This is a genomic window from Pseudomonas sp. EU05-FHT14B02 (assembly GCF_058791055.1).
The window spans coordinates 1-115,343 of the sequence record NZ_JBYTDD010000023.1; the positions used below are offsets into that span (position 1 = coordinate 1).

At 59.8% G+C, this 115,343-nt stretch carries 99 protein-coding genes and 1 tRNA gene (1 of these 100 running past the window's edge); 56 read left to right on the top strand and 44 right to left on the bottom strand.

Going from position 1 to position 115,343, the window contains the following annotated elements; all coding sequences use genetic code 11:
* Nucleotides 1-102: 102 nt before the first annotated feature.
* The gene (gene tyrS / locus AC3WTM_RS20300) at nt 103-1,302 is read right to left on the bottom strand and encodes a tyrosine--tRNA ligase (protein WP_102670894.1); all 1,200 of its coding nucleotides are present in this window, start codon (nt 1,300-1,302) and stop codon (nt 103-105) included.
* Nucleotides 1,303-1,513: 211 nt separating this feature from the next.
* Between tyrS and AC3WTM_RS20305 the strand changes: the two genes are divergently transcribed.
* Together AC3WTM_RS20305 and AC3WTM_RS20310 are read left to right on the top strand one after the other, a co-directional pair.
* On the top strand, nt 1,514-2,938 hold the full coding sequence (locus AC3WTM_RS20305) for a peptidoglycan DD-metalloendopeptidase family protein (protein ID WP_102670893.1): 1,425 nt from the start codon (nt 1,514-1,516) through the stop codon (nt 2,936-2,938).
* A gap of 3 nt (nt 2,939-2,941) precedes the next feature.
* A complete protein-coding gene (locus AC3WTM_RS20310) occupies nt 2,942-4,033 on the top strand; it encodes an anhydro-N-acetylmuramic acid kinase (RefSeq protein WP_057713093.1) in 1,092 nt (363 codons plus the stop codon).
* Nucleotides 4,034-4,099: 66 nt separating this feature from the next.
* Here AC3WTM_RS20310 and erpA read toward each other — a convergent pair whose 3' ends face one another.
* Entirely contained in the window at nt 4,100-4,450 is a 351-nt protein-coding gene (gene erpA, locus AC3WTM_RS20315; RefSeq protein WP_007906865.1) for an iron-sulfur cluster insertion protein ErpA, read from the bottom strand.
* Nucleotides 4,451-4,616: 166 nt separating this feature from the next.
* Nucleotides 4,617-5,651 (bottom strand): N-acetyl-gamma-glutamyl-phosphate reductase, encoded by a 1,035-nt coding sequence (gene argC / locus AC3WTM_RS20320; protein WP_102670892.1) that lies wholly within the window; start codon nt 5,649-5,651, stop codon nt 4,617-4,619.
* A gap of 135 nt (nt 5,652-5,786) precedes the next feature.
* On the opposite strand from argC, the gene hemJ reads away from it, so the two are divergent.
* From hemJ to coq7, 6 genes are all read left to right on the top strand, one after another.
* Complete coding sequence (gene hemJ / locus AC3WTM_RS20325) at nt 5,787-6,215, top strand: protoporphyrinogen oxidase HemJ (RefSeq protein ID WP_046039521.1); 429 nt, start codon at nt 5,787-5,789, stop codon at nt 6,213-6,215.
* A gap of 33 nt (nt 6,216-6,248) precedes the next feature.
* Complete coding sequence (locus tag AC3WTM_RS20330; protein WP_102670891.1) at nt 6,249-7,217, top strand: NAD(P)H-dependent flavin oxidoreductase; 969 nt, start codon at nt 6,249-6,251, stop codon at nt 7,215-7,217.
* Between the two features lie 93 nt (nt 7,218-7,310).
* Entirely contained in the window at nt 7,311-8,276 is a 966-nt protein-coding gene (locus AC3WTM_RS20335; RefSeq protein WP_102670890.1) for a DUF805 domain-containing protein, read from the top strand.
* 61 nt (nt 8,277-8,337) lie between these two features.
* On the top strand, nt 8,338-9,126 hold the full coding sequence (locus tag AC3WTM_RS20340) for an SDR family NAD(P)-dependent oxidoreductase (protein ID WP_032829767.1): 789 nt from the start codon (nt 8,338-8,340) through the stop codon (nt 9,124-9,126).
* 80 nt (nt 9,127-9,206) lie between these two features.
* Nucleotides 9,207-9,545: a histidine triad nucleotide-binding protein gene (locus AC3WTM_RS20345; protein ID WP_057713090.1), complete on the top strand. Its 339-nt coding sequence runs from the start codon at nt 9,207-9,209 to the stop codon at nt 9,543-9,545.
* Nucleotides 9,546-9,693: 148 nt separating this feature from the next.
* Nucleotides 9,694-10,341, top strand: a complete 648-nt coding sequence (gene coq7 / locus AC3WTM_RS20350) for a 2-polyprenyl-3-methyl-6-methoxy-1,4-benzoquinone monooxygenase (RefSeq protein ID WP_102670898.1) — start codon at nt 9,694-9,696, stop codon at nt 10,339-10,341.
* Between the two features lie 97 nt (nt 10,342-10,438).
* On the opposite strand, the gene speD is transcribed toward coq7, so the two are convergent.
* Together speD and AC3WTM_RS20360 are read right to left on the bottom strand one after the other, a co-directional pair.
* Nucleotides 10,439-11,230: an adenosylmethionine decarboxylase gene (speD, locus tag AC3WTM_RS20355; protein WP_057713089.1), complete on the bottom strand. Its 792-nt coding sequence runs from the start codon at nt 11,228-11,230 to the stop codon at nt 10,439-10,441.
* A 239-nt stretch (nt 11,231-11,469) separates the two neighbouring features.
* Nucleotides 11,470-11,892, bottom strand: a complete 423-nt coding sequence (locus tag AC3WTM_RS20360) for an OsmC family protein (protein WP_008061600.1) — start codon at nt 11,890-11,892, stop codon at nt 11,470-11,472.
* A 247-nt stretch (nt 11,893-12,139) separates the two neighbouring features.
* Here AC3WTM_RS20360 and crp point away from each other — a divergent pair, with 247 nt between their 5' ends.
* Nucleotides 12,140-12,784 carry a cAMP-activated global transcriptional regulator CRP gene (crp, locus tag AC3WTM_RS20365; protein WP_102670889.1) on the top strand — a complete coding sequence of 215 codons (645 nt, stop codon included), beginning with the start codon at nt 12,140-12,142 and terminating at the stop codon, nt 12,782-12,784.
* A 10-nt stretch (nt 12,785-12,794) separates the two neighbouring features.
* Here crp and AC3WTM_RS20370 read toward each other — a convergent pair whose 3' ends face one another.
* The 4 genes from AC3WTM_RS20370 to AC3WTM_RS20385 all read right to left on the bottom strand — a co-directional run bounded on the left by AC3WTM_RS20370 (nt 12,795) and on the right by AC3WTM_RS20385 (nt 16,081).
* A complete protein-coding gene (locus tag AC3WTM_RS20370; protein ID WP_102670888.1) occupies nt 12,795-13,496 on the bottom strand; it encodes a lipoate--protein ligase family protein in 702 nt (233 codons plus the stop codon).
* A gap of 99 nt (nt 13,497-13,595) precedes the next feature.
* Entirely contained in the window at nt 13,596-14,432 is an 837-nt protein-coding gene (gene trpC / locus AC3WTM_RS20375; protein ID WP_102670887.1) for an indole-3-glycerol phosphate synthase TrpC, read from the bottom strand.
* Nucleotides 14,429-15,478, bottom strand: a complete 1,050-nt coding sequence (trpD, locus tag AC3WTM_RS20380; RefSeq protein WP_102670886.1) for an anthranilate phosphoribosyltransferase — start codon at nt 15,476-15,478, stop codon at nt 14,429-14,431. Before trpD ends, trpC begins: the two co-directional genes overlap by 4 nt.
* Nucleotides 15,479-15,487: 9 nt before the next feature.
* Nucleotides 15,488-16,081, bottom strand: coding sequence for an aminodeoxychorismate/anthranilate synthase component II (locus tag AC3WTM_RS20385; RefSeq protein WP_090179158.1), 594 nt, complete (start codon nt 16,079-16,081; stop codon nt 15,488-15,490).
* A gap of 408 nt (nt 16,082-16,489) precedes the next feature.
* Between AC3WTM_RS20385 and estP the strand changes: the two genes are divergently transcribed.
* Nucleotides 16,490-18,400 carry an esterase EstP gene (gene estP, locus AC3WTM_RS20390; protein WP_102670885.1) on the top strand — a complete coding sequence of 637 codons (1,911 nt, stop codon included), beginning with the start codon at nt 16,490-16,492 and terminating at the stop codon, nt 18,398-18,400.
* An 83-nt stretch (nt 18,401-18,483) separates the two neighbouring features.
* On the opposite strand, the gene trpE is transcribed toward estP, so the two are convergent.
* The 10 genes from trpE to AC3WTM_RS20440 all read right to left on the bottom strand — a co-directional run bounded on the left by trpE (nt 18,484) and on the right by AC3WTM_RS20440 (nt 30,998).
* A complete protein-coding gene (trpE, locus tag AC3WTM_RS20395; RefSeq protein WP_102670884.1) occupies nt 18,484-19,965 on the bottom strand; it encodes an anthranilate synthase component I in 1,482 nt (493 codons plus the stop codon).
* A gap of 69 nt (nt 19,966-20,034) precedes the next feature.
* Nucleotides 20,035-20,853, bottom strand: a complete 819-nt coding sequence (locus tag AC3WTM_RS20400) for a phosphoglycolate phosphatase (protein WP_102670883.1) — start codon at nt 20,851-20,853, stop codon at nt 20,035-20,037.
* The gene (rpe, locus tag AC3WTM_RS20405; protein WP_053162900.1) at nt 20,850-21,524 is read right to left on the bottom strand and encodes a ribulose-phosphate 3-epimerase; all 675 of its coding nucleotides are present in this window, start codon (nt 21,522-21,524) and stop codon (nt 20,850-20,852) included. Before rpe ends, AC3WTM_RS20400 begins: the two co-directional genes overlap by 4 nt.
* Nucleotides 21,525-21,639: 115 nt before the next feature.
* Nucleotides 21,640-22,788 (bottom strand): iron-containing alcohol dehydrogenase, encoded by a 1,149-nt coding sequence (locus tag AC3WTM_RS20410; protein ID WP_102670882.1) that lies wholly within the window; start codon nt 22,786-22,788, stop codon nt 21,640-21,642.
* 237 nt (nt 22,789-23,025) lie between these two features.
* A complete protein-coding gene (locus AC3WTM_RS20415) occupies nt 23,026-23,850 on the bottom strand; it encodes an ABC transporter permease (protein ID WP_007980200.1) in 825 nt (274 codons plus the stop codon).
* 12 nt (nt 23,851-23,862) lie between these two features.
* Nucleotides 23,863-25,110 carry an ABC transporter permease gene (locus tag AC3WTM_RS20420; RefSeq protein ID WP_007980201.1) on the bottom strand — a complete coding sequence of 416 codons (1,248 nt, stop codon included), beginning with the start codon at nt 25,108-25,110 and terminating at the stop codon, nt 23,863-23,865.
* Nucleotides 25,111-25,290: 180 nt separating this feature from the next.
* A complete protein-coding gene (locus AC3WTM_RS20425; RefSeq protein WP_102670881.1) occupies nt 25,291-26,334 on the bottom strand; it encodes a polyamine ABC transporter substrate-binding protein in 1,044 nt (347 codons plus the stop codon).
* Between the two features lie 48 nt (nt 26,335-26,382).
* Complete coding sequence (locus AC3WTM_RS20430; RefSeq protein ID WP_102670880.1) at nt 26,383-27,507, bottom strand: ABC transporter ATP-binding protein; 1,125 nt, start codon at nt 27,505-27,507, stop codon at nt 26,383-26,385.
* A gap of 354 nt (nt 27,508-27,861) precedes the next feature.
* Nucleotides 27,862-28,515: a response regulator gene (locus tag AC3WTM_RS20435; protein ID WP_007993216.1), complete on the bottom strand. Its 654-nt coding sequence runs from the start codon at nt 28,513-28,515 to the stop codon at nt 27,862-27,864.
* An 86-nt stretch (nt 28,516-28,601) separates the two neighbouring features.
* Nucleotides 28,602-30,998, bottom strand: a complete 2,397-nt coding sequence (locus AC3WTM_RS20440; RefSeq protein WP_102670879.1) for a PAS domain-containing sensor histidine kinase — start codon at nt 30,996-30,998, stop codon at nt 28,602-28,604.
* A 73-nt stretch (nt 30,999-31,071) separates the two neighbouring features.
* Between AC3WTM_RS20440 and AC3WTM_RS20445 the strand changes: the two genes are divergently transcribed.
* The gene (locus AC3WTM_RS20445; protein ID WP_102670878.1) at nt 31,072-32,061 is read left to right on the top strand and encodes an alpha/beta hydrolase family protein; all 990 of its coding nucleotides are present in this window, start codon (nt 31,072-31,074) and stop codon (nt 32,059-32,061) included.
* 137 nt (nt 32,062-32,198) lie between these two features.
* Here AC3WTM_RS20445 and AC3WTM_RS20450 read toward each other — a convergent pair whose 3' ends face one another.
* From AC3WTM_RS20450 to AC3WTM_RS20460, 3 genes are read right to left on the bottom strand one after another with little or no spacing between them, the layout of a single operon-like run.
* Nucleotides 32,199-32,966 (bottom strand): TerB family tellurite resistance protein, encoded by a 768-nt coding sequence (locus AC3WTM_RS20450; RefSeq protein ID WP_057713077.1) that lies wholly within the window; start codon nt 32,964-32,966, stop codon nt 32,199-32,201.
* 1 nt (nt 32,967) lies between these two features.
* Nucleotides 32,968-33,639, bottom strand: coding sequence for an N-acetylmuramate alpha-1-phosphate uridylyltransferase MurU (murU, locus tag AC3WTM_RS20455; protein WP_102670877.1), 672 nt, complete (start codon nt 33,637-33,639; stop codon nt 32,968-32,970).
* Entirely contained in the window at nt 33,636-34,655 is a 1,020-nt protein-coding gene (locus AC3WTM_RS20460; RefSeq protein WP_102670876.1) for an aminoglycoside phosphotransferase family protein, read from the bottom strand. The genes murU and AC3WTM_RS20460 overlap by 4 nt, the downstream gene beginning before the upstream one ends.
* Nucleotides 34,656-34,785: 130 nt before the next feature.
* Here AC3WTM_RS20460 and AC3WTM_RS20465 point away from each other — a divergent pair, with 130 nt between their 5' ends.
* The 11 genes from AC3WTM_RS20465 (at nt 34,786) to AC3WTM_RS20515 (ending at nt 48,961) form a co-directional block, all read left to right on the top strand.
* Nucleotides 34,786-37,584, top strand: a complete 2,799-nt coding sequence (locus AC3WTM_RS20465; protein ID WP_102670875.1) for an LPS-assembly protein LptD — start codon at nt 34,786-34,788, stop codon at nt 37,582-37,584.
* Complete coding sequence (gene surA / locus AC3WTM_RS20470; protein WP_146023712.1) at nt 37,565-38,881, top strand: peptidylprolyl isomerase SurA; 1,317 nt, start codon at nt 37,565-37,567, stop codon at nt 38,879-38,881. The genes AC3WTM_RS20465 and surA overlap by 20 nt, the downstream gene beginning before the upstream one ends.
* Entirely contained in the window at nt 38,878-39,867 is a 990-nt protein-coding gene (gene pdxA / locus AC3WTM_RS20475; RefSeq protein WP_085716521.1) for a 4-hydroxythreonine-4-phosphate dehydrogenase PdxA, read from the top strand. Before surA ends, pdxA begins: the two co-directional genes overlap by 4 nt.
* Nucleotides 39,864-40,673 (top strand): 16S rRNA (adenine(1518)-N(6)/adenine(1519)-N(6))-dimethyltransferase RsmA, encoded by an 810-nt coding sequence (rsmA, locus tag AC3WTM_RS20480; RefSeq protein ID WP_102670874.1) that lies wholly within the window; start codon nt 39,864-39,866, stop codon nt 40,671-40,673. Before pdxA ends, rsmA begins: the two co-directional genes overlap by 4 nt.
* Nucleotides 40,674-40,788: 115 nt before the next feature.
* Nucleotides 40,789-41,169, top strand: a complete 381-nt coding sequence (gene apaG / locus AC3WTM_RS20485) for a Co2+/Mg2+ efflux protein ApaG (protein WP_102670873.1) — start codon at nt 40,789-40,791, stop codon at nt 41,167-41,169.
* Entirely contained in the window at nt 41,169-42,050 is an 882-nt protein-coding gene (locus AC3WTM_RS20490) for a symmetrical bis(5'-nucleosyl)-tetraphosphatase (protein WP_102670872.1), read from the top strand. The genes apaG and AC3WTM_RS20490 overlap by 1 nt, the downstream gene beginning before the upstream one ends.
* A 33-nt stretch (nt 42,051-42,083) precedes the next feature.
* Nucleotides 42,084-42,413, top strand: a complete 330-nt coding sequence (gene glpE / locus AC3WTM_RS20495; protein ID WP_008051614.1) for a thiosulfate sulfurtransferase GlpE — start codon at nt 42,084-42,086, stop codon at nt 42,411-42,413.
* 297 nt (nt 42,414-42,710) lie between these two features.
* Nucleotides 42,711-44,633, top strand: coding sequence for a PrkA family serine protein kinase (locus AC3WTM_RS20500; protein ID WP_057713069.1), 1,923 nt, complete (start codon nt 42,711-42,713; stop codon nt 44,631-44,633).
* A gap of 204 nt (nt 44,634-44,837) precedes the next feature.
* A complete protein-coding gene (locus AC3WTM_RS20505; RefSeq protein ID WP_057713068.1) occupies nt 44,838-46,109 on the top strand; it encodes a YeaH/YhbH family protein in 1,272 nt (423 codons plus the stop codon).
* The gene (locus tag AC3WTM_RS20510) at nt 46,106-47,668 is read left to right on the top strand and encodes a SpoVR family protein (RefSeq protein ID WP_057713067.1); all 1,563 of its coding nucleotides are present in this window, start codon (nt 46,106-46,108) and stop codon (nt 47,666-47,668) included. Before AC3WTM_RS20505 ends, AC3WTM_RS20510 begins: the two co-directional genes overlap by 4 nt.
* A gap of 63 nt (nt 47,669-47,731) precedes the next feature.
* Complete coding sequence (locus tag AC3WTM_RS20515) at nt 47,732-48,961, top strand: multifunctional CCA addition/repair protein (protein ID WP_102670871.1); 1,230 nt, start codon at nt 47,732-47,734, stop codon at nt 48,959-48,961.
* Nucleotides 48,962-49,043: 82 nt separating this feature from the next.
* Here the strand turns inward: AC3WTM_RS20515 and folK are convergent, their stop codons facing one another.
* On the bottom strand, nt 49,044-49,562 hold the full coding sequence (gene folK / locus AC3WTM_RS20520) for a 2-amino-4-hydroxy-6-hydroxymethyldihydropteridine diphosphokinase (protein ID WP_102670870.1): 519 nt from the start codon (nt 49,560-49,562) through the stop codon (nt 49,044-49,046).
* Entirely contained in the window at nt 49,553-49,909 is a 357-nt protein-coding gene (gene folB / locus AC3WTM_RS20525) for a dihydroneopterin aldolase (RefSeq protein WP_008051601.1), read from the bottom strand. The genes folK and folB overlap by 10 nt, the downstream gene beginning before the upstream one ends.
* Before the next feature lie 74 nt (nt 49,910-49,983).
* Here folB and plsY point away from each other — a divergent pair, with 74 nt between their 5' ends.
* Complete coding sequence (plsY, locus tag AC3WTM_RS20530; protein WP_102670869.1) at nt 49,984-50,553, top strand: glycerol-3-phosphate 1-O-acyltransferase PlsY; 570 nt, start codon at nt 49,984-49,986, stop codon at nt 50,551-50,553.
* A gap of 23 nt (nt 50,554-50,576) precedes the next feature.
* Here plsY and tsaD read toward each other — a convergent pair whose 3' ends face one another.
* Nucleotides 50,577-51,602 (bottom strand): tRNA (adenosine(37)-N6)-threonylcarbamoyltransferase complex transferase subunit TsaD, encoded by a 1,026-nt coding sequence (gene tsaD, locus AC3WTM_RS20535; protein ID WP_057713063.1) that lies wholly within the window; start codon nt 51,600-51,602, stop codon nt 50,577-50,579.
* Between the two features lie 199 nt (nt 51,603-51,801).
* On the opposite strand from tsaD, the gene rpsU reads away from it, so the two are divergent.
* The 8 genes from rpsU to AC3WTM_RS20575 all read left to right on the top strand — a co-directional run bounded on the left by rpsU (nt 51,802) and on the right by AC3WTM_RS20575 (nt 62,372).
* Nucleotides 51,802-52,017, top strand: a complete 216-nt coding sequence (gene rpsU / locus AC3WTM_RS20540) for a 30S ribosomal protein S21 (RefSeq protein ID WP_002551877.1) — start codon at nt 51,802-51,804, stop codon at nt 52,015-52,017.
* A gap of 481 nt (nt 52,018-52,498) precedes the next feature.
* Entirely contained in the window at nt 52,499-54,466 is a 1,968-nt protein-coding gene (dnaG, locus tag AC3WTM_RS20545; protein ID WP_102670868.1) for a DNA primase, read from the top strand.
* A gap of 67 nt (nt 54,467-54,533) precedes the next feature.
* The gene (gene rpoD / locus AC3WTM_RS20550) at nt 54,534-56,381 is read left to right on the top strand and encodes an RNA polymerase sigma factor RpoD (RefSeq protein WP_057713062.1); all 1,848 of its coding nucleotides are present in this window, start codon (nt 54,534-54,536) and stop codon (nt 56,379-56,381) included.
* A gap of 122 nt (nt 56,382-56,503) precedes the next feature.
* Nucleotides 56,504-60,250 carry a bifunctional diguanylate cyclase/phosphodiesterase gene (locus tag AC3WTM_RS20555; RefSeq protein ID WP_102670867.1) on the top strand — a complete coding sequence of 1,249 codons (3,747 nt, stop codon included), beginning with the start codon at nt 56,504-56,506 and terminating at the stop codon, nt 60,248-60,250.
* A 15-nt stretch (nt 60,251-60,265) separates the two neighbouring features.
* A tRNA-Ile gene (locus AC3WTM_RS20560) sits at nt 60,266-60,342 on the top strand.
* A 620-nt stretch (nt 60,343-60,962) separates the two neighbouring features.
* Nucleotides 60,963-61,283 carry a DUF3077 domain-containing protein gene (locus AC3WTM_RS20565; RefSeq protein ID WP_102670866.1) on the top strand — a complete coding sequence of 107 codons (321 nt, stop codon included), beginning with the start codon at nt 60,963-60,965 and terminating at the stop codon, nt 61,281-61,283.
* 68 nt (nt 61,284-61,351) lie between these two features.
* A complete protein-coding gene (locus AC3WTM_RS20570) occupies nt 61,352-61,954 on the top strand; it encodes a nucleotidyltransferase domain-containing protein (RefSeq protein ID WP_102670865.1) in 603 nt (200 codons plus the stop codon).
* A complete protein-coding gene (locus AC3WTM_RS20575; RefSeq protein ID WP_102670864.1) occupies nt 61,944-62,372 on the top strand; it encodes a hypothetical protein in 429 nt (142 codons plus the stop codon). The genes AC3WTM_RS20570 and AC3WTM_RS20575 overlap by 11 nt, the downstream gene beginning before the upstream one ends.
* 15 nt (nt 62,373-62,387) lie before the next feature.
* Here the strand turns inward: AC3WTM_RS20575 and AC3WTM_RS20580 are convergent, their stop codons facing one another.
* Both AC3WTM_RS20580 and AC3WTM_RS20585 read right to left on the bottom strand, forming a co-directional pair.
* On the bottom strand, nt 62,388-63,068 hold the full coding sequence (locus tag AC3WTM_RS20580; RefSeq protein WP_102670863.1) for a zinc metalloprotease: 681 nt from the start codon (nt 63,066-63,068) through the stop codon (nt 62,388-62,390).
* Nucleotides 63,069-63,247: 179 nt separating this feature from the next.
* Nucleotides 63,248-65,608, bottom strand: coding sequence for a glucose/quinate/shikimate family membrane-bound PQQ-dependent dehydrogenase (locus AC3WTM_RS20585; RefSeq protein ID WP_102670861.1), 2,361 nt, complete (start codon nt 65,606-65,608; stop codon nt 63,248-63,250).
* A 186-nt stretch (nt 65,609-65,794) separates the two neighbouring features.
* Here AC3WTM_RS20585 and AC3WTM_RS20590 point away from each other — a divergent pair, with 186 nt between their 5' ends.
* The 10 genes from AC3WTM_RS20590 to AC3WTM_RS20635 all read left to right on the top strand — a co-directional run bounded on the left by AC3WTM_RS20590 (nt 65,795) and on the right by AC3WTM_RS20635 (nt 76,747).
* A complete protein-coding gene (locus AC3WTM_RS20590; RefSeq protein WP_102670860.1) occupies nt 65,795-66,256 on the top strand; it encodes an Lrp/AsnC family transcriptional regulator in 462 nt (153 codons plus the stop codon).
* 222 nt (nt 66,257-66,478) lie between these two features.
* The gene (locus tag AC3WTM_RS20595; protein ID WP_057713046.1) at nt 66,479-68,161 is read left to right on the top strand and encodes a flavin monoamine oxidase family protein; all 1,683 of its coding nucleotides are present in this window, start codon (nt 66,479-66,481) and stop codon (nt 68,159-68,161) included.
* A 12-nt stretch (nt 68,162-68,173) separates the two neighbouring features.
* Nucleotides 68,174-68,968 (top strand): carbon-nitrogen hydrolase family protein, encoded by a 795-nt coding sequence (locus tag AC3WTM_RS20600; protein ID WP_102670859.1) that lies wholly within the window; start codon nt 68,174-68,176, stop codon nt 68,966-68,968.
* A gap of 38 nt (nt 68,969-69,006) precedes the next feature.
* On the top strand, nt 69,007-71,436 hold the full coding sequence (gene pqqF / locus AC3WTM_RS20605; protein ID WP_102670858.1) for a pyrroloquinoline quinone biosynthesis protein PqqF: 2,430 nt from the start codon (nt 69,007-69,009) through the stop codon (nt 71,434-71,436).
* 158 nt (nt 71,437-71,594) lie between these two features.
* A complete protein-coding gene (pqqA, locus tag AC3WTM_RS20610; protein ID WP_003444522.1) occupies nt 71,595-71,669 on the top strand; it encodes a pyrroloquinoline quinone precursor peptide PqqA in 75 nt (24 codons plus the stop codon).
* A gap of 81 nt (nt 71,670-71,750) precedes the next feature.
* Nucleotides 71,751-72,662, top strand: a complete 912-nt coding sequence (pqqB, locus tag AC3WTM_RS20615; protein WP_102670857.1) for a pyrroloquinoline quinone biosynthesis protein PqqB — start codon at nt 71,751-71,753, stop codon at nt 72,660-72,662.
* 124 nt (nt 72,663-72,786) lie between these two features.
* Entirely contained in the window at nt 72,787-73,539 is a 753-nt protein-coding gene (gene pqqC / locus AC3WTM_RS20620) for a pyrroloquinoline-quinone synthase PqqC (RefSeq protein WP_102670856.1), read from the top strand.
* Nucleotides 73,536-73,811, top strand: a complete 276-nt coding sequence (gene pqqD, locus AC3WTM_RS20625) for a pyrroloquinoline quinone biosynthesis peptide chaperone PqqD (RefSeq protein WP_102670855.1) — start codon at nt 73,536-73,538, stop codon at nt 73,809-73,811. The genes pqqC and pqqD overlap by 4 nt, the downstream gene beginning before the upstream one ends.
* Nucleotides 73,783-74,955: a pyrroloquinoline quinone biosynthesis protein PqqE gene (pqqE, locus tag AC3WTM_RS20630; RefSeq protein ID WP_102670854.1), complete on the top strand. Its 1,173-nt coding sequence runs from the start codon at nt 73,783-73,785 to the stop codon at nt 74,953-74,955. Before pqqD ends, pqqE begins: the two co-directional genes overlap by 29 nt.
* On the top strand, nt 74,921-76,747 hold the full coding sequence (locus tag AC3WTM_RS20635) for a S9 family peptidase (RefSeq protein WP_102670853.1): 1,827 nt from the start codon (nt 74,921-74,923) through the stop codon (nt 76,745-76,747). The genes pqqE and AC3WTM_RS20635 overlap by 35 nt, the downstream gene beginning before the upstream one ends.
* A 62-nt stretch (nt 76,748-76,809) precedes the next feature.
* Here the strand turns inward: AC3WTM_RS20635 and AC3WTM_RS20640 are convergent, their stop codons facing one another.
* Entirely contained in the window at nt 76,810-76,968 is a 159-nt protein-coding gene (locus AC3WTM_RS20640; RefSeq protein WP_003228885.1) for a YqaE/Pmp3 family membrane protein, read from the bottom strand.
* Between the two features lie 204 nt (nt 76,969-77,172).
* Nucleotides 77,173-78,456: an aspartate aminotransferase family protein gene (locus AC3WTM_RS20645; RefSeq protein ID WP_102670852.1), complete on the bottom strand. Its 1,284-nt coding sequence runs from the start codon at nt 78,454-78,456 to the stop codon at nt 77,173-77,175.
* Between the two features lie 169 nt (nt 78,457-78,625).
* On the opposite strand from AC3WTM_RS20645, the gene AC3WTM_RS20650 reads away from it, so the two are divergent.
* Nucleotides 78,626-79,555: a LysR family transcriptional regulator gene (locus tag AC3WTM_RS20650; protein WP_102670851.1), complete on the top strand. Its 930-nt coding sequence runs from the start codon at nt 78,626-78,628 to the stop codon at nt 79,553-79,555.
* A 227-nt stretch (nt 79,556-79,782) separates the two neighbouring features.
* Here the strand turns inward: AC3WTM_RS20650 and AC3WTM_RS20655 are convergent, their stop codons facing one another.
* The 10 genes from AC3WTM_RS20655 to bioB form a co-directional block, all read right to left on the bottom strand.
* Nucleotides 79,783-81,561, bottom strand: coding sequence for an acyl-CoA dehydrogenase C-terminal domain-containing protein (locus AC3WTM_RS20655; RefSeq protein WP_102670850.1), 1,779 nt, complete (start codon nt 81,559-81,561; stop codon nt 79,783-79,785).
* A gap of 263 nt (nt 81,562-81,824) precedes the next feature.
* Nucleotides 81,825-83,621, bottom strand: a complete 1,797-nt coding sequence (locus AC3WTM_RS20660; protein WP_102670849.1) for an acyl-CoA dehydrogenase C-terminal domain-containing protein — start codon at nt 83,619-83,621, stop codon at nt 81,825-81,827.
* 85 nt (nt 83,622-83,706) lie between these two features.
* Nucleotides 83,707-84,999: a GGDEF domain-containing protein gene (locus tag AC3WTM_RS20665; RefSeq protein ID WP_102670848.1), complete on the bottom strand. Its 1,293-nt coding sequence runs from the start codon at nt 84,997-84,999 to the stop codon at nt 83,707-83,709.
* A gap of 195 nt (nt 85,000-85,194) precedes the next feature.
* Nucleotides 85,195-87,000, bottom strand: coding sequence for a phenylacyl-CoA dehydrogenase (locus AC3WTM_RS20670; RefSeq protein ID WP_102670847.1), 1,806 nt, complete (start codon nt 86,998-87,000; stop codon nt 85,195-85,197).
* 276 nt (nt 87,001-87,276) lie between these two features.
* Nucleotides 87,277-87,573: a pyrroloquinoline quinone biosynthesis protein PqqE gene (locus AC3WTM_RS20675; RefSeq protein ID WP_102670846.1), complete on the bottom strand. Its 297-nt coding sequence runs from the start codon at nt 87,571-87,573 to the stop codon at nt 87,277-87,279.
* Nucleotides 87,574-87,695: 122 nt separating this feature from the next.
* Entirely contained in the window at nt 87,696-88,376 is a 681-nt protein-coding gene (gene bioD, locus AC3WTM_RS20680; protein WP_102670845.1) for a dethiobiotin synthase, read from the bottom strand.
* Nucleotides 88,373-89,185 carry a malonyl-ACP O-methyltransferase BioC gene (bioC, locus tag AC3WTM_RS20685; protein ID WP_102670844.1) on the bottom strand — a complete coding sequence of 271 codons (813 nt, stop codon included), beginning with the start codon at nt 89,183-89,185 and terminating at the stop codon, nt 88,373-88,375. Before bioC ends, bioD begins: the two co-directional genes overlap by 4 nt.
* Nucleotides 89,178-89,909, bottom strand: coding sequence for an alpha/beta fold hydrolase (locus AC3WTM_RS20690; RefSeq protein ID WP_102670843.1), 732 nt, complete (start codon nt 89,907-89,909; stop codon nt 89,178-89,180). The genes bioC and AC3WTM_RS20690 overlap by 8 nt, the downstream gene beginning before the upstream one ends.
* A complete protein-coding gene (gene bioF, locus AC3WTM_RS20695) occupies nt 89,902-91,080 on the bottom strand; it encodes an 8-amino-7-oxononanoate synthase (protein WP_102670842.1) in 1,179 nt (392 codons plus the stop codon). The genes AC3WTM_RS20690 and bioF overlap by 8 nt, the downstream gene beginning before the upstream one ends.
* A 174-nt stretch (nt 91,081-91,254) precedes the next feature.
* A complete protein-coding gene (gene bioB / locus AC3WTM_RS20700; RefSeq protein WP_090451787.1) occupies nt 91,255-92,310 on the bottom strand; it encodes a biotin synthase BioB in 1,056 nt (351 codons plus the stop codon).
* A 93-nt stretch (nt 92,311-92,403) separates the two neighbouring features.
* On the opposite strand from bioB, the gene AC3WTM_RS20705 reads away from it, so the two are divergent.
* From AC3WTM_RS20705 to rarD, 5 genes are all read left to right on the top strand, one after another.
* Complete coding sequence (locus tag AC3WTM_RS20705) at nt 92,404-93,144, top strand: ComFC family protein (RefSeq protein WP_102670841.1); 741 nt, start codon at nt 92,404-92,406, stop codon at nt 93,142-93,144.
* A 63-nt stretch (nt 93,145-93,207) separates the two neighbouring features.
* On the top strand, nt 93,208-93,972 hold the full coding sequence (locus tag AC3WTM_RS20710) for a TOBE domain-containing protein (RefSeq protein WP_102670840.1): 765 nt from the start codon (nt 93,208-93,210) through the stop codon (nt 93,970-93,972).
* Nucleotides 93,973-94,039: 67 nt separating this feature from the next.
* Nucleotides 94,040-95,941: a PhoX family protein gene (locus tag AC3WTM_RS20715; RefSeq protein WP_102670839.1), complete on the top strand. Its 1,902-nt coding sequence runs from the start codon at nt 94,040-94,042 to the stop codon at nt 95,939-95,941.
* Between the two features lie 185 nt (nt 95,942-96,126).
* Nucleotides 96,127-97,101 (top strand): serine/threonine protein kinase, encoded by a 975-nt coding sequence (locus AC3WTM_RS20720; RefSeq protein WP_102670838.1) that lies wholly within the window; start codon nt 96,127-96,129, stop codon nt 97,099-97,101.
* Nucleotides 97,102-97,317: 216 nt separating this feature from the next.
* Nucleotides 97,318-98,205: an EamA family transporter RarD gene (rarD, locus tag AC3WTM_RS20725; RefSeq protein WP_102670837.1), complete on the top strand. Its 888-nt coding sequence runs from the start codon at nt 97,318-97,320 to the stop codon at nt 98,203-98,205.
* A 215-nt stretch (nt 98,206-98,420) separates the two neighbouring features.
* Here the strand turns inward: rarD and AC3WTM_RS20730 are convergent, their stop codons facing one another.
* Nucleotides 98,421-98,939 carry a glycine cleavage system transcriptional repressor gene (locus AC3WTM_RS20730; protein WP_102670836.1) on the bottom strand — a complete coding sequence of 173 codons (519 nt, stop codon included), beginning with the start codon at nt 98,937-98,939 and terminating at the stop codon, nt 98,421-98,423.
* A gap of 546 nt (nt 98,940-99,485) precedes the next feature.
* Between AC3WTM_RS20730 and AC3WTM_RS20735 the strand changes: the two genes are divergently transcribed.
* On the top strand, nt 99,486-101,663 hold the full coding sequence (locus tag AC3WTM_RS20735) for a malate synthase G (protein ID WP_102670835.1): 2,178 nt from the start codon (nt 99,486-99,488) through the stop codon (nt 101,661-101,663).
* Between the two features lie 110 nt (nt 101,664-101,773).
* Here AC3WTM_RS20735 and AC3WTM_RS20740 read toward each other — a convergent pair whose 3' ends face one another.
* Nucleotides 101,774-102,220, bottom strand: coding sequence for a response regulator (locus tag AC3WTM_RS20740; RefSeq protein ID WP_102670834.1), 447 nt, complete (start codon nt 102,218-102,220; stop codon nt 101,774-101,776).
* A 253-nt stretch (nt 102,221-102,473) separates the two neighbouring features.
* Here AC3WTM_RS20740 and AC3WTM_RS20745 point away from each other — a divergent pair, with 253 nt between their 5' ends.
* From AC3WTM_RS20745 to AC3WTM_RS20780, 8 genes are all read left to right on the top strand, one after another.
* Nucleotides 102,474-104,414 (top strand): putative nucleotidyltransferase substrate binding domain-containing protein, encoded by a 1,941-nt coding sequence (locus AC3WTM_RS20745; protein WP_102670833.1) that lies wholly within the window; start codon nt 102,474-102,476, stop codon nt 104,412-104,414.
* Nucleotides 104,411-105,118, top strand: a complete 708-nt coding sequence (locus AC3WTM_RS20750) for a 3'-5' exonuclease (RefSeq protein ID WP_102670832.1) — start codon at nt 104,411-104,413, stop codon at nt 105,116-105,118. The genes AC3WTM_RS20745 and AC3WTM_RS20750 overlap by 4 nt, the downstream gene beginning before the upstream one ends.
* A 117-nt stretch (nt 105,119-105,235) precedes the next feature.
* Nucleotides 105,236-105,754 (top strand): RNA polymerase sigma factor, encoded by a 519-nt coding sequence (locus tag AC3WTM_RS20755; RefSeq protein WP_090451802.1) that lies wholly within the window; start codon nt 105,236-105,238, stop codon nt 105,752-105,754.
* Nucleotides 105,751-106,725 carry a FecR domain-containing protein gene (locus tag AC3WTM_RS20760; RefSeq protein ID WP_102670831.1) on the top strand — a complete coding sequence of 325 codons (975 nt, stop codon included), beginning with the start codon at nt 105,751-105,753 and terminating at the stop codon, nt 106,723-106,725. The genes AC3WTM_RS20755 and AC3WTM_RS20760 overlap by 4 nt, the downstream gene beginning before the upstream one ends.
* Before the next feature lie 260 nt (nt 106,726-106,985).
* Nucleotides 106,986-109,430 (top strand): TonB-dependent siderophore receptor, encoded by a 2,445-nt coding sequence (locus AC3WTM_RS20765; RefSeq protein ID WP_102670830.1) that lies wholly within the window; start codon nt 106,986-106,988, stop codon nt 109,428-109,430.
* Between the two features lie 72 nt (nt 109,431-109,502).
* The gene (locus AC3WTM_RS20770) at nt 109,503-110,633 is read left to right on the top strand and encodes a PepSY-associated TM helix domain-containing protein (RefSeq protein ID WP_102670896.1); all 1,131 of its coding nucleotides are present in this window, start codon (nt 109,503-109,505) and stop codon (nt 110,631-110,633) included.
* Nucleotides 110,630-110,809 carry a hypothetical protein gene (locus tag AC3WTM_RS20775; protein ID WP_085716476.1) on the top strand — a complete coding sequence of 60 codons (180 nt, stop codon included), beginning with the start codon at nt 110,630-110,632 and terminating at the stop codon, nt 110,807-110,809. Before AC3WTM_RS20770 ends, AC3WTM_RS20775 begins: the two co-directional genes overlap by 4 nt.
* A 191-nt stretch (nt 110,810-111,000) precedes the next feature.
* Nucleotides 111,001-111,630 carry a glutathione S-transferase family protein gene (locus tag AC3WTM_RS20780; protein WP_102670895.1) on the top strand — a complete coding sequence of 210 codons (630 nt, stop codon included), beginning with the start codon at nt 111,001-111,003 and terminating at the stop codon, nt 111,628-111,630.
* A 181-nt stretch (nt 111,631-111,811) separates the two neighbouring features.
* On the opposite strand, the gene creD is transcribed toward AC3WTM_RS20780, so the two are convergent.
* The 3 genes from creD to creB all read right to left on the bottom strand — a co-directional run.
* The gene (gene creD / locus AC3WTM_RS20785) at nt 111,812-113,182 is read right to left on the bottom strand and encodes a cell envelope integrity protein CreD (protein ID WP_102685553.1); all 1,371 of its coding nucleotides are present in this window, start codon (nt 113,180-113,182) and stop codon (nt 111,812-111,814) included.
* Between the two features lie 116 nt (nt 113,183-113,298).
* Nucleotides 113,299-114,717 (bottom strand): two-component system sensor histidine kinase CreC, encoded by a 1,419-nt coding sequence (creC, locus tag AC3WTM_RS20790; RefSeq protein ID WP_102670827.1) that lies wholly within the window; start codon nt 114,715-114,717, stop codon nt 113,299-113,301.
* Nucleotides 114,717-115,343, bottom strand: the 3' portion of a protein-coding gene (gene creB / locus AC3WTM_RS20795; RefSeq protein ID WP_102670826.1) for a two-component system response regulator CreB. 54 nt of this gene lie beyond the right edge of the window; 627 of the gene's 681 nt are visible here — the last part of the coding sequence; its start codon lies beyond the right edge, outside the window; its stop codon occupies nt 114,717-114,719. Before creB ends, creC begins: the two co-directional genes overlap by 1 nt.

Genomic DNA, 115,343 nt, shown 5'->3' on the forward strand with positions numbered 1-115,343 from the left:
TGCGTAACTCTTTGTTTACCAAGGAGTTTTCCGTTTCGACTGCGCCGGAAGTGGGGCGAATTATAGGCCTCTAGAATTCGCCGTCAACCCCTTATTTCAGCTTTATTCGGATTTGAGCGTAATACGAGCAAATGCCTTCTTCCCGGCCTGGCAAACATGGGTCGCGCCCAGTGCATATATAAAGGTGCGATCGACAACCTCACCATCTATACGTACACCACCGGAACCCAGGAGATCTCGCGCCACCGCCGAGTTCTTAACCAACCCCGCTTTATTAAGGACAGCAGCGATCGGCATGTCTTCGGCAGCAGTCAATTCGATTTCCGGCAGATCATCCGGCAGCTCGCCATCCTTCATACGGTTACCGGCGGCACGATGAGCATTGGCCGCAGCCTCCTCACCATGGAAGCGCGCAACGATCTCCTCAGCCAACTTGATCTTGATATCGCGCGGATTGGCACCCGCCTCGACATCAGCGCGGAACGCATTGATCTCATCCATGGAGCGGAAGCTGAGCAACTCGAAGTAACGCCACATCAGCGCATCCGGAATGGAAACCAGCTTGCCGTACATCACACCCGGCGCCTCCTGGATGCCGACGTAGTTACCCAAGGACTTGGACATCTTCTTCACACCATCCAGACCTTCAAGCAGCGGCATGGTCAAAATGCACTGGGCTTCCTGACCATAACCACGCTGCAGCTCACGCCCCATCAGCAAGTTGAACTTCTGATCGGTGCCGCCGAGCTCCACGTCTGCGCGCAGCGCCACAGAGTCATAACCCTGAACCAGCGGATAAAGGAACTCATGAATGGCGATTGGCTGATTGGTCGTGTAGCGTTTGTCGAAGTCATCGCGCTCGAGCATGCGGGCCACGGTGTATTGCGAAGTCAGGCGAATAAAGTCGGCTGGCCCCATCTGATCCATCCAGGTGGAGTTGAATGCCACTTCGGTTTTTGCCGGGTCCAGAATCTTGAAGACCTGAGCCTTGTAGGTCTCAGCATTCTCGAGGACTTGCTCGCGAGTGAGCGGTGGACGCGTGGCACTCTTGCCGCTCGGGTCGCCGATCATCCCGGTGAAGTCACCAATCAGGAAAATCACCTGATGCCCCAGTTCCTGGAACTGGCGCAGCTTGTTAATAAGCACGGTGTGGCCCAAGTGCAGATCCGGAGCCGTTGGATCGAAGCCCGCCTTAATACGTAGCGGCTGGCCACGCTTGAGCTTTTCAATCAGCTCGGACTCGACCAACAATTCTTCCGCACCACGTTTGATCAGCGCTAGCTGCTCTTCAACCGACTTCATAACAGACCCGCAAGGCTCAGATTCAAAGGGAACCAACCATACAAGATCGCGCGTCAAATACAAGGTTTGCCCGGCGCACGGACGCCAATCCGCAGACAGAATGCCTGCGGACTTGCTTCAGAGATGATTTGGTTATATTTTATACAGTTATTTCATCTTCATCATGTCATTCATCTTTTCCAATTCATCTTTTTCAAAGTCAAAACCACTTATGACCACAGAATCGTCTAAAGCGCCGCCGCTTTACCCGAAGACCCACTTGCTTGCTGCAAGTGGCATCGCCGCCCTTCTCAGTCTGGCGCTCCTGGTATTCCCTTCCAGCGATGTTGAAGCCAAAAAGACAACCCTGAGTCTTGAATTGGAAAGCCCTGCTGAACAACTGACACAAGAACAAGACGCTGCTGACGCCGCTCAAGCCACAAATGAAACAGCAACCTCCCCCTTCGCGCAGATCGACAACAGTGCCGAAGACACTCAGGAAACCGCTCAAGCCGGACCTGCACCGGTGCCGGTCGTCGAAGAAAAGAAGCCGGCAAGCCACAGGGAAGTGATCGTCACCAAGGGTGACACCCTCTCTACGCTGTTCGAGAAAGTCGGCCTCCCGGCCACCTCAGTGCACGACGTGCTGGCCAGCGACAAGCAGGCCAAGCAGTTCAGCCAGCTCAAGCACGGGCAAAAACTCGAATTCGAACTGAGTCCTGACGGTCAGTTGACCAACCTGCACAGCAAGCTCAACGACCTCGAAAGCATCAGCCTGACCAAGAACGACAAGGGCTATACCTTCAACCGCATTACCGCAAAACCAACCGTGCGCTCGGCTTACGTTCATGGCGTGATCAACAGCTCGCTGTCGCAGTCCGCATCCCGGGCCGGCTTGTCTCACAGCCTGACCATGGACATGGCCAGTGTGTTTGGCTACGACGTGGACTTCGCTCAGGATATTCGCCAGGGCGACGAGTTCGATGTGATCTACGAGCAAAAAGTGGTCAACGGCAAGGCCGTCGGCACTGGCCCGATCCTGTCGGCGCGCTTCACCAACCGCGGCAAGACCTACACTGCCGTGCGCTACACCAACAAACAAGGCAACAGCAGTTACTACACTGCTGACGGCAACAGCATGCGCAAGGCGTTCATCCGCACACCGGTGGACTTCGCCCGCATCAGCTCGAAATTTTCCATGGGCCGCAAACACCCGATCCTGAACAAGATCCGCGCTCACAAAGGCGTCGACTACGCTGCACCGCGTGGCACGCCGATCAAGGCTGCCGGTGATGGCAAGGTGTTGCTGGCCGGCCGCCGTGGTGGCTACGGCAATACCGTGATCCTTCAGCACGGCAACACCTACACCACGCTCTACGGCCACATGCAAGGCTTCGCCAAAGGCGTGAAGACTGGCGGCACGGTGAAACAGGGCCAGGTGATTGGCTATATCGGCACCACCGGTCTCTCCACCGGTCCGCACCTGCATTACGAGTTCCAGGTGAATGGCGTGCACGTCGACCCGCTGGGCCAGAAAGTCGCGATGGCCGATCCAATCTCCAAAGCCGAGCGCGCACGCTTCCTGGCACAGAGCCAACCGCTGATGGCGCGCATGGACCAGGAAAAAGCCACTCAGCTGGCTTCGGCCAAGCGTTAAGTCATGGCGCTTTATATAGGTGTGATGTCCGGGACCAGCCTTGATGGCCTGGACATCGCGCTGATCGAGCAGACCCCGGCGATCAGGCTGATCGCCACGCACTACATCCCAATGCCCGATTCCCTGCGTACCGAGCTGCTTGGCTTGTGCGCCAGCGGTCCGGACGAGATTGCCCGCTCCGCCATCGCCCAGCAAAACTGGGTAAAGCTCGCGGCACAGGGCATCAATACCCTCCTCGCTCAACAGCACCTCATCCCTGATGATATCCGCGCGATTGGCAGCCATGGCCAGACCATTCGCCATGAACCAGCGCGCGGTTTCACGGTGCAAATCGGCAACCCGGCACTGCTGACCGAGCTGACGGGTATAACCGTGGTCAGCGACTTCCGCAGCCGCGACGTAGCCGCCGGCGGTCAAGGCGCTCCGCTGGTTCCAGCCTTTCATGAAGCCTTGTTCGAAGAGCGGGCCGGCAACCGTGCCGTACTGAACATCGGCGGTTTCAGCAACCTCAGCCTGATCGAGCCCGGCAAACCGGTGGCCGGTTTCGACTGCGGCCCAGGGAATGTGCTGCTGGATGCCTGGATTCATCAGCAGCGCGGCGACACCTATGACCGTGACGGCCAATGGGCCGCCAGCGGCAAGGTTGAACCCGATCTGTTGAAGGCACTGCTCAGCGACCCCTTCTTCGTCACCCAAGGCCCGAAGAGCACCGGCCGGGAAGTCTTCAACCTGCCATGGTTGATGCAGCACCTGGCGCAGCTGCCGACCTTCGCTGCCGAAGACGTACAGGCAACGCTGCTTGAGCTGACCGCACTGACCATCATCGAATCGCTGCAAGGCGCCCAGAAAGAGACTCAAGAAGTGCTGGTCTGCGGCGGTGGCGCGCATAACGCCGCACTGATGAATCGCCTGGCCAGTCTGCTGCCGAAGGCGAAAGTCAGCAGCACATCAGCATATGGCGTCGATCCTGACTGGGTCGAAGCCATGGCGTTTGCCTGGCTCGCTCACTGCTGCCTCGAAGGCATCGCCGCCAATCGCCCAAGCGTTACCGGCGCCCGTGGATTACGGGTCCTCGGCGCCATCTACCCCGCATAAATACCAGACAGCAAAACGCCGCAAGGCCCTGAGGCCGTGCGGCGTTCTGTGAAACAGGTGCGCTGATCAGATCGAGAATGAAGAACCGCAGCCACAAGTGGTAGTCGCATTCGGGTTCTTGATGACGAAACGCGACCCTTCAAGACCTTCCTGGTAGTCCACCTCGGCACCTGCCAGGTACTGGAAGCTCATTGGATCGACAACCAGACTCACACCTTCGCGTTCGACGATGGTGTCGTCATCGGCCACTTCTTCATCGAAGGTGAAGCCGTACTGAAAACCTGAACAACCGCCGCCCGTAACGAATACGCGCAGCTTCAAGCGATCATTCCCCTCTTCATCGACCAGGCTCTTCACCTTGTGCGCGGCACCGTGGGTGAATTGCAAAGCCGTGGGGGTGAAGGATTCGACGCTCATGCTGACTATCTCCCGGCGTTACGCCGTCATATTGCGTGATGACGCGCATTATCCGCTTCTCCTAGAAAAGCGGTCAACTATTGTTATGGTATATCAACCAATCCAGTCGCCGGCCCGGAATGCAAAAAGGCCCGTCAGACGGGCCTTTTGCTGTACGCGATAACGCTTACGGCAGCATGCCGGCGTGGGACAGACCCAGACGCTCATCCAGCCCGAACAGAATGTTCATGTTCTGCACGGCCTGACCCGAAGCACCTTTGACCAGGTTGTCGATCACCGACAGCACCACCACCAGATCACCGTCCTGAGGGCGATGCACGGCAATGCGGCAGACGTTGGCACCCCGTACGCTACGCGTCTCCGGATGGCTGCCGGCCGGCATCACGTCGACGAACGGTTCGTTGGCGTAGCGCTTTTCAAACAGCGCCTGCAGGTCCACCGAGCGATCAACAACAGTTGCGTAGAGTGTGGAGTGAATGCCACGAATCATCGGCGTCAGGTGCGGAACGAAGGTCAGGCCGACGTCCTTGCCTGCTGCGCGACGCAGCCCCTGGCGAATCTCCGGCAGGTGACGGTGACCTTTGACCGCATAAGCCTTCATGCTTTCCGACGTCTCGGAGTACAACGAACCTACGGAAGCGCCACGACCGGCACCGCTGACGCCGGACTTGCAGTCAGCAATCAGATGCGCGGCATCGGCCAGGCCGACTTCGAGCAATGGCAGGAAACCCAATTGCGTTGCAGTTGGATAGCAGCCCGGCACGGCAATCAGGCGCGCTTTCTTGATCTGTTCGCGATTGACTTCCGGCAAGCCGTAGACCGCCTCGTCCAGCAACTCCGGTGCACCGTGCGGCTGGCCGTACCACTTGGCCCATTCATCCGCATCTTGCAGACGGAAGTCCGCCGACAGGTCGATGACCTTGGTCCCGGCCGCCAGCAACTCGCCCGCCAAGGCATGGGCAACACCGTGCGGTGTGGCGAAGAACACCACATCGCAGGCACCCAGGGTCTTGATGTCCGGAACGCTGAACGCCAGGCCGTCGTAATGGCCTCGCAGGTTCGGATACATGTCGGCCACGGCCAGGCCAGCCTCGGATCGGGAAGTGATGACAACCACCTCAGCTTGCGGATGTTGCGCCAACAGACGCAGCAGTTCGACACCGGTGTAACCCGTGCCGCCGACGATACCGACCTTGACCATAAACCTGCCCTCAACGAACCCACTGGAAAGCCGTCGATAATAGGGGCCGCGCGCCCCTGCGACAACCGTCAAGGTGACGTGCGGACGCTCAACCCCCTACTATTCCCACTACCGTGAATTGGGGAATAACCAAAAATGCTCTATCTGTGGCTCAAAGCGTTTCATATCGTCAGCGTCGTATGCTGGTTTGCCGGCCTGTTTTACCTGCCACGACTGTTCGTTTATCACGCACAAAGTGAAGACACGATCAGCAAGGAACGCTTCAGCGTCATGGAGCGCAAACTGTACCGGGGCATCATGGGCCCGGCGATGATCGCCACGCTGATCTTCGGCGGCTGGCTCATCTACCTCAATCCAGGCATCTTCAGCCAGGGTGGCTGGATACACGCCAAACTGACCCTGGTCGTGTTGCTGATCGGCTACCACCACATGTGCGGCGCCCAGGTAAAACGTTTTGCCCGTGGCGAGAACACCCGCAGCCATGTCTTTTATCGCTGGTTCAATGAAGTGCCGGTTCTGATATTGCTGGCTATCGTAATTCTGGTCGTCGTTCGGCCGTTCTAAATCCACCAAGCACAACTTACCGGGGTACTTCCAATGTCGCTGCCCGCTCTGCTCGAAGAACGTTTGCGTCTGCCCGTGGTGGCGGCGCCGATGTTCCTGATTTCCAATCCGCAATTGGTACTCGCCTGTTGTCGCCAGGGCGTGGTCGGCAGCTTCCCGGCGCTGAACCAGCGCGAAAGCAGCGGTTTCAAAGCCTGGCTGGAAGAAATCGAAGCCGGGCTGGCGACAATGGAGAATCCCGCGCCTTATGCCGTGAACCTGATCGTCCACAACAGCAATCCTCGTTTACAGGCGGATCTGCAGATTTGCGTCGAGCACAAAGTGCCGATCGTGATCACCAGCCTGGGCGCCGTGAAAGAACTGGTCGACGCGGTGCACAGCTACGGCGGCCTGGTGTTCCATGATGTGACCACTCGTCGTCATGCCGAGAAAGCGGCCGAAGCAGGCGTGGATGGCTTGATCGCCGTGGCTGCCGGCGCCGGTGGACACGCGGGGACCTGGAGCCCGTTCTCACTGATTGCCGAAATCCGCCAGTTTTTCGACAAGACCCTGTTACTGGCCGGCTGTTTGAACCACGGCCACGAAATTCTTGCCGCTCAATTGCTCGGCGCGGATCTGGCCTACTTCGGTACACGATTTATCGGTACGACCGAAAGTCACGCGCCCGACGCCTACAAAGAAATGCTGCTGACATCCAAAGCGGCAGACATCATCCATACTCCAGCCGTGTCGGGTGTCCCCGCGAGCTTCATGCGCCAGAGCCTGGAGGCCGCCGGTTTCGACATGGCCGCCTTGCAAGGCAAGGGCGAGATCAACTTCGGCTCCAAACTCAAACCCGTGAGCGATGAGGCCAAGGCCTGGAAGACCGTTTGGTCTGCAGGCCAGGGCGTGGGGGAAATCGAAGACTTGCCGAGTGTCGAGCAGTTGATTGCGCGTCTCGACGCGGAGTACCGCCTGGCCCTGGAGCATGCCGCCCAGTTGCCAAAACGCTGGCCGCGCTGACAGCAAACCTTGGCCAGTCTTGCCCGGCTGGACTTACACTCGCCCGGGTACAACATTGTTCTTTCAACCTCTCGCGACAAGGATGCTTCGCACATGGGCGAAAATCATTTCAAAATCGTATTCGAGGGCGCCTTGCTGCCCGGTGTAGACATCACCACGGCAAAGCTCAATCTCGCCGATTTGTTCAAAAGCGATGTCACGGCCATTGAGCGCCTGTTCACCGGGCGTCCTATAGCGCTCAAACGCAACCTGTCGCACGCCGATGCCCAGACCTATCTCCAGGCGCTGAGCAAAACCGGTATCGACGCCCGCATCGAAGCGGAAACGCCGATCGAGCTGAACCTCGCCGACGTTCATGACCATGCTCCGGCCAGCAGCCAGGCGCCTTTTGCAGATCCGCAGTCCCCTTACGCGCCGCCTCGCGCGCCCGTCGGCGAAGCCGTAGCGGAATTCGCCACGCTCAAACCCTTCAGTTTCGATGGCCGTATCGGCCGCTTACGTTACCTTGCCTGGACGCTGGTTCTGTCAACTGTGCTCCTCGCCGTTTGCGGGGTGTTTGCCTTGGTCGCCCTGGCTCTGATCGGCGCGGATTCGACCGCCGGCCTGATATTGGGCAGCTTGCTGGCCTTAATCCTGTTCGTCGGATTTGTATTTGTCAGCATCCAGATCACCGTTCAACGTTTGCACGATGTCGGCTGGTCCGGCTGGCTATGGCTGCTGAACTTGGTGCCGTTCGTTGGCAGTTTCTTTCCGTTCGTGATCATGGTTGTGCCGGGCAACGACACCGCCAACCGCTACGGCCCGCCGCCTCCGCCGAACAGTACCGCAGTCAAGGTACTGTCTTCGCTGTGGCTGATCGTTATCGCGCTGGTTCTGTTCGGCTCGCTGGCCGGTGGTCTCACAGCGATACGGGAAGAATACAAAAGCGCCGCCCAGAGCAGCTACGACAGCAGTTCGGTCACCACCGATGAAATCGAACTCGAGGTCGAGCCGGTGCCAAATTCCTCCGGCGATGCAGCCGAAGAGGCCCAGCCCCCTGTAGACTCTGCGAAAGAATGAACAGCGCTCCTGGCCCCTGACACCTGCGTCGCGGCGCGGAGCTGTTGCGATGGAGAACTGCATGACCCGTTACGCTCTGATCACTGGTGCCTCCAGCGGCATTGGCCTGGCAATGGCCGAAGCGCTGGCCCGGCGCGGCCGCAGCCTGATTCTGGTGGCCCGACAACGTGATCAGCTGGAAAGTATTGCGATTGAACTGACCCAACGGTTCGGCGTGGAAGTGCTGTTCCGTGCCTGCGACCTGGGCGAACCGCTGCGCCTGTCCGGATTCCTGCTGGAGCTGGAAGAAGGCGACCGGCAAATCGATCTGCTGGTCAACTGCGCCGGTATCGGCACATGCGGCCCGTTTCTGGCCCAGGACTGGATGACCGAGCAAGACCTGATCGAAGTGAACATCCTCGCCCTCACCCGCCTGTGCCATGCCATCGGCAACAGCATGGCCCTGCAAGGCGGTGGGCAGATTCTGAATGTGGCCTCTGTGGCGGCGTTTCAGCCGGGGCCGTGGATGAGCACCTATTACGCCAGCAAGGCGTATGTACTGCACTTTTCCGAAGGATTGCGCGTCGAGCTGAAAAAATGTGCGATCAAGGTTTCGGTGCTCTGCCCCGGGCCGACCCGTACGGCGTTTTTCCGTACCGCGCAACTCGACAGCGAAAAGCTGACCAACAGCAAACTACTGATGAGCCCCGAGGAAGTAGCGCTCTACACCGTGCGTGCACTGGAAAAGAATAAGGCGATCATCATTCCCGGGCGGCGCAACCGCTGGTTCGCCTTCCTGCCGCGGCTTGGCTCGCGGTGGCTGACTCGCACAATCGCCGGCATGGTCAACAAGGCCTACTGCCCGCGCTGATCCAACCCAAGGTAAAAGGCTGGGCGCAGGCATACGCCATGAGTACACTCAGGCCAGCCCAAACAACGGAGAAAACAGCTGTGGATACTCTGTTCACCAAGATCATCAACCGGGAAATCCCGGCGAAGATCATTTACGAGGACGACCAGGTTCTGGCCTTCCACGACATTGCCCCACAGGCACCGGTACATTTCCTGGTGGTCCCGAAGAAACCCGTTCGCACCCTGAACGACCTGACCGAGGACGACAAGACATTGGCGGGGCACATCCTGTTCACCGCCCAGCGCCTGGCAAAGGAACTGGGTTGCGAAGACGGCTTCCGCGTCGTCATGAACTGCAATGAACTGGGTGGGCAAACTGTCTATCACATACATATGCACGTACTGGGTCAGCGCCAGATGCACTGGCCGCCGGGCTGATTGCGCCAAACCCAGTGGAAGCGGCGCACTGCCGCTTCCACAAAAGGCATCACAACACTGTCACAGTCTCTGCATCACAATGACCCAGCGCAAACCTTCCCCGGCCGATTGGGTTAAACTGGCCGCCGAAATTCCCCCGGAGGTCAGCATGACAACCCAACGTCACTACTCGCCAATTGACCGCCTTCTGCTGCAAGCCGATGCCGCAATGCGCACCCTGCTGCCCTTCAGCGGCCAGCCGTACCGTCCGTCGCCCGCCATCGTGCGGCCGGATGCGAAAATGAGCGACGAAGACACGCGCCATGTTGCCGGCCTGATGCGCATCAACCACACCGGCGAAGTCTGCGCCCAGGCGCTGTACCAGGGACAGGCACTGACCGCCAAGCTGCCGCAAGTGCGTGCTGCGATGGAGCATGCCGCCGAAGAAGAAATCGATCACCTGGTCTGGTGCGAACAGCGTATCCATCAACTGGGTAGCCACACCAGCATCCTCAATCCACTGTTTTATGGCATGTCGTTCGGGATTGGCGCAGTGGCCGGCCTGATCAGCGACAAAGTCAGCCTGGGGTTCGTTGCGGCAACGGAAGACCAGGTGTGCAAACACCTGAACGAACATTTGGAGCAATTGCCGGCCGAGGATGAAAAATCCCGGGCGATTCTTGAGCAGATGCGCATCGATGAAGAACAACATGCCGAAAGTGCGCTGGATGCTGGCGGGTTCCGCTTTCCGGCACCGGTGAAGTTCGGGATGAGCCTGATGGCCAAGGTGATGACCAAGAGTACTTATCGGATCTGATTTCAGATTTTTTGTAGGAGCGAGCTTGCTCCTACAAGGGCAAGACATAAAAAAGGCGACTGCCGTGAGGGAGTCGCCTTTTTTGTGTCCGAAAATCTTACGCCATATTGCGCGCGTAGAAGATCTCGAGCATTTCGTGTTTCACCCGCTCGGTCACCTGGGCGCGCTGCTCAGAGGACAGGTTGCTGGTGGCGTCGCCGAACAGGTAGTTATCCAGTTCGAAGTTCTTCAGCAGCATCTTGGTGTGGAACAGGTTTTCCTGGTACACGTTCACGTCGGTCATCTGGTACGCGTCGTAAGTGTCATCGGAGAGGTAGTTCTGGATCGAATTGATCTCGTGGTCGATGAAGTGTTTTTTGCCTTCAACGTCACGGGTGAAGCCGCGCACACGGTAATCCACGGTCACGATGTCCGAATCGAACTGGTGAATCAGGAAGTTGAGCGCTTTAAGCGGTGAAATGACCCCGCAAGTCGACACATCGATGTCCACACGGAAGGTTGCAATGCCGTCGTCCGGATGGATTTCCGGGTACGTGTGCACCGTGATGTGGCTCTTGTCGAGGTGGGCCAGGATAATTTCGGGCAACGGGCCCGGGGACTCTTCTATCTGGCTATCGGTCGGGGTCACCGGTTCTTCAGAAATCAGAATCGTGACGCTGGCGCCCTGTGGCTCATAGTCCTGACTGGCAATGTTCAGGATGTTGGCACCAATGATATCGACAACTTCCGTGAGGATCTGCGTCAGGCGTTTCGCGTTGTACTCTTTATTGATGTACTCGACGTAAGCCTGCTGGTCTTGCGGAGTTTCCGCGTAGCAGATGTCATAGATGTTGAAGCTCAAGGTCTTTGTCAGGTTATTGAACCCGTGGAGCTTGAGTTTGCTTTTCACCGTTAAAAACTCTCTATGTGTTTGCGGCCCGGCCGCGTGATCAAGCATGCCCGTCAGATGCGAACAACGCACCTGCGTAGGACGGTTAACACCTCTTCGCGATGGCGATTTTGGTTGTCTGTTCGGGTGCGAGGCCTGTCGGCTGACGGGCCACTACCCTGAAAAAAGTGGCGCATTATGCAGACGTCAGCTTGGGATCGCCAGAGTCTGCACTGCTTTTATGATAGTTGAATGTCGATTCAACCGAGCTCGATGATTTCGTAGTCGTGAGTAATCTCGACACCGGCCGCGCCGAGCATGATCGAGGCCGAGCAATACTTCTCGGCAGACAGCTCGATGGCACGTTTGACCTGGGCTTCTTTCAGCCCGCGGCCCTTGACCACGAAATGCATGTGGATCTTGGTGAACACCTTTGGATCTTCGGTCGCGCGCTCGGCTTCGAGGAAGGCCTCACAGCTTTCGACCGCCTGGCGGGACTTCTTGAGGATGCTGACCACATCGAAATTGCTGCAACCGCCGACACCCAGCAGCAACATTTCCATCGGCCGGACACCCAGGTTACGTCCGCCGGCATCGGGTGGACCGTCCATGACCACGACATGACCGCTACCGGATTCGCCGAGGAACATGGCTTCGCCAGCCCATTGGATGCGTGCCTTCATCGCCAAGACTCCACTGTATAAAAAAGGGTCGCCAGCTTAGCACAGGCCCCGTGATTGGCAGCGCCCGGCGTCCTAGGACAGATCCCACTACCTTGTAGGTAAATGCTCGAATATTGCAGGAAGTGTCTGTTAAGCTGACGCCAATTCGCTGGCGCATGGCCAGCTATGAAGCGACTAAAAAGATCGCAGACTTCGCCAGCTCCTACAAAAATCCAAACACTCCGTGCAGTCTTTTCGGGATACAACCATGGTTGCTATTGCCCCCAACCCCAAGATCAAGAACCTCGACAAGCTGTTGATGCATTGCCAGCGCCGCCGTTATCAGGCCAAGAGCAACATCATTTGTGCCGGCGACCGCTCGGAAACGCTGTTTTTCATCATCAAAGGCTCAGTCACCATCCTGATCGAAGATGACGACGGCCGGGAAATGATCATTTCCTACCTGAACCCAGGGGACTTTTTCGGCGAGTTGGGTCTGTTTGAGCAGGCCGGCCTGGAGCAGGAGCGCAGCGCCTGGGTGCGGGCCAAGGTTGAATGCGAAGTCGCAGAAATCAGTTACACGAAATTCCGCGAGTTGTCCCTGCAGGATCCGGATATTCTTTACGTCCTCAGCGGACAAATCGCACAACGCCTGCGCAACACTACGCGCAAGGTCGGTGACCTGGCATTCTTTGATGTAACCGGTCGAGTCGCCCGCTGCCTGCTGGAGCTGTGCAAACAGCCAGACGCCATGACGCACCCCGATGGCATGCAAATCAAGGTGACCCGTCAGGAAATCGGGCGGATTGTCGGTTGTTCGCGGGAGATGGTCGGTCGCGTGCTCAAGGATCTGGAAGAACGCAACCTGGTAGATGTCAAAGGCAAGACCATGGTGGTCTTCGGTACGCGATAACCTCGAAAACCTAGCCACTGAACATCTGCGCCAGCATCAACCGGTAGAGTTCGTCTAGACGTGCCAGTGCATGGGGTGCCGCGAACTTCTCATGTAGCGCGATGTGGCTTTCGGCGCGTACCCGTTGTTCCAGACCGCATGCCTCGTTGAAACGATTGACCGCGGCGACCATTGACGCTCGCTCGTTATCGATCAGCATCGCTCCGTGCACCAGCCCTACCGGACGCTGCCCCCCCTGACTCTGGCGCCAGCGCTGGGCGGTTCCGACCATTTTGCGTCCATCGAGGTTAACGTTGAAGCGACCGTCACAGAAAGCGCCTTCGATTTCACCCAGGGACGAAGTACCACCCAACTCATCCAGCAACTGACAAATCGGATCGCACAAACGGTGGTAACCGGTTTCGATACGATTCAGATCCCCTTCGCTGCGCGGCGGCGCGTAAACCAGTGCAATATTGATCGTTGAGACCGATTGCGGCACCGGCTCGCCACCGGTTTCACGCAACAACACCGGCCAACCTGCCGCCGCCGACACTTCACATGCCGCCTCGAAACCGGGCAGGCGGTTCAAACGGCGTGGCATGACCAGCGCCCGATCACTCGGCTGCCAGAACAGCAGGCCGAACTCCGCAGCGCCGGCGCATACCGATGCCAGCAAGTCCTGTTCGGCTTGCAGGCCGGCTTCGATGGTCAGAGAGATTGGCAGCGACATAGGCGACTCCGGCAGACATGACGTCTTTAGGGAATTTGAGGTCCTCATCGCGGGCAAGCCCGCTCCCACAGGAAATCGGGTTGCCTGCAATGGTGGGGATCAGTCGAGGGTCGAGCCGCTGACGGGAGTACCGCGCTCAGGGAAGAACAGACGCTGCAACTCGGTACCCGGGCTTTCGGCGCGCATGAACGCTTCGCCGACCAGGAACGCGTAAACGTCGCTGATTTCCATCAGTTCGACATCGGCGCGGTTGAGAATGCCGCTCTCGGTGATGACCAGACGATCGCGCGGAATACGCGGCAACAGGTCGAGGGTGGTTTCCAGACTGACATCGAAGGTGTGCAGGTTACGGTTGTTCACGCCAACCAGCGGAGTATCGAGGGTTTTCAAGGCCCGCTCCAGTTCGTCGCCGTCGTGGACTTCCACCAGCACATCGAGGTTGACGCTTTTGGCCACGGCAGCCAGCTCGGCCATTTTCACATCATCCAGCGCGGAAACGATCAAGAGCACGCAATCGGCTCCCAGGGCCCGGGCTTCGACGATCTGGTACGGATCGATCATGAAGTCCTTGCGGATCACCGGCAGCTTGCATGCCGCACGGGCCTGCTGCAGGTAGGCATCAGCGCCCTGGAAATAATCGATATCGGTGAGCACCGACAGGCAGGTCGCACCGCCCTTCTCGTAGCTTCTGGCGATGTCGGCGGGAACGAAGTTCTCGCGGATCACGCCTTTGCTCGGCGAAGCTTTCTTGATCTCTGCAATGACTGCCGGTTGCTTCAACTTGGCCTGGGCCAGCATCGCCTTGGCAAAACCGCGGGGGGCATCGGCCGACTTGGCCAGGTTTTCCAGCTCGGCGAGGCTGACGCGAGCGCTACGCTCGGCGACTTCCTCAACCTTGCGCGCCAGAATCTTTTCCAGAACCGTCGGTACACTCATCCCTCATTCTCCACTTTGAATACCGCGGTAAATGCACCCAGTTCCTCAAGTTTTTCTCGAGCGAGGCCGGTGTGCAGCGCATCGTGCGCCAAGGCAACGCCTTCTTTCAGGCTGCTGGCAAGGTCGGCCGCGTACAGTGCGGCACCGGCATTGAGCACGATCATCTCGGCCGCTTTCTGACCGTTCTCGGTTTTGCGCTTGCCCAGGGCATCGCGAATCAGTTCCAGGGAAGCCGCCGGGCTTTCCACGGCCAGGCCATGCAAGCTCTGGCTCTTCATGCCCAGGCCCTCCGGTTCGACCCAATACTCGGTGACCTGGCCGTCCTTCAGTTCAGCGACAAAGGTCGGCGCGGCCAGGCTGAATTCGTCCAGGCCATCCTTCGAATGCACCACCAGCACATGCTTGCTGCCCAGGCGCTGCAACACTTCCGCCAGCGGCCGGCACAAGGCCTGGGTAAATACGCCTACCACCTGATGCTTCACACCGGCCGGATTCGTAAGCGGGCCGAGCATGTTGAACAAAGTACGCAACCCCAGATCCCGACGCGGGCCGGCGGCGTATTTCATCGCGCTGTGGTGAGTCTGGGCAAACATGAAACCAATACCAACGTTGTCAATGCAGCGCGCCACTTGCACCGGCGTCAGGTTCAGGTAGATGCCGGCTGCCTCCAGCAGGTCGGCACTGCCGCTCTTGCCCGACACCGCACGGTTGCCGTGTTTGGCGACCGTACAACCGGCCGCCGAAACCACGAAAGCGGAAGCGGTCGACACGTTGAAGATATTGGCGCCGTCACCGCCAGTGCCCACCACATCGACCACACCGTCGAGGGTCTTGAGTTCGACCTTGTCCGCCAGTTCGCGCATCACCGACACTGCACCGACGATTTCGTCGATGCTTTCGCTCTTCATGCGCATGGCCATCATGAACGCGCCAATCTGCGCATCCGAGCATTGCCCGGTCATGATCTCGCGCATGACATCGCGCATTTCATCGGTGCTGAGGTCGAGGTGATCGACGATACGGCTCAGGGCTGTCTTGATGTTCATGAAAAGTCCTTAGCGCGTGCCGCCGGTTTGTTTGAGGAAGTTGGCGAACAGTTCGTGGCCCTGTTCGGTGAGGATCGACTCAGGATGGAACTGCACGCCTTCGATGTTCAGAGTCTTGTGACGCAGGCCCATGATCTCGTCGATCGAGCCGTCTTCGAGCTGGGTCCAGGCGGTCAGCTCCAGGCAATCGGGCAGGGTTTCGCGCTTGACGATCAATGAATGATAGCGGGTCACCGTCAGCGGACGATTCAGGCCTTCGAATACACCCTTGTCCTCGTGAAATACCGGGCTAGTCTTACCATGCATCACTTGGCGGGCGCGCACCACATCACCGCCAAATGCTTGGCCGATGGATTGGTGGCCGAGGCAGACGCCAAGAATCGGTAGCTTGCCGGCGAAATGCTTGATCGCTTCAATCGAGATGCCGGCTTCGGTCGGGGTGCAAGGACCGGGGGACACAACGATGCGTTCAGGATTGAGGGCTTCGATTTCAGCGATGGTCAGTTCATCGTTGCGCACAACCTTGACTTGGGAGCCGAGCTCGCCCAGGTACTGCACAACGTTGTAGGTAAAGGAGTCGTAGTTATCGATCATCAGCAACATGGCGTTAAGAACCTCTTGAATTCACTGACTTTAAAGATGGCCTTCGAATGATTTACCCGCAGAGTGCTGCACTTTGTCAGGTGCCGGTGTAGCGCCAGCAAAGCGGCATTTCAAACAGGTAAAGAAGGCAAAGCGGTACAGGTCCGGCGAAGCCGGCAAAAGAATTCAGGCGCGCCAACGCCAGCGGGCGTGTGCCTTGATGACTTGATCCAGGAGTTTACTGATGATCAACACGGGGAAGGTCTCGTTCGTACGTCCCGGCACAGTAACTTAGCTGGGCAGAGCGTGCAATATCGCCGGGGGTGCTGCCAGCGAAACTATCAAAGGCTTCGCGACAGATGGCAAAAGGCCGGAAGTTTTTGGTACTGTCGTTTCGTTCACTAAAACAATAAATAAACGGACTTGCTCATGATCAAACAGACGTTGTTTGTACCGCTCGCAGGATGCTTGCTCGCGATCGCATGCGCCCAGGCGAACGCCGCACCTAATCCTTATACAAATTTCGTTGTCTTCGGGGACAGCCTCAACGATGCGGGGACCTTTGCCGACACGGGCGGTCCTGCCGGGGCGACGCAGCGCTTCACCAACCGGACGGGGCCGGTGTACCTGGATGGCAGCGGCGAAGTCCGCTCGCTCAACTCCACACAAATTCTGGGCGGAAAACTGGGGTTCTCGGCGGACCAGACCGCGTCATCATCTTCGGCGGTACGCGCCAGCAACGGCCAGCCCGATGGTAACAACTGGGCTGTAGGCGGTTACCGTACCGACCAGATTCTTGATTCGATTACCAGCACCTCCGCCACCGGCGAACGCACCCGGGCCGGCTATCTTCCATCCAATAACTTCCGTGCCGACCCGAACGCACTGTATTACCTGTCAGGTGGCGGTAACGACTTCCTGCAAGGTCGCGTCACCAGCCTGCCCCAGGCCAGTGCCGCCGCCGACCGCCTGGCCGACAGCGTGCAGACGCTGCAAACCGCCGGCGCCAGATACGTCATGGTCTGGTTGCTACCTGATATCGGCTTTACCCCCGCATTCAACGGCACCCCGCTGCAAGCGTTCACGTCCCAGCTCAGCGCCCAGTTCAACACTGAACTGGTAAGCCGACTGCAAAACATCAATGCAGAAGTCATCCCGCTGAACATTCCGGTATTGCTCAAAGAGACGTTCGCCAACCCGGCACAGTTTGGCCTGGCCACCGACCAGAACCTCATCACCACCTGCTTCAGCGGCAGCGGTTGCACCGAGAACGCCCGCTACGGCATCAACAGCGCCACGCCGGACCCGACCAAGCTGATCTACAACGACTCGGTGCATCCCACCGAAGCCGGGCAGCGCCTGATCGCCGATTACGCGTACTCCCTGCTGGCGGCACCGTGGGAGCTGACCCTGTTGCCGGAAATGGCCCAGGGCACCGTGCGCGCGCATCAGGATGAATTGCGCAACCAGTGGCTGGCCGATTGGGAAAACTGGCAAGGTGTCGGCCAATGGCGAGCCATTGTTTCCGGCGGCGGACAGCATCAGGACTTTGACGGTCAGGACAGCGTGGCAAGCGCCGACGGCAACGGCGCCAACCTGAACATCGGTGGCAGCTATCGTCTCGACGATGCCTGGCGTGTTGGCCTGGTCGCTGGTTTCTATAACCAGGAACTTGAAGCTGGCAACAACGACTCCGACTACAAGCTCAACACTTACCTGGGCACGGCATTCGCCCAGTACCAGCAAAACCGCGTGTGGGCAGACGCGGCGTTGACGGCAGGGCATCTGGATTACGACAGCCTCAAGCGTAAATTCCAGCTGGGCGTCAACGAACGCGGCGAAAAAGGCGATACCAGCGGCTACGTCGAAGCCTTCAGCGCACGCGTGGGTTACGACATTGCGCAACAAGCCGGCAGCCCCTGGCACCTGTCGCCATTTGTCAGCGCCGACTTCTCCAAGGTACAAGTCGATGGTTACTCGGAGGACGGCAACAATTCCACGGCGCTGACCTTTGCCGATCAGGAGCGTATCTCCCGGCGCCTGGGTGCTGGTCTGCAGGGCAAATACCAGATCACCCCGCAAACCCAGGTGTTCGGCGAAGCGGCAATCGAGCGTGAGTACAACGACGATACCCAGGACGTGGACATCAACCTCAACAGCCTGCCGAACAACCAGTTCACGCTGGAAGGCTACACCCCGCAAAGTCACTTGCAACGTGTGAACCTGGGGGTGAGCCACAACCTCACCAAGGACCTGGCACTGCGTGCCAGCTATAACATTCGCAAGGACGACGACTTCACCCAACAAGGCATCAACGTAGGTGTTGCGCTGGACTTCTGATGTGCAGGCAATAAAAAACGCGGCGCCCTCACAGGCGCCGCGTTTTTTTGGTGTCCGTAAATCCCCTGTAGGCTTGCGTGGAATCAGGTATTCGGGGTTTGTTCGGCCAGGGCAACGGCACGGAACATTGCGCGGCGCTTGTTCAGGGTTTCTTCCCATTCCAGAGCCGGCACCGAGTCGGCGACAATGCCGCCACCGGCCTGTACATGCAACTCGCCGTTCTTGATCACCGCCGTGCGGATCGCAATGGCGGTGTCCATGTTGCCGTTCCAGGCAAAGTAACCGACCGCACCGCCGTAGACGCCACGCTTGACCGGCTCCAGTTCGTCGATGATTTCCATCGCGCGAATCTTCGGCGCACCGGACAAGGTGCCTGCCGGCAGAATCGCCCGCAGTGCGTCCATGGCCGTCAGCCCGGCTTTCAGTTGCCCGGTGACGTTGGACACAATGTGCATCACGTTGGAATAACGCTCGATGACCATCTTCTCGGTAAGCTTCACCGAGCCGATTTCTGATACGCGACCGGTGTCGTTTCGACCGAGGTCGATCAGCATCAAGTGTTCGGCGATTTCCTTGTCGTCCGACAGCAGGTCTTCTTCCAGCGCCAGGTCTGCCTCTTCATTGGCTCCCCGCGGACGGGTGCCGGCAATCGGGCGCACGGTGATCAGGTTGTCTTCGACCCGCACCAGTACTTCCGGCGAACTGCCGACGACGTGGAAGTCGCCGAAGTTGAAGAAGTACATGTAAGGCGTCGGGTTGAAGCAGCGTAGCGCGCGATACAGATCGATCGGCGCCGCCTTGAAATCGATCGACATGCGCTGGGACGGCACGACCTGCATGCAGTCACCGGCCAGGATGTATTCCTTGATGGTGTCGACGGCTTTTTCGTAATCGTCCTGGGTGAAACTGGAGCGGAACACCGGGTCAGCCGATTGTTGCTTGCTGAAGTCCAGACCACGGCGTGGGGTGATTGGTTGACGGAGTCTTTCCAGTAACTCTTCCAGGCGTGCCTGACCTTGCTCGAAGGCGTCATCCTGGGACGGGTCGGCCAGGACGATGGCGTGCATCTTGCCGGCCAGGTTGTCGAACACCACCACGGCGTCGGACACCATCAGCAGAATGTCCGGTACGCCCAGCGGGTCCGGGTTCGGGCACTTGCCCAAGCGCTTTTCCACATAACGCACGCAGTCATAACCGAAGTAACCCACCAGGCCGCCGTTGAAACGCGGCAGGCCGGCAATGGTCGGCACGTTGTAGCGAGCCTTGAAGGTTTCGACGAAGGCCAGCGGGTCTTCCACATCGTGGCTTTCGGTCTCGACGCCATCGACGGTCACGCTGACGTGATGATCGTGAACCCGCAGCACGGTACGGCACGGCAGGCCAATGATCGAGTAACGGCCCCACTTCTCGCCGCCCTGTACGGACTCCAGCAAGTAGGAATTGGGCTCGTCGGCCAGCTTCAGGTAGATCGACAGCGGTGTGTCGAAGTCAGCCAGGGTTTCGCAGGCAAGGGGGATGCGGTTGTAGCCGGCAGCGGCCAAACGCAGGAATTCTTCGCGGATCATGAGGTGCCTCGTGGCTTGAGGATCGAACAGTCAGGTATGCAAACGCGCCGGAAACCGGCCAGGATCAAGTCAGGCGCGCCAACGCCAGCGGGCCAGGGCCTTGATGACTTTCATCCAGAGTTTGCGAGTGACCACCACGATGGCGTTTCCAGAAGGGGGTTTGACAGCGTCGCCCAACGTTATCTCAGCGGCTGGATCCAGGCAACCGGGAATTAGTTTGCGCAGGTCGTCGATTACCAGCGCCGGCGATTCTTCCGCGATCGGTCGGCCGTGGTTATAGCCGTAGCTCAGGGCTACGCACTTGACTCCCGCCGCCTTCGCTGCCAGCACGTCGCTACGCGAATCGCCGACGAACAACGATTGCGAAGCCGGAATATTGGCCATTTTCATCACGAAGAACAGCGCAGCCGGATCTGGTTTTTTCTGTGGCAGGGTGTCACCGCCAATGATCCAGCGGAAATAACGGCCGATTTTCATCTGATCCAGCAGCGGCGCGACGAAACGCTCCGGCTTGTTGGTGATCAGCGCCATTTCGACGCCCTGTTTCTGCAGCCATTTGAGAGTGTCGCGAACGCCGGGGTAAACCACGGTCAACTCATGGCTCTCGCCATAAGCCTGCATGAAATACTCCAGCGCCCGTTCGGCCTCGTCGTTATCGACCGCAGCATGATCAAGACCGCCAGCCAGCGCCCGACGCACCAGCACCGGCGCGCCATTACCGACCCATTCGCGCACCGCTTCCAGACCGGCGGATTGGCGACCGAGTTTGAGCAGCATCTTGTCCACAGCCACTGCCAGGTCCGGGACCGAGTCGATCAACGTACCGTCCAGATCGAACATCACCAGCCGCGGCAGTTGCCCCGGGAACAGCTGCTCAAAACCACTCATGGGCGAGCCAGCGCCAGTTCGGAACGCATCTTGTCGATGACTTCCTGATAGTTCGGCGCATTGAAGATAGCCGAGCCCGCGACGAAGGTGTCAGCGCCAGCCGCAGCGATTTCGCGAATGTTGTTCACGTTCACACCGCCGTCGATTTCCAGGCGAATGTCACGGCCCGAAGCATCGATCAGCGCCCGCGCTTCGCGCAATTTGTCGAGGGTGCCAGGGATGAACTTCTGCCCGCCAAAGCCGGGGTTGACGCTCATCAGCAGGATCATGTCGACCTTGTCCATCACGTACTTGAGCACGTCCAACGGGGTTGCCGGGTTGAACACCAGGCCCGACTTGCAGCCGCCTTCGCGGATCAGTTGCAGGGAGCGGTCGACGTGTTGGGTGGCTTCCGGATGGAAGGTGATGTAAGTCGCGCCGGCTTCGATGAAGTCGCCCACGATGCGGTCCACCGGGCTGACCATCAGGTGCGCGTCGATCGGCGCGGTCACGCCGTACTTGCGTAGCGCTGCGCAGACCATCGGGCCGATGGTCAGGTTCGGCACATAGTGGTTGTCCATGACATCGAAGTGCACGAAGTCGGCGCCGGCGGCCAGGACGTTGTCCACTTCCTCACCCAGGCGGGCGAAGTCGGCGGAGAGAATCGACGGAGCAATTACGAAGGGCTGCATGACGCACCTTTTCTGAGCAGAATCACGATGGCGCGCATTGTATACCTCATGCTTTGACGCGCGCACCGTGAGCGCGATGATTGGACCTTGCCATCATCCATCAACGGCAATGGCTCTAGTACGCCGCGCGATAGATCTTTTCGATATCGACGGCACTCAATTTGCGCGGATTGTTGCGCATCAAGCGCTCGATCCCCGCTGCTTCCACGGCCATGGACGGGATGGCGTCCTCAGGCACACCGAAACTGCGCAGGCCTTGAGGAATTTCCACGGCGGCACACAGTTCGGTCATGGCTTGCACGGCTTTGTCGGCCGCTTCGTTGAGACTCAAATGAGCGGTCTTCACGCCCATGGCCTCGGCGATATCCTGCATGCGTTCGATGCAGGCCATCTTGTTCCAGGTCATGACATAGGGCAGTAGCAAGGCATTGCTGACCCCATGGGCAATGTTGAAGCGCCCGCCCAGCGGATAGGCCAGCGCATGCACCGCGCCAACGCCGGCGTTGCCGAACGCCATGCCGGCCATCAGGCTGGCAGTGGCCATGTCCTCCCGGGCTTGCAGGTTCGACGGGTTGGCGTAGGCCTTAGGCAAAGCCTTGGCGATCAGCTTGATGGCGCCGATAGCCAGGGAATCGGTAATCAGCGAGGCGTTGACCGACAGATAAGACTCGATAGCGTGCACCAGCGCATCGACACCGCTGGCCGCCGTGACGCTGCGTGGACAGGTCAGGGTCATTTGCGGACTGACCAGCGCCACGTCCGGCAACAAGTAGTCGCTGACAATGCCCTTCTTCAGTTGCGCGACCTTGTCGGAAAGAATGGCGACGTTGGTCACTTCCGAGCCGGTGCCGGCGGTGGTCGGGATGGCGATCAGCGGCGGACCTTTGCGCGGGACCTGATCGATACCGAACAGATCCTCCAGCGCACCGTGGTACCCGGCATAGGCTGCCACGCTCTTGGCAATGTCGATGGCACTCCCGCCGCCCAGGCCGATCAGCCCATCATGCCCTCCGTCGCGGTAAACCTGCATGCAATCTTCGACGATGGCGATTTCCGGGTCCGGCAGCACACGGTCGAAGATTTCGTAGGATCGGCCACCCAACTGCGCCAGTGCCAGTTCTACCGTGCCGGACTTGACCAGGGCGACGTCGGTGACGATCAGTGGATTGTCGATGTCCAGGCGTGTCAGCTCAGCGGCCAGCTGGTCGATGGCACCTGCGCCGGTGATCAGCTTGTGAGCGATTTTGAAAGAGGAAAGACTCATGTGCGCAACCTCTTATAGGTCGGGGAGCTGGGCACAATAGTAGCTGGTGATTTGGAGTTGGCAGGTATTCAGGTCATGAATGACCAAAGATCCCGAAACCACACAAAACACCTGTAGGAGCGAGCTTGCTCGCGATGGTCGCCAACAATAACGCGGGCCTTCTGAATGCCCACGTCGCTCTCAGGTTCATCGCGAGCAAGCTCGCTCCTACAAGTTGCAGTGGATCGGTGTGTGGCTTCAGACCTGCGCAGTACGCAGTTTCTCGCTACGCCCACGCAACCATTCCAGGGTCAGCAACAGGATCACCGAGAAGGCAATCAACAGCGTCGCGGCCGCGGCGATGGTCGGGCTGAGGTTTTCGCGGATGCCGCTGAACATCTGCCGTGGCAGGGTCGCTTGCTCTGGGCCGGCGAGGAACAGCGTCACCACCACTTCATCGAACGAAGTCGCAAAGGCAAACAGCGCCCCGGAGATCACGCCCGGCGCAATCAGTGGCAAGGTCACCCGGCGGAACGTGGTCAGCGGCGAAGCGCCCAGGCTCGCAGCGGCCCGTACCAGGTTGTGGTTGAACCCCTGCAAGGTCGCCGACACGGTAATGATCACGAACGGCACACCCAACACCGCATGCACCACGATCAGCGAGAAAAAGCTGTTACCCAATCCCAACGGAGCAAAGAACAGATAACTGGCCACACCGATGATCACCACCGGCACCACCATCGGTGAAATCACCAGCGCCATCACCAGCGCCTTGCCGGGAAAGTCGCCACGGGTCAGGCCGATGGCCGCCAGCGTACCGAAGACCATGGCCAGCACCGTAGCCGCCGGGGCGACGATGATGCTGTTCTTCAGGGCGCGCATCCATTCCGCCGAGGCGAAGAAATCGTGATACCACTGCAGCGAGAAGCCTTGCAGCGGGTACACCAGGAAACTGCCGGAGTTGAACGACAGCGGAATGATCACCAGCACCGGCAGGATCAGGAATAACAGGATCAAGCCGCAGAGAATCCGCAAACTGTAGAACCACACCCGTTCGATGGGCGACATATAAGGACTCAGCATTTCGTTCTCCCCTTAGCTCAGACGCAGGCGGCTTGCGCCTACCAGCCAGCTGTAAATCAGATAAAGCACGACCGTCGCGAGCAACAGCAGCCCACCAAGTGCGGTCGCCATGCCCCAGTTGATGCTGGTGTTGGTGTAGAAGGCGACGAAGTAGCTGACCATCTGATCGTTCGGGCTGCCCAACAATGCCGGGGTGATGTAGTAGCCGATGGCGAGGATGAACACCAACAGGCAACCGGCGCCGACACCGGCATAGGTCTGCGGGAAGTACACCCGCCAAAAGCTGGCGAACGGATGGCAGCCGAGGGAAATCGCGGCGCGCATGTAGGTCGGCGAGATGCCTTTCATCACGCTGTAGATCGGCAGGATCATGAACGGCAGCAGGATGTGCACCATGGAGATGTAGACACCGACGCGGTTGAACACCAACTCGATCGGCTTGTCGATGATGCCCATGGCCATCAGGCCGCTGTTGATCAGGCCACCCGATTGCAGCAACACGATCCACGCCGCGACTCGTACCAGGATCGAGGTCCAGAACGGCAACAGCACCAGAATCATCAGCAGGTTGCTCTGGCGCGACGGCAGGTTCGCCAGCAGGTAAGCCAGAGGATACGCCAGCACCAGGCAAATCACGGTGATGATCAGGCCCATCCAGAAGGTGCGGGCGAAGATGTCGAGGTAGATTGCCTGATCCGGAGTGGCCGGGGCGATTTCGCCGAGATCGTCGATGCGGTGATCGACAGCCGCCAGCAGGTAATACGGGGTGATGCTGCTGGTGTTGCGGCGCACCGCTTGCCAGTAGGCCGGGTCGCCCCAACGCTCATCGAGGCCTTCCAGCGCTTCTTTATAGGAGGCCGGTTCAGTGGCAAGCGGCAAGGCGCGGGCCGTTTTGGTCAGCAGGCTGCGATAGCCGGCCAGTTCCATGTTCAGGCGCTTGGACAGATCGCCCAGGGTCTGATTTTTTCGAGCCTCGGCGAGGTCTTCGGCCGCTGCTTTGTAAACCGGTTCAGCGGGCAGGCCACGGCCGTCCCAACTGGCGATGGCAGTCACGGTGCGCGGCATGCCGCCGACCACTTCCGGGTTGCCAACGCTTTTGTAGAGCAGCGCCACGATCGGCACCAGGAACACCAGCAACAGAAACAGCACCAGCGGCGCGATCAACGCCTGGGCCTTCCAGCGGTTGACCCGCTCGGCGTGCTTGAGCCGCTGCTTCAAGGTGGGGCTGGTGCCCTCGTTCAGGGGAACGGCGATAGCCATGACGTACTCCGGGAATCTTTGATCGTTACAGAGATGGGAATGCCACCTCGATCGTTATTGTGGGAGCGGGCTTGCTCGCGAAGGCGGAGTGTCAGTCAACAATGATGCTGAATGTGCTGACGTCTTCGCGAGCAAGCCCGCTCCCACAGGTGGGGCAAGCCCACCATTACAAGGTTCTGCTTATTTCGCAGCCCAGGAATTGAAGCGCTGCTCCAGTTGCTCGCCGTTGTCAGCCCAGAAGCTGACGTCGATCTGCACCTGGTTGGCGATGTTTTCCGGGGTGGTCGGCATGTCTTTCAGGACATCCTTGGCCAGCAGCGGCACGGCTTGTGTGTTGGCCGGGCCGTAGGCGATGTTTTCCGAGTAGGTCTTCTGCTGCTGTGGCTGCACCGAGAAGGCGATGAATTTCTTCGCCGCGTCGGCGCGTTTGGCATCCAGACCTTTTGGAATGGCCCATGCGTCAAAGTCGTAGATGCCGCCGTTCCACACGACTTTCAGGTTGCTTTCTTTCTGCACGGCAGCGATACGACCGTTGTAGGCCGAACTCATGACCACGTCACCGGAAGCGAGGTATTGCGGCGGTTGTGCGCCAGCTTCCCACCACTGGATGTTCGGCTTGAGCTCATCGAGTTTCTTGAACGCGCGGTCCTGACCGTCCTTGCCAGCCAGCACTTTGTAGACATCTTTCGGCGCAACGCCGTCGGCCATCAGTGCGAATTCCAGGGTGTACTTGGCGCCCTTACGCAGGCCACGCTTGCCCGGGAACTGCTTGGTGTCCCAGAAATCCACCCAACTGGTCGGTGCGGTTTTCAGTTTGTCGGCGTTGTAGGCCAGCACGGTCGACCACACGAAGAAACCCACGCCGCAAGGCTGGATGGCGCCCTTGACGTAGTCTTCGGTCTTGCCGAACAGCGCCGGGTCCAGTTGCTCGAACATGTCTTCGTCGCAACCACGGGAGAGTTCCGGCGATTCAACTTCTACCAGATCCCAGGACACGCTCTTGGTGTCGACCATGGCCTTGACCTTGGCCATTTCGCCGTTGTACTCGCCGGCCACGATCTTGCCGTTGCCTGCTGCTTCCCAAGGTGCGTAGAAGGCTTTGACCTGAGCCGCCTTGTTCGCACCGCCAAAGGACACCACGGTCAGATCCGGGCCGGCCGCCATTGCGTGTGCCGCGCCCATCATGCCCAGTGCCAAAGCGGTGAATTTCAGGGATCTCAACATTTATTGTTCTCTCCACGTGCAGGGTTGGTGTTGGTATTGCCGGGGCGATCAATGCGCCTCTAAAAGTGGATCGAGCGCGCGAACGTGCTCGACCTGCCAGCCAAGCGGTACCACATCGCCGACGGCGAGCGAGGGATCAAGCTCGGCAATTGGCTGTTTCACGAAGAAGTCGGTCTTGCCGCAGACTTCCATGCGAACCCGGACGTGGTCGCCCAGATAGATGAATTCCTCGACTCGCCCGGAGAAGCGGTTGACGCATTGGCCGCTGGAGCCGTTGAGGCTCACTCGCTCCGGACGAATGGACAGGGTCACCGGCTCGCCGGTCTGGCCAACGTTGACCGCCAAGGCTTCCACTTTCTCGCCGCGCCCGAGTTCCACAATGCAACGGTCGCCGGTTTGGCTGTGCAGGCGGCCATTGAGGCGGTTGTTCTCGCCGATGAAGTTGGCGACGAAGGTGTTTTTCGGCTCTTCGTAGAGGGTGCGCGGTGGAGCGATCTGCTGGATTTCGCCCTGATGGAACACCGCCACGCGGTCGGACATGGTCAAGGCTTCGCCCTGATCGTGGGTCACGTAGACCACAGTCACGCCCAGGCGCTGGTGCAGGTGCTTGATCTCCATCTGCATGTGTTCACGCAGCTGCTTGTCGAGTGCGCCGAGGGGTTCGTCCATCAGCACCAGTTGCGGCTCGAACACCAGCGCGCGGGCCAATGCCACACGCTGTTGCTGACCACCGGAGAGCTGCGCCGGGTAGCGCTGGGCGAAGGCATCGAGCTGGACCATGCTCAGCACGCGCTTGACCCGTGCACTGACGTCGCTCTTGTTCATGCCACGCACGGTCAGCGGGAACGCCAGGTTCTCGGCCACCGTCATGTGCGGGAACAGCGCGTAGTTCTGAAACACCATGCCGATGTCACGCTTGTGCGGCGGCACGTTGTTGATGGCGCGCCCGGCCAACAGGATTTCGCCCGCGGTCGGCGTTTCGAAGCCGGCGAGCATCATCAGGCTGGTGGTCTTGCCGGAGCCGGACGGCCCGAGCAATGTGAGGAATTCGCCCTTGCGAATGTCCAGGTTGAGGTCCTTGACGATCAGGTTCTCGCCGTCGTAGCTCTTCTGCACTCCACGAAAGCTGACCAGAACATCATTGACCCCTGCGCTTGAATCGACCTGGCTCATACCCACACCTTTGTTATTGATGACTGCTGTGGGGTTAAGCCTAGTGGACGCTGGGGACCGCGCAAATCGGGGCGCAAGAGAGATTCGCCTCAGCCGGATGGAAGGTTGGGGGTAGGGATTTCCCTACAAGGATGGCGGGGATGGATAGGGCAGCGGCACGCTTCAAGCTGCAAGCCGCAAGAATCGGCAAAGCCGCTGCAAAAACATGTCGCTTTTGGATATGCCGGTAATCGGATACTTGATGGAGATCCCTGTGGGAGCGAGCTTGCTCGCGATAGCGGCTGGTCATTCAGCATCGATGTTGAATGTGATGCTGCCATCGCGAGCAAGCTCCCACAGGTACAGCGGTGTGCTTTAGAGGAGCTTGTGTTCCATCGCGTACTTCACCAGTTCCGCTAGCGAGGTGATGTTGAGCTTCTGCATCAGCCGCGCCTTGTGGGTGCTGATGGTCTTGCTGCTCAGCGCCAGTTGCTGGGCGATGTCGTTCACGTTGGCGCCCTGGGCCAGGCGTTCGAACACGGAAAACTCGCGCTCGGAGAGCAACGAGTGCAATGGACGCGAGTCGGTAAGACCGACCTCGAAAACCATGCGGTCGGCCAGTTCCGGGTCGATGTAACGCCCGCCTGACGCCACTTTGCGAATGGCCGTCAGCAACAGTGCCGGGTCGCTGTCCTTGGTTGCATAACCGGCAGCCCCGACCTTCAGCGCCCGGGCGGCCATTTGCGCTTCATCGTGCATCGACAGCACCAGGATCGCCGGCGGATTGTTCAGGGCGCGAATCCGCGGAATCGCTTCCAGGCCGTTGACGCCCGGCATGGAGATGTCCAGCAACACCACTTCGCAGGGCACATGACGCAAGGTGTCGAGCAACTGCTCGCCATTGCTCGCCTCCCCCACCACCAGCAAGTCCTTGGCCAGACCGATCAACTGCTTGATGCCTTCGCGGACAATGGTGTGGTCTTCGGCTACCAGTACACGGATCACGTTCTTCTCCAGGTTCAAGATCATTCGCGAGCAGGCTCCCACATTTGGAATACGTCCCCTGTGGGAGCGAGCTTGCTCGCGAAGACATCAGCACAGACACCACAAATTCTTCAGGCTTCGTCCAGAGGCACGCGCACTTCTAACGTCGTACCCTCACCCGGCTCACTCTCCAGCGACAACTCGCCGCCCAGGATCAACACCCGCTCGCGCATGCCGACGATCCCAAAGGACGTTGGCCTGCCAGGCGCGGCGACAAATCCTACGCCATCATCGCTGACCGTCAGACACAATTCGTCGCCTTCAAGGGTCAGTGTCAGTTCAACAGTATGCGCCTGGGCGTGCCGCATGACATTGGTCAGCGCCTCCTGAAGGATTCGAAACAGGCCGATTGCCTTCGCATCGCTGAGTACTGGCAAATTGTCCGGCACCTGTACCAGACACGGGATCTGCGTGCGCGCCTCGAACCGGCGGGCCTGCCATTCAATGGCCGAGGCAATACCTGCGTCGAGAATCGGCGGTCGCAATGCCGTAGCCACATCACGGACCAGCTGAAACAATTGAGCGATCAAGCGCTTCATGCTGTTCAAGCGCTCGTTAAGACCGGGATCGAGCTGAGCGTACGCCAGTTCGCACATGGACGTTTCCAGCTTCAACACAGTGAGCATCTGCCCCAACTCGTCGTGAACTTCCCGGGCAATGCGCGCTTTTTCTTCTTCGCGCACGCTTTCCAGGTGCGCGGACAACTCACGCAATTGTTCCCGGGAGCTGGCCAGTTCAATTTCGATGCGCTTGCTCTCGCTGATGTCCCAGACGATCCCGTCCCAAACATAGGCGCCGTCTTCCAGCCGGCGGGTGATGGCCTTGATTTCCGCCCAACGCTGCTCGCCCTGACGCGTGAGGATTCGCCCCTGCCACGACCAGTCGCTGTCGGTATCCAGCGCATGATCCTGGGTCTGGTGATAGCTGACCTTGTCATCCGGATGCACGAGGCTGCGCAGGCCTTTATCGCGATGCGCCAGCGTGGCCGGCGAGTAACCCACCAGGCTTTCGCTGCCTTCGCTGATGTAGGCAAAGTCGATCTGACCGGTTACTGGCGCCCGCTCCAGCCGGAAAACCAGTCCCGGAACGTTGGCGGCGATGCCTTGCAGCCGCGCCTCGCTTTCCTGCAAGGCCGCCAGGGCGCGGCGCCGCTCGGTGACATCGTTGAGGTAAACCACCAGGTATTCGCCATCGCGAAAGCGCAGGAAACTCAACGAGACATCGGCCGGCAGGATGCTGCCATCAGCCCGCACGCAATTGGATTCGAAACTTTGCGGGCCCTCCTCACTGGCCCGGGCGCGCTTCCACAGGTTCAGCCAACGGTCCATGTGCAGGCCAGGCTCGAAATCGATAAGGGGCCGATCGATGATCCCTCCGGCGGGATAGCCCAGCATGCTTTCCGCTGCGCGGTTGGCGTAACGCACATGGCTGTCCCAGTTGACCCAGAGGATGCCGACAGTGCTCTGGTCAATGGAAAACTGGGTGAGCCGCAAGGCCTCTTCGCTGGCGGCACGCAAGGCAATGTCTTCCTGCGCGGCCAACAGGCGCTGCTCCAGGTTGTGCTGCTGGCGACGCTGCCAGACCACGATGGCCATGCAACTCATCGCCAGCACGGCCAGTAACAGGCAGAGGTTCTGCCAAAAACCCGGCGACTCGGTGAGCCGCGGATACTTGGGCTGCAGCCATTGATTGTGCAGTTGCTCCAGATCCTTGGCCGGGATCGCCCGCAATGCACTTTCGACAATGCCCGCCAGTTCCGGTTTGTCACGGAGCGTGGCCACCCGCAGCAACTGCGGCAGGCCGACATCCCCCACCACCACCAATCCGGCAAACTCCGGTTCGACCGACAAGCGTCCCAGTTGCGCCTCATCGACCACCGCATAAGTTGCCTGCTGGCCCGCCAATAATTGCAATGCCTGGCGCTCCATCGGTACGCCTTGCAGATTCAGGTGCGGGTAGTTGCTGCGCAGGTAATCGGCGATGGCACTGGGCATGCGCACGGCGACGCGGATCTGGCTGTCGAGTTTTTCCAGCTCGACCGCGCCAGCGCTTTTCTGATCGCTAACCACCAATTGCGGCACCCGCATGTAGGGGTCGGAAAACTGCCAGAGGCGCAGCCCGCCAGGGGTCTGGGTCAGCCCCGGAGCGATGTCGATTTCGCCCTCGCGGGCCGCAGCTTCCAATTGCTCAAGGTCGGGAAAGTTGCGCCAGCTCAGTTCGACATTGAGGTTTTTTGCGAGCCATTTCATCAACTCGACGTTCACCCCGGACAGGCGCTGCAAGCGGCGATCGTATTGCGCATAGGGCGCCTGCAACACCACGCCGACCCGCAACTCGCCCTGCTGCGCCAGCCAGTGCCGTTGCTCCGGGGACAGTTGGGCAGCGGGCGCCGGGGGCGCGGCGGCCGCCCAGCCCATCAAGGGAAACCACAAACAGCCGATAACCCACAGGCAGCGAAAAAGCATCATTGAACTCTCATACACTGACAAATACTGACCAACCCATTAGGCTGCCGGAACAACTTCTGGCCTGGAATACCCGATGCCCTCTGTCTACCGCCTGGCACTGCCAGCATTGTGCCTGTCGCTGATCCTGCCTTGCGCTTTTTCCGTCAAGGCGGCCGACCCGGCGCCCGCCGCGGAGGAAAAAACCGCCGAAGAAAAACCACTTGAACGTCAGCCGCTGCCTGAGCGTAGTCAGGAAGAAGCGACTGCACTTGAGCGAAAAATCCCGGCTCAGGAACAGCAACAATTGCAAGCAGGCCCCGACACCTTTCTGGCCTTGTGGAAACCGGCCAATACCGCCGAACCTAAAGGTGCGGTGATTATCATCCCGGGCGCCGGTGAAACCGTTGACTGGCCGCAAGCGATCGGCCCTTTGCGGCGCAAATTGCCGGATGCCGAGTGGAGCAGCCTGAGTATCACCTTGCCGGACCTGCAAAGCGACGCCATTGCGCCACGAATCGTGGAAGCAGCGCCGGCTCCCAAGCCCGCCGAAACCGGCAGTAAAGACTCAACCACCGCAGCCCCTATCGAACAGGTGGCCGGAGGCGAGGCCGATGTGGCCGACAAGGCCGTCACCGAAACCACCGAAGAACAGTCCAAGGCAGATGCCGAGCGCATCTTCGCCCGGATCGACGCCGCGATTGCATTCGCCGAACAGCAAAGCGCCCGCAGTATCGTGGTGTTGGGGCATGGCACCGGCGCTTATTGGGCGGCGCGCTATTTAAGCGAGAAGCAGCCTTCGCAAATCGAGCGTTTCCTCATGGTCGCTGCGCAGACACCTGCTCAAGCGAAACCCGAGCTGGATGAGCTGGCGCCGAATCTGAAACTGCCGACCGCCGACATCTTCTACATGGACAAGCCGCTGGATCGCAATGCGGCGCTAGCCCGTCTGCAGGCCAACAAACGGGTGAAAACGTCGGCATTCAGCCAGGTCGCGCTCAAGGCGTTGCCGGATACCAAAGCCGAACAGGAGCAACTGTTCCGTCGGGTCCGGGGTTGGTTGAATCCGCAGAACCCGGCGGGCTGACAGACCGAGGTGCCGTCATCGCGGGCAAGCCACGCTCCCACGGGTTTTATGCCGATCACAAAATTGCGGACGACATAAAACCTGTGGGAGCGAGCTTGCTCGCGATAGCGGTATCACTGGCGACGCAAATTTCCGGGCTAGCGAAAATCCCGCCGCTCCCGAATCAGCGTATAGGCGTTATGCAGTTCACGCGTTCGCTCGGTGGCCTCTCGCACCTGCGTCGCCGTCGCGCCACTGCCGGCAATCTTGTCCGGATGATGACGACTGAGCAGGCGCCGGTATGCACGCTTGATCTGCGCCGGTTCAGTGGTGGCCGACACCCCCAAAAGCCTCAACGCGTCCTGATAACTTGGCACACTGTTGCCCAATGGCCGTTTCTGCGGCTCATAGTCGTGGGCCAACGCCTGCACCTGATGGGGCGTCCAGCCCAGCCATTTGCCCCATTGGCCGATCAATTGACGTTCACTGCTGCCGGCACGACCATCGGCCCAGACCATTCGCCAGCAGGCGCGCAACACACCTTCTGCCGCATGGGGCTGGGCACTCAGGCGACGCAGATAACCGCGCAGGCGGTCATTGCCCGATTTGCCACGATTGAACGCGGCAATCGCCCGACGCTGGGCCGGCTCGGACATTTCCAGCGAGCGCATTTCCGCTCGGGCCTGCTGGATGTGGCCATCCACCACCCGCCCGTCGCACTTCGCCAGACGCCCCAGTAGCACGAAGAGCAACTCATCGTTGCGCAGCACCGGACGACCACCAAGCTTTTCCAGCAAATGCCCCCAACTCTGCAGGTGCAAGCGCCGGTCCAGCGCCTGCCCCAACAACGCGCCGAGCATGGCCCCCGGAATGCTGGCTATGGCAAAGCCTGCTCCGGCTCCGATCAGAGTCCCTGGCCACAGCATCTCAGCAGCTCGCTTCTATTAATGTTTCAACTTCGGCCAGACGCTCGTGAGTGCCGACATCGACCCAGTGCCCTCTCAATTGCTCGCCGGTCACCTGCCCATCAGCCATGGCCTTGCGCAACAGCGGAGCGAGCTTGAAGGCCCCCTCGGTGCAACCGTCGAACAACTGCGGATGCAGTACGGCGATACCGCTGTAGGTCAAGGTGCCAGCCCCTGGTTGACCTTCGAGCACCCGCGTTTCTACCAGGCTGAAGTCCCCGGCCGGATGATGGGGCGGGTTGCTGACCAGCACCAGGTGCGCCAGGCCGTTGATGGGTTGATGCAGCACGCTGAAGTCGTAATCGGTCCAAATGTCGCCGTTGACCACGACAAACGCTTCATCCCCCAACAATGGTAACGCGCGGAAAATTCCGCCGCCGGTTTCCAGGGGTTCACCTTCGGCCGAGTACTGAATGCTCACTCCATAACGCGAACCATCGCCCAGATAGTCTTCGATCTGCTGACCGAGCCAGGCGTGATTGATCACAATGTCGGTGAAGCCGGCGGCGGCCAGCGCTCGCAGGTGATACTCGATCAGCGGCACGCCGCCTGCACGAACCAGCGGTTTTGGCGTGGTCAGGGTCAGCGGGCGCATGCGCTCGCCTTTGCCCGCGGCCAGAATCATTGCCTTCATGCTTTCACTCCGGCACGCAGACTGGCCAGCAATACATCCAGCTCGGCCAGTTCAGGGCGGCGCGCGATCACCGCGTCTATGTACGCAAAGAAACGTGGCACATCACCCAGGTAACGCGGTTTGCCGTCGCGATGGCAGATGCGCGCAAAAATGCCGATGACTTTCAGGTGACGTTGCACGCCCATCAAGTCGCTGGCACGCAGGAAGTCCTCGAAGTCGGGCTGAACCGGAATCCCGAGGACACCCGCTTGCTGCCAGTAGCTTTCGAGCCAGGCGTGCACGCGTTCCTCAGGCCAACTGAGGAATGCGTCCTTGAACAGGCAGGTCACGTCGTAGGTCACCGGGCCATACACCGCATCCTGAAAGTCCAGCACACCGGGATTGGGCTCGCTGAGCATGAGGTTGCGCGGCATGTAGTCGCGATGCACCAGGACTTTTGGCTGTGCCAGGGCGCTGTCGATCAACAGTTCGCAGACCTGCTGCCAGAGCACTTGCTGCGCCGCGTCCAATTCGATGCCCAATTCGCGCTTCACGTACCACTCGGGGAACAGCTCCAGCTCGCGACGAAGCAAGGCCACGTCATAGCTCGGCAGAGGCGCAACCATAGGCAGCTGCTGGAAAGCCAGCAACGCTTGCAGGGCATCCTTGAACAAATCGTCGGCGTTTTCGCTTTCGATGACGTCCAGATAGGTCTTGTTGCCCAGGTCATTGAGCAAAAGAAAGCCGCGTTCGAGGTCTTCGGCATAAATTTTCGGCACATTTATTCCGGATTTCGCCAGCAAAAAGGCGATATCCACGAAGGGTTTGCAGTTTTCCTGGGGCGGCGGCGCGTCCATCACGATGAAACTTTTGTCACCGCCTTCCCAGCGGAAATACCGCCGAAAACTCGCGTCGCTGCTGGCCGCAGTCAACGTGGCCGGGGGTACGACGCCCCAGCCCTGCTCGGCAAAAAGGGTCGCCAATTGTTCATCGAGCCAAACTTTCAGGTGTTGCAAGCGTACATCTTGATCAGGCATTGCAAGGGTCTCCGACGGCGCTAGCCGTCAAGCGGGTCATGCTTTATTATCCAGCATCTTTTTCAGACCATCGAGAGGCGTGCGGCCCACACCGCGGGCAGATGGCACGCAGGAAGCCCGGACTAATAAGATGGCATTGAAATCCCCCGCGTTTCGTAAAAAATTTCCGTTGTTAGTTACCGGCAGTTTGCTGGTGCTGCAACCCCTTGCCACTTCCTACGTGGTCGCCGCGGAACAGTTTGACTGCTCAGTCTCTGCTTCGGGTTCCTGGGACTGTGCACCAAAGACGCCGGCGGCTGCATTGCCACCGCGTCCCGTCCATGACGGCAGTGCAGTTTCCGCCACTGGTGAAGCCCCGGCCGAAAACGGTTCCAGCGAAGACGCTGGCGCCAAGCCGGTGCTGGTCACCGAATCCAAAGGCCGTGGCCTGAAGTCGCGTAGCGCAGACTACAGTCACCTCGACTGGGTTCCCCGCGAGCAGCTTACCGCCGCACAATTGGCCGAAACCGGTCCTTATTGCTCCGGTTCCTATATCGAACCGATTCGTCCTGGCATGGATGACAAGACGGATAAAAGTGACGTTCCAACCTTTATCGGCGCAAAAGCCTCCCGCTATAAGCAGGATGAGCAAGTTGCGACCCTGGCCGGCGACGTTGTCATGCGTCAGGGCAGCATGCAGGTTGAAGCCGACGAAGCCAACCTGTACCAGGCCGAAAGCCGTGGCGAACTGAACGGCAACGTGCGCATTCGCGACAACGGTGCCCTTATCGTCGGCGACCACGCCGACGTGCAGCTCGACACCGGTGAAGCCAAGGTCGACAACGCCGAATACGTGATGCACAAATCCCGCATCCGCGGTAATGCGCTGTACGCCAAACGTGCCGAGAACGCGATCATCCGCCTCAAGGATGGTACGTACACCACGTGCGAACCGAACAGCAACGCCTGGCAGCTCAAGGGCAACAACATCACCCTGAACCCGGCCACCGGCTTCGGTACGGCGACCAACGTGACGCTGCGGGTCAAGGACATTCCGGTCCTGTACACGCCGTACATCTACTTCCCGATCGATGACCGTCGTCAGTCGGGCTTCCTGCCGCCGACCATCGGCACCGGCAGCGATACCGGCTTCATGCTGGTCACCCCGTACTACTTCAACCTGGCGCCAAACTACGACGCCACGTTGTACCCGCGCTACATGGAAAAGCACGGTTTGTTGATGGAAGGCGAATTCCGCTACCTGACCAAATCCAGCGAAGGCCAGTTCGGTGCGGCGTACCTCAACGACGAAAGCGACGAGCGCGACAAGCAGAGCGACGCCGAAAAAACCCGCTACATGTACAACTGGCAGCACAAGGGTGGTCTCGATTCACGAGTACTCACGCAAGTCGACTACACCAAGATCAGCGATCCGTATTACTTCCAGGATCTGCAGACCGACCAGATTGGCATCAAAAACAACGACTATGTGAACCAGCAGGGCTCCGTCACCTATCGTGGCGACAGCTATTCCGCTCGCGTGAATGCCCAGGCATACGAACTGGCGAGCGTATCGAACATTACGCCGTACGATCGCCTGCCGCAGCTCACCCTCGACGGTATGCTGCCTTATCATCCGGAAGGCCTGGACATCACGTACAACACCGAGCTCGTTCGGTTTGACCGGGATCTGCAGAGCGGAACATATTTTGATGAAGACGGTGTCGGCTCCCCCCGTCTTGATAACAACGTTCAAGGTCTGGCTCGCGCCAATGGCGACCGCCTGAACCTCGCGCCCGCCATCAGCCTGCCGATGAACACGACCTACGGTTTCCTGACACCGAAGCTCAAGTACCAGTACACCCAGTATCAACTGGACCTGGACAGCACCGGCAAAGGTCAGATTGCGAATCAGACCGCAGAACAGGACAGGCTCCTGGGAACATTCGACAGCAACCAGAACCGTGGCGTACCGATCGCCAGCATCGACAGCGGCCTGTACTTCGATCGTAATACCCAGTATTTCGGCAAGAACTACCGCCAGACCCTCGAGCCGCGCCTGTTCTACCTGTACGTGCCTGAGGTCGACCAGGAAGACATCCCGATATTCGATACCAGCGAATACACCTTCAACTATGCGTCGCTGTTCCGTGACAACCGCTTCTCCGGCTCCGACCGTGTCGGTGACGAGAACAAACTGTCCCTGGGTGTGACCAGCCGCTGGATCGAAGACAATGGCTTCGAACGTCAACGTCTCAGCGTCGGCCAGGCCTTGTACTTCAAGGACCGCGAAGTTCAGTTGCCGGGGATCGATGCAAAAACCCGCAAGGATACGCAAGCCAACGTGTCGCCTTACGCCCTGGAATATGAATATCGCTGGAACCGCGACTGGCGCACCACGGCCGATTACAACTGGGACCCGGACAGCCGCAGCCCTCGCTCGGGCAGCGCGATGTTCCATTACCAGCCTGAAGACAACCCGAACAAGGTCATCAACGCCGGCTATCGCTATCGCAATGACCAGGTCCGTTACGACCAGAACACCGGTCAATGGAGCGTTGGTGGCGGTGACTACGGCACCCCTGGCCAACCTGACTACGTGAAGGATTACTACAAGATCGTACAGCACGATTTCTCGGTGATCTGGCCGATCGTGCCGCAATGGAACGCCATCAGCCGTTGGCAGTATGACTACAACCGCAACCGTACCCTGGAAGCCTTCGGTGGCTTCGAGTACGACAACTGCTGCTGGAAACTGCGCCTGATCAACCGTTACTGGGTCGCTTATGACGAGTTCAGTCAGGAAGCACCGCAAAACGAAAAAGGCGACCATGGCGTCTTCCTCCAAATTGTTCTGAAGGGGCTCGGCGGCCTGACTGGCGCCAAGGTAGAGAGCTTCCTCGACAAAGGCATTCAAGGTTATCGTGAACGTGAAGACCAAGCTTTCTGATTGTCTGCGCCCGCTGATGCTGGGCGCGCTGTTCCTGAGTACGGCGGCGAGCGCCGCCGTACAGTCCATCGATAAAGTGGTGGCCATCGTCGACAACGACGTGGTCATGCAGAGCCAACTGGACCAACGCGTTCATGAAGTTCAGCAAACCATTGCCAAGCGTGGCTCTGCCGTGCCGCCGGCCAGCGTGCTGGAGCAGCAGGTACTTGAGCGCCTGATCGTCGAAAACCTGCAATTGCAGATCGGCGAGCGTTCCGGCATCCGCATTACCGATGAAGAGTTGAACCAGGCTGTCGGCACCATTGCCCAGCGCAACAACATGTCGGTCGAGCAGTTCCGCGCCGCCCTGACTCGCGACGGCCTGTCCTACGACGACGCACGTGAGCAGATTCGCCGCGAAATGGTCATCAGCCGTGTACGCCAGCGTCGGGTTGCCGAACGCATTCAGGTCTCCGAGCAGGAAGTGAAGAACTTCCTGGCGTCGGACCTGGGCAAAATGCAACTGTCTGAAGAGTTCCACCTGGCCAACATCCTGATTCCTACGCCGGAAAGCGCCAACTCCGACGCGATTCAGAGTGCAGCCAAACAGGCCGATGCGATTTACCAGCAGCTCAAACAAGGCGCTGACTTCAGTCAGTTGGCGATCGCCAAGTCCGCCAGCGAAACCGCACTCGAAGGTGGTGACATGGGCTGGCGTAAAGCCGCTCAATTGCCACCGCCGTTCGATCGCCTGTTGAGCACCATGCCGGTGGGCGATGTCACCCAGCCAATGCGCACCCCGGGTGGCTTCATCATCCTGAAGATCCTCGAAAAGCGTGGCGGCCAGACCCAGATGCGCGATGAAGTGCATGTGCGCCACATCCTGGTCAAACCGAGCCCGATCCGCGACGAAGCAAAAACCAAGGCCCTGGCTGACTCACTCTACAGCCGTATCGAGGCTGGCGAAGACTTCGGCGAGCTGGCGAAAAGCTACTCGGAAGACCCAGGTTCCGCCCTCAACGGCGGCGATCTAAACTGGATCGACCCGAACGCACTGGTGCCCGAGTTCCGCGAAGTAATGGCCAGGACCCCGCAAGGTCAGCTGTCCAAGCCGTTCCAGACTCAATACGGCTGGCATGTCCTGGAAGTCCTTGGCCGTCGCGCCACCGACAGCACCACACAGGCTCGCGAGCAGCAAGCAATGACCGTTTTGCGTAACCGCAAATACGACGAAGAGCTGCAAACCTGGCTGCGTCAGATCCGTGACGAAGCGTACGTGGAAATCAAACTCCCTGGCGCCGACCAGGCAGCGCAGTGAAACCCCAACGTTTCGCGCTGACACCCGGCGAACCGGCCGGCATAGGTCCCGACCTGTGCCTGCTGCTCGCCTCGCAAGCCCAGCCTCACCCCCTGATTGCCATTACCAGCCGCGACCTGCTCATTGAGCGGGCCGCGCAACTGGGCGTGGCTGTCGACTTGCTGCCGGTCACACCGGACAACTGGCCGGATGCACCCGCGCCAGCCAACAGCCTGTATGTCTGGGATACACCGCTCAACGCCAAGGTCACCGCCGGGCAACTGGACAAGGCCAACGCTGCCTTCGTACTGGAAACCCTGACCCGCGCCGGCCAAGGCTGCCTGAGCGGAGATTTCGCCGGCATGATTACCGCGCCGGTGCACAAAGGCGTGATCAACGAATCCGGCATCGCCTTTTCCGGGCACACCGAATTCCTCGCCGACCTGACCCACACCGCGCAAGTGGTGATGATGCTGGCCACACGCGGTTTACGCGTAGCCCTGGTGACCACTCACCTGCCCCTTCGCGAGATTGCCGATGCAATCACGCCGGAGCGTCTGGAGCGCGTCACGCGAATCCTGCACGCTGACCTGCAAAACAAGTTCGGCATCGCCCGGCCACGCATCCTGGTTTGCGGGCTCAACCCCCATGCCGGCGAAGGCGGACACCTGGGCCATGAAGAAATCGATATCATCGAACCCACATTAGAGCGCCTGCGCGGCGAGGGCATGGACCTTCGTGGCCCCTTGCCCGCCGACACTCTGTTTACCCCCAAATATCTGGAGCACTGCGATGCGGTGCTGGCGATGTACCACGACCAGGGTCTTCCTGTGCTGAAGTACAAAGGCTTCGGTGCGGCAGTCAACGTGACCCTCGGCCTGCCGATCATCCGCACATCGGTCGACCACGGCACAGCCCTGGACCTGGCCGGCAGCGGCAAGATCGACACCGGCAGCCTGCAAGTCGCCCTGGAAACCGCCTACCAGATGGCCGAGACCCGTTTATGACCGAGCATTACCAACACAAGGCGCGCAAACGCTTTGGCCAGAACTTTCTGCACGACGCCGGCGTTATCGACCGCATCCTGCGCTCCATTCATGCCAAGGCAGAAGATCGACTGCTGGAAATCGGCCCGGGCCAGGGCGCATTGACCCAAGGCCTGCTCAGCAGCGGCGCGCAACTCGATGTGGTGGAGCTGGACAAGGACCTGATCCCGATTCTCAACCAGCAGTTTGCCGGCAAGAACAACTTCAACCTGCATCAGGGTGATGCGCTGAAGTTCGACTTCAATAGCCTGAATGCCGCACCTGGCAGCCTGCGCGTGGTCGGCAACCTGCCGTACAACATCTCCACGCCGCTGATTTTTCACCTGCTGCACAACTCACACCTGATTCGCGACATGCACTTCATGCTGCAAAAGGAAGTGGTCGAGCGCCTGGCTGCCGGCCCAGGTGGTGGTGACTGGGGTCGCTTGTCGATCATGGTTCAGTACCACTGCCGGGTCGAGCACCTGTTCAACGTCGGCCCGGGCGCGTTCAACCCGCCGCCGAAAGTCGATTCGGCCATCGTGCGCCTGGTACCCCACACGGTACTGCCATACCCGGCCAAAGATCACCGCCTGCTGGAACGCGTAGTGCGCGAAGCTTTCAACCAGCGCCGCAAAACCCTGCGCAACACTCTCAAGCTGCTGCTGAGCAATGCCGAAATCGAAGCAGCCGGCGTCGATGGCAGCCTGCGTCCCGAGCAACTCGACCTGGCCGCGTTCGTGCGTCTGGCCGACAAACTCAGCGAACAAAAGCCTGCCACTGACTGACAGGCGATGAGCGCTATCGGGTAGGACGCCACTCTGGTCTACTACCCGATACTTGGCCTAGACTGAACTCCAACAGCTACGCCCCGCGTCCCGCTTCGTTTTTAAGGCCCCTTGCATGTCCGATCCTCGCTATCAGGTCGACGTCAGCGTCGTCACCCACTATCTGGCAGAACAATCGCAACCCGAGCACGACCGCTTTGCCTTCGCCTACACCATCACCGTGCAAAACAACGGTGAAATGCCCGCCAAACTGCTTTCACGGCACTGGGTCATCACCGATGGTGACGGGCATGTCGAAGAAGTGCGCGGCGCAGGCGTAGTCGGCCAGCAACCGTTGATCGCCCCTGGCAAGAGCCACACCTACAGCAGCGGCACGGTCATGACCACCAAGGTCGGCACCATGCAAGGCACCTATCAGATGCTGTCCGACGACGGTAAACATTTCGATGCCATCATCGCGCCCTTCCGCCTGGCGGTGCCCGGAGCCCTGCACTGATGGCAACGTACGCTGTCGGTGACCTGCAAGGCTGTCTTCAGGCCCTGCAATGCCTGCTCAAACAAGTAGCGTTCGACCCAAAACGCGATCATCTGTGGCTGGTGGGCGACCTGGTCAACCGCGGCCCGCAGTCGCTGGAAACCTTGCGCTTCCTCTACAGCATTCGCGATTCGCTGGTGTGCGTGCTCGGCAACCATGACCTGCACTTGCTGGCGGCCGGACGCAATATCGAACGCCTGAAGAAGGCCGACACCTTGCGCGAGATCATTGAAGCGCCCGATAGCGCTGAACTGCTCGAATGGCTGCGCCAGCAAAAACTCATGCACTACGACGAACAGCGCAACCTTGTACTGGTCCATGCTGGCATTCCACCGCAGTGGTCGCTGCGCAAGGCATTGAAGTGTGCCGCCGAAGTCGAGGCTGCCTTGCGTGACGACAACCTGTTGCCGCCCTACCTCGATGGCATGTACGGCAACGATCCGGCGAAATGGGACAACGACCTCAAAGGCGTGACGCGCCTGCGGGTGATCACCAACTATTTCACCCGCATGCGTTTCTGCACCGCCGAAGGCAAACTCGACCTCAAGAGCAAGGAAGGCCTCGATACCGCACCACCTGGCTACAAACCCTGGTTCCAGCACAAGGAACGCAAGACCAAGAATCTGAAAATCATTTTCGGTCACTGGGCAGCGCTGGAAGGCAACGTCGAAGAGCCGGGTATTTCGGCGCTCGATACAGGCTGTGTCTGGGGCGGCGCCCTGACCCTGATGAACGTCGACAGCTTTGAGCGCCTGTCCTGCAAATGCGACGAACACGGCCATGCCGTGCCGCCAGTCGCCTCATCCATTCCCCAAACATCGCCAGCCAGCGCACCGCGCTAGACTGCCCATTCAGCCGAGCCACAGGAGCCCGCCATGAGCGAATTCAAACGTATTCCCCCGGAACAGGCCCAGGCCCTGCGCGAACAAGGCGCAGTGGTGGTCGACGTCCGCGACCCGGCCACTTTTGCCGCCCTGCACATCGCAGGTTCCAAGCATCTGGACAACCATTCCCTGCACGCTTTCATCCAGGGTGCCGACCTCGATGCACCGACCGTGGTGGTCTGCTATCACGGCAATTCCAGCCAAGGCGCAGCCGCTTACCTGATCAGCCAGGGCTTCTCCGACGTCTACAGCATGGATGGCGGATTCGAGTTGTGGCGTACGACGTATCCTGCGGAAACGGCGCAAGGCACCACTGAATAATTTTTTTGTAACGTTGCAGGCCCCGGCTCCCGCGGGCTAGCGCGGTGGCAGACGAACGGTCTGCCACAACTAATTACGTATCTCGCCTTTACCTCCCGAATTCCCAACTATCCTTAAGCCCAGGCCATCCAAAACAGGGGAGAGCCGGTACACCGGCGCACGGGTCATCGGGAGTAGCTTTCGGAGTAGTCAGCTCCGGGAGAGTTCTGGGGGGTAAACAGCAATCGCCTGTTCGGTTGCTGCCAGCATCGACTGAGTGATCCGGCGTCGGCTCCACGTATCGAGCGAGGTGACGTCATGAGTATCTTTAGCCACTTCCAACAACGCTTCGAGTCCACACGCCAGGAAGAACTCTCTCTGCAAGAGTATCTTGAACTGTGCAAACAGGACCGCAGCGCCTACGCCTCCGCCGCCGAGCGTCTATTGCTGGCCATCGGCGAACCGGAACTGCTCGACACCTCGACCAACTCGAGACTGTCGCGCATCTTCTCCAACAAGGTCATCCGCCGCTATCCGGCCTTTGAAGACTTCCACGGGATGGAAGAATGCATCGACCAGATCGTGTCGTATTTCCGCCATGCCGCTCAGGGCCTGGAAGAGAAGAAACAGATCCTGTACCTGCTCGGCCCTGTCGGTGGCGGTAAATCGTCCCTGGCCGAGAAGCTCAAGCAACTGATAGAAAAAGTGCCCTTCTATGCAATCAAGGGCTCGCCGGTTTTCGAGTCGCCCCTGGGTCTTTTCAACGCCACCGAAGATGGCGCGATCCTCGAGGAAGACTTTGGTATTCCACGGCGCTACCTCAACACCATCATGTCGCCATGGGCGACCAAACGCCTGGCCGAATTCGGTGGCGACATCAGTCAGTTCCGCGTGGTCAAACTCTACCCGTCGATCCTCAACCAGGTCGCCGTGGCCAAGACCGAACCTGGCGACGAAAACAACCAAGACATCTCGGCACTGGTGGGCAAGGTCGATATCCGTAAACTGGAGGAATTCCCGCAAAACGACGCCGACGCCTACAGCTACTCGGGGGCCCTGTGCCGGGCCAACCAGGGCCTGATGGAATTCGTCGAAATGTTCAAGGCACCGATCAAGGTGCTGCACCCACTGCTGACCGCCACCCAGGAAGGCAACTACAACAGTACCGAAGGCCTCGGCGCAATTCCGTTCACCGGGATCCTGCTGGCGCACTCCAACGAATCGGAGTGGCACACCTTCCGCAACAACAAGAACAACGAAGCCTTCATCGACCGGATCTACATCGTCAAAGTGCCGTACTGCCTGCGGGTCAGTGACGAAGTGAAGATCTACGACAAGCTGCTGTTCAACAGCTCGCTGGCCAAGGCGCATTGCGCGCCGGATACCCTGAAGATGCTGGCCCAGTTCACCGTGCTCTCGCGTCTCAAGGAGCCGGAAAACTCCAATATCTACTCGAAGATGCGCGTGTACGACGGCGAGAACCTCAAGGACACCGATCCGAAAGCCAAGTCGATCCAGGAATACCGCGACAATGCGGGCGTCGACGAAGGCATGAACGGTCTGTCGACCCGCTTCGCGTTCAAGATCCTGTCGAAGGTGTTCAACTTCGACCCGCACGAAATTGCCGCCAACCCGGTGCACCTGCTCTACGTGCTGGAACAACAGATCGAGCAGGAACAGTTCCAGGCCGAGACCCGCGAACGCTATCTGCGCTTCCTCAAGGAGTACCTGGCACCGCGCTACATCGAATTCATCGGCAAGGAGATCCAGACCGCCTACCTCGAGTCCTACAGCGAGTACGGCCAGAACATCTTCGATCGTTATGTGCTGTACGCCGACTTCTGGATCCAGGACCAGGAATACCGCGACCCGGAAACCGGCGAGATCCTCAACCGAGTAGCGTTGAACGAAGAACTGGAGAAAATCGAAAAACCCGCCGGCATCAGCAATCCGAAGGATTTCCGCAACGAAATCGTCAACTTCGTACTGCGCGCCCGGGCCAACAACAACGGCAAGAACCCGACCTGGCTCAGCTACGAAAAACTGCGGGTGGTCATCGAGAAGAAAATGTTCTCCAACACCGAAGACCTGCTGCCGGTCATCAGCTTCAATGCCAAGGCCAGCAAAGAAGACCAGCAGAAGCACAACGACTTCGTCACACGGATGGTCGAGCGCGGCTACACCGACAAACAGGTACGACTGCTGTCCGAGTGGTACCTGCGGGTCAGAAAATCACAGTAACCCGCTGCCGGTCAGACCGGTTGTCGTCAGCCAGAGGCCTGTGTACGCGTTTTCTGTTACACAGACCTCTGGAAGGTGTTCGAAAGTCGGTAGCGAGGTACAGGCAGCATCCAAAAGCGCTTGGGGGAGCGTGAACATCCCTTGGCACCGGTCCGATGCTGCATAACCGCTCGCCCCTTTCAGGACAGCTTCTAAGGAGCAGTCATGAGCTATGTGATCGACCGACGTCTCAATGGCAAGAACAAGAGCACGGTGAACCGCCAGCGTTTTCTGCGGCGCTACCGTGATCACATCAAGAAGGCTGTCGAAGAGGCGGTCAGCCGGCGCTCCATTACCGATATGGAACACGGCGAACAAATCAGCATTCCCGGCCGCGACATCGACGAGCCGGTGCTTCATCACGGTCGCGGTGGCAAGCAGACGGTCGTGCACCCGGGCAACAAGGAATTCACCAGCGGCGAACATATCGCCCGCCCACCGGGAGGCGGTGGCGGCCGAGGCCCCGGCAAGGCGGGCAATTCCGGCGAGGGGATGGACGAATTCGTCTTCCAGATTACCCAGGAAGAGTTCCTCGAGTTCATGTTCGAGGACCTCGAACTGCCCAACCTGGTCAAACGCAACCTGACCGGCACCGACACCTTCAAGACCGTGCGCGCCGGGATCAGCAACGAGGGCAACCCGTCGCGGATCAACATCATCCGCACCCTGCGCTCAGCCCACGCCCGGCGCATCGCCCTGTCCGGCAGCAGCCGCGCAAAACTGCGTGAAGCCAAGGAAGAACTTCTGCGACTCAAGCAAGAAGAACCGGACAACTTCGGCGATATCCAGGAAATCGAAGCAGAAATCGAAAAACTCAGCGCGCGCATTCACCGTATACCGTTTCTCGACACCTTCGACCTCAAGTACAACCTGCTCATCAAACAACCCAACCCCAGCTCCAAGGCCGTGATGTTCTGCCTGATGGACGTGTCCGGCTCGATGACCCAGGCGACCAAAGACATCGCCAAGCGCTTCTTTATCCTGCTGTACCTGTTTCTCAAGCGTAACTACGACAAGATCGACGTCGTGTTCATCCGCCACCACACCAGCGCCCGCGAAGTGGATGAAGAGGAGTTTTTCTACTCCCGGGAGACCGGCGGCACCATCGTCTCCAGCGCCTTGAAACTGATGCAGGAGATCATGGCCGAGCGTTATCCAAGCAACGAGTGGAACATCTACGCCGCCCAGGCCTCAGACGGTGACAACTGGAACGACGACTCTCCGATCTGCCGCGACATCCTGATCAACCAGATAATGCCATTCGTGCAGTACTACACTTACGTTGAGATCACCCCGCGCGAGCACCAGGCCCTGTGGTTCGAGTACGAGCGCATCGCCGAAGCCTTTTCCGATACATTTGCCCAGCAACAACTGGTCTCGGCCGGGGATATCTATCCGGTCTTCCGTGAACTCTTCCAGCGCAGGTTAGTGACATGACCGCCAAAGAGCAGAAACGCCAACCCATTTCCACCGGCTCCGAATGGACTTTCGAGCTGATCCAGGCCTACGACCGCGAAATCAGTCGTATTGCGGCCGGTTACGCACTCGATACGTATCCCAACCAGATCGAAGTGATCACCGCCGAACAGATGATGGACGCCTACGCCTCGGTCGGTATGCCGCTGGGTTATCACCACTGGTCCTATGGCAAGCACTTCCTCAGCACCGAAAAGTCCTACACTCGCGGCCAGATGGGGCTAGCGTACGAAATCGTGATCAACTCCGACCCATGCATCGCTTACCTGATGGAAGAAAACACCATCTGCATGCAAGCGCTGGTGGTGGCCCATGCCTGCTACGGGCACAACAGCTTTTTCAAAGGCAACTACCTGTTCCGCACCTGGACCGACGCCAGTTCGATCATCGATTACCTGGTGTTTGCCAAGCAGTACATCATGCAGTGCGAAGAACGCCACGGCATCGACGCGGTCGAGGATCTGCTCGACTCCTGCCATGCGCTGATGAACTATGGTGTCGACCGTTACAAACGCCCTTATCCGATCTCCGCGGAGGAAGAACGTCGCCGGCAAAAGGACCGGGAAGAGCATTTACAGAAACAGATCAACGATCTGTGGCGCACCATTCCCAAGGGAGCGGACAAGTACAGCGACAAGGACAATGCACGCTTCCCCGCCGAACCCCAGGAAAACATCCTGTACTTCATCGAAAAACATGCGCCGCTGCTGGAGCCATGGCAGCGGGAAATCGTGCGTATCGTGCGCAAGATCGCCCAGTATTTTTATCCACAGCGTCAGACCCAGGTCATGAACGAGGGTTGGGCCACGTTCTGGCACTACACACTGATGAATGACCTGTACGACGAAGGCCTGGTCACCGACGGCTTCATGATGGAGTTCCTGACGTCCCACACCAGCGTGGTGTTCCAGCCTGGCTTCGATAGCCCCTACTACAGCGGCATCAACCCCTACGCCCTGGGGTTTGCCATGTACCGCGACATCCGCCGCATGTGCGAAGAACCTACGGAAGAAGATCGCCGCTGGTTCCCTGACATTGCCGGTACCGATTGGCTGGCAGCCATCAAGTTCGCCATGAGCAGCTTCAAGGATGAGAGCTTCATCCTTCAGTACCTGTCGCCCAAGGTGATCCGCGATCTGAAGCTGTTCAGCATTCTCGATGACGACCAGAAGGACGACCTGCTGGTGCCCGCCATTCACGACGAAGGTGGCTACCGCATCATCCGGGAAACCCTCGCGGCACAGTACAACCTGGGCAATCGCGAGCCCAACGTGCAGATCTACAGCATCGACCGTCGCGGTGACCGCTCCCTGACCCTGCGTCACCAGCAGCACGACCGCAAACCGCTGGGGGACTCGACCGAAGAAGTGCTCAAACACCTGCACCGCCTCTGGGGCTTCGACATTCACCTGGAAACCCTGCAAGGCGATCAGGTCATGAAAACCCACCACGTGCCGCCCAGAAGCGAGCACAGCGAAGGTGATTACGGCCGCCTGGACCTGGCCGTCATCCATCTTTGATCCGGTTCATGCCTCCGAAAGCTCGATGCAACGGTTATCCTGTCGAGCTAACGGAGGTTTTTTATGCGTATTTATAAAGTCGGCGGTGCGGTACGTGATCGCCTGCTGGGCAAACCGGTTACCGATATCGACTGGGTTGTGGTCGGCGCTACCACCGAAGAAATGCTCGCCAAGGGCTTTCGCCCGGTGGGCGCGGACTTCCCGGTGTTCCTTCATCCCAAAAGCGGTGAGGAATACGCCCTCGCCCGCACCGAGCGCAAAAGCGGACGCGGTTACGGCGGGTTCACTTTTCACGCCAGCCCTGAAGTCACCCTCGAAGAAGACCTGATCCGCCGCGACCTGACCATCAATGCCATGGCCGAGGACGATCAGCAGAACCTGACCGACCCATACCACGGCCAGCGTGATCTTGAAGCGCGCCTGCTTCGCCATGTTTCCCCGGCATTTGCCGAAGATCCACTCCGGGTCCTGCGTGTTGCCCGCTTCGCGGCGCGCTACGCGACGCTGGGTTTTACCGTTGCCCCGGAAACCCTGGCGCTGATGCGCCAACTCAGCGAGTCAGGCGAACTTGAAGCGCTGACCCCCGAGCGCAGCTGGAAGGAAATTTCCCGCGCCCTGATGGAGGATCAGCCACAGGTATTTGTTGAGGTTCTGCGCGCATGCGGCGCACTCAAGGTTCTGATACCCGAGGTCGACGCGCTGTTTGGCGTACCGCAACCACCTGCCCATCACCCGGAAATCGATACAGGTGCACATACCCTGAGCGTGTTGCAGCAAGCCGCACTATACAAACAGCCACTCACCGTGCGCTGGGCGTGTCTGCTGCACGACCTGGGCAAGGGACTGACGCCAGAGGATGAATGGCCGCGACACCTTGCCCACGAGTTCAAGGGCCTGAAGCTGATCAAAGCGGTCAATGAACGCTTCAAGGTGCCGAAGGACTGCCAGGAACTGGCGCTGCTGGTGGGCGAGTACCACACCCATGGGCATCGCGCCCTTGAGCTGAAGCCATCGACATTGCTGGAACTGTTGCAAAGCTTCGACATTTACCGTCGGCCACAGCGGTTTGAGGAGTTCATCGCCGCATGCGAGATGGACGCGCGTGGGCGCAAAGGGCTGGAAGAAAGAACTTACCCACAGGCGGATTATTTGCGCGGCGCCGCAACTGCGGCTCGTAGCGTGGCGGTTCAGCCGTTGCTGGAGAAAGGTTTCAAGGGGCCGGAGCTGGGGGAGGAGATCAAGCGCGAGCGGCTCAAGGCGTTGAAGGCTTACAAAGAGGCGACGCCTGCCTGAAAAGCTTCGCGAGCAAGCCCGCTCCCACAGAAATTGCATCGTACCTGTGGGTGCGGGCTTGCTCGCGAAGACGTCAGTAAGGTCACAACAAATCTGAAGGTGTCAGCTGTTCACCGCGCCATTCGAACGCTACTGGCGCCAACACCTGATCAATCTGCGCTTCAGCCCACAAAGTCGCAAAACTCTTGCCTGCGCCCGGGTGCACGCGATCCGGCGCTATCAACGACAACGGCCACAGAACGAACGCATTTTTCAGAATTTCTGCCCGCGGCAAGATCAAGCCATCGAAATTGCCCACCAGGTCACCGAACAACAATACGTCGATATCCAGCGGCAAACCTCGGCGATCCGGTGCGTAACGACCGTTATCCGCCTCAATGAACTTCAATCGACGATCAAGTTCCATCAGCGGCAGATCGGTATACGCCGACACCACGAAATTGAAGAACGGCCCGCTCTTGATGCCCACCGGCTGGCTTTCGAACACCGCCGAACAGCGGATATCGACAAGGAATGCCGCCAGAGCATCGAGCCCCGCCCGCAAATGGGTTTCACGCTCGATATTGCTACCGAGCCCGAGGTACACCTGAGTCAGCGACATCCGCGCTCGATCTCCACGCCCACACCGCCGGTGGCAGCCGGGACGGCCCCGGGCTTGGTCAGCTTAAGGCGCATCCAGGTGATCTTGAATTCGCTCATCAGCACTTCAACCAGGCGCTCGGCAAAGGTTTCCACCAACTGGAATTGCGCCTGCTCGGCAAACGCCTGGATGCGTGAGGAAACACTGGCGTAGTCGAGCGCCAGGGTCAGGTCATCACCGGCTGCGGCCGGGCGATTATCCCAAGCGAAGCTCAGGTCAAGACGCAAGCACTGTCGGATGCCTCGCTCCCAGTCGTAGGCACCAATCACCGTGTCGACTTCCAGGCCCTCGATAAACACTCTGTCCAAGCACTTCTCTCCGCTACACGACAAGGGCGCAATGCGCCGTTAGAATCAGGGCTTCCTCGCCCGGAATAGTTAGCATGTTTTGGTTATTGGCGATCCTCGCCTACCTGCTCGGCTCTCTGTCCTTTGCCATTTTGCTCAGCCGCTTGACCGGTAACCCCGATCCGCGAATGAGTGGCTCGGGTAATGCCGGCGCCACCAACATGTTGCGCCTGGCTGGCAAAAAACTCGCCATCCTGACCCTGCTCGGGGACCTTTGCAAAGGCCTGCTGCCGGTACTGATTGCGCGTCTTGCGGGTCTTTCGCAGCAGGAACAGGCCTGGATCGGCGTCTATGCCGTCATCGGCCATCTGTTTCCGTTGTACTTTCGCTTTCGCGGCGGCAAGGGCGTCGCCACCGCTGCCGGCATGTTGCTGGGACTGTACCCGCCCGCTGCCCTTCTGGCGGCCTGCACCTGGCTTTTGACGTTCTACCTGACCCGAACCAGCTCCCTCGCCGCACTCATCGCCACACCGCTGACCTTACCGTTGCTGGCCTGGCAAGAACCGGCCGCCCTGTTGCCCATGAGCACGCTCACCGGGCTGATCGTCTGGCGTCATCGCGGCAATCTACGCGACCTGTTTGCCGGGCGCGAACGGCATTTCTAGCCGCCGGACATGAGCACCGCTCATCACAATGCGGTCAACTGCTCCATCGGCCAACGCGCCTGCACACTGATCGCCAGGCTTTCCTGCTGACCGGCCTGCAAGCGCTGGCAGCCGGCAAAGGCAATCATCGCGCCGTTATCGGTGCAGAACTGCGCACGGGCATAAAACACATCGCCCTTCATGTCGCCGAGCATTTTCTCCAGGGAAGTGCGCAACGCCTTGTTGGCACTGACGCCCCCTGCAATCACCAGGCGCTTCATGCCAGCGGCCTTCAGGGCACGCTTGCACTTGATGGTCAAAGTCTCCACCACGGCCTGCTGGAATGCCAGCGCGATGTCGCAACGGGCTTGCTCTCCGTCGTCCCCGGCGTTGACGCACTGTTGCCAGGTGTTCAGCGCAAAGGTTTTCAGGCCGCTGAAGCTGAAATCCAGGCCCGGACGGTCGCACATCGGCCGCGGGAACACGAAACGCCCTGCAACGCCCTGTTCTGCAAGGCGAGCGATCTCCGGCCCGCCCGGATAATTGAGCCCCATCATCTTGGCCGTCTTGTCGAAGGCCTCGCCAGCGGCGTCATCCAGGGTCTCGCCCAGGAGCGTGTACTGACCGATTCCGTCGACCTGAACCAGTTGCGTGTGACCACCCGACACCAACAAAGCGACGAACGGAAATTCCGGCGGTTGCGACTCGAGCATCGGCGCCAGCAAATGGCCTTCCATGTGATGCACGCCCAGGGCCGGAATGCCCCAGGCAAAGGCCAGCGCCTGAGCACAGGAAGCCCCTACCAGCAAGGCACCCACCAGGCCAGGACCCGCGGTGTAGGCAATCGCATCGATCTCGGTCGGCACGCAGTCGGCCTCGGCCAACACCTGACGAATCAAGGGCAGCATGCGTTTGACGTGATCGCGTGAAGCCAGCTCCGGCACCACGCCACCATAGGCGCGGTGCAGGTCGATCTGACTGAACAACGCGTCGGCCAGCAGGCCGCGTTCACTGTCATATAATGCGACACCTGTTTCGTCGCAGGAGGTTTCTAATCCCAGTACTAGCATGGGTTTGCGCCTTGTTTAGGCTGAATTCGAAGGCGCGCATAATAGTCGTCGCGTGATGCCCCGACCAGCGGTTTTCGATCAGAGGCTTTGCATTCCGAGCGATGAGGGGTTAACATCCGCAACCCTTAAAAACCGACGTCTTCAAGTGCTCTTTTGCCGCGAGGATGTTGACCCCGGTAATGAATGAAGGTAGCTCTGGATGCCAGCCGTCAAAGTAAAAGAGAACGAACCCTTCGACGTAGCTCTGCGTCGTTTCAAGCGCTCCTGCGAAAAAGCCGGTGTACTGGCTGAAGTTCGTAGCCGCGAATTTTACGAGAAGCCAACTTCTGAGCGTAAGCGCAAAGCAGCAGCCGCTGTTAAGCGTCACGCCAAGAAAGTTCAGCGCGAACAGCGCCGCGCCGTTCGTCTGTACTAATACACAGACGATCGTAGCAAGCTTCTGCCAAGCCCGGCCCTCAGCCGGGCTTATGGCATTTGCGTAAAACGCTTGATGCTTCAATGTCAAAGCCGCAGACGCGACCGAGACAAATCTGCTTCACCGCGTCAGACCTGGCTCTTTTGCCAGCGGTGCACGTCTTTTCTGACGAGCCTTTCAAGGCTACTGACGAGCACACCCACTGATTCCTCTCACGACGATCAGCCCAAGGCACCTGCTTGCGTGCCAGATGATGAGCTATCCGAGGCCTATGATTGGCCGCAGCGGATTCAGCGCAACACATTCAAACAGTCGAATACTGATCGGCATTAACGTCAGTGGATTTTCGGCAGATACACTTCCCGACAGCGATTACGCAGACGACACCGGTCGAGCCGTACACTTTGCGCGCCTCAAATAATGACCGCGTTCGGGCGCCGTACGTTTCGGGTTCCTTTTCAGCGCAGATGACGAGAACGCCATGGCCGGGCTAATTCCCCAGAGCTTCATTGACGACCTTCTGAACCGCACCGACATCGTCGACGTGGTCAGCTCGCGCCTGCAACTGAAAAAAGCCGGCAAGAACCACACTGCCTGCTGCCCATTCCACAAGGAAAAGACTCCGTCGTTCAGCGTCAGCCCCGATAAGCAGTTCTATTATTGCTTCGGCTGCGGCGCTGGCGGCAATGCCCTCGGCTTCATCATGGACCACGACAACCTGGATTTCGTCCAGGCCGTCGAAGAACTGGCCAAAGCCGCCGGCATGGAAATCCCCCGCGAAGAAAGCGGCCGGCCGCACAAACCGCGACAACCGACCGATTCGCCGCTGTATCCGCTACTGAGCGCCGCTGCCGACTTTTATCGCCAGGCCCTGAAAAGCCACCCATCGCGCAAGGCTGCCGTGGAATACCTGAAAGGTCGCGGGCTGACCGGCGAAATTGCCCGGGACTTCGGCCTGGGCTTTGCTCCGCCCGGCTGGGACAACCTGTTCAAGCACTTGAGCAGCGATACCCTGCAACAAAAAGCCATGATCGATGCCGGCCTGCTGATCGAAAACGCCGAAAGCGGTAAACGCTACGACCGCTTCCGCGACCGTGTGATGTTTCCGATCCGCGACAGTCGCGGGCGCGTCATCGCCTTCGGCGGGCGGGTATTGGGCGACGACAAGCCGAAATACCTGAACTCCCCTGAAACCCCGGTTTTCCATAAAGGTCAGGAACTCTACGGCCTGTATGAAGCGCGCAAGACCAACCGCAACCTCGACGAGATCATCGTCGTCGAGGGCTATATGGACGTCATTGCCCTGGCCCAGCAAGGCCTGCGCAATGCCGTCGCGACCCTGGGCACCGCCACCAGCGAGGAACACCTCAAGCGGCTGTTTCGTGTCGTACCCAGCGTGCTGTTCTGCTTCGACGGCGACCAGGCCGGCCGCAATGCGGCATGGCGGGCGCTGGAGGCGACACTTTCGAGCCTGCAGGACGGTCGTCGCGCACGCTTTTTGTTCCTGCCCGAAGGCGAGGACCCGGACACTCTGGTCCGCTCCGAAGGCACCGACGCCTTTCGCGCGCGGATCAACCAGCACGCGCAGCCACTGGCCGATTACTTCTTCCAGCAACTGACAGAAGAAGCCGACCCGCGCTCGCTTGAGGGCAAGGCCCATATGGCCACCCTCGCCGCGCCGCTGATCGACAAAGTCCCGGGCGCCAACCTGCGCACCCTGATGCGTCAGCGTCTGAGCGAAATTACCGGCCTGAGCGGTGAAGCGGTCAGTCAGCTGGCACAAAGCGCCCCGCAAGAAGCACCGCCGACCTACGACCCGGGGATCGATTACGACGCGATACCCGATTACAGCGACTATCATCAGCCGCAGGCACAGGAAATGTATGTGCCGCAGCAGGAATGGACGCCGAAGAAACCCGGTGCAGGAGGCAAGAAATGGGACAAGAAACCGTGGGACAAGAATGGCAAACGGGGCGGTGATCGTGATCAACCCCGCGTGCCACGGGTGCCCGCCGCCGTAGAACCGCCAACCCTCGCCGCCTTGCGCACGCTGCTGCATCACCCGCAACTGGCCGAAAAAGTCGAGGATGCCGGGCATTTCGCCGCCGAGGATCACACCAACACGCAACTGCTGGTGGCGCTGCTCGAAGCTGTACAGAAGAATCCCAAGCTAAACTCCATTCAACTGATTGCGCGTTGGCACGGCACAGAACAAGGCCGCTTGCTCAAGGCCTTGGCGGAAAAGGAATGGCTGATTGATGGAGATAACCTTGAACAACAGTTTTTCGACACCATTACTAGCTTGTCAGCCCGCCAACGCGAGCGAAACCTGGAACAACTTCTGCGAAAAGCGCGTCAAAGCGAATTGACCAGCGAAGAGAAAAATCAACTGCGCGACCTCTTGAGTCGCAATGTTTCCGCATCAAACCCGACCTCAACTGGCGCGTGAGGTCATAGCTCAGGTATAATCCTCGGCTTGTTTTTTGCCCGCCAAGACCTTCAGTGGATAGGGTGTTATGTCCGGAAAAGCGCAACAGCAGTCTCGTATCAAAGAGTTGATCACACTTGGTCGTGAGCAGGGCTACCTGACTTACGCGGAGGTCAACGACCACCTGCCGGAGGATATTTCAGATCCGGAACAGGTGGAAGACATCATCCGCATGATCAATGACATGGGGATCAACGTATTCGAGGTTGCGCCAGATAAGGATTCCCTTATGCTGGCCGACGCCGATACCGACGAAGCCGCAGCCGAAGAGGCCGCTGCAGCGTTGGCTGCGGTCGAGACCGACATTGGTCGCACTACCGACCCGGTGCGCATGTACATGCGCGAAATGGGTACGGTGGAGCTCCTCACGCGTGAAGGCGAAATCGAAATCGCCAAGCGTATTGAAGAGGGCATCCGTGAGGTGATGAGCGCAATCGCGCACTTCCCTGGCACGGTTGATCATATTCTCTCCGAGTACACCCGCGTCACCACCGAAGGTGGTCGCCTGTCCGACGTTCTGAGCGGTTATATCGACCCTGACGACGGTATCGCGCCGCCTGCGGCAGAAGTGCCGCCGCCAATTGACGCGAAAGCCGTCAAGGCGGATGACGATTCCGACGACGAAGAGGGTGAAGCCTCCGATGACGAGGAAGAAGCCGAAAGCGGTCCGGATCCGATCATCGCCGCACAGCGCTTTGGCGCTGTGGCCGATCAGATGGAAATCACCCGCAAGGCGCTGAAAAAGCACGGTCGCAACAACAAGGCAGCAATTGCCGAGCTGTTGGCCCTGGCCGAGTTGTTCATGCCGATCAAACTGGTGCCGAAGCAATTCGAAGGCCTGGTCGAGCGTGTTCGCAGCGCCCTGGATCGCCTGCGTCAGCAAGAGCGTGCAATCATGCAGCTCTGCGTTCGTGATGCGCGCATGCCGCGCGCCGACTTCCTGCGCCAGTTCCCGGGCAACGAAGTCGACGAAAGCTGGAGTGATGCCCTGGCCAAAGGCAAAGGCAAATACGCTGAAGCCATTGGTCGTCTGCAGCCGGACATCATCCGTTGCCAGCAGAAGCTGACCGCGCTGGAAACCGAAACCGGTTTGACCATCGCCGAGATCAAGGACATCAACCGTCGCATGTCGATCGGTGAGGCCAAGGCCCGCCGCGCGAAGAAAGAGATGGTTGAAGCCAACTTGCGTCTGGTGATCTCCATCGCCAAGAAGTACACCAACCGTGGCCTGCAATTCCTCGATCTGATCCAGGAAGGCAACATCGGCTTGATGAAAGCGGTAGACAAGTTCGAATACCGTCGCGGCTACAAATTCTCGACTTATGCCACCTGGTGGATCCGTCAGGCGATCACTCGCTCGATCGCCGACCAGGCCCGCACCATCCGTATTCCGGTGCACATGATCGAGACGATCAACAAGCTCAACCGCATTTCCCGCCAGATGTTGCAGGAAATGGGTCGCGAACCGACCCCGGAAGAGCTGGGCGAACGCATGGAAATGCCTGAGGACAAGATCCGCAAGGTATTGAAGATCGCAAAAGAGCCGATCTCCATGGAAACCCCGATCGGTGATGACGAAGACTCCCATCTGGGTGACTTCATCGAAGACTCGACCATGCAGTCGCCAATCGATGTTGCAACCGTTGAGAGCCTTAAAGAAGCGACTCGCGAAGTACTGTCCGGCCTCACTGCCCGTGAAGCCAAGGTACTGCGCATGCGTTTCGGTATCGACATGAATACCGACCACACCCTTGAGGAGGTTGGTAAGCAGTTCGACGTGACCCGTGAGCGGATTCGTCAGATCGAAGCCAAGGCGCTGCGCAAGCTGCGCCACCCGACGAGAAGCGAGCATCTGCGCTCCTTCCTCGACGAGTGATCACAGAACCCCCGGCCCAGGCCGGGGGTTTTGCTTTGTACAGATTAAATCCCCCTGCTTCCCACCTCCGCCCTGTAGCCGTCTACACTCGAAACATTCCCCCGAGCCATAACGAGACCGTTATGCCCAGACTGCCGACCGTGCTTTTTTTGCTGTCGCTGATGACCTGGACCGCAACGGCTGGCGCGCTGACTCTCACTGACGAAGAACGTAGCTGGTTGGCGGCTCACCCGGAATTGCGCCTGGGTGTTGATGCGTCGTGGCCGCCCTTCGAATTTCGTGACGATGAGGGCCGCTACCAGGGCCTTGCCGCGGATTACATTGAGGTCATCCGCAAAAGGCTGGCAACCCGGCTCACGCCCATCGAGCCGGTGAGTTGGACCGCCGTCCTGGAACAGGCTAAAAAGGGCAAGCTGGACCTGCTGCCGGGCATCATGTCGACCCCGGAACGCCAGAATTACCTGTCGTTCACCCGCCCCTATCTGGATTTTCCGATTGTCATCCTGGCCCATGTCGGGGGCCCTCAGCCACATAACCTGAAAGACCTGTACGGCCTGAAAATCGCAGTGGTGGAAAACTACGCCCCTCATGAACTGCTGCGCACCCACCATCCCGACTTGAACCTTGTAGCGATGCCCAACGTCAGTTCGGCGCTGCAGGCGCTAGCCACCGACGAAGTAGACGCAGTGGTAGGCGATCTGGCGTCCAGCGTCTGGAGCCTGCGCCAACTCAAGCTCGATGGGCTGTATGTCAGCGGTGAAACGCCCTATCGCTATCAACTGGCAATGGGTGTACCACGCAACAACAAGATGCTGGTCGGCATTCTCGACAAAGTCCTGGCGGACATGAGCCCGGCTGAAATCAGCGCCATTCAGGAGCATTGGGTCGGTAACGTCCTCGATCATCGAACTTTCTGGAGTGACTTGCTGGTATACGGCCTGCCCGGATTGCTGCTGCTGACTACCGTGCTGGCGGTGGTTATCCGCATCAACCGCCGCTTGAGCTCGGAAATCGCCCGCCGGGTCGACCTTGAACAGGAACTGCGCAGCAGCGAATACCACTACCGCGGCCTGGTGGAGAGCCTGTCGGCAATCGCCTGGGAAGCAAAAGTCACGGACTTCACCTACAGCTATGTATCGCCCCACGCCGAAGACCTTCTCGGTTATCCCCTGTCCCATTGGCTGATTCCAGGCTTCTGGCGCAACATCATTCACCCCGCCGACCTGACCCGAGCCCAAACCTTCTGCGATCACGAAGTACTGGCCGGGCGCGATCACCGCCTCGATTACCGAGTGATCACCGCCGACGGCCGCTGCCTGTGGGTGCGAGATATCGTCAGCCTGATCGAGCACGGGCATGAGCCGGTGCTGCGCGGCTTGATGATCGATATCACCGACGCCAAGCGCACTGAAGAAGCACTGCGCCTGTCGGAACAGAAATTTGCCTCCGTGTTCCAGCAATGCCCGGACATTCTGGTGATCGCGCGCCTGAGCGACGGTTGCCTGCTGGAGGTCAACGAAGCGTTCGAGGAGCAAATCGGCCTCAAGGCCGAGGACGTCATTGGCCAGACCGCCACCAACCTGAACATCTGGGGGATTCCCGGTGTCGGCCCGGGCCTGCTGCAACGCTTGCAAGCCGGCAGCATCCGTAACCTGGAAATGCCCTTTCGCCGCAGCAACGGCCAGGTGTTTACCGGCCTGATCTCCGCCGAGCCGTTCGACCTCGACATGACACCGGCGCTGGTAGTCGTGGTGCGGGACATCACCCAACTCAAGGAGACCCAGCAACAGCTGCAAACGTCCGAAGAAAAATTCGCCAAGGCCTTCCATGCCTCCCCCGACGGTTTGCTGCTGTCACGGCAAAGCGATGGCTTGCTGTTGGAGGTTAACGACGGTTTTAGCCGCATCACCGGGTTCAACAGCGCCATGTCGGTGGATCGTTCGGCGCTGGACCTGGGGATCTGGGTCAACCTCAATGAACGCAAGCAAATGCTCGACCTGCTGCGCCGCGATGGTTTTGTCCGCGACTTCAGCTGCCATATCCGACGCAGCGACGGGCAGATCCGACTCTGTGAAGTGTCCAGCCGACCACTGCCGATTGGCGATGACGACTGCATGCTGACCATCGCCCGGGACATCACCGAGCGGCACCTGATGCAGGAAAAACTGCAACAGGCCGCCACCGTGTTCGAAAGCACCGCCGAAGGCGTATTGATCACCGACACCCAACAGCACATCAGCGCGGTCAACCGTGCTTTCACCGAAATCACCGGTTACAGCGAAAGCGAAGCCCTGGGCCACACGCCACGCCTGCTCGCCTCGGGCCTGCATGACAGCGCGTTCTACGCGGCCATGTGGCATCAATTGACCGCCGAAGGCCACTGGCAAGGCGAGATTTCCAACCGACGCAAGAATGGCGAGCTGTATCCAAGCTGGCTGACCATCAGTGCCGTGCGCAACCGGGAGAACTTCATCACCCACTTTGTCGCGGTGTTCGCCGACATTTCCAGCCTCAAGCATGCCCAGGCCAAACTCGACTACCAGGCACACCACGACCCGTTGACCGGCCTGCCGAACCGCACGCTGTTCGAAAGCCGTCTGCTGACGGCGCTCAACAGCCAGCAGGAAAACGGCGGCCAGGGCGCAGTGCTGTTCCTCGACCTCGACCGCTTCAAACACATCAACGACAGCCTCGGCCACCCGGTCGGCGACCTGCTGCTCAAGGGCATTGCCGTGCGCCTCAAGGAGCAGTTGCGTGACATCGACACCGTGGCGCGCCTGGGGGGTGACGAATTCATTATCCTGCTGCCGGGCCTGCAACAATCCAGCGATGCCGACCACATCGCCACCAAACTGCTCAACTGTTTCGCCGCGCCGTTCCAGGCCGGTGAGCACGAGTTCTTCATCAGCGCCAGCATCGGCACCAGCCTCTATCCGAAGGATGGCTGCGACGTTGCCACACTGATCAAGAACGCCGACGCCGCGATGTACCGCTCCAAGGCCAAGGGCCGCAACCGTGTCGAAAGCTACACCCGCGACCTCACCGCCCAGGCCAGCGAACGCGTGGCGCTGGAACACGAACTGCGCCGTGCCATCGAGCGCAACGAGTTGCGCCTGTGCTACCAACCGAAAATCAGCCTCGAAGACTACAGCCTGGTCGGCGCCGAAGCCCTGATCCGCTGGCACCATCCGACCTTTGGCGACGTGCCCCGGGAACACTTCATCCCACTGGCCGAAGAAAACGGCATGATCCTGCAAATCGGCGACTGGGTCCTGGAAACCGCCTGCCGGCAGATGGCCGAATGGCACCGGCTGTACGAAAATCCCGGCCCGCTGTCGGTCAACCTGGCCGGTGCCCAACTACGCCAACCCAACCTGCTGGGTCGCATCGAACAGTTGCTCAAGGACAACGGTCTCAACCCCGGTTTCCTTCAACTGGAAATCACCGAAAACTTCATCATGAGCCAGGCAGAGGAAGCGCTGGCGGTATTGCATCAACTCAAACAACTGGGCGTGCAACTGGCCATCGATGACTTCGGCACCGGCTACTCGTCCTTGAGTTACCTCAAGCGCCTGCCGCTGGACATCCTCAAGATCGACCAGTCCTTCGTCCGCGGCCTGCCGGACGATCCCCACGACGCGGCGATCGTCCGCGCCATCATCGCCCTCGGACGCAGCATGCAGTTCACCGTGATTGCCGAAGGAGTCGAGACCCACGCGCAACAGCAATTCCTCGCCGCCGAAGGCTGTGAACAAATCCAGGGCTACATCGTCAGCCTGCCCCTACCCCCCGACGAATTTGCCGCAACGTTTCTTCGTACAGCAGTAAAGGCTTTTTCGGATAGCACAGTCGCAAAACCGTCGCTATAATCCGCGACCTACTGAGGGCCTATAGCTCAGTTGGTTAGAGCAGAGGACTCATAATCCTTTGGTCCACGGTTCAAGTCCGTGTGGGCCCACCAAACAAGAAAGCCGCGTTTTTACGCGGCCTTCATCAGATTGGCTCCATCGAAGCGACTGACCGGATGAGATTGAGCGCTTCCCAGCGGCGAAAGCCGTAACCGCGCAAGGTGGTTCGCAAGTGGTGTCCGGATCTGTTTTACCGAATCGAAGAAGACGCCTATGGCGTCTTTTTTCGTTTCTGCCTCTAACGTTTGGTCGAACTCGGTTGCCGACAGTCCAATCAAAAAGCCGCGTAATAGGCGGCTTTTTCGTGTCTGGCGTTTGGTTTTGTTTACTTAAGGTCTCGCTTTATTAGATGACGCCTTAGGACCTTGTAGGCAAACTCCGAATCTTCTATTTGGGCACTTTGCCGCCTTGTTGCGCTTTTCTTTGACGGGATAGTCTTTGGACGTCGCTGACCAATCAGCGATCGGGCGTGGTAACCCGGAGAAACCAGCGCAACTGTGCCTTCATCATGAATTCAGACGCTTAAGTCTGTGATCTTGAGTTATGGCGGCTGTGCGTGGGACGCCTTAGGGCGTGCCGGTTTCCTCGGTTCCCGGTTTACCACCCTGCGTACAGCTGCCACCTTTTCGTGTGGTAACGAAAGTGGCAGCTCCTCGAACCTAGGAGCAAAATAATGTCCGAAGCGAATCCGCCCTTACCTTCAGAACTCAAAACCATCGGCTTCACCCCCTTCATCTACTGCAAAAACCAAGCGCTATTCCACGTCAGTCGCGGCGTCCCCCTTGCCGAAGCATTAGCTCAGGCCTCCGATCTGTTGTATCTCGCCAAGGGGTTGACCATGGACGCCGCCTACGGCAAAGACACCGACCAACGCGCCTGGGCGGCGCACTACCTGACAGCCATGAGCAAGGCAGTGATTGATGATGTGACGAAGGTGCTGGAACGCGGGCCTGTTCAAACGAGAAAGGAAGCAGCCCCATCGAAAAACAGATAATCACGGCAGAGTTGATAATTCCCCAAAAGGGACCTATCGTTCCCTTTTTGGGACTTATTGAGTCGACCATGCCTGCCATCCCGCTAAGCGATGCTCTCTTTACTGCCACCCAGCAAAAAGTACTGGGCATGTTGTATGGCAAACCGGATCAGAGCTTCTATGCCAATGAAATATCCCGCTGGGCGCAGGTCGGCAAGGGCAGCCTGATGCGTGAGCTGGAGCGTCTGCATGGCGCAGGCATTCTCACCATGAGTCGACGGGGTAATCAGACACACTACCAGGCCAACCCTGAGTGCCCCATCTATGTTGAATTGCTTGGGATAGTGCGTAAAACTTTTGGCATAGCAGAGCAGCTGCGTGCGGCATTGTCTCCACTGTCTGATCAGTTGGTATGGGCGTTCATCTATGGCTCCATTGCCAAGGGTAACGAGCATGCAGGCAGTGACATTGACCTGATGTTGATTGGCGAAAATCTCAGTTACAGCGACTTGATGGAACGGGTACTACCCGTAGAGGAACAACTAGGCCGCACCATTAACCCAACGCTCTACACCCTGGCCGACTGGCAAGCCAAGAAGGCGGCCGGCAACAGTTTTGTAGTGCGGGTTGAACAACAGGACAAAATTGATTTGATTGGCCGCAATCCAGCAGAGGTAGCCGATGGGCAGTAACGAAAATCTGGAGAACCTGGTGCGTAGCGGCGGCCTCAAAGCCGAACCTCCAGATCGCAAGGAATGTGAAGGACTGCTTAGATCGGCCACGGACCGTTTGAAGGATGCTCACAGTTCGGCCCTGTCCTTCGCCAGTCGCTTCGACCTCGCCTACAACGCTGCACATGCCCTGGCACTGACGGCCATGCGTCTACAGGGTTTTCGCTCTGACCGCCGTTATCTGGTGTTTCAGTGCCTTGTACATACTCTCGGTCTGAACAAAATCCAGGTACGCCTGTTTGCGCTTTGTCACGAGCGCCGCAATCTGGCTGAGTACGAAGGTTATATGGATGTGGACGAAACCCTTCTGGCTGAGCTACTAGGGGCGACTGATGCACTGTTGCTACGGGTACAAGACACAATGTTTGATAGCAAATAACACTTCAGCTCTTCGTTATTTCCAGTACTGAACGGCATCACTGCAACTGTCAGTCCAAACACGTAACGAAGGGATGGCCTGCACCGCCCGCAACCGTTCCAGCATCAGCCCGGTGTACACAACCTCATACGTATCCGCCCCCCGCCCCCATTGCTCAACGAGCACCATGCCGTCGACCAATGTCGCCGCCAATTCGGCAATCGTCCCGGCCTGATCTTCGATAATTCCTTGAGTCCGAATCCAAACCCGATCTATCATCGCTTTAAGCTCCGCCGCTATCTGCTCAGACGACGTAGGATCGGTATCGGGGCAAGTGATATTGCGCAGCAGATGCTGAAGCTCCCTGATTTTTGCGTAATCCTGTTCCGCCCCCTGCCCACCTTTGAGGATGGCTGTGGCTTTCGGCTTGTCGACGCGTTTGGCGGCTGAAGGTTTTGAAGGCATTGTTTGCGCCATTGCGCCAGCCAGGAGCACCATCATCCGGGCTTCCAGATACTCCTTCATGGCTTCTATCGACGAAATCGGGCGCACCAGCGTAATGCAGGCCCCTCCCTGGTGCCGCAGATCCATAGTCACTGTCAGGGTCACGCCGCCCGTTTCAAACCCCAGGGCGCGGGCCACGACGTAGTGGCCCATTTCGTGATGGGCGATCTGCAGGGCATGATCGCGTACTGCGGGGGGCATCTTCCTCGTCATATCCATTGCCTCGGAACCTTCGTTCTCGCATTCGACTACGAGTGACGGTCGCTGTCCATCCTGTCGCCCCGCACAATAATGTAGGAGCGAGCCTGCTCGCGATGGACTTGAACGCACCGCGTCCATCCAGACAGCAAGCGTTATCGTTCACGACCTTCGCGAGCAAGCTCGCTCCTACATCACCTTAATTTGGGCAAAGCGTAGGCAATCACATAATCCCCACGATCGGTCGACTGCCGCGCACCACCCACCGTCAGCAGGATGTACTGCTTGCCGGTTTTCGGCGATACGTAAGTCATCGGCCCGGACTGGCTGCCCACTGGCAAACGCGACTTCCAGATTTCGTTGCCGTTGCCAGTGTCGAAGGCGCGCAGGTAGAAGTCCTGGGTGCCGGCGAAGAACAGCAGGCCCGACTGGGTGGCCAGCGAAGCGCCGAGGGTCGGCATGCCGATCGGGATCGGCAGGTGCATGCGGATGCCCAGCGGGCCGGTGTCTTGCACGGTGCCGACCGGGACTTGCCACATCAGCTTGTGGGTCTTGAGGTCGATGGCCGACATGGTGCCGAACGGTGGTTTCTGGCACGGAATGCCGACCGCCGAGAGGAAGCGCTCGCGCATGGCGCCGAACGGCGTGCCTTCCTGCGGTACCACGCCCATTTCGATACCGCTAGCCCCGGCTTTGATCTTGTCGCGCGGGATCATGTAGTTGGCCAGGCCCAGGCGCATGTCGTTGACGAACATGTAGTGGGTGTTCGGATCAACCGAGACGCTGCCCCAGTTCATGCCGCCCAGCGAGCCGGGGAATTGCAGGGCGCGGTCCATGCCCGGCGGGGTGTAGACGCCTTCGTGACGCATGCCTTTGAACTGGATGCGGCACATCAACTGGTCAAACGGCGTGGCGCCCCACATGTCGGATTCGGTCAGGGTCTTGTTGCCGATTGACGGCATGTCCACCGAGAACGGCTGGGTTGGCGAGTAGCGTTCGCCGGGAACCTTGCCTTGCGGCACCGGGCGCTCTTCGACGCGGGCGATAGGCACGCCGGTTTCGCGGTTTAGCAGGAAGATCTCGCCCTGCTTGGTGACTTGCGCCAGGGCTGGCTGGGTGCCGCCCTTGTTGTCCAGCACGTCGTACAGCAGTGGTTGTGCCGGCAGGTCAAAGTCCCACAGGTCGTGGTGAGTGGTTTGGAAGTGCCAGCGTACCTGGCCGGTCTTCACATCGATAGCGACGATAGACGAGCTCCACTTGTCGTCGAACTCGGTACGTTGGCCGCCGAAGAAGTCTGGCGTCGCGTTGCCAGTCGGCAGGTACACCAGACCGAGCCTGGCGTCGTAGGACATGGCCGACCACACGTTCGGCGTGCCACGGGTGTAGGTCTCGCCAGCAGGTGGGCGTTTGGTGGTGTTCGGGTTGCCCGGGTCCCATGCCCATACCAGTTCACCACTGCGTACGTCGTAGGCGCGGACTACACCCGGTGGTTCGCCGGTGGAGTAGTTATCGGCCACGCGACCGCCGACGATCACTACGTCCCCAGCGACCAATGGGGTCGAGGTTTGCTGGTAGTAACCGGGCTTCACTTCGCCCATGTCAGTGGTCAGGTCAACGGTGCCTTTGTTGCCGAACTCTACGCAGGGCTTGCCGGTGTCGGCGTTGATGGCAATCAGACGCGCGTCGCCGGTCGGCAGAAACAGACGTTTCGTACAGGCTGTTGGCTGATTGTCCGAAGACACCGGGGTTTCGGAGTAACCCAGGCCACGGCAACGCTGCCAGTTGGGCGCGGTGCCTTGCGGGTCGAACTTCCAGCGCTGGGCGCCGGTGTCGGCATCCAGGGCGAAGACTTTGCCGTAGGCGGTGCAGGTGTAGACGGTATCACCGATTTGCAGTGGAGTGTTCTGGTCTTCGGCGCCGGCACCGGTGCTTTGCGGAATATCGCCGGTGCGGAAGGTCCAGGCGACCTGCAATTTGTCGATGTTGCCCTTGTTGATCTGGTCCAGGGCCGCAAAGCGATTACCGGCGGTAGTGTTGCCCCAGTGCGCCCAGTCTTTCTGTTCGGTGCCCGGAGTGACCGGCGTTACCGCAGGTTCGGTGGTGGCCTTGACCACGTGGGTCGGCACGAACATGTAGGCCATCGTCGCAACGACTGCGACACCCAAAATGCCAGCCAGACCATATGCGCCACGCCCGCCGGTCGCGCCCGAAGCACGGACCAGGGTCGGATAGCTCAGCGCCACAACCAGACCGATCACGGCAAAGGTCAGTACCCGTGAGACCAGCGGCCAGTATTCGAGGCCCGCATCCCAAACGGCCCAAATCGCAGTGAGGACCAACGCCACACCATACAGCCAGGCGCCGAGCGGCTTGCGCCGGGCAATCATCAACCCGGACGCCAGCATCGCCAGCCCCATCAGCAGGAAGTACCAACTGCCGCCCAGCGCGATCAGATAGCCACCGCCACCGGCCAGGCCGAGCCCGATCAGTGCAATCAGCACACCCAGCCCCGCCAGCAACCATTTACCGCCGGCGGCAGCCCCAGAATTGTTCATGTCGGAAATTTTCCCCATTTGTGACAAGGGCGGAATAATGTACTACCTAGTTACTTATGGCAATTTGTCGCAAGCAAAAATGTCATGAACGGTGATTGAGGCTAGATCAAATCTCCGTCGCGAGCGTCCTGTAGAAACTGCCTGTAACATGCTTGCGCACTGATCCATGCCGCTGGAGATAACCCTTTGCCTGACATTCGCACGCCTGTTCTCGATGAAATCGACCGCCAATTGATTGCCGCCCTGCAGATCAACGCCCGCGAGAGCGTGGCTATGCTCGCCCGGCAATTGGGCATTGCCCGTACCACAGTGACTTCGCGCCTGGCGCGGCTGGAAAAGGCCAAGGTGATTACCGGTTACGGTGTTCGCCTCGGACAGCGGGTGGTGGATGGCGGGTTGCAGGCGTATGTGGGGATCACCGTGCAACCACGCTCCGGCAAGGAGGTGCTGCGGCGCCTGAGCGCGATGGCGCAGGTGCAGCAGTTGTGTGCGGTGAGTGGCGAATTTGATTATGTGGCGTGGTTGCGCACCGATTCGCCGGAGCAACTGGATCAGTTGCTGGACCAGATTGGCAGTGTGGATGGGGTGGAGAAGACCACGACTTCGATCATCTTGAGCAGCAAGATTGATCGGGGGCAGCCGGTTTGAGTTTCTGCCTGTAGTTTTTTGGGTGCCAGAGCTGGCCTCTTCGCGGGCAAGCCCGCTCCCACAATGGTCAGTGTGCATTGATATATCGTCATACTGATCAAACTAATAGCAAAATGACGACACTTTGCGTCTTATTAACGTGTTCCGTGCTCTCTAGAATGGCTGGCATCTTTTCCTATACTCAGATGCGCATTGCGCGTCAGGTCGCCAGTAAGGTCAGCCATGAACAAGAACAATCGCCATCCTGCAGACGGTAAGAAACCAGTCACCATTTTCGGACCGGACTTTCCTTTCGCCTTCGACGACTGGATCGAACACCCCGCCGGGCTGGGCAGTATTCCCGAGCACAATCACGGTGCCGAAGTGGCGATTGTCGGCGGCGGGATCGCCGGCCTGGTGGCGGCGTATGAGTTGATGAAGCTGGGCCTGAAACCGGTCGTCTACGAAGCTTCGAAAATGGGTGGCCGTCTGCGCTCCCAGGCATTCAATGGCGCTGAAGGCATCGTTGCCGAACTGGGCGGGATGCGCTTCCCGGTGTCGTCAACCGCGTTCTACCACTACGTCGACAAACTGGGCCTGGAAACCAAACCTTTCCCCAACCCGCTAACGCCCGCGTCGGGCAGCACGGTGATCGACCTCGAAGGTCAGACCCATTACGCACAGAAGCTGTCGGACCTTCCTGCACTGTTCCAGGAAGTGGCTGACGCCTGGGCCGATGCCCTGGAAGCCGGCTCGCAGTTCTCCGATATCCAGCAAGCCATTCGCGACCGCGACGTACCACGCCTCAAGGAACTGTGGAACACCCTGGTGCCGCTGTGGGACGACCGCACCTTCTACGACTTCGTCGCCACCTCCAAGGCGTTCGCCAAGCTCTCGTTCCATCACCGTGAAGTATTCGGCCAAGTCGGTTTCGGCACCGGCGGCTGGGACTCGGACTTCCCGAACTCGATGCTGGAAATCTTCCGCGTGGTGATGACCAACTGCGACGATCACCAGCACCTGGTGGTCGGCGGCGTGGAACAGGTGCCACAAGGCATCTGGCGCCATGTGCCGGAGCGTTGCGCGCATTGGCCGGCCGGCACCAGCCTCAGCTCGCTGCACAACGGCGCACCGCGCACCGGCGTAAAGAAGATTGCCCACGCGCCGGGCGGCCGTTTCGCCGTCACCGACAACTGGGGTGACACCCGCGAATACGCGGCCGTGCTGACCACCTGCCAGAGCTGGCTCCTGACCACCCAGATCGAATGCGACGAAACCCTGTTCTCGCAAAAGATGTGGATGGCTCTGGACCGCACCCGCTACATGCAGTCGTCGAAGACTTTCGTGATGGTCGACCGCCCGTTCTGGAAGGACAAGGATCCGGAAACCGGCCGCGACCTGATGAGCATGACCCTCACCGACCGCTTGACCCGTGGCACTTATCTGTTCGACAACGGCGACGACAAGCCGGGGGTGATCTGCCTGTCGTACTCGTGGATGAGCGACGCGCTGAAAATGCTGCCCCAACCGGTGGAAAAACGCGTGAAACTGGCGCTGGATGCACTGAAAAAGATCTACCCGAAAGTCGACATCGCCGCGCGGATCATCGGCGACCCGATCACCGTTTCGTGGGAAGCCGACCCGCATTTCCTCGGCGCGTTCAAAGGCGCCCTGCCCGGCCACTACCGCTACAACCAGCGCATGTACGCCCACTTCATGCAGGACGACATGCCAGCCGAACAACGCGGGATCTTCATCGCCGGCGACGACGTTTCGTGGACGCCGGCCTGGGTTGAGGGCGCGGTACAGACCTCGCTCAACGCAGTGTGGGGCATCATGAAACACTTCGGCGGTGCAACTCACGCCGAGAATCCGGGTCCAGGAGATGTGTTCAACGAGATCGGACCGATCGCCCTGCCCGAGTAAGAGGAATCCGAAATGCGCGTAGCCCTTTACCAATGTCCGCCGCTGCCTCTGGATGTCGCTGGCAACCTGCAACGCTTGCAGCAGCTTGCACAGGAAGCCAGAGGTGCGGATCTGCTGGTGCTGCCGGAGATGTTCCTGACTGGCTACAACATCGGCGTCGATGCCGTCAGCGTACTGGCGGAGGCGTACAACGGTGAGTCGGCGCAGCAGGTTGCGCGCATTGCCAAGGCTGCCGGGATCGCCATTTTGTATGGCTACCCCGAACGCACCGAGGACGGACAGATCTACAACGCGGTGCAGTTGATCGACTCTGACGGCGAGCGCGTCTGCAACTACCGCAAAACCCATCTGTTCGGCGATCTGGATCACTCGATGTTCAGCGCAGGTTCCGACGAGTTTCCCATCGTTGAGCTCAACGGCTGGAAGCTCGGTTTCTTGATCTGCTACGACCTGGAATTTCCGGAGAACGCTCGACGCTTGGCCCTGGGCGGTGCCGAGCTGATCCTGGTGCCGACTGCGAACATGATTCCGTTCGATTTCGTCGCCGATGTCACCGTGCGCGCCCGCGCCTTCGAAAACCAGTGCTACGTGGCTTACGCCAACTACTGCGGCCATGAAGGCGACATCCATTATTGCGGCCAGAGCAGCATCGCCGCACCGGATGGCAGCCGTATCGCCCAGGCAGGCCTGGATGAAGCATTGATTGTCGGTGAGCTGGATCGTCAGTTGATGCTCGAATCCCGCGCCGCCAATCGCTACCTCCTCGATCGCCGCCCCGAGCTTTACGGCGAGCTGAACAAGTCCTAATCCGCTAGCATTGGCACTTCACTGTTCTGGAAGTGCCCATGCCCGCGCTGAATCACCCTCGCCCCCACACTGAAACCCTGGCCAATGGTCTGCGGGTGACGCTGCGTCATGCCCCGAATTTGAAGCGTTGCGCAGCAGCGTTACGGGTCGCCGCGGGCAGCCATGATGTGCCGCTGGCGTGGCCCGGTCTGGCGCACTTTCTTGAGCATCTGCTGTTTCTGGGCACTGAGCGTTTTCCCGCCGGGCAAGGATTGATGGCCTACGTCCAGAGTCATGGCGGCCAGGTAAACGCGCGGACCAGCGAACGCACCACGGACTACTTTTTCGAACTGCCGCCCCAAGCGTTTGCCGGTGGGTTGGAGCGTCTGTCAGACATGCTCGCCCATCCACGTATGAATCCGGACGACCAGCAGCGGGAACGGGAAGTGCTGCAGGCAGAGTTTGTCGCCTGGTCGCAGGATGCCAAGGCGCAGCAGCAATTTGCGCTGTTCAATGGCCTGGCCGAGGCTCATCCACTACGGGGTTTTCATGCCGGCAATCGCGACAGTCTGCCGCTGCAACAACCCGAGTTTCAGCAGGCGTTGCAGGATTTTTATCAGCGGTTTTACCAGACCGGGCAAATGACCTTGAGCCTGGCCGGGCCACAGAGTCTCGTTGAGTTGAAGGCAATGGCCGAAGCCTTTGGCAGTGTCATTGCCAAAGGCCAGACAGCCACTCAACTGCCCCCAGTAACGCTGATGGACGCCTCAACCAACAGTTATCAACAGACTGGCGAGCGACGCCTGGATCTGCTGTTTGCCCTTGAAGTGCTACCCGATTTCTCTGCCGATGCGTTGGCGTTCCTGTGCCACTGGCTGAACCTGGCAAAACCCGGTGGCTTAATGGCGGACCTGCGCGAGCGCGGGCTGGCCGATCACCTCAAAGCCCAGCCGCTGTACCAGTTCGCCGGGCAAGCCTTGCTGCATATCGAATTCACCCTGCCCACCGCAGACCCGGCTTCAGGCATCCACGAACGCTTGATGGATTGGCTCGGTTTCTTTGCCGCGCAAGACTGGAACCAATTGCGCGAAGAGTACGCCACCCTGCTCCGGCGCCAGCAGCAAGTCAGCAGCGCCTTGCAACTGGCCCGACTGGACAGCGAACAACGCGAAGTCGGGTTATCCGAGCCGGGTGTTACAGCCCTCAAGCAAATCCTTCAACAAATCGGCGCTGTGGATAACTTCAGCGGCCCATGGCAATTGCCGGCACCCAACCCGTTCTTGTGCTCCGAAGCACCGGCAGCCAACGCTGGATTGATTCGTGGCCAGACCAGCGCCCACCGAGGCCTGCGCACTTTTGCCCAGGACCGTTCGCGCAGCCGTCGTGAACGTTCGCCGATGCAATTCAGCCAGGCATGGCCAGACAATGGTGCTGAAGGCGCGATTTATCTACGCTGGCGTCTGGACTCGGCTCCCGGTAGCCACCTTCAATCACGGCTGGAAAACCACCTGCAACCGTTGCGCGAAGACGCGCACCAGGCCGGTGTGGAATTTTCCTTCAGTGCATCGGGCAACGAATGGCTGCTCAAACTGAACGGGCTGCAGGAACCGATGCCCAGCGTCCTGGAGCATGTGCTGAAAGAACTGACAAAACCTGACGCCGCTGTCTCACAAGCCGAATCGACGAGCGTTGCGCCAATACCGATTCGACAACTGCTCAAAGCATTACCCGAATACTGCCTCGGGCATACCGCAAACTCGGATGACGTGCAGCCACTCTGGTCGAGTGCGCGATGGGATGGGCTGGCCATCGGGTTATCGGCTCAGACTCAAGCAGCCATGGGCCTGGCCTTGAGCCGCATACCCGGCACGCCGGACAATCAACTGACGCCGCCCTCTTCAATCCTTGCACGGCATCTGTGGAGCACTGTCGATACCGCCTCCAGCGAGCACGCGTTGCTGCTGTTCTGTCCTGCAGCCACCCAGGAAATGGCCGACGAAGCCGCGTGGCGTTTGCTCGCGCATATCTGCCAGACACCGTTCTACCAACGCCTGCGGGTGGAGTTGCAACTCGGCTATGCGGTGTTCAGCGCCCTGCGGCAGATTCACGGGCAAACCGGAATGCTGTTCGGCGTGCAATCGCCAAGCGTTGCGCCTGTGGAGCTGCTGCAACACATCGAGCAATTCCTGAATCGATTGCCGGAACTGATCAACGCACTCGACGACACCACCTTCAACGCTCAACGCCAGGCCCTGGCGGATCAGTTTTGCAGCGCTGCGCTCACCACAGCTCAAGCGGCCGAATTGCTCTGGCAAGGCAAACTGGCCGGCCGCTCGTCGGATTATCTGACGCACTTGCCCGAGGCCATTGTGCGCATTGACCGGAGCGTTCTACTGGCTGCGGCCCAACGCCTGAATCAGGCCGAAGGCGGCTGGCTGTGCATTGCCAACAGCGTTACCCCGGGCGCGCCATGGCAAGCGGCAAAATGATCATTACCGGGGCTGCAAGGAGCTTTCTCAAAGTTTCACGGGCAATTTCTTTGAAATTTTGAGTAACATAGCAACCTAACTATCTGGAACCTCTCTGATTTGAGGTGGACTATACCTATAGATAGCGCTGTCCTACCCTACCTGAAGGAGTTCAATTTATGGCCTGGACCAAACCGGCTTACACCGACCTGCGTATTGGCTTTGAAGTCACCATGTACTTCGCAAGCCGCTAATCTCAGCTTTGGCAGAGATGCAGCACAACGCCTCGGTTATCCGAGGCGTTTTACTTTCAGCGTTGAAATGATGGAGCGTCCATGTTTGTCCAGATTCTAGGTTCCGCTGCCGGCGGCGGCTTCCCCCAGTGGAACTGCAACTGCGTGAACTGCGCGGGCTTTCGCGACGGCAGCCTGCGGGCCAAGGCGCGGACGCAATCGTCCATCGCGATTTCCGATGACGGCGTGAACTGGGTGCTGTGCAACACCTCCCCGGACATCCGCGCCCAACTCCAGGGCTTCGCCCCGATGCAGCCGGGCCGCGCCCTGCGCGATACCGGGATCGGCGCAATCATCCTGATGGACAGCCAGATCGACCACACCACCGGCCTGCTCATGTTGCGCGAAGGGTGCCCGCATCAGGTGTGGTGCACCGACATGGTCCATGAAGACCTGAGCACCGGATTTCCGCTGTTCACCATGCTCAACCACTGGAATGGCGGGCTGACCTGGAATCGCATCGAACTCGACCAGAGCTTCAGCGTACCGGCATGCCCGAACCTGCGCTTCACCCCGCTGCCGTTGCGCAGTGCCGCGCCGCCGTACTCACCACACCGCTTCGACCCCCATCCGGGCGACAACATCGGCCTGATCGTCGAAGACCTCAACACCGGCGGCAAACTGTTCTACGCACCGGGCCTGGGCAAGGTGGATGCTGGGCTTCTGGAGATCATGGCCGGCAGCGATTGCCTGCTGGTCGATGGAACGTTGTGGGATGACGATGAAATGCAGCGTCGCGGCGTCGGCACCCGCACCGGCCGCGAGATGGGACACCTGGCGCAGAACGGCCCCGGTGGCATGCTTGAGGTGCTTGAGCAATTGCCCAACCAGCGCAAAGTACTTATCCACATCAACAACACCAACCCGATTCTCGATGAAGACTCGCCAGAACGCGCGGAACTGGATCGGCGTCAGGTTGAAGTGGCGTATGACGGCATGAGTATTGTGCTGTAGCGGATGACCCTATCGCGAGCAAGCTCGCTCCCACAGTTGACCGCATTCCCCTGTGGGAGCGAGCTTGCTCGCGAGGAGGCCGGCAGCAGCAACACATATCCTGGTTGTTCCCCGGAGAACCGCAATGACTGACACCCCAATGTCCCCCTCACAATTCGAAGCGGCCCTGCGCGCCAAGGGCGCCTACTACCACATCCATCACCCCTATCACGTGGCGATGTACGAAGGCCGGGCCACCCGAGAACAGATACAGGGCTGGGTCGCCAACCGTTTCTACTATCAGGTGAACATCCCCCTGAAGGACGCGGCCATTCTGGCTAACTGCCCGGACCGCGAGATCCGCCGCGAGTGGATTCAACGCCTGCTGGACCACGACGGTGCGCCCGGTGAAGACGGCGGCATCGAAGCCTGGCTGCGCCTGGGCCAGGCCGTGGGCCTCGACCCGGACCAACTGCGTTCCCAGGAGCTGGTACTGCCTGGCGTGCGCTTCGCCGTGGACGCCTATGTCAATTTCGCCCGCCGCGCCAGTTGGCAGGAAGCCGCGAGCAGCTCGCTGACCGAACTGTTCGCCCCGCAGATCCACCAATCGCGCCTCGACAGTTGGCCCCAGCACTACCCATGGATCGACCCGGCCGGCTACGAGTATTTCCGCACGCGCCTGGGCCAGGCACGGCGTGATGTCGAGCATGGTCTGGCGATCACGTTGCAGCACTACACCACCCGTGAAGGCCAGGAGCGCATGCTGGAAATTCTCCAGTTCAAACTGGACATTCTTTGGAGCATGCTTGATGCCATGAGCATGGCCTACGAACTGAAACGCCCGCCGTATCACAGCGTGACCGGGGAACGGGTCTGGCACAAAGGAATCACCTTATGAGTTTCGATCGCAGCAAGACCCCGACCTGGCGTCCCGGCTACCGGTTCCAGTACGAACCGGCGCAAAAAGGCCACGTGCTGCTGTACCCGGAAGGCATGATCAAGCTCAACGAAAGTGCCGCGCTGATCGGCGGTTTGATTGATGGTGAACGGGATGTCGCGGCCATCATCAATGAGCTCGACCGGCAGTTTCCCGACGTGCCCGAACTCGGAGACGACATCGAGCAATTCATGGAGGTTGCCCGTGCGCAGCACTGGATCGAACTTGCCTGATTCATCAAGGCAGGTACCGCCCAAACCCGAGGTCGGCTTGCCGCTGTGGCTGCTCGCCGAGCTGACCTATCGCTGCCCGCTGCAATGCCCATACTGCTCCAATCCGCTGGATTTCGCCGAGCAAGGCAAAGAGCTGAGCACCGAGCAGTGGATCAAGGTGTTTCGTGAAGCGCGGGAAATGGGCGCCGCGCAGCTTGGCTTTTCCGGTGGCGAACCGCTGGTGCGTCAGGACCTCGCCGAGCTGATCGTTGAAGCGCGCAAGCTGGGTTTCTATACCAACCTGATCACGTCCGGTATCGGACTGACCGAACAGAAAATCAGCGACTTCAAGAAGGCCGGTCTCGATCACATCCAGATCAGCTTCCAGGCCAGTGACGAGCAGGTGAACAATCTGCTGGCCGGCTCGAAAAAGGCCTTCGCGCAGAAACTGGAAATGGCCCGGGCGGTGAAGTCCCACGGTTATCCGATGGTGCTGAACTTCGTCACCCATCGGCACAATATCGACCAGATCGACCGCATCATCGAGTTGTGCATCGCACTGGAAGCGGACTTCGTCGAGCTCGCCACTTGCCAGTTCTACGGCTGGGCGCAACTCAATCGCGTTGGGCTTTTGCCGACCAAGGAGCAACTGGTGCGCGCCGAACGCATCACCAACGAATACCGCGCCAAACTGGAAGCCGAAGGGCACCCGTGCAAGCTGATTTTCGTCACGCCGGATTATTACGAGGAACGCCCGAAAGCCTGCATGAACGGCTGGGGCAGTATTTTCCTGACGGTCACGCCAGACGGAACCGCCCTGCCCTGTCACGGTGCCCGACAGATGCCGGTGCAGTTTCCCAACGTGCGTGACCACAGCATGCAGCACATCTGGTACGACTCGTTCGGCTTCAACCGCTTTCGCGGGTACGACTGGATGCCCGAGCCGTGCCGCTCCTGTGACGAGAAAGAAAAAGACTTCGGCGGCTGCCGCTGCCAGGCGTTCATGCTCACCGGCGATGCAAGCAATGCAGACCCGGTATGCAGCAAGTCGCCACAACACGGCGTGATCCTCAAGGCTCGCGAAGAAGCCGGGCACGCGACCCAGACCATCGACCAACTGGCCTTTCGCAATGAACGAAACTCACGCCTCATCGCCAAAAGCTGAACCTTTCAGCGCTGCCAAAGCCGTGGCCGCCGGTATCGATTTTGCCGAACTGCAGGTCGGTCGACAGGGCCTGTTCTGGAACGAATACCGCCCCGAAGACGCTGCGTGCCGGATCTGGCACTGGTGTGACGGCGCAGCGAAATGCCTGACGCCACCAGGGTTCAGCGTGCGCAGTCGGGTGTACGAATATGGTGGTGGAGCGTTTTGTCTGACGGACGATGGAATCGTTTTCGTCAATGAGGCCGACCAGCAGTTGTATCGGCAATCACTGCAAGACGAAGCGCCCGAAAGGCTGACGTCCGGGACGTGCCGTTATGGCGATTTACAGTTCGCCAACGGGCAAGTGCTGGCGGTCGAGGAGCACCGCGATCAACACCGATTGGTGGCGATCGATCTGTTGGATGGCGCACGTCACTCGCTGGCCGAGGGTGCTGATTTCTACGCGGCACCGACACTGAGCCCTGATGCCCGGCGCCTGGCCTGGATCGAGTGGAGTCGCCCGGATCAGCCATGGACAGCGACCCGTTTGATGGTTGCCGAGCGCCTCGCCAACGGCGGCTTTGCCGAGGCTCGTTGTGTGGCGGGCGACGGCACTCAAGAGTCTGTGCAACAACCGCGGTTTGATGCTGGCGGTCGCCTGTATTGCCTGACGGATCGCGCGGGTTATTGGCAGCCATGGAAAGAATCTGAAAAAGGCCTGAGCCCATTGCCAAGTGCCAGCGCCGACCATGGCTCCGCGCCCTGGCAACTCGGCGGCAGCACCTGGTTGCCGCTTAGCGACAACAGTTATCTGGCCAGTTGGACCGAGGGCGGGTTTGGCCGACTGGGCATAGGCGGCGACTCCAGCGCCGACTTTACCGGCGACTACAGCCGCTTCCGCCATCTCGCCGTGGATGACCAGTTCATCTATTGCATCGCGGCGTCGCCTGTCAGCTCAACCGCCGTCATCGCCATCGAGCGTCAGAGCCGGCAAGTGCAAGTGCTGGCCGGCGGCATCGCACCGCTTGCACCCGAACAGATCAGCCGCCCGCAAACCTTGCGCTACCCAAGTGGCTCAGGCGAAGCACACGGCTTCTTCTACCCGGCGATGACCGGCGAGGCGAAACCGCCATTGGTAGTGTTCGTCCATGGCGGACCGACTTCGGCGTGTTACCCGATGCTCGATCCGCGTATCCAGTACTGGGCACAGCGGGGCTTCGCCGTGGCCGACCTCAACTATCGCGGCAGCAGCGGTTATGGGCGGGCCTATCGCCAGGCACTGCACCTGAGTTGGGGTGATGTTGATGTGCAAGACGCCTGCGCAGTGGTCAGTTACCTCAAGCAGCGAGGCTTGATCGACGGCGACCAGGCATTCATTCGCGGCGGCAGCGCCGGCGGCTACACCAGCCTTTGCGCCTTGGCCTTTCACAACGTGTTCCGCGCTGGCGCCAGCCTGTATGGGGTCAGCGACCCGGTGGCGCTGGGGCGCGCGACCCACAAATTCGAAAGCGACTATCTGGATTGGCTAATCGGCGATCCGCAACTGGATGCCGAACGCTACGCCGCACGCACGCCGCTGCTGCATGCCGGCAACATCCGCGTGCCAATGATCTTCTTTCAAGGAGAACTGGATGCCGTGGTCGTCCCGCAACAGACCCGCGACATGGTCACGGCACTGCAGGACAACGGCATCCTGGTCGAAGCGCATTACTACGCAGATGAACGCCATGGCTTTCGCAAGGCCGGTAACCAGGCCCATGCGCTGGAGCAGGAGTGGTTGTTTTATCGGCGGGTGATGGATTCAGTGGGCTGAAGCCTGCGTTCATTGCCGAAACGGCTTGCCCGCGAAAGCGATCGATCTAACTCCGCAAAAATTCAGCGCTTGGCGATGATGTACACCGCATGCACGATCCCCGGAATGTAACCGCACAACGTCAGCAGAATATTCAGCCAGAACGCCCCGCCGAATCCTACTTGCAGAAACACACCCAGTGGCGGCAACAGGATGGCGATGATGATGCGAATAAAGTCCATGGGACAGCTCCTGATTGGGTGGGCTCATTCGAGCCCTACAGCTAATCGACCTGCGCCGTTTGTCAGGGTTCAGTCACTCTACTCTCAAGTTCCGCCCCTTCGTTGAGTTTTGCAGACAAAAAAACGCCCCACGCCAAAAGTGTCGGGCGTGAGGCGTGCGTTATACCGCGAGACGGTTCTGGAATGTGTGCAGGGCGCGCCCGATCAGACGGCAATCCCCTTGCGGCACTGCAATTGTGCGGTGCGCACTCGGGAGAAGGCGCGCGCCAGGCGCAGGAGCATTTCATCGATGTTGGCGTTGCTGACATTTAGCGCAGGGGTAAAGCGCAGGCAGTCGGGTTGCGGGGCATTGAGCAACAAGCCTTCGTACAGCGCGGCCTTGACCACCGCGTCAGCGGAGTCGTCCGACAGCGTCAGCCCCCACAGCAGCCCTTGTCCGCGCAACTCGCCGTGACCGTAACGACGGGCCAAACGCCCTAAACCTTCACGCAGGTGTTGACCGGCCTCTGCGACGTGCTTGAGGAAAGTCTTGTCCTGCACGGTGTCGAGCACCGAAAGCCCCGCCGCGGTCATCAACGCACTACCGTGATGAGTACCTGCCAACTCGCCAATGTCGAAACAGCAAGCTTTGCCCCGCGCCAGCAGCGCGGCCAAAGGCACGCCGCCGCCCAAGCCTTTGCCGAGCACGACGATATCCGCCGTGACGCCGCAGGACTGTTCCGCGAGCAAGGTGCCACAACGGCCGATGCCGGTTTGCACTTCGTCGAAGATCAGCAAAATGCCGAGTTCACGGCACAGGCGTTCAACGCCCTTGAGATAGTGCGCGGTGGCCGGGACCACGCCGGCTTCGCTCTGGATCGGCTCGAGCATGATCGCTACGGTCCGTTCATCCACGGCCGCATGCATCGCTGGCAGGTCATTGAACGGAACACGACTGAAGCCTGGCAATTGCGGCTCGAACCGGTTGGCCAATGTCGAACTGTCCGACGCCGAAATCGTCGCCAGGCTCCGGCCGTGGCAACCGTTGTTAGCCACAATGATTCGCGACGCACCGCCGCGATGCCGTTGACCCCATTTACGTGCCAGCTTGATCGCCGCCTCGCAGGCTTCGCTGCCGGTATTGAGCAGGTAGGCCTGATCACTGCCGGTGCTGGCACACAAATGTTCGGCGAGGCTGAGCATGCCGCGGTTATGCAGACCAAAACCCGGGTTGATCAGCGACTGAGCCTGGGCTGTGATTGCATTGACCAGTACCGAAGGGCTATGACCGAGGCTGTTAGCCCCGCCGCCCTGGGAAAAATCCAGGTACGCACGATCATCGCTGTCCCACAACCATGAACCCTGGCCACGCACAAACACCTGTTTTGGCCGCTCGACACTGGGCATCAAGTACTCGCTGGAAAGGTTAACGCCTTGGGATGGCGGGGAGGCGTCCATGACCAGATCATCAAGACTGGGAGGACTGCGGCGCAGACTGAACAGGTTCATCTGAAAAAAAACCTTTTGAGGTTTTTTGCCTTACCTATGTAAATACCATCGAAGCAAAGGGTATTCATCGCGCTCTGTGGCCCTGTAAGCCCTGTGAATGCGGTTAGACTAGGCTCAGATGAGGCGTTCAGCCATTTCGATTTCCCAGCATTTTCGATAAGTAATATTTATGGATTTCAAGCAACTGCGTTATTTCGTCGCGGTCTACGAAGAAGGCCACGTGGGCCGGGCCGCCGAGCGTCTGTCCATCTCTCAGCCGGCACTGTCCCAGCAAATCCGCCACCTCGAACAAAACCTGGATGTAAGCCTGTTCGAGCGCAGCAGCAAACGCCTGTTGCCGACCCTCGCAGCCCATACGCTGTACAACCACGCCCTGCCTTTGCTCGATGGCCTGCAACGGGCACGGGAAGCGCTCGGCAACTTCAAGGGTCAGGCGCTGCGCACCCTGGCCATCGGTGTATTGCAGACCGTGCACACCAGCCTCGTTCCGCAGATGCTCGAGCGGGTGCGCAAGGCGCAACCGCATCTGGTGGTGCAGATCTACGAACTGACCGGCCTGGAAATCGAGCGGCGACTGCTCAACGGTTCTCTGGATATCGGCATCAGCTACCTGCCACCCCGCCAGCCTGGCTTGCATGGCGTGATGCTGTACGAAGATGAACTGACCCTGGTCATCCCGGCAGAGCATCCGCTGCGCGAATTCAAGAAAGTGTCCATGAGTCAGGCTGCCGAACTGCCGATGTTACTGCTGGGCGAAGAGTTTCAGATCAGGCAGATCTGGCAGGCACAGCTCACAAGCCTCGGACGTCGCCCACAAGTGCAAGCCGAATTGAACAACATGGCAGGCATCCTCGACAGCCTGCCCCACACGCGCCTGGCGACGGTACTGCCCGGTCGTTCGCAAAAGACCCATGGCAATCACGAACTGCTGTGGAAACCCCTGAGTGAACCGCGAGTGCCGCTGAAAGTCGGGTTGGTGTGTCGGGATGTGCAACGGCAGCAGGCCTCGCTGGCATTGCTGCAGACATTGCTGGAAGAAGTGATAAATGGGCCGGACGGGCGTTTGAACAGCGCGCAGGCTCTGGATGGGCCAAGCTGAAAACTTTTCTTCGGGAAAAAGAAAACCCCGCCGAAGCGGGGCTTTGCAGACTGTTTCCCTGACATCCATTTCACTCCGCCGTCCTGGCAGAATCCTACGTGTCCCTGTTGTTGCTTTGCGCTTCCTGCGCTACGTCCATGAGAAGTAGATTAGCTGTGGATCCAATTTGCATCTATGGGAGAACAGCAGCACGTTATGTAAGAGAATGCTTACATAACGTTACTTCATCAGAATTGTCCCGCATCCAGCAGGAACAACGATTCGCTACCGGCCTTCACCGACGCGCTCAACGAGTGAATGCGCGGCAGCAGGCGGGCAAAATAGAAGCGCGCCGTGCCCAATTTGCTGGCGTAGAAATCGTCTTGCGCTTCCTTGCCCAAAGCCGCCTTGGCCATCAGGGCCCACATGTAGGCGTAGGCCACGTAGCCGAACACCTGCAGATACTCGACCGACGCCGCGCCGATTTCGTTCGGATTGCTCTTCGCCCGGTCCAGCAACCACACAGTCAGTTCATCGAGGGAAGTCACGGCGTCGTTCAGCGGCTTGGTGAACTCGGCGAGGTCCGCGCTGGCAGTCCCTGTGAAGTGGCGGATCTCGTCGGCGAACAGGTTGTAGAACGCCCCGCCGCTACCGACGATCTTGCGCCCGACCAGGTCCAGTGCCTGGATGCCGTTGGTGCCTTCGTAGATCTGGGTGATACGCACGTCACGCACCAGTTGCTCCTGGCCCCATTCACGGATGTAACCGTGGCCGCCGAAGATCTGTTGGCCGTGTACGGTGGTTTCCAGGCCGAGGTCGGTCAGGAACGCCTTGGCCACCGGGGTCAGCAACGCCACCAGGTCTTCCGCGCGCTTGCGGGTGGCGGCGTCTTCGCTGAACTTGGCGGTGTCCAGTTGCATCGCCACGTAGGTGGAGAACGCACGACCCCCTTCGTTCGAAGCTTTCATGGTCAACAGCATGCGCCGCACGTCCGGGTGGACGATGATCGGGTCAGCCACTTTGTCCTTGTTCTGTGCGCCAGTGGGCGAACGGCTTTGCAGACGGTCACGGGCGTATTCCACGGCGTTCTGGTACGAGCGCTCGCCCGTGGCCAGGCCCTGGATACCGACGCCCAGACGCTCGTAGTTCATCATGGTGAACATCGCCGCCAGGCCTTTGTTCGGCTCGCCGACCAGGTAACCCACGGCTTCATCGAAGTTCATCACGCAGGTCGCGGAGGCCTGGATGCCCATCTTGTGTTCGATCGAGCCGCAGTTTGCCGGGTTGCGCGCGCCCAGGCTGCCATCGGCATTGACCATGAACTTCGGCACCAGGAACAGCGAAATGCCTTTCGGCCCCGCCGGCGCATCCGGCAACTTGGCCAGCACCAGGTGGATGATGTTTTCGGTCAGGTCGTGTTCGCCACCGGTGATGAAGATCTTGGTGCCGCTGACCTTGTAGGAACCGTCGGCCTGAGGCTCGGCCTTGGTGCGGATGATCCCCAGGTCGGTACCGGCGTGCGGCTCGGTCAGGCACATGGAACCGGCCCAGATACCGGCGTACATGTTCGGCAGGTACGCGGCTTTCAGTTCTTCGCTGGCGTGGGCGTTGATCGACAGGCAAGCACCGGCGGTCAGCATCGGGTACAGGCCGAACGACAGGCTGGCGGAGTTGACCATTTCCTCGACCTGGGCCGAAACGGCTTTGGGCATGCCCATGCCGCCATAGGACGGATCACCACCGACACCGACCCAGCCGCCTTCAGCGTAGGTCTGATAGGCCTGCGGAAAACCTGCCGGTGTGGTGACGGCACCGTCCGCCCAATGGCAACCTTCTTCGTCAGCGGCACGGCTCAACGGTGCGATGCTTTTGCTGGTGACTTTGCCGGCTTCTTCCAGAATGGCTTCGACGGTTTCCGCATCGACGGTTTCGGCCAGTGCAGGCAGTTCGGCCCAGAGTTTGGCGACCTCGAAAACTTCATTGAGGACGAAGCGCATATCGCGCAGGGGCGCTTTGTAGTCAGCCATGGCAAACCTCGCAAGATCTATACAGGTGATTCACAGGAAGAGTGTTTTCGTTGGGTCGGAGTGTACCTCAACAACTTTTGCGACACATAGGGTCAACTTATGACTATTTTGTTATTTTTAGTCATTGCGGTATGGAGAGGCGAAACGTAAGAACTGTAGGAGCGAGCTCGCTCGCGAAAAACCCCAAGGCGCCACTGGGCATCTGGTTTTACGCGTTATCGTTCACGACCATCGCGAGCAAGCTCGCTCCTACAGGGTAGGTGTCAGAGTGCAAACAGCTCCGCCGGCAGTTGCATCAGGCAATCACTCCCCGCTTCGATGGCCGCCCGATGAGCGGCAGTGCGTGGCAACAGACGCTTGAAGTAAAACTCGTTGGTCGCCAGCTTGCCCCGGCAGAAGTCACCATCACCGCTGCCCGCATCGAGCTGCGCCTGAGCCACCAGCGCCATGCGCAACCACAGGTAGCCGAGGATGATATAACCGCTGTACATCAGGTAATCCACCGACGCAGCACCGACTTCGTCCGGGTTTTTCATCGCCGCCATACCGACCCTGGTGGTCAATTCACCCCACTGCTGGTTCAGTTGATTGAGCTGCGCCACATACCCGGCCAGTTGTGGATGTTCGGCGTTCGCCGCGCAGAACTTGTGGACGATTTTGGTGAAACCGCGCAGCAGCTTGCCCTGGCTGCCGAGTACCTTGCGCCCGAGCAGGTCCAGCGCCTGAATGCCGTTGGTGCCCTCATAGATCGGCGCGATCCGGCAGTCGCGTACCAGTTGCTCCATTCCCCACTCACGAATGAAGCCGTGCCCGCCAAACACCTGCATGCCATGGTTGGTCACCTCCAGCCCGGTGTCGGTCATGAAGGCTTTGCAGATTGGCGTGAGGAACGCCAGCAAGTCTTCGGCATCCCGGCGCGCCGTTTCGTCCGGGCTTAGGTGTGCAATGTCGAGCAACTGTGCGGTGAAGTAGGTCAGCGCGCGGTTGCCCTCGTTGAAGGCTTTCATGGTCAGCAACATCCGCCGCACATCAGGATGCACGATGATCGGGTCGGCGGCCTTTTCCGGCGCTTTCGGGCCGGTCAGCGAGCGCATCTGCAAACGGTCGTTGGCGTATTTGATCGCGCCCTGGAAACTCGCCTCCCCCAGACACAGCCCTTGCATGCCGGTGCCCAGTCGCGCGTGGTTCATCATGGTGAACATGCAGTTGAGGCCCTTGTTCGGCTCGCCGATCAGGAAACCCTTGGCCTCGTCGAAGTTCAGCACGCAGGTGGCCGAGGCCTTAATGCCCATTTTGTGTTCGATCGAGCCGCAGGACACGCCGTTGCGCTCGCCCGCTTCCCCCGTCGCATCGGGCAGGAACTTGGGCACGATGAACAGCGAAATGCCCTTGGTCCCGGCCGGTGCGTCCGGTAATTTGGCCAGCACCAGGTGAATGATGTTGTCGCTCATGTCGTGCTCACCGGCGGAGATGAAAATCTTGCTGCCAGAGATCGCGTAGTTGCCATCGGCCGCAGGTACGGCGCGGGTCTTGATGATGCCCAGGTCAGTGCCGCAATGGGCTTCGGTCAGGCACATGGTGCCGGTCCATTGGCCAGCGGTGAGCTTCTTCAAATAGGTCTGCTTTTGCTCCTCGGTACCATGGGCGTGGATCGCCGACATCGCACCGTGGGTCAGGCCGGGGTACATGCCCCACGAAGTGTTGCTGGAACCCACCATCTCGCTGATCACCAGCCCCAGAGAGATCGGCAAACCTTGACCGCCGTAAACCGGATCCGCCGCCAGGCCATGCCAGCCGCCCTCGACATATTGGGCGAATGCCTGCTTGAAGCCCGAGGGCGTCGTGACCACGCCATTGTCGAAATGGCAGCCTTCTTCATCGCCACTGCGGTTCAGCGGCGACAGTACGTTTTCGCAGAACTTCGCCCCTTCTTCGAGGATCGCATTGACCATGTCCTGGCTGGCATCGGTGGCCCACAGCGCGACGTAGTTACTGTGAAAGTCGAAGACGTGGTCGATCAGAAAGCGCATGTCGCGCAAGGGAGCTTTGTACTCGGGCATGGTCATTCTCCGTCGGCAGATTTCTCCAACCTACTGCTGCCGACCACGCCTCACAATCACTTTGCGCTAGCTGAATGCGCCATCATCACTCAACCGTAGCGGCGTCCATTCGCACGGCGCCACGGCGGTTCTGCCCGAACGCCATCACGCAGTTGCGCCCGGCGCCCTTGGCGCTGTAGAGCGCCTGGTCAGCGGACTTGAGCACCTCTTCGGGGGTGCGTTGTTCGATCCGTTCAGCAACACCGATGCTGACCGTCACCGACACACTCGACGCACCGGAACCGGCACGCCGCTGGCGCCCCTGATGATCGTCCTGCGGGCGGTTTTCCTGATTGCGCAGTTGAATGTTGTAAGTGGCGATGGACTCGCGAATGACCTCCAGGTGCGGCATGCACTCTTCGAGGGTCTTGCCTGCAAACACCAGGGCAAATTCCTCGCCGCCATAGCGATACGCCTTACCGCCACCGCCGATTTTCGACAGCTTGCTGGCCACCAGTCGCAACACCTGATCGCCGACGTCATGGCCGTGGGTGTCATTGAATTTCTTGAAGTGGTCGACGTCGCTCATGGCCAACACGTAATTGCGCCCCAACCGTTGCAGGCGTTCATTCAACGCGCGACGGCCCGGCAGCCCGGTCAGTTCGTCGCGAAAGGCCATTTGATAGGCCTCGTGGGCAACGGCGGCTGCGATCATCAGCATCACCTGGCTGCACATGATGTTCAGCGTGAACGGCAGGATGAAGGTTTTCGGCAACATCCAGAACAACCCGAGCAGCCCCACCCATTGCGCGGCATGCAGCGGTCGCGGGTTGCGCCAGTATTGCCAGGCCAGCAGCAGGAACGCCGCAATGAACACCGGATAGGACAATTGGATCAGGCTCATCCAAGCGCCATGCAAGGCGGGCCAGCGAATCTCCGACAGCCAGATCAGCAGCGCGTGTGGATAACTTTGCTCAAGTCCCAGCGCCACGCTGCCGACCGCCAGCAAGACCGCGAAGCGCGCCACCATGTCCTGGAACAGATGGGTGCGTTCCTGCCACGCCGCGAACACGCCAAACAACAGCGGCAGCAGCAAGCAAACCAAATGAAAGACCACCGCGGCATCGTCGCGCACCTTGCCGTTGTCGCGGTAATAGTCGGTCTGGGTGTCGAGCAGGAAGTAGGCGATGTACACCGTGACCATCAGAAACAGTTCACGCTGGCGTCGGTACACCGCGCAATAGGCGCCACCGAGCAACAACACCAGGGTGGGCAGCACGTTGAACAGCGACGTGAAGAAGACGTTCAGATCCTTGATGTAAGCAGCCGCAAGCCCCGCCACCAACAGCAGTAATGACGGCAGGAAATGACTGAAACGTACAGCAGATGAGCGCGGCAAGGGTAAAGCTCCGACCCGTCAAATCAATAGATGGCAATGTGCCAACTACTGTAACGGCAGGAAGCCCGAGTTTCTGAGTGAATTACTGAGGTATTTTTCAAAGGGCGTTACAAACATTTTCCACCGGTAACCGTTAAAGAAAAAAAGCCGCTGTTCCCGAAGGAGCAGCGGCTTTTTCAAGTGCTTCGCTAAGGCTTAGTAGCCCAGGTCGAAGTTCTCTTCTTTCATGTCCATCAGGTTGTTGGCGCCCGACAGCATGGTTGCGACATGAGTGCGGGTACGCGGCAGGATGCGCTGGAAGTAGAAGCGCGCAGTCTGCAGCTTGGCGGTGTAGAACGCCTCTTCGGTGGTACCGGCCGCCAGTTTCTCGGCCGCAAGACGCGCCATGTCAGCCCAGAAGTAGGCCAGGCAGGCGTAACCGGAGTACATCAGGTAGTCCACGGAGGCCGCGCCGACTTCTTCACGATCTTTCATGGCGGCCATACCGACCTTCATGGTCAGCTCGCCCCATTCCTTGTTCAGTGCAGCCAGCGGAGCGACGAACTCTTGAACCGCTTCGTTGCCTTCGTTGGTCTGGCAGAACTTGTGGACGATCTTGGTGAAGCCTTTCAGAGCCTCGCCCTGGGTCATCAGCACTTTACGGCCCAGCAGATCGAGTGCCTGGATACCGGTGGTGCCTTCGTACAACATCGAGATGCGGCTGTCGCGGACGTTCTGCTCCATGCCCCACTCGGCGATGAAGCCGTGGCCGCCGTAGATCTGCACACCGTGGTTGGCCGATTCGAAACCGACTTCGGTCATGAAGGCTTTGGCGATTGGAGTCATGAACGCCAACAGTGCGTCGGCTTTCTTCTTCTCTTCCTCATCCACGCCGTACTTGACGATGTCGACCTGCTTGGCGGTGAAGTAAACCATCGCGCGGTTACCTTCGGCGAATGCCTTCATGGTCAACAGCATGCGGCGTACGTCAGGGTGCACGATGATCGGGTCAGCGGCTTTGTCCGGCGCTTTCGGGCCAGTCAGTGAGCGCATTTGCAGACGGTCGCGAGCGTATTTCAGGCCGCCCTGGAAACCGACTTCGGCGTGGGCCAGGCCTTGCAGCGCGGTACCAAGACGTGCGGTGTTCATGAAGGTGAACATGCAGTTCAGGCCTTTGTTCGCCGGGCCGATCAGGAAACCGGTAGCGCCATCGAAGTTCATCACGCAAGTAGCGTTGCCGTGGATGCCCATCTTGTGTTCCAGGGAACCGCAAGATACGGCGTTACGTGTGCCAACCGAGCCATCAGCGTTCGGCAGGAACTTCGGCACGATGAACAGGGAGATGCCTTTGGTGCCAGCCGGTGCATCCGGCAGGCGGGCAAGTACGATGTGGACGATGTTGTCGGCCATGTCGTGTTCACCGGCCGAGATGAAGATCTTGGTGCCGGAAACCTTGTAGGAACCGTCGGCCTGAGGTTCGGCCTTGGTGCGCAGCATGCCAAGGTCTGTACCGCAGTGTGGCTCGGTCAGGCACATGGTGCCGGTCCACTCGCCGGAAACCAGCTTGGTCAGGTAAGCCTCTTGCTGCTCAGGGGTGCCGTGCTCGGAGATGGTGTTCATCGCACCGTGCGACAGGCCTGGGTACATGCCCCACGACCAGTTGGACTCGCCAACCATTTCGCTGATGGCCAGACCCAGGGACTCCGGCAGGCCTTGGCCGCCGTGCTCTACGTCGTGAGCCAGGCTTGGCCAGCCACCTTCGACGAATTGCTTGTAGGCTTCCTTGAAGCCAGTCGGGGTCTTAACGCCGGACTCGCTCCAGGTGCAGCCTTCGAGATCGCCCACGCGGTTCAGCGGAGCCAGTACCTGCTCACAAAACTTGGCGCCTTCCTCAAGAATGGCGTCAACCATGTCTGGAGTTGCGTCGGCACAAGCCGGAAGGCTCTGATAGTGCGCTTCGTAGCCGAGCAGCTCGTCACGAACGAAGCGAATATCACGCAAGGGGGCCTTGTAGTCAGGCATAGCGATAAACCTCTGCTGATGTAACCGGGAATGAACGACCGCATTGATTTGTTGTTGCGATCAAACAGTTGTTTGAAACATACGTTTACGCCCAAATCTTGTCAAGCGTCGATCTTTTTCCGTTCGTCACCGCCGATCAGGCACATCTGCCCGCAACCGCGCGTCGGACATTGACCGAGCGAGCCACCATGCAGAAAAGATTAGTTGAGTGAGAAGGACTTACGCAGAAAAACGCCGCGAACAGGCGCGGCGTTGGAGAGACGGATTCAATGAGGATCAGGCGAAAGTATCGATCAGCGTTCCGAGCACTTCGTCGGATGCCTTGGCGACTTTGGCACCCAGTTCGACCTGAAATTTGCCCTGGGCCATTTCGACCACACTACTGGCCAGGTCCGATTGCCGGCTGCGATCAACCGATCGCAGACGATCGACCTGCGCCTCGGAGGACTGGCTGGTGACCGAGCGCTCGATCGTGGTGTTGGCGATCTGCCCGGCGGCTTGATCGACACGGTTCTGCCCTGCCTGAAGGGTGCTCAGACCGGCATAAAAAGCGGTGTTTCCTGAGATTTCCATGGGAGAACTCGTCCTTTCAAAGGATCAACAGTGCCCATTGAAGCAGAGTGGCCGGCAAAACACTCGACAAAAACACTAATGGCACAGTGCCTTGTCATAGGCAAAGCCCGCAACCACTCACCTCAGTCCAACAGGTCCAGTTGCAAGTGCTCGGCCACTGCCTCGGCCGTAACGGCCTTGAGTTTAGGCACACGCCCCAGGCACGGCGCCGGGAGACGCTCGGCCAGGGTAGCCAGGTTTTCTTCCAGCCGCGAGGTCTTCGGGTCGATGATGTTGGCCACCCATCCCGCCAGTTGCAAACCGTCCCGGGCAACCGCTTCAGCGGTCAACAGAGCATGGCTGATACACCCCAGGCGTACACCGACCACCAGGATCACCGGAAGCTTCAATGCGATGGCCAGGTCCGACAGATTGTCCTGATCCGCCAAGGGTACGCGCCAGCCACCAGCGCCTTCGATCAGGGTGAAGTCCGCCTGCATGCCCAGAATCTGCCGCATCGGCGTCAGCAACGACTGCACCGTCAGCGCCACGCCCGCCTCTCGCGCCGCCAGATGCGGGGCAATGGCTGGTTCGAAGGCCATCGGATTGACCTGTGCGTAGGTCAGCGGCAGCGAACACTGCGCCAGCAAGGCCAGCGCATCGGCGTTGCGCAGGCCCTTGGGCGTCACATCGCAACCGGAGGCGACCGGCTTGCCCGCCGCCGTACTCAAACCCGCCGAACGCGCCGCATGCAGCAGCCCCGCAGCGACCGTGGTTTTACCGACATCGGTATCCGTGCCGGCGATGAAATAGGCTGCGCTCATAAGGGTTTCTCCAAAACGGCGTACACCACTTGATAAGTCGCCGGCAGGCCCTTGGCCTGACGAAACTGTTCGTAAGCCTCGATCAAACCCAAAATCCGCGCCCGGCCGGTCAAGCCACCCGGCCGCCCGGGATTGAGATTGTGCGCACCCAACGCCTTGAGTTCATGGGTCAGGCTGCGCACATCCGGGTAATACAGCACGTGCGCAAGGTTTTGCAGACTGACCGCCCTCAAGCCGCTGGCCGCACACAGTTGTTGATAAACACCAAACTCCCGGAAGCGGTTGACGTGCACCATGCCGTCGACTTCGCGCCAGCTGTCGCGCAATTCAAACAACGTCCCTACACACAGACTAGCAAACGCGAAAATGCCGCCCGGCTTCAATACTCGAAAGGCTTCACTGAGCACCGAGTCGAAGTCCGCGCACCACTGCACCGCCAGGCTGGAAAAGATCAGGTCGCAAGACGAATCCTGCAGTGGCAATCGCTCGGCATCGCCGGCCACGAAGTATGTGGCACCGCCCAATGGCCGGGCGTGGTTGAGCATGCCCTCGGCAATATCCAGCGCCACCCCGTGGCTGCCCGGAAATTGCTCACCAAGGGCACGACTGAAATGCCCGGTGCCACAGCCCAGGTCCAGCCAGCGCTGCGGTACGAAGTCCTGCGGCAAGCGCCCGAGCAATTGGCTGCCCACATCACGCTGCAACTCGGCCACGCTGTCGTAGCTTGCTGCCGCGCGGGAGAATGAGGCTGCTACCTGGCGCTTGTCGGGCAAGGCGCCGGGCAGGTTGGGAAGGGATAAATCAGTCATCGCCGGACTCATGCAAAAAGGCCTGGATCGCCCCCGCCACACCGTGGGGATCCTCCAGGAGAAACACGTGGCTGGCCTGTTCAATCAGACCGACTTCGACATCCGGCAGTAATGCCAACAACTCGCCCGCTGCCTCCACCGGCACCAGCCCGTCGAGGCCGGCGAACAGATGCAATTGCGGACCGCGGAACGATTGCAGTGCCTGTCGTGTATCCAGTTGCGCGAGCACTTGCAGACCACTCAGCAACACCGCCGCAGCGGTGTTCGGGGCACCGCCGAGCAACAACCGCGACAATCCGCGTGGGTCTTCGGCGCCTTGGGCGCAAAGCAGTGAAAAGCGTTTCAAGGTCGCGCGCGGATCGGCTTCACATCCCGCCAGAAACGCATCAAAGGTTTCCCCGGACATGGCGCTTGTCCATTGATCATGAGCGACAAAAGAAACGTTGCTGGCCAGGGTGACAACACCACAGCAGCGATCGCCACGCCGGGCCGCCAATTCGCAGGCGAGCATGCCGCCCAATGACCAACCGCCCAGCCACACGTCTTGCGGCAAGGTCGAATCAAGCTCATCGAGCCACTCTTCAAGATCGCTCGACGCCAGCTCCGGCAACGGCTCGATCTCGACGCGCAGGTGCTCATCCAAACCGCGCAAGGCCGCCGCCAGAGGCTCCAGCGGTGAAACGCCAAGGCCCCAGCCGGGCAGCAGAATCAGACGATCACGCATGGCTTGGCTCCGGCTTCAGTTGTTGAAAACAATCGGCCAGTCCGTTTAACAATAGCTGTACCTGAGCCTCACTGTGGGCGGCCGTCAACGTGACCCGCAGCCGGGCACTGCCGGCGGGTACGGTCGGCGGGCGAATCGCGGTCACCATCAACCCGCGTTCACGCAGCATTTGCGAAAGTCGCACCGCTCGCCCCGCGTCACCGATCATGATCGGCTGGATCGGCGTGAAGCTGTCCATGAGCTCCAGGCCAATCTGTTCGGCACCCGCGCGGAACTGGCGGATCAGCGTCTGCAAATGCTCACGGCGCCAATGTTCGCTGCGCAGCAGTTCCAGGCTTTTCAACGTGGCGCAGGCCAACGCGGGGGGCTGGCTGGTGGTGTAGATGTAGGGACGGGCGAACTGGATCAGGCTTTCGATCAGCTCTTCGCTGCCAGCCACAAAGGCACCCGCCGTACCGAACGCCTTGCCGAGGGTGCCGACCAGCACCGGAACGTCATCCTGGCTCAAGCCAAAGTGTTCGACGATGCCGCCACCGTTGGCACCCAGCGGTCCAAAACCATGGGCATCGTCGACCATCAACCAGGCGCCTTTGGCCTTGGCTTCTCGGGCCAGCGCCGGCAAATCGGCAATATCACCATCCATGCTGAACACGCCGTCGGTGACCACCAGTGTATTGCCGGTGGCTTTTTCCAGGCGCTTGGCCAGGCTCGCCGGGTCGTTGTGCAAGTAACGATTGAACCGCGCGCCGGACAACAGCCCCGCGTCGAGCAGCGACGCATGATTGAGCCGGTCTTCGAGCACCGTATCACCCTGCCCCACCAGTGCCGTGACCGCACCGAGGTTGGCCATGTAGCCGGTGCTGAACAACAAAGCCCGCGGGCGGCCGGTCAGGTCGGCCAATGCTTCTTCCAGGGCATGGTGCGGGGAACTATGGCCGATGACCAGATGCGATGCCCCTCCGCCCACACCCCACTTCGAAGCGCCGGCACGCCAGGCTTCGATCACTTGCGGATGATTGGCCAGGCCCAGGTAGTCGTTGTTACAGAACGCCAGCAACGGCTGGCCATCGACCACCACTTGCGGCCCCTGCGGGGTTTCAAGCAGCGGGCGCTGGCGGTAGAGGTTTTCGGCACGACGGGCGGCAAGGCGTGCGGCGAGATCGAAAGACATGCAGGCCTCGAAGTTCAGATCACAGAAATCAAAATGAATGCGATCCCTGTGGGAGCGAGCTTGCTCGCGATGGCGGCGTCACATTCAACATTGATGTCGACGGACCTGACGCAATCGCGAGCAAGCTCGCTCCCACAGTGTTTTGCATTCCAGCCAGAGAAGTCGGTGGAAGACTCAAACAGCCGCGTTGTAAAACTGCTCGCTGCTCTTCTGCTCCACCAGCGCCTGCTCGATTGCTGCCTGATGCACCTCGTCGGCGTGCTCTTCGCGGGCTTCCGGCAGGATCCCCAGACGCGAGAACAGTTGCATGTCCTTGTCGGCCTGCGGGTTGGCGGTGGTCAGCAGTTTGTCGCCGTAGAAAATCGAGTTGGCACCGGCGAAGAACGCCAGGGCCTGCATCTGCTCGTTCATGGCTTCGCGGCCGGCGGACAGGCGCACGTGGGATTGCGGCATCAGGATGCGCGCGACGGCGAGCATGCGGATGAAGTCGAACGGATCGACGTCGTCGGCATTTTCCAGCGGCGTCCCGGCGACTTTCACCAGCATGTTGATCGGCACCGACTCGGGATGCTCAGGCAGGTTGGCCAACTGGATCAGCAGGTTGGCGCGGTCGTCCAGCGACTCGCCCATGCCGAGAATGCCGCCGGAGCAGATCTTCATCCCCGAATCACGCACGTACGCCAGAGTTTGCAGGCGTTCGCTGTAGGTGCGGGTGGTGATGATGCTGCCGTAGAACTCCGGAGAGGTATCGAGGTTGTGGTTGTAGTAGTCGAGGCCGGCCTTGGCCAGCGCTTCGGTCTGCTCCTGATCCAGGCGACCGAGAGTCATGCAGGTTTCCAGGCCCATGGCTTTCACGCCTTCGACCATCTTCAACACGTACGGCATGTCCTTGGCCGACGGATGCTTCCACGCCGCGCCCATGCAGAAGCGGGTCGAACCGATGGCCTTGGCGCGAGCGGCCTCTTCGAGGACCTTCTGCACCTCCATCAGTTTCTCTTTTTCCAGGCCGGTGTTGTAGTGACCGGACTGCGGACAATATTTGCAATCTTCCGGGCAGGCGCCGGTCTTGATTGACAGCAGGGTCGACACCTGGACGCGGTTAGCGTCGAAATGCGCACGGTGCACCGTCTGCGCCTGGAACAACAGGTCATTGAATGGCTGAACGAAGAGTGCTTTGACTTCGGCCAAAGTCCAGTCATGACGCAGGGTGGCAGTGGTGCTGGCGCTCATGGGCGTTTCCTTTGAATTATGCTTTGGCAGTCGGCTGGGTAATGGAGTTTCACAGCCACTTCACAGATGTTTCGGCATATTTAAGGAAGAGCGATGCGCTGTCAACCACGATACGAAGGACAGGTTTACATCTGGTTAAAAAACAAACAATCATGCCTTTTGTGCAATGAACCGACCGACGGCCCCCCTCCTGTCTGCACGGCCTGCGAAATCGAGCTGCCCTGGCTCGGTGACCACTGTCTGACCTGCGCCCTGCCGCTCCCGGCCGCGGGACTGACCTGCGGCCTTTGCCTGAAGCAGCCACCGGCCTTCGAACAAGTGATTGCGCCCTGGACCTACAGCTTTCCGGTAGACAGCCTGATCACCCGCTTCAAACACAACGCCAAGTGGCCGTTTGGTCGCCTGCTCGCCGAACTTCTTGTTCAATACCTGCAACATCGCTTCGAAGACGATCTGCTGCGGCCCCAGGCGCTGATCCCCGTGCCGCTGGCCAATCGGCGCCTGCGCCAACGCGGGTTCAATCAGGCGGCGATGCTGGCTCACTGGTTGAGTGCGAGTCTCGATATCCCTTGCGACGAACGGTTGCTGCTGCGCACTCAAGACACCGACGCCCAACAGGCCTTGAACGCCGAAGCCCGTCTAAGAAACCTGCGCAATGCTTTCGCCCTGGCACCCGGCGCGGTCGTCAAAGGCCGGCACCTGGCTCTGGTCGACGACGTACTGACCACCGGAGCCACGGCCCAGGCCCTGGCTCGCCTTTTGATGGACGCCGGGGCGGCGAGGGTCGACGTCTATTGCCTGGCCCGCACGCCCAAACCCGGCGAAACACCCTGACTTGACTCGCGCGGCCCAAGCGACCAACGTCCTCACCATCGTCACCACCCAAAGCGACTTGTCATGTCTTTGCCAACCTTGCTATCCCAGCACATTGTCCGCCGTCCGCAGCGCATCGCTCTGCTGCAACACATCGCCGAACAAGGCTCGATCACCCGCGCGGCAAAAAGTGCGGGCCTGAGCTACAAGGCTGCCTGGGATGCGATCGATGAGCTGAACAACCTGGCGCAGAAGCCGCTGGTGGAGCGGATTGTCGGCGGCAAGGGCGGCGGCGGTGCGCGCCTGTCCAACGAAGGTGAGCGGGTGTTGCGCCTGTATCAGAAGCTGCAAGCCTTGCAGGCCCAAGTGCTGGAAGCAACTGAAGACACGAGCGATCTGGATCTGCTCGGGCGCCTGATGCTGCGCACCAGCGCGCGCAATCAGTTGCACGGCAAGGTGATTGCGATCGAACCTCAGGGACGCAACGACCTGATTCGCCTCGAAGTCGCCGAAGGCCTGATCGTCGCCGCGCAAATTACCCACGACAGCACCGAGCGCCTGGAACTGCAAATCGGCACTGAAGTCGTGGCATTGATCAAAGCCGGCTGGCTCGACGTGCTGCAGATCGACTCTGTCGAAACGCCTGAAAGCAATTGCCTCAGCGGCATCATCGAAAAAATTCTCGACGCCGACGACGGCCCCAGCGAAGTGCGCATCACCCTGCCCAACGGCCTGACTCTATGCGCCTTGGCCGAACAGAGTCATCTGCAAGCATCGGAGCTGACGTGTGGCAAACCGGTGCGCGTGGAGTTTTCGCCGTCCAGGGTTCTGCTGGGCACACCACTGTAAGCAGAACTGCAACAAAAGGTTCATGACTCATCATTAAGGTGTCTGCAAAATCCGCAGGGAGCCTGAAATGAGCCTATTAGAAGAAAACCAGTCCACCGACCTCGAAACCATGGTCGGCCTCAGCCGTCGCGGCTTCATCAGCGCAGGTGCCCTGTGCGGCGCGGCGATGTTCATTGGCGGCAACCTGCTGAGCCGCAGCGTGATGGCCGCCAGTGTCAGCGCCGGCAACAGCCAGTTGCTGGGTTTCGACAGCATTGCCGCCGCCACCAGCGACACCATCACCCTGCCACCGGGCTACAAGTCCTCGGTGCTGATCAGTTGGGGCCAGCCCCTGTACAAGGACGGTCCGGCGTTCGACCCGAGCGGCAACGGCAGCGCCGAAGATCAGGAAGTCCAGTTCGGCGACAACAACGACGGCATGAGCCTGTTCGAATTTCCGGGCGAAAAAGACCGGGCGCTGATGGCGATCAACAACGAATACACCAATTACCGCTACCTCTACGCCCACGGCGGCATGCCGCAATCGGCGCAAGAAGTGCGCAAGGCGCTGGCCTGCGAAGGTGTGTCGGTGATTGAAGTGCAGCGCAAGAACGGCCAATGGCAATTCGTCCAGGGCTCACGCTACAACCGCCGCATTCACGGCAACGCACCGATCACCCTGAGCGGCCCGGCCGCCGGACATACCCTGCTCAAAACCAGTGCCGACCCGCACGGCAAGAACGTCCTGGGCACCTTCCAGAACTGCGCCAACGGCAAGACACCGTGGGGCACCTATCTGACCTGTGAAGAGAACTTCACCGACTGCTTCGGCAGCAGCAACGCCGAGCAGAAGTTCGACCCGGCGCAAAAACGCTACGGAGTGGTGGCCACCAGCAAAGAAATCAACTGGCACCAGCACGACGAGCGCTTCGACATGGCGAAGAACCCCAACGAGCTCAACCGTCACGGCTGGGTGGTGGAGATCGATCCGTTCGATCCGAAATCGACGCCGGTCAAGCGCACGGCCCTGGGCCGCTTCAAGCACGAAAACGCCGCACTGGCCGAAACCAGTGACGGTCATGCCGTGGTGTATATGGGCGATGATGAACGCGGTGAGTTCATCTACAAATTCGTCAGCCGCGACAAGATCGACCACAAGAACCCCAAGGCCAACCGTGACATTCTCGACCACGGCACTCTGTACGTGGCGCGGTTCGATGCCGGCGACGGCAACGTCGATCACCCGAAAGGCCAGGGTGAATGGATCGAACTGACCCACGGCAAAAACGGCATCGACGCCAGCAGCGGTTTTGCCGATCAGGCCGAAGTTTTGATTCACGCGCGTCTCGCCGCCAGTGTGGTGAAAGCCACGCGCATGGACCGCCCGGAATGGATCGTGGTCAGCCCCAAGGATGGCCAGGTCTACTGCACGCTGACCAACAACGCCAAGCGCGGCGAGGACGGGCAACCAGCGGGCGGGCCGAACCCGCGCGAGAAGAACGTCTACGGCCAGATCCTGCGCTGGCGCACCGAGCGTGACGATCACGGCTCGAAAACCTTTGCCTGGGACCTGTTCGTCGTCGCCGGTAATCCGGGGGTTCACGCCGGCACACCAAAAGGCGGATCCTCGAACATCACGCCGCAGAACATGTTCAACAGCCCTGACGGTCTGGGCTTCGACAAGGCCGGACGCTTGTGGATTCTCACCGACGGCGATTCGAGCAACGCCGGAGACTTTGCCGGCATGGGCAACAACCAGATGCTCTGTGCCGATCCGGTAACCGGCGAGATTCGTCGCTTCATGGTTGGCCCTGTAGGTTGTGAAGTGACGGGAATCAGCTTCTCGCCGGACCAGAAAACCCTGTTTGTCGGAATCCAGCATCCGGGTGAAAACGGCGGTTCTACCTTCCCCGAGCACCTACCCAACGGCAAACCGCGCTCTTCAGTGATGGCGATTTCGCGGGAAGATGGCGGGATCGTCGGCGCCTGACAACCCCTCATCGCGAGCAAGCTCGCTCCCACAGGATTGGCGCGATTTCAAATCTGGCGCATGACCTGTGGGAGCGAGCTTGCTCGCGATGGCGGCAGCCCAGACACCACACATCCACTAAAACCGCGCCGTCTGCGCTACCATGCCTGGCCGGACGCAGCAGCCTGCTGCGCGCAGGAGTCAGCATGGCCCACCCGTTTGAAACCCTCACACCAGACCTCGTGCTCGATGCCGTCGAAAGCATCGGCTTTCTCAGCGACGCGCGCATCCTGGCGCTCAACAGCTACGAGAACCGCGTCTATCAGGTCGGTATCGAAGACGCTGAGCCGCTGATCGCCAAGTTCTACCGGCCGCAACGCTGGAGCAACGAAGCGATTCTGGAAGAGCACCAGTTCACCGCCGAACTCGCCGACTGCGAGGTGCCGGTCGTGGCGCCGTTGATCCACAACGGTGAAACCCTGCACGAACACAACGGTTTCCGTTTCACCCTGTTCCCCCGCCGTGGCGGCCGAGCACCGGAGCCGGGCAACCTCGACCAACTCTATCGCCTGGGCCAGTTGCTCGGGCGCCTGCATGCGGTCGGCTCGACCCGGCCGTTCGAGCACCGTGAAGCGCTGGCGGTAAAAAACTTCGGCCATGACTCGCTGGCCACATTGCTCGACGGCAACTTCATCCCCCGCAGCCTGCTGCCGGCCTACGAGTCAGTGGCCCGCGATCTGCTCAAGCGTGTGGAAGATGCCTACAGCAACACGCCGCACCAGAACATCCGCATGCACGGTGACTGCCACCCCGGCAACATGATGTGCCGTGACGAGATGTTCCATATCGTCGACCTCGACGACTGCCGCATGGGTCCGGCGGTACAGGACATCTGGATGATGCTCGCCGGCGATCGCCAGGATTGCCTGAGCCAGTTGTCGGAACTAATGGACGGCTACAACGAATTCCACGACTTCGATCCGCGTGAACTGGCCTTGATCGAACCGTTGCGCGCCCTGCGCCTGCTGCACTACAGCGCCTGGCTCGCCCGCCGCTGGGACGATCCTGCCTTCCCCCGCAGTTTTCCGTGGTTCGGCACCGAGCGTTATTGGGGTGATCAAGTGCTGGCGTTGCGCGAGCAGTTGGCGGCGCTCCAAGAAGAGCCACTGAAGCTCTTCTGACCCACCCTGCCCCCCTGTAGGAGCGAGCCTGCTCGCGAAGAACGCAAGGGCAACGCGTTTATCCAGACAGCACGCGTTATCGTTGACGTCCATCGCGAGCAGGCTCGCTCCTACAGATACCGATGTTCACAAATGTCCTACCTATTCAGTCAGGACATTCGCAAACAAATCTCCTTACAATCCCCTCTTTGTTAGCTGCCTAAGCAAGGATTCTGCATGCAAGCCGCCAACCCGCGTCGCGGGTACATTCTAGGCCTGAGTGCCTACATCATCTGGGGGCTTTTCCCCCTCTATTTCAAAGCCATCGCCAGCGTGCCCGCAGTGGAAATCATCATCCACCGAGTGCTGTGGTCGGCGCTGTTCGGCGCCTTGCTGCTGATGGTCTGGAAACATCCCGGCTGGTGGCGTGAGCTGCGGGATAACCCCAAGCGACTGGCAATCCTGGCCCTGAGCGGCGCGCTGATCGCGGCCAACTGGCTGACCTACGTCTGGTCGGTGAACAACGGCCGCATGCTGGAAGCAAGTCTCGGTTACTACATCAACCCCTTGGTGAACGTGTTACTGGGCATGCTGATCCTCGGCGAACGGCTGCGGCGCATGCAATGGATTGCCGTCGGCCTGGCGGCGGTGGGTGTGGCGCAGCAGGTCTGGCAAGTCGGCAGCCTGCCGTGGGTGTCGCTGGTGCTGGCACTGACCTTCGGTTTCTATGGCCTGATTCGCAAGCAGGCACCGGTCAAGGCACTGCCGGGGCTGGTAGTGGAAACCTGGATGCTGGTGCCGATTGCTCTTGGCTGGTTGCTGCTCAATCCGACGGCCAGCAGTGCCCAGGCCGAATTCTGGACCACGTCCCAGGCCTGGTGGTTGGTCGCCGCCGGCCCGATCACGCTGGTGCCACTGGTCTGCTTCAATGCTGCTGCGCGGCATTTGCCCTACACGACACTGGGGTTTCTTCAGTACCTGGCGCCAACTCTGGTACTGCTGCAGGCCGTCCTACTGTTTGGCGAGCACCTGTCATCCAGCACCTTGGTAGCGTTCGTGTTTATCTGGGCCGGTCTGGCGGTTTACAGCGTCGATGCGTGGATAAGTTTGCGCCGCCGCAGCTGATCAAAAAACACACAAAACTCTACAGGCCACGTCTCCCGTGGCCTGCATCATTCCTTCCCAAGGTTATCCACAGCGTGATCCCCGCTGATTGTGTGCAAGTGGCTGAAACTGCTGGTTTTTTGATCAGTTAATGAAGAACCCCGGTCGGCGTGGCCTTGCGGGGTGTCTCTACAGGTTATCCACAGGCCGGTGCACGTTTAACTTGGATAACCTGATCAGGGATCACTGCGCAGCACCAACTCGACCATCAGATCGTCCGCCAGGGTTTCCAGGCGCGATTGCAGCACGTCAAGCGACAGCGTCAGCGGGACCGCGAGAATCGCCTCGGCATGGAACAACGGCTCGCTGCTCATCGGAGCCGGGCGCACTTCGGTAACCAGCCGTTCCAGATTCACCCCCTGCTCGCTCAACAAGCGCGTGATGTCACGCACGATCCCCGGACGATCATTGCCTACCAGTTCCATGGCAATCGGTTTCCAGGTGCAGGATTGTTCGATGCCGCTTTCGGCGATCAACACGCGAATGCCATGGGCGGACAGGCCCTGCAGGGCATCGACCAGTTCGTCGTAGGCCTCGGCCGGCACCCCCACTCGAAGAATCCCGGCGAATTGTCCCGCCATGCGCGACATGCGGCTTTCCAGCCAATTGCCGCCGTGCTCGGCAATGCATTGGGCAATGCGCTCGACTTGCCCGGGCTTGTCCGGAGCAAAAACGGTGAGTACGAGATGGTCCATGGCGCAGCCCTCTGGTCATGTTTTTTGTTATGGAAAAACAAGTATAGGCAAGGGTTGAACCTGCGCCGACAGGTCAGGCGTCTTCGCGAGCAGGCTCGCTCCCGCAAGGGTTGCGCGGGCCTTTGTGGGAGCGAGCCTGCTCGCGGATGAAGGCACCGCCGATCTGACCGACCCAACAAATCGTGTACAACTTTTGATATTTAACTGGAACAATCCAATAGTTTTTTGAGAACATCACGCTCCCCGATGTGACCGCAATGCGTCATGGGGTCGCAGAACGACGTAATTAGTCTAATTTTCACAACCGCAATTCATCATGTAGTATGCCGCAGCGCGCACTACATAACGCTGGATCGATGTCTGCCGCAGGCACGTTCGCAACCCTGAAAGCCCTGTCAGCAAGGCCCCAAGCCGTTGATTGGTCCCAACCCAGCCGCCTGTCATGGGCATGTACTGGTAGAGGGGTTTGTGGTTTAAATGGCCAAAGGCTTCATTGTTAAATTGAAGAGCTGAAAAGCGAAATAGCTGAGCAGAGTGAGGCAAGCAATGACTGAACACGTTCAAGTCGGTGGCCTGCAGGTCGCCAAAGTCCTGTTCGACTTCGTGAACAACGAAGCCATTCCCGGTACCGGCCTCACCGCCGATAAGTTCTGGGCCGGTGCCGACAAGGTCATCCATGACCTGGCACCGAAGAACAAAGCCCTACTCGCCAAACGCGATGATTTCCAGGCTCGTATCGATGGCTGGCACCAATCCCGTGCCGGTCAACCGCACGACGCCGTGGCCTATAAAGCCTTCCTGCAAGACATCGGTTATCTGCTGCCAGAAGCGGCCGATTTCCAGGCGACGACGCAAAACGTCGATGACGAAATAGCCCGCATGGCCGGTCCACAACTCGTGGTGCCGGTTATGAATGCCCGCTTCGCTCTCAATGCTTCGAACGCCCGCTGGGGTTCGCTGTATGACGCGCTCTACGGCACCGATGCCATCAGCGAAGCCGACGGCGCGGAAAAAGGCAAAGGCTACAACAAGGTACGCGGTGACAAGGTCATCGCTTTCGCCCGTGCCTTCCTCGACGAAGCGGCGCCTTTGGCGGCCGGCTCCCACGTAGACTCCACCGGCTACAAGATCGTCGATGGCAAACTGGTGGTCGCCCTCAAAGGCGGCAGCAACACTGGCCTGCGCAACGATGCGCAACTGATCGGTTTCCAGGGCGATGCCGCTGCACCGACCGCGATCCTGCTGAAAAACAACGGCCTGCATTTCGAAATCCAGGTCGACGCCAGCACCCCGGTCGGCCAGACCGACGCGGCCGGCGTCAAAGACATCCTGATGGAAGCCGCGCTGACCACCATCATGGACTGCGAAGACTCGGTTGCCGCGGTCGATGCCGATGACAAAGTGGTGATCTACCGCAACTGGCTCGGCCTGATGAAGGGCGATCTGTCGGAAGAAGTCGCCAAGGGCGGTCAAACCTTTACCCGCACCATGAACGCCGACCGCACCTACACCGCCGTCGATGGCAGTGAACTGAGCCTGCACGGTCGTTCGTTGCTGTTCGTGCGTAACGTCGGTCACCTGATGACCATCGATGCGATCCTCGACAAAGACGGTAACGAAGTGCCTGAAGGCATTCTCGATGGCCTGGTGACTTGCCTGGCATCGATGCACAACCTGAACGGCAACACCTCGCGCAAAAACACCCGCACCGGCTCGATCTACATCGTGAAGCCGAAGATGCACGGCCCTGAAGAAGCGGCGTTCACCAACGAGCTGTTCGGTCGTATCGAAGACGTGCTGGGCCTGCCGCGCAACACCCTCAAAGTCGGGATCATGGACGAGGAGCGTCGTACCACGATCAACCTCAAGGCCTGCATCAAGGCGGCGAGCGAGCGTGTGGTGTTCATCAACACCGGTTTCCTCGACCGCACGGGCGATGAAATCCACACCTCCATGGAAGCCGGCCCGATGGTGCGCAAGGCGGACATGAAGGCGGAAAAATGGATCGGCGCCTACGAGAACTCCAACGTCGATATCGGTCTGAGCACTGGCCTGCAAGGTCGCGCACAGATCGGTAAAGGCATGTGGGCCATGCCGGACCTGATGGCGGCGATGCTCGAACAGAAAATCGCTCACCCGATGGCCGGTGCCAACACCGCTTGGGTACCCTCGCCGACCGCTGCTGCCCTGCATGCGCTGCACTACCACAAGGTTGACGTGTTCGCCCGTCAGGCCGAACTGGCCAAACGTGCCCATGCTTCGGTAGACGACATCCTGACCATCCCACTGGCGGTCAACCCGCAATGGACCGCCGAACAGATCAAGAACGAACTGGACAACAACAGCCAGGGCATTCTCGGTTACGTGGTGCGCTGGATCGACCAGGGCGTCGGCTGTTCGAAAGTGCCGGATATCAACGACGTCGGCCTGATGGAAGACCGTGCAACGCTGCGTATTTCCAGCCAGCACATCGCCAACTGGCTGCGTCACGGCATCGTCACCAAAGAGCAAGTGATGGAAAGCCTCAAGCGCATGGCGCCGGTGGTTGACCGTCAGAACGCTGGCGACGCGCTGTACCGTCCGCTGGCCCCGAACTTCGACAGCAACATCGCCTTCCAGGCGGCGGTCGAACTGGTGGTCGAAGGCACCAAGCAGCCGAATGGCTACACCGAGCCGGTCCTGCACCGTCGTCGTCGCGAGTTCAAGGCTGCCAATGGCCTGTAACTGAGCGTCTGCGCCGGACATGAAAAAACCCTGATCGAAAGATCAGGGCTTTTTCTTTTTGGGCTGTCCGCGATCTCCCACAGAGGTAGTTCAGGGCTGACAGGCTTGGACTAAGGCTCCACCCCAAGTTCATGCTTGACCAGTTCCAGCAGCTTGCCGGCATCAATCGGCTTGAGCAGAAAGTCCACCACATTCAAATGCATCGCGGCGATCGCATCTTTCACGTCGGCATCACCCGAGACGATGATGATCGGCAACGCCGCCCGTACCGACTCGCGCACCTGTCGGATCAGGTCCAGGCCGTCGACGAGGCCCATGCGCAGGTCGGTAATCACCAGTCCGATCGAAGGTTTCTCCTCCAGCATCTTGAGTGCCACTTCGCCACTGGCCGCCGTCATGCAGTGAATACCGTCAAGCGCCAGGATCTCTGACAGCAGTTCCCTGGCGTCTTTATCGTCATCAACGATCAGCACCCGTTGTGGCGGCAGGTCAGGTTCCAGCATGACGGCGCTCAACGCTTCGCGTTCGGCGTCGCTCAAAATATCGTGGTCGGACATGGCTTTCTCTACATGTTCAATTCATTTCCCTAGCACAGTGACGAGACATCGCTAAGCAGGCCTTAAATGTGCGCTTCGTCGGATATTTTTCCAATAGGGGGACAGAGAGGTTTTTCGCACAGTTGCGTAGGATTCTTCCGACATTTCAGCATACCAATCGCCTACCTAGACTTACGTCCAATGGGCACTCCGGCCACAGGGGTCGACCATATCTGGGTCATCCGACAACAACAATTCAAAAAAGACTGCGGTAATGGTTATGAGTAAAGCGGACGCCTTCACACAGGCAGGGAAAACCGCGGTGTTGCAGAACATCCAGGGCACGTTGCAATTCCTCCAGCGCTTCCCGCCTTTCAATCAGATGGAACACGCTCACCTGGCGTATCTGGTCGAGCAATGTCAGATGCGTTTTTACGCCCCCGGCGAGAGCATCATCAAACCCGCTGACGGCCCGGTCGAGCACTTCTATATCGTCAAGCAAGGCCGGGTCGTGGGCGAGCGTCCGCATACGGTAAACGGTAGCACCGAAACGGTCTTCGAGATCACCACTGGCGAATGTTTCCCTCTCGCGGCGTTGCTCGGTGAACGGGCGACCCGCACCGAGCACCTGGCCGGCGAAGACACCTTCTGCCTGCAACTGAACAAGCCAGCATTCATCCGCCTGTTTTCGCTATCGGACACCTTCCGCAACTTCGCCCTGCGCTGCGTCAGCAGCCTGCTGGATCAGGTCAACCAGCAAGTGCAGCAAAAAGCCGTGGAAACCCTGGGCACCCAATATTCGCTCAATACCCGACTGGGCGAATTGGCCATGCGCCACCCGGTGACATGCGCCCCACAGACGCCATTGCGCGAAGCCGTGACGTTGATGCATGAACAACAGGTCGGCAGCATCGTGGTAGTCGATGAACTCAAGGCGCCACTGGGGATTTTCACCCTGCGCGACCTGCGCCAGACCGTGGCCAACGGCAGCAGTGATTTCAACGAGGCCATCGAAGGGTACATGACCCGGGCGCCGTTCTTCCTGTCGCCGGATCAGAGTGCCTTCGACGCGGCGATTGCCATGACCGAGCGGCACATCGCCCATGTCTGCCTGGTCAAGGACCAGCGCTTGTGCGGCGTGGTTTCCGAGCGCGATCTGTTTTCCCTGCAACGAGTCGACCTGGTGCACTTGGCGCGCACGATCCGCAATGCCCAGAAAGTGGAAAACCTGATGGCGCTGCGGGGCGAAATCGGTCAACTGGTCGAGCGCATGCTGGCCCACGGCGCGTCTTCGACGCAAATCACCCACATCATCACCTTGCTCAACGACCACACCGTGTGCCGAGTGATCGAACTGACCCTCGCCGAAAAAGGCGACCCCGGCGTGCCGTTCAGCTGGCTGTGTTTCGGCAGCGAAGGCCGTCGCGAGCAGACCCTGCACACCGATCAGGACAACGGCATCCTGTTCGAAGCCAGGGATACGGCCCATGCCGCCGAGATTCGCGGCAAGCTGCTGCCCATTGCCCAGCAGATCAACCAGAGCCTGGCGCTGTGCGGCTTCACCTTGTGCAAGGGCAATATCATGGCCGGCAACCCCGAGCTGTGCCTATCCCGGGCCGAATGGGCGCGGCGCTTTGCGGCGTTTATCCGCGAGGCAACCCCGGAGAACCTGCTGGGTTCGAGCATCTATTTCGATTTGCGCGTGGTCTGGGGCAGCGAGCAAGGCTGTGAGCAATTGCGCCGGAGCATTCTCGACCAGGTCGGCGACAACCGCTTGTTCCAGCGCATGATGGCTGAGAATGCGTTGCGCAATCGCCCGCCCGTCGGGCGTTTCCGCGAGTTCGTACTGGCGCGAAAGAATGGCGAGAAGGCCACCCTCGACCTGAAGACTCAGGGTCTGACACCCTTTGTCGACGGCGCCCGGTTGCTGGCCCTGGCCCACGGTATCGAAACAAACAACACGCTGGAGCGTTTTCGCCAGTTGGTCGACAAGGAGGTCATCGATCCCCTGGACGGCGCCGCATACGAAGAGGCCTATCACTTCATCCAGCAAACCCGCATGCAGCAACATCAACTACAGACCCGAGAGAATTTTCCTTACTCAAATCGGGTCGATCCCGACAGCCTCAATCATTTGGACCGGCGCATCCTGCGTGAGTCCCTGCGCCAGGCACAGCGCCTGCAAAGCAGCCTGACCTTGCGGTATCAGTTATGAGCCTGTTTTCATGGCTGCGCCCGGCCGGCCCGAGCTTGTCCGCAGACCTGCAACAACGTCTTCAACGCCTGCCGACGGTCACCGGATTGAGTGAATGCAGCCTGCGCGAGCAGCGCTGGGTAGTGCTCGACCTGGAAACTACCGGGCTGAATATGAACAAGGACCGGGTACTGTCCATCGGCGCCGTGGTGATCGAGGATGGTGCGATCGATTTCAGTCGACAGTTCGAGCGAACCTTGCAATGCGGCGAACTCAAACTCGGCCCCAGTGTGTTGATTCACGGCTTGGGCCCCAGTGCAATTGCTGCCGGCAGCGACCCGGCCGAGGCGCTGCTCGAACTCATGGAGTTTGTCGGCGACAGCCCGGTGCTGGCCTTCCATGCGCCGTTCGACCAGCACATGTTGGGGCGCGCCCTGAAGGATCATCTGGGTTACAAGTTGCAGCATGCCTTTCTGGATGTGGCAGATATTGCGCCGCTGCTATGCCCCCAGGCGCACATTCGCAAGGCCGGGCTGGACGATTGGATCGACTGGTTCAAGCTCGAAGTCTTCGAGCGCCACCACGCCAGCGCCGACGCCCTGGCCACCGCCGAACTGGCACTGATCCTGTTCAGCCGTGCGCGGCAGCAGCAGATTCATAGCCCGTTGAATTTGCAACAGCGCTTGAGTCAGTGGAAGCGCCGGCAGCAGGCGCCTTCCCTCTGACCTACAGAGGCCTTCGCCAAATCCCCACCCGACCAACGCCAATTGCTTACCTCCCGCGCCTCTGCCACAATCGCGAACAATTCTCGTTAGTTAATACTTCCCAATCGGTGATGCGGCGTGTCGTCAGTCCCAAGCCCTCAAAGTGAGCTCGTCGGTGCGTTATATCGCGACCATCGCGGTTGGCTATTGGCTTGGCTTCGACGCAACGTCGCCTGCCCGCAGCGGGCCGAAGACCTGAGCCAGGACACTTTCGTGCGTTTGCTGGGCCGTGAGGAACTGAAGGCACCGCGCGAGCCGCGGGCATTCCTGGTGGCGATCGCCAAGGGCCTGCTGTTCGATTATTTCCGTCGCGCCGCGCTGGAACAGGCCTACCTCACCGAGTTGATGCTGATTCCCGAAGCCGAACAACCGTCGGCGGAAGAACAGCAAATGATCCTCGAAGACCTGAAAAACATCGACCGCTTGCTCGGCAAACTTTCCAGCAAGGCCCGGGCGGCATTCCTCTATAACCGCCTCGACGGCCTCGGTCACGCGGAAATCGCCGAGCGCCTCGGTGTGTCGGTGCCGCGGGTGCGCCAGTACCTGGCCCAAGGCATTCGCCAGTGCTATATCGCGCTGTATGGTGAGCCGACATGAACCCGGTCAGTTCCAAACCGGTATCGGCCAGCGTGCTGGACGCGGCGATTGCCTGGCAGCTGTCCATGGACTCCGCCAACCCGGTAGAGCGCGAAGAGTTCGCCAAGTGGCACGCGGCCCACGAAGAGCACGCCCGCGCCTGGCGCCAGTTGGGCATGCTCGACCAACGCTTCAGCGTGGCCAGCGGCCCGGCCCGCACTGCCTTGCTGCAATCGCGCGAAGGCATTCGTCGGCGAATGCGCAAGCTTGGCAACGGTGTCGCCAGTTTCGTTGCCGTGGTCGGCCTGGCCCTGTTCGCCGGGGATCGTTACCTGCCGATCGACTATTGGCTGGCCGACCAGCGCACCGCCGTTGGCGAGCAACGCACCCTGCGTCTGGTTGACGGCACGCTGATCAATCTCAATACCCACAGTGCGCTGGATGTGCGTTTCGATGAAAAGCAGCGGCGCATCGTGCTTCAGGAAGGCGAAATACTGGTTGAAACCGGCCATGGCGATCCCCGGCCGTTCATCGTCGAAACCCGCGAAGGCAGCATGCGTGCGCTGGGTACGCGGTTTCTGGTCAAGCGCGAGGAAGACGGAACGCGCTTGAGCGTATTGCAGTCGGCGGTGGCGGTTCACCCTGAGTCCAACCCTGACGAAAAGATTCTGCGCGAAGGCCAGCAGGTACTGATCCGCAACAACGGCCTGGGCCCGGTTCTGGCCGTCAACCTCGGTGCGGATGCCTGGACCCGCGGCATGCTGGTGGTGGACAACACGCGCCTGGAGGACCTGGTGCATGAAATCGGCCGCTATCGAAACGGTTACGTCGGGGTCGCGCCGGAAGTGGCCGACCTACGCATCACCGGCAGTTTCCCGCTACGCGACACCGACCTGGCACTCAACGCCCTGCTGCCGACCCTGCCGGTGCAGATCGAACAGCACACGCAGTGGTGGGTGAAGGTCGTGGCCAAGGCCGATACCAAACCCTGAAATGCTTTGTATCTGATCGGCCGTCATCGCGAGCAAGCTCGCTCCCACATTGGAATGTATTTCAAAATGTGGGAGCGAGCTTGCTCGCGATGACGGCGTTCGACGCCCCACAAAAACCGATTTGACTCAATACCAGCCGCAACCGACTTCTGAATCGAACCGACTTCTGAATCGAAATTATTTTCATCCAGCCCTATCACTTTTTGATTTTCGTACGGCACACAGGCAATTGAGAAATGTTTCCATTCAGGAGCCGCTGTATGCCTCGTTCGCTAGACTCCCTGTTACGCCGCAGTTTGCTGGCGGTTGCCATTGCCCTTTGCACCCCTTTGGCCAGCAGCCAACTGGTCGCCGCTGAACAGGCGTCCAGCGTCCGCGCCTACAACCTGCCGACCGCTCCACTGGTCAACACCCTGAACCAGATTGCCAGCCAGGCCGGTCTGGCCCTGTCGTTGAATCCATCCCTGGCGGCGGGCAAGACCTCGGCGCCGGTCAAAGGCCAGTTCGACGCAGCCGGCGCCCTGCGCGAAGCCCTGCGTGGCACCGGGCTGCAACTGGAACAGAGCAGTGCGGGCACCTATAGCCTGGTGGCCGTGCCCGAGGGTGTGATGGACCTGCCGGTAACCAGCGTGATTGGTGTGCAAGACACTGAAAGCGCCTGGGGCCCGGCACAGGGCTACCTGGCCAAGCGCACCGCCGCCGGCACCAAGACCGACACCGCGCTGGTCGAGGCACCGCGTTCGATTTCGGTCGTCACTCGCGAGCAGATGGACGACCGCAACGCGCACACCCTCGACGATGCCGTGCGCTACTTGCCGGGCATCACCTCCAGCAGTTTCGGCAGCGACACCCGCGCCGACTGGTTGCGTGTGCGGGGTTTCGAGCCGACTCAATTCCTCGACGGCCTGCCACTGCCAAAAGGTGTGTACTCCAATCCGAAACAGGAAACCTGGAACCTCGACCGCCTGGCGCTGCTGCGCGGCCCGGCCTCCTCCGTGTACGGCCAGACCCCGCCGGGCGGCCTGCTGGACATGGTCAGCCGTCGCCCAAGCGCTGAAGCCAGCAGCGAGATCCAGCTGCAATACGGCAGCGACAATCATCGCCAGATCAACTTCGCCAGCACCGGCAAGATCGATGACGAAGGCCAGTTCCTTTACAGCCTCAGCGGCGTGCTGCGCGACGGCGGCACGCCCATCGACCACATAGATGACAAGCGCTACAACATTGCCCCCAGCCTGACCTGGAACATCGACGAAGACACCAAATTCACCCTGCTCACGCAGTTCACCCGTGACGATACCGGTATCACCAGTCAGTTCTATCCGATCCAGGGCACCAAGATCGACATGCCGTTCGGCGATATCTCCCACCACAAGAACCTGGGTGACCCGAACTACGACTTCTACGACCGCACCTACTACGCACTGGGTTATGCCTTCGAACACCGCTTGAACGATGTCTGGCAGTTCCGCCAGAACCTGCGCTACACCAAGTCGGAGCTGTCGTTCCAGGCCGTGACCGTCAACAGCTACAACCCTGACTTTGCCAACCTCGGCTTTGTCGTCGACGATCAAGGCAACACCGGCCGTGGCACCACCAATGTCGACGAAGACATCGCCCAATTCGCCGTGGACAACAACTTCCAGGGCGACTTCGTCACCGGCGACGTCAGTCACACCTTGCTGATCGGCCTGGACCACCAGCGCAACACCACCAACTACCTCTCGATCTTCGGCACCGCGCCGGGCATCAACGTCAACGACCCGGTCTATGGCTTGCCGATCGAGCGTCCGGCACGCTCCACAGCCTTCTATGACTACGAACAGAAGACCCAGCAGACCGGCCTGTACATCCAGGACCAGATGGCCCTCGGCCAATGGCGCCTGACCCTCGGCGGTCGTGAAGACTGGGTCCACACCGGCACCACGTTCTTCAACAAGGGCGATGCCACCAACACCGAACGCGACAAGAACTTCAGCGGCAACGCGGCGATCAGCTACGTGTTCGACTCGGGCTTCGTGCCTTACCTGTCCTACGCCGAATCGTTCCAGCCGACCAGCAATGCCGTTGCCTCGCCGACCGAGTCGTTCAAGCCGACCGAAGGCAAGCAATGGGAACTGGGGATCAAGTACCAGCCACCGGGCAGCAACACCCTGCTGACCGCGGCTGTGTATGACCTGACCCAGAAAAACGTTTCCGTCACCAACAACGTGGGCAACGTGACAGTCACCAGCCAGACCGGCGAAGTGAAAGTCAAAGGCCTGGAACTGGAAGCCGTTTCCGACGTGACCGAAAACCTCAAGGTCACCGCTGCCTACACCCTGGCCAAATCCGAAGTGCAAGAGGGCATCTACAAGGGCAATCGCCTGCAACTGATGCCTAACCAGCAAGCGTCAGTGTGGGGCGACTACACCTGGCACAGCGGCGTGCTGGATGGCTTCGGCATCGGCGCTGGCGCGCGCTATACCGGCAATACCTATGGCGACCAGGCCAACACCTGGCTGGGCAAGGCCGACGCCTACACGGTGTTCGACGCAGTGGTTCACTACGACCTCGGTCGCCTGGACAACAGCCTCAAAGGCGCTTCGCTGGCCGTCAACGCAACCAACCTGCTCGACAAGGACTACATCTCGACTTGCGACAGCTACTACTGCTACTACGGCGACCAGCGCAGTGTCGTCGCAAGTGCAACCTACAAGTGGTAACGCTTTGAGCTGACACGCCCAATGACCAGGCCGTCCTTCGTGGGCGGCTTTGGTTTTTCTGAAGGCTATGAAATGAAAAGTAAAACAATTCGCCGCTGGTCCTTCGTCCACACCTGGTCCAGCCTGATCTGCACAGCGTTTCTGCTGATGCTGGCACTGACCGGCCTGCCGTTGATCTTTCACCACGAGATCGACCACTTGCTGGGCGATGCGCCTGAAGTGAAGGTAATGTCGGCGGACACCCCACACCTGAATTTGCAGCAGTTGGTGGACGCGGCCGAGAAACATCGTCCCGGTGAAGTCATGCAGTACTTCGGCTTCGAGGACGATGAGCCCAACGCAGTGCTGACCATCATGGCCGCGACCGCAGGCACCGAGCCGAACTCGTCCCACACCTTCATGCTCGACGCCCGTACTGGCGAAGCGCTGGAAACGCCATCGGCCAACGGCGGCTTCATGATGGTCATGTTGCGCCTGCACGTGGACATGTTCGCCGGCTTGCCGGGCAAGTTACTGCTGGCGTTCATGGGAATTGCGTTCGTGACAGCGATCGTTTCCGGCACAGTGCTGTACTTGCCGTTCATGCGCCGCTTGAAATTCGCCACCGTGCGCCAGGACAAATCCACTCGCCTGCGCTGGCTCGACCTGCATAACCTGATCGGCGTCGTGACATTGACCTGGGCGCTGGTGGTCGGCGTAACCGGCGTCGTCAGTGCCTGCGCAGACCTACTGATTGCCGCATGGCGCAACGACACACTGGCCGCGATGATCGCGCCGTATCGCGATGCACCACCGCTGACTCAACTGGCGCCGGCCAACCGTTTGCTCGACATCGCCAAAGAAGTCGCACCGGGCATGCAGCCGGACTTCATCGCCTTCCCCGGCACACGCTTTTCCAGTGAGCACCATTACGCAGTGTTCATGAAGGGCAGCACGCACCTGACCTCGCACCTGCTGACGCCGGTTCTGATCGATGCCAGCACCCTGCAAGTCACCGCAGTGGTCGAACGCCCGTGGTACATGGACGTCATGGGCATGTCACAACCGCTGCACTTCGGTGACTACGGCGGCATGCCGATGCAGATACTCTGGGCGACCCTCGATGTGCTGACCATCATCGTGCTCGGCAGCGGGGTCTACCTGTGGGTGGTGCGGCGCAAGGCTGCCAGGCCGGTGCTGGAAAAAGCGGAGAGCGCGGCATGAAGCCCCGGCAGTCGAACTTCTGGAAAGTGTTTAGCACTCCAATCGTCATCGCCTTGTTCAGCGCAGCAGGGTTGTTTGCCGCGTTGCTCGGGGATGGTGTGTGGGATTCGCTGAGCTGGCTAGGCTTGGGCATCCCCGCCGCTGTTGCCCTGCGGGGACTCCTGCAACGCCGCTGAAGCGACATCCCCCGGTAGGAGCGAGCTTGCTCGCGATGCACCCGAGAACTCCCAGGGGTGTCAGTCTTCCAACGTCATCGTTGACGACCATCGCGAGCAAGCTCGCTCCCACAAGGGGCCAAGCCATGATGCTTGAGCAATCAGACCAACGCGCTATGCTGCCCGACACTGCCACCGACCGAGACGCTGCCATGTCCGCCCCGAGCATGACCCTGTACCACAACCCGCTTTCCCCCTTCGTTCGCAAAGTCATGGTGCTGCTGCACGAAACCGGACAACAGAACCGCGTAGCGTTACAGACCAGCGTACTGACCCCGGTCAACCCGGACCTGACCCTGATCGACGACAACCCCCTGAGCAAAATCCCGGCCCTGCGCCTGGCCGATGGCAATGTCATCCATGACAGCCGGGTCATCCTCGACTACCTCGACCACCAGCACGTCGGTAACCCGCTGATCCCCCGCGAAGGCTCGGCCCGCTGGCGGCGCCTGACCCTCGCTTCACTGGCCGACGGGATCATGGACGCGGCCGTGCTGGTGCGCTACGAAGTCGCCCTGCGCCCCCCGGAAAAACACTGGGACGAATGGCTCGACGGCCAGCGCGACAAGATCCGTCGCGCCCTGGCATTGCTGGAAAAGGACGCGATTGCCGAGCTGACCTGCCACTTCGACGTTGCCGCGATCAGCGTGGCCTGTGCATTGGGTTACCTGGACCTGCGCCATCCGGATCTGGACTGGCGCACGGCGAATCCGCAACTCGCGGCGTGGTATTTCGAGGTGAGCCAGCGGCCTTCGATGATTGCGACGATGCCGAAGGTTTAGAACTTCGCCGGCTGTACTGGCATCTTCGCGAGCAGGCTCGCTCCCACCTTTGACAGCGGTGCCATGTGGGAGCGAGCCTGCTCGCGATGGCACCACAACGGATCTAACGCAAACAACCCTGCAATCAGCGTCGCCAATACCCTCCCCTCCCGCTGATCTTCCCGCAACCCCACCGACCGGCTCATTGCACCGCTCCAATATCGAAGTTCAGCGGTTTCCCCGCTTTCTGCCCAACCCCATACCAATCCAGCTTCCGCGTCAGCACCATGAACACGCCGAGCAAACCGAACAGCAACAACGACCCCATCAACAGCGCGTAATCCTCTGCACTCAACAGCCCATAGAGCAGCCCATACAACGCCGCCAATCCCACAGAAAAACTCAAGCCGTGGCGCACGCTGCGCAACACGTGGCAAACGTAGAATCCGATCAACAACACACAACCGCTGGCGGACAACAGGTACGCCAAGGCAAAGCCGATGTGCTCGGACAACGACAGCAACAACAGGTAGAAGAACGCCAGCGCCACACCTACCAACGCATATTGCACCGGGTGCACCGCGAGGCTTTTCAGCACTTCGAACAGGAAGAAACCGGCAAAGGTCAGGACGATGAACAGCAGCGCATATTTGATCGCCCGGTCGCTTTTCAGGTACTGGTCCACGGGTTCGATGAAGCTCACGCCGAAGCTGCGACCGAACAACGCCTCACAGCCACCGCGGGACACGCAGCTGTTCAGCGTTTCTTGCAGGTTGGTGGAGAAAAACGAGGTTTGCCAATGGGCGGTAAAACCTTGATCAGTGATCTCGCGCTGGGCAGGCAGGTAGTTGCCGATGAAGCTTGGATGCGGCCAGTTGGCACTCAGCGAAACTTTGCTGGTCTTGCCCACCGGCAGTATTTGTAACTGGCCGGTGCCTTGCAGCTTCAGGTCAAAACCGAAGGCCAACTCCGTGGCCTGCTTTGTTTCCAACGCCGGCAGGGTCACGTGGACACCTTCACCCAGCCAGCTCACTTGGCTGCCCGGAATGAAGTCCAGGTTCTGGCCGTTGAGTTCAAGCTTCAAAGCGTTTTCGATACCACGAATGTCGCTGATGCCAACAGCGAGGAATGGCTGATCGAACTGGTAATCGGCGAAATCTTCCTTGATGCCCAGTTGAACCGGCAGGGAAAAGTGGCCGCTAATGCGGTTGTCTGCATGGAACAACCGCGCCTGGTAAATACCTCGGGAACGCAGTTCGGTCTGAACGTCTGCGACGAGTTCGAAGCGCTCCGGCAGAAAATACAAACGACCGCGCTCTTCACCGACCTCCTGATAACGCTCGTTGGTTTTTTCGTGGGTCTTCCAGGTGCGCACGACTTTGCGATACGGCACCACCATCAGCGGGCCGCTCAATTGCTGGTTGTAACTGGAGCTGCGGGCAATGTCTTCGAGCACACCGTCGCGCAGTTGCTGGCGCTCCTGGATCACGCCGTTGATCATCAGCAGTGGAATCAGCAACAACAGAATCAACAGGGCAATTGCCCCGAGTTTTAGGGTCAGGCTACGGTTCATGGGACTCTCCCTGTTTTGGATGGGGAGAGTCTGGATTCGGTATGTGGTGGAGCCATGGGGGGAATGTGGAGATTGTGTGAAGATTCAGCCTGCTCGCGATTGGCCGTAACTCGCTCTTAAGGCAGGTGTAACTTCACCTCCACACCGCCGTCGACATTACCAATGCTCATCGTACCGCCATGCAGCTTGACCACTTCCTCGACAAAATTGAGCCCAAGCCCGGTACTTTTGCGCCCACTGTCGGGACGCGGCAACGAGTAAAAACGCTCGCTCAAACGCGGCAGCGCGTAGTCGGGAATCGGCTCTGCCTGATTGAAAAGCTTGAACTCGACCTGCTCGCCTGTCCGTTCGGCGGTGAATCGCAACACACCTTCAACAGGGGTGAAATCCAGCGCATTGTCCAGCAGATTACCCAACGCCTGGCGCAGCAGAAATGGCTCGCCGATCAGCACCAGGTCCGATGAAATCGTTTGCTCTACGCGCAACTGTTTACCTTCGATTCGCGCAGATTGCGCGTTCAGCAGGCCATCCACCAAAGCTGCCAATGGCACCGCCACCCGCTGCTCCAGCCCTTGGCGTTGCTCGACCTGCGCCAGGTTCAAAAGCCGCTCGATCAGCTGCTGCATGCGCGCACTTTCACTGTCGATATTGCCGACGAAACGTTGCCGCTGTGCCGGAGGCATTTCGCCCTGTAACAGTTCCGCCGCGCCACGAATCGCCGCCAACGGACTCTTCAGCTCATGGGTCAAGGTGTGCACGTAACGTTCGACGTAGGCCTTGCCTTCAAGCTGCGTGCGCATCTGCTCCACTGCCGTGGCCAATTGCTCCAGCTCACCGCCGCGATAATGCGGCACTTCAACCCGCCGGCCTTCACTGACGCCTTGGGCGTACACCGTCAATCTTCGCAGGGCTCGGCTGAGCCACCAGGATAACAACGCGCCGAACAGCAGACCGAGGCCGATCAGCCCGGCGCCGTACACCAGCAACCGGCGTTCCGTGCGATCCACATAAGGCTGCAACGAGCTGTTGGGCTTGGCCACAGTGACCACGCCGATGATCTGGCCGTTGTCGCGAATCGGCGCGCCGACGTGCATCACCGAAGACCCCGGATCGTTCGGGTCATTGCGCGTGGAGCGTGCGCCGTATTCGCCACGCAGGGTCAGGTAGACGTCGTTCCAGCGCGAGTAATCCTGCCCCACCGCCGTCCCGCTGGAGTCCAGCACGACAATGCCCTTGGCGTCGGTGACGTAGATGCGGTGGTTGACCTGATTCTTTGGCAAGCCCCAGATTTTCGCTCCGGGCTGTCGCTCACCATAGGCCTTGAGCAGTTCCGGCCAGCGATTCTGGTTGAGGCTGCCGGCCTTGAAGTCGTCGCGCAGGATCTCGGCCATCAGGTTGGCGGTATCGACCAGGGTTTCTTCGGTGGACTGGCGCACGCCGGGGCGGATTTCCTGCATGACCGTGTTGAGCACAAAGTAGCCGGTCAGGCCGATGAACAGTGCGTAGACCAGGAAAATCCGGATTCCCAGCGGCATCAGCTTTGTCCCGGGTTGTAGCTGTAGCCGAGGCCGCGGTGGGTCTGGATCGGTTCGGCGTCAGCCTTCACCAATCGCAACTTGGCGCGCACGCTCTTGATGTGGCTGTCGATGCTGCGCTCGTAACCGGCGTCGGCCGCCACACCCAGGGCATCGAGCAACTGTTCGCGGCTGAAGACTCGCTCGGGTTGCTCCAGCAGGCATTGCAGCAGACGGAATTCATGGCGGGTCAGGGTCAGCAGTTGACCGCGATAACTGATTTGCACACGCTCACTGTCGATGCGAAACAGCGTCGCCGACGGGTCGCTCACCGTGCGGGGCACCATGCGCTTGAGAATCGCCCGGACCCGCGCCGCCACTTCTCGAGGGCTAAACGGTTTGACCACGTAATCGTCGGCGCCGATTTCCAGGCCCACGACGCGATCGATTTCGCCATCCCGGGCGCTGAGGAACATCACCGGCACTTCGCTGAAGCGTCGCAGTCGCTTGCAGGTTTCGAAGCCGCTGATGTCCGGCAGGCCGATATCGAGAATGATCAGATCCGCCGGGGTCTGGCGCTGGTGCTCCAGCGCCGCCGCGCCCAGGCTCAGCCATGTGGTGGTGAAGCCCTCGCCTTGCAGGGCGAA

Bases quoted from the DNA above. Each gene is read 5' to 3' on its own strand.
- AC3WTM_RS20775 (WP_085716476.1), top strand. From the start codon at position 110,630: ATGAAGCCCCGGCAGTCGAACTTCTGGAAAGTGTTTAGCACTCCAATC.
- AC3WTM_RS20385 (WP_090179158.1), bottom strand. From the start codon at position 16,081: ATGTTGCTGATGATCGATAACTACGACTCCTTTACCTACAACGTTGTG.
- folK (WP_102670870.1), bottom strand. From the start codon at position 49,562: ATGTCGCTGACTCAGGTGTACCTCGGGCTCGGTAGCAATATCGAGCGT.
- AC3WTM_RS20690 (WP_102670843.1), bottom strand. From the start codon at position 89,909: ATGCGTGATCGTCTGATTCTGCTGCCCGGCTGGGGCCTTGGCGTTTCA.
- AC3WTM_RS20735 (WP_102670835.1), top strand. From the start codon at position 99,486: ATGACTGAACACGTTCAAGTCGGTGGCCTGCAGGTCGCCAAAGTCCTG.
- rpe (WP_053162900.1), bottom strand. From the start codon at position 21,524: ATGCAGCCCTTCGTAATTGCTCCGTCGATTCTCTCCGCCGACTTCGCC.
- AC3WTM_RS20765 (WP_102670830.1), top strand. From the start codon at position 106,986: ATGCCTCGTTCGCTAGACTCCCTGTTACGCCGCAGTTTGCTGGCGGTT.
- pqqC (WP_102670856.1), top strand. From the start codon at position 72,787: ATGACTGACACCCCAATGTCCCCCTCACAATTCGAAGCGGCCCTGCGC.
- trpD (WP_102670886.1), bottom strand. From the start codon at position 15,478: ATGAACATCAAGACAGCCCTGAGCCGTATCGTCGATCACCTCGACCTC.
- AC3WTM_RS20340 (WP_032829767.1), top strand. From the start codon at position 8,338: ATGACCCGTTACGCTCTGATCACTGGTGCCTCCAGCGGCATTGGCCTG.
- tyrS (WP_102670894.1), bottom strand. From the start codon at position 1,302: ATGAAGTCGGTTGAAGAGCAGCTAGCGCTGATCAAACGTGGTGCGGAA.
- AC3WTM_RS20555 (WP_102670867.1), top strand. From the start codon at position 56,504: ATGCCCAGACTGCCGACCGTGCTTTTTTTGCTGTCGCTGATGACCTGG.
- AC3WTM_RS20420 (WP_007980201.1), bottom strand. From the start codon at position 25,110: ATGGCTATCGCCGTTCCCCTGAACGAGGGCACCAGCCCCACCTTGAAG.
- apaG (WP_102670873.1), top strand. From the start codon at position 40,789: ATGTCCGATCCTCGCTATCAGGTCGACGTCAGCGTCGTCACCCACTAT.
- AC3WTM_RS20770 (WP_102670896.1), top strand. From the start codon at position 109,503: ATGAAAAGTAAAACAATTCGCCGCTGGTCCTTCGTCCACACCTGGTCC.
- creD (WP_102685553.1), bottom strand. From the start codon at position 113,182: ATGAACCGTAGCCTGACCCTAAAACTCGGGGCAATTGCCCTGTTGATT.
- murU (WP_102670877.1), bottom strand. From the start codon at position 33,639: ATGAAGGCAATGATTCTGGCCGCGGGCAAAGGCGAGCGCATGCGCCCG.
- AC3WTM_RS20660 (WP_102670849.1), bottom strand. From the start codon at position 83,621: ATGCCCGAGTACAAAGCTCCCTTGCGCGACATGCGCTTTCTGATCGAC.
- AC3WTM_RS20715 (WP_102670839.1), top strand. From the start codon at position 94,040: ATGAGCCTATTAGAAGAAAACCAGTCCACCGACCTCGAAACCATGGTC.
- AC3WTM_RS20305 (WP_102670893.1), top strand. From the start codon at position 1,514: ATGACCACAGAATCGTCTAAAGCGCCGCCGCTTTACCCGAAGACCCAC.
- AC3WTM_RS20460 (WP_102670876.1), bottom strand. From the start codon at position 34,655: ATGCCTGATCAAGATGTACGCTTGCAACACCTGAAAGTTTGGCTCGAT.
- AC3WTM_RS20760 (WP_102670831.1), top strand. From the start codon at position 105,751: ATGAACCCGGTCAGTTCCAAACCGGTATCGGCCAGCGTGCTGGACGCG.
- AC3WTM_RS20415 (WP_007980200.1), bottom strand. From the start codon at position 23,850: ATGCTGAGTCCTTATATGTCGCCCATCGAACGGGTGTGGTTCTACAGT.
- trpC (WP_102670887.1), bottom strand. From the start codon at position 14,432: ATGAGTGTACCGACGGTTCTGGAAAAGATTCTGGCGCGCAAGGTTGAG.
- AC3WTM_RS20635 (WP_102670853.1), top strand. From the start codon at position 74,921: ATGAACGAAACTCACGCCTCATCGCCAAAAGCTGAACCTTTCAGCGCT.
- trpE (WP_102670884.1), bottom strand. From the start codon at position 19,965: ATGATCCGCGAAGAATTCCTGCGTTTGGCCGCTGCCGGCTACAACCGC.
- dnaG (WP_102670868.1), top strand. From the start codon at position 52,499: ATGGCCGGGCTAATTCCCCAGAGCTTCATTGACGACCTTCTGAACCGC.
- AC3WTM_RS20425 (WP_102670881.1), bottom strand. From the start codon at position 26,334: ATGTTGAGATCCCTGAAATTCACCGCTTTGGCACTGGGCATGATGGGC.
- estP (WP_102670885.1), top strand. From the start codon at position 16,490: ATGATCAAACAGACGTTGTTTGTACCGCTCGCAGGATGCTTGCTCGCG.
- AC3WTM_RS20595 (WP_057713046.1), top strand. From the start codon at position 66,479: ATGAACAAGAACAATCGCCATCCTGCAGACGGTAAGAAACCAGTCACC.
- bioC (WP_102670844.1), bottom strand. From the start codon at position 89,185: ATGACTGATTTATCCCTTCCCAACCTGCCCGGCGCCTTGCCCGACAAG.
- AC3WTM_RS20510 (WP_057713067.1), top strand. From the start codon at position 46,106: ATGACCGCCAAAGAGCAGAAACGCCAACCCATTTCCACCGGCTCCGAA.
- AC3WTM_RS20400 (WP_102670883.1), bottom strand. From the start codon at position 20,853: ATGAGTGGTTTTGAGCAGCTGTTCCCGGGGCAACTGCCGCGGCTGGTG.
- AC3WTM_RS20435 (WP_007993216.1), bottom strand. From the start codon at position 28,515: ATGATCTTGAACCTGGAGAAGAACGTGATCCGTGTACTGGTAGCCGAA.
- AC3WTM_RS20515 (WP_102670871.1), top strand. From the start codon at position 47,732: ATGCGTATTTATAAAGTCGGCGGTGCGGTACGTGATCGCCTGCTGGGC.
- pqqF (WP_102670858.1), top strand. From the start codon at position 69,007: ATGCCCGCGCTGAATCACCCTCGCCCCCACACTGAAACCCTGGCCAAT.
- glpE (WP_008051614.1), top strand. From the start codon at position 42,084: ATGAGCGAATTCAAACGTATTCCCCCGGAACAGGCCCAGGCCCTGCGC.
- AC3WTM_RS20445 (WP_102670878.1), top strand. From the start codon at position 31,072: ATGCCCTCTGTCTACCGCCTGGCACTGCCAGCATTGTGCCTGTCGCTG.
- AC3WTM_RS20335 (WP_102670890.1), top strand. From the start codon at position 7,311: ATGGGCGAAAATCATTTCAAAATCGTATTCGAGGGCGCCTTGCTGCCC.
- pqqD (WP_102670855.1), top strand. From the start codon at position 73,536: ATGAGTTTCGATCGCAGCAAGACCCCGACCTGGCGTCCCGGCTACCGG.
- coq7 (WP_102670898.1), top strand. From the start codon at position 9,694: ATGACAACCCAACGTCACTACTCGCCAATTGACCGCCTTCTGCTGCAA.
- bioF (WP_102670842.1), bottom strand. From the start codon at position 91,080: ATGTCTTTCGATCTCGCCGCACGCCTTGCCGCCCGTCGTGCCGAAAAC.
- AC3WTM_RS20505 (WP_057713068.1), top strand. From the start codon at position 44,838: ATGAGCTATGTGATCGACCGACGTCTCAATGGCAAGAACAAGAGCACG.
- AC3WTM_RS20440 (WP_102670879.1), bottom strand. From the start codon at position 30,998: ATGATGCTTTTTCGCTGCCTGTGGGTTATCGGCTGTTTGTGGTTTCCC.
- rarD (WP_102670837.1), top strand. From the start codon at position 97,318: ATGCAAGCCGCCAACCCGCGTCGCGGGTACATTCTAGGCCTGAGTGCC.
- AC3WTM_RS20745 (WP_102670833.1), top strand. From the start codon at position 102,474: ATGGTTATGAGTAAAGCGGACGCCTTCACACAGGCAGGGAAAACCGCG.
- plsY (WP_102670869.1), top strand. From the start codon at position 49,984: ATGTTTTGGTTATTGGCGATCCTCGCCTACCTGCTCGGCTCTCTGTCC.
- AC3WTM_RS20330 (WP_102670891.1), top strand. From the start codon at position 6,249: ATGTCGCTGCCCGCTCTGCTCGAAGAACGTTTGCGTCTGCCCGTGGTG.
- AC3WTM_RS20670 (WP_102670847.1), bottom strand. From the start codon at position 87,000: ATGCCTGACTACAAGGCCCCCTTGCGTGATATTCGCTTCGTTCGTGAC.
- AC3WTM_RS20450 (WP_057713077.1), bottom strand. From the start codon at position 32,966: ATGCTGTGGCCAGGGACTCTGATCGGAGCCGGAGCAGGCTTTGCCATA.
- rpsU (WP_002551877.1), top strand. From the start codon at position 51,802: ATGCCAGCCGTCAAAGTAAAAGAGAACGAACCCTTCGACGTAGCTCTG.
- AC3WTM_RS20565 (WP_102670866.1), top strand. From the start codon at position 60,963: ATGTCCGAAGCGAATCCGCCCTTACCTTCAGAACTCAAAACCATCGGC.
- AC3WTM_RS20465 (WP_102670875.1), top strand. From the start codon at position 34,786: ATGGCATTGAAATCCCCCGCGTTTCGTAAAAAATTTCCGTTGTTAGTT.
- bioD (WP_102670845.1), bottom strand. From the start codon at position 88,376: ATGAGCGCAGCCTATTTCATCGCCGGCACGGATACCGATGTCGGTAAA.
- AC3WTM_RS20310 (WP_057713093.1), top strand. From the start codon at position 2,942: ATGGCGCTTTATATAGGTGTGATGTCCGGGACCAGCCTTGATGGCCTG.
- AC3WTM_RS20410 (WP_102670882.1), bottom strand. From the start codon at position 22,788: ATGAGTCTTTCCTCTTTCAAAATCGCTCACAAGCTGATCACCGGCGCA.
- AC3WTM_RS20750 (WP_102670832.1), top strand. From the start codon at position 104,411: ATGAGCCTGTTTTCATGGCTGCGCCCGGCCGGCCCGAGCTTGTCCGCA.
- AC3WTM_RS20780 (WP_102670895.1), top strand. From the start codon at position 111,001: ATGTCCGCCCCGAGCATGACCCTGTACCACAACCCGCTTTCCCCCTTC.
- AC3WTM_RS20600 (WP_102670859.1), top strand. From the start codon at position 68,174: ATGCGCGTAGCCCTTTACCAATGTCCGCCGCTGCCTCTGGATGTCGCT.
- AC3WTM_RS20360 (WP_008061600.1), bottom strand. From the start codon at position 11,892: ATGAAGGCACGCATCCAATGGGCTGGCGAAGCCATGTTCCTCGGCGAA.
- hemJ (WP_046039521.1), top strand. From the start codon at position 5,787: ATGCTCTATCTGTGGCTCAAAGCGTTTCATATCGTCAGCGTCGTATGC.
- AC3WTM_RS20730 (WP_102670836.1), bottom strand. From the start codon at position 98,939: ATGGACCATCTCGTACTCACCGTTTTTGCTCCGGACAAGCCCGGGCAA.
- argC (WP_102670892.1), bottom strand. From the start codon at position 5,651: ATGGTCAAGGTCGGTATCGTCGGCGGCACGGGTTACACCGGTGTCGAA.
- AC3WTM_RS20650 (WP_102670851.1), top strand. From the start codon at position 78,626: ATGGATTTCAAGCAACTGCGTTATTTCGTCGCGGTCTACGAAGAAGGC.
- bioB (WP_090451787.1), bottom strand. From the start codon at position 92,310: ATGAGCGCCAGCACCACTGCCACCCTGCGTCATGACTGGACTTTGGCC.
- AC3WTM_RS20645 (WP_102670852.1), bottom strand. From the start codon at position 78,456: ATGAACCTGTTCAGTCTGCGCCGCAGTCCTCCCAGTCTTGATGATCTG.
- pqqB (WP_102670857.1), top strand. From the start codon at position 71,751: ATGTTTGTCCAGATTCTAGGTTCCGCTGCCGGCGGCGGCTTCCCCCAG.
- tsaD (WP_057713063.1), bottom strand. From the start codon at position 51,602: ATGCTAGTACTGGGATTAGAAACCTCCTGCGACGAAACAGGTGTCGCA.
- AC3WTM_RS20710 (WP_102670840.1), top strand. From the start codon at position 93,208: ATGTCTTTGCCAACCTTGCTATCCCAGCACATTGTCCGCCGTCCGCAG.
- AC3WTM_RS20500 (WP_057713069.1), top strand. From the start codon at position 42,711: ATGAGTATCTTTAGCCACTTCCAACAACGCTTCGAGTCCACACGCCAG.
- creC (WP_102670827.1), bottom strand. From the start codon at position 114,717: ATGCCGCTGGGAATCCGGATTTTCCTGGTCTACGCACTGTTCATCGGC.
- crp (WP_102670889.1), top strand. From the start codon at position 12,140: ATGGTTGCTATTGCCCCCAACCCCAAGATCAAGAACCTCGACAAGCTG.
- erpA (WP_007906865.1), bottom strand. From the start codon at position 4,450: ATGAGCGTCGAATCCTTCACCCCCACGGCTTTGCAATTCACCCACGGT.
- AC3WTM_RS20655 (WP_102670850.1), bottom strand. From the start codon at position 81,561: ATGGCTGACTACAAAGCGCCCCTGCGCGATATGCGCTTCGTCCTCAAT.
- AC3WTM_RS20740 (WP_102670834.1), bottom strand. From the start codon at position 102,220: ATGTCCGACCACGATATTTTGAGCGACGCCGAACGCGAAGCGTTGAGC.
- rsmA (WP_102670874.1), top strand. From the start codon at position 39,864: ATGACCGAGCATTACCAACACAAGGCGCGCAAACGCTTTGGCCAGAAC.
- AC3WTM_RS20490 (WP_102670872.1), top strand. From the start codon at position 41,169: ATGGCAACGTACGCTGTCGGTGACCTGCAAGGCTGTCTTCAGGCCCTG.
- rpoD (WP_057713062.1), top strand. From the start codon at position 54,534: ATGTCCGGAAAAGCGCAACAGCAGTCTCGTATCAAAGAGTTGATCACA.
- AC3WTM_RS20370 (WP_102670888.1), bottom strand. From the start codon at position 13,496: ATGTCGCTGCCAATCTCTCTGACCATCGAAGCCGGCCTGCAAGCCGAA.
- AC3WTM_RS20570 (WP_102670865.1), top strand. From the start codon at position 61,352: ATGCCTGCCATCCCGCTAAGCGATGCTCTCTTTACTGCCACCCAGCAA.
- AC3WTM_RS20580 (WP_102670863.1), bottom strand. From the start codon at position 63,068: ATGACGAGGAAGATGCCCCCCGCAGTACGCGATCATGCCCTGCAGATC.
- AC3WTM_RS20585 (WP_102670861.1), bottom strand. From the start codon at position 65,608: ATGAACAATTCTGGGGCTGCCGCCGGCGGTAAATGGTTGCTGGCGGGG.
- AC3WTM_RS20640 (WP_003228885.1), bottom strand. From the start codon at position 76,968: ATGGACTTTATTCGCATCATCATCGCCATCCTGTTGCCGCCACTGGGT.
- AC3WTM_RS20675 (WP_102670846.1), bottom strand. From the start codon at position 87,573: ATGGAAATCTCAGGAAACACCGCTTTTTATGCCGGTCTGAGCACCCTT.
- AC3WTM_RS20430 (WP_102670880.1), bottom strand. From the start codon at position 27,507: ATGAGCCAGGTCGATTCAAGCGCAGGGGTCAATGATGTTCTGGTCAGC.
- AC3WTM_RS20705 (WP_102670841.1), top strand. From the start codon at position 92,404: ATGCGCTGTCAACCACGATACGAAGGACAGGTTTACATCTGGTTAAAA.
- AC3WTM_RS20575 (WP_102670864.1), top strand. From the start codon at position 61,944: ATGGGCAGTAACGAAAATCTGGAGAACCTGGTGCGTAGCGGCGGCCTC.
- AC3WTM_RS20720 (WP_102670838.1), top strand. From the start codon at position 96,127: ATGGCCCACCCGTTTGAAACCCTCACACCAGACCTCGTGCTCGATGCC.